Annotated in this window: 85 protein-coding genes, 1 pseudogene and 1 riboswitch (1 of these 87 cut by a window edge); of the genes and pseudogenes, 18 read left to right on the top strand and 68 right to left on the bottom strand. The window is 58.9% G+C overall.

Features of this window, described 5'->3' with window-relative positions; all coding sequences use genetic code 11:
• Positions 1–438 precede the first annotated feature (438 nt).
• Genes D6B98_RS22045 through D6B98_RS22035 form a run of 3 tightly spaced genes read right to left on the bottom strand, consistent with a single transcriptional unit; the run spans position 439 to position 5,381 of the window.
• Entirely contained in the window at positions 439–1,647 is a 1,209-nt protein-coding gene (locus D6B98_RS22045) for an ABC transporter substrate-binding protein (protein WP_126259012.1), read from the bottom strand.
• A gap of 38 nt (positions 1,648–1,685) precedes the next feature.
• The gene (locus tag D6B98_RS22040; protein WP_126259011.1) at positions 1,686–3,344 is read right to left on the bottom strand and encodes a hydantoinase B/oxoprolinase family protein; all 1,659 of its coding nucleotides are present in this window, start codon (positions 3,342–3,344) and stop codon (positions 1,686–1,688) included.
• 3 nt (positions 3,345–3,347) lie between these two features.
• The gene (locus tag D6B98_RS22035) at positions 3,348–5,381 is read right to left on the bottom strand and encodes a hydantoinase/oxoprolinase family protein (RefSeq protein WP_126259010.1); all 2,034 of its coding nucleotides are present in this window, start codon (positions 5,379–5,381) and stop codon (positions 3,348–3,350) included.
• A gap of 111 nt (positions 5,382–5,492) precedes the next feature.
• Between D6B98_RS22035 and D6B98_RS22030 the strand changes: the two genes are divergently transcribed.
• Both D6B98_RS22030 and D6B98_RS22025 read left to right on the top strand, forming a co-directional pair.
• Positions 5,493–6,128 carry a helix-turn-helix domain-containing protein gene (locus D6B98_RS22030; protein ID WP_126259009.1) on the top strand — a complete coding sequence of 212 codons (636 nt, stop codon included), beginning with the start codon at positions 5,493–5,495 and terminating at the stop codon, positions 6,126–6,128.
• Between the two features lie 105 nt (positions 6,129–6,233).
• Positions 6,234–7,439, top strand: a complete 1,206-nt coding sequence (locus D6B98_RS22025) for a saccharopine dehydrogenase family protein (protein WP_126259008.1) — start codon at positions 6,234–6,236, stop codon at positions 7,437–7,439.
• A 43-nt stretch (positions 7,440–7,482) separates the two neighbouring features.
• Here the strand turns inward: D6B98_RS22025 and D6B98_RS22020 are convergent, their stop codons facing one another.
• The 5 genes and pseudogenes from D6B98_RS22020 to D6B98_RS22000 all read right to left on the bottom strand — a co-directional run bounded on the left by D6B98_RS22020 (position 7,483) and on the right by D6B98_RS22000 (position 10,612).
• Positions 7,483–8,649, bottom strand: coding sequence for an NAD(P)/FAD-dependent oxidoreductase (locus D6B98_RS22020; protein WP_126259007.1), 1,167 nt, complete (start codon positions 8,647–8,649; stop codon positions 7,483–7,485).
• A 41-nt stretch (positions 8,650–8,690) separates the two neighbouring features.
• Positions 8,691–8,795, bottom strand: a pseudogene (locus D6B98_RS41495) (hypothetical protein); the annotation flags it as partial.
• 281 nt (positions 8,796–9,076) lie between these two features.
• Entirely contained in the window at positions 9,077–9,298 is a 222-nt protein-coding gene (locus D6B98_RS22010; protein WP_126259006.1) for an NAD(P)H-dependent oxidoreductase, read from the bottom strand.
• Positions 9,299–9,396: 98 nt separating this feature from the next.
• On the bottom strand, positions 9,397–9,723 hold the full coding sequence (locus D6B98_RS22005) for a CopD family protein (protein WP_126259005.1): 327 nt from the start codon (positions 9,721–9,723) through the stop codon (positions 9,397–9,399).
• Between the two features lie 133 nt (positions 9,724–9,856).
• Positions 9,857–10,612: an SDR family NAD(P)-dependent oxidoreductase gene (locus D6B98_RS22000; RefSeq protein ID WP_126259004.1), complete on the bottom strand. Its 756-nt coding sequence runs from the start codon at positions 10,610–10,612 to the stop codon at positions 9,857–9,859.
• 285 nt (positions 10,613–10,897) lie between these two features.
• Between D6B98_RS22000 and D6B98_RS21995 the strand changes: the two genes are divergently transcribed.
• Positions 10,898–11,794 carry an AraC family transcriptional regulator gene (locus D6B98_RS21995; RefSeq protein WP_126259003.1) on the top strand — a complete coding sequence of 299 codons (897 nt, stop codon included), beginning with the start codon at positions 10,898–10,900 and terminating at the stop codon, positions 11,792–11,794.
• 97 nt (positions 11,795–11,891) lie between these two features.
• On the opposite strand, the gene D6B98_RS21990 is transcribed toward D6B98_RS21995, so the two are convergent.
• The 4 genes from D6B98_RS21990 to D6B98_RS21975 form a co-directional block, all read right to left on the bottom strand.
• A complete protein-coding gene (locus tag D6B98_RS21990) occupies positions 11,892–12,863 on the bottom strand; it encodes a helix-turn-helix domain-containing protein (protein ID WP_126259002.1) in 972 nt (323 codons plus the stop codon).
• Positions 12,864–12,946: 83 nt separating this feature from the next.
• On the bottom strand, positions 12,947–13,732 hold the full coding sequence (locus D6B98_RS21985; RefSeq protein ID WP_126259001.1) for an N-acyl homoserine lactonase family protein: 786 nt from the start codon (positions 13,730–13,732) through the stop codon (positions 12,947–12,949).
• 3 nt (positions 13,733–13,735) lie between these two features.
• On the bottom strand, positions 13,736–14,506 hold the full coding sequence (locus D6B98_RS21980) for a fumarylacetoacetate hydrolase family protein (RefSeq protein WP_245481436.1): 771 nt from the start codon (positions 14,504–14,506) through the stop codon (positions 13,736–13,738).
• 316 nt (positions 14,507–14,822) lie between these two features.
• A complete protein-coding gene (locus tag D6B98_RS21975; RefSeq protein ID WP_126258999.1) occupies positions 14,823–16,508 on the bottom strand; it encodes an MFS transporter in 1,686 nt (561 codons plus the stop codon).
• A gap of 329 nt (positions 16,509–16,837) precedes the next feature.
• Between D6B98_RS21975 and D6B98_RS21970 the strand changes: the two genes are divergently transcribed.
• Positions 16,838–17,449, top strand: coding sequence for a helix-turn-helix domain-containing protein (locus D6B98_RS21970; RefSeq protein ID WP_126258998.1), 612 nt, complete (start codon positions 16,838–16,840; stop codon positions 17,447–17,449).
• Positions 17,450–17,677: 228 nt separating this feature from the next.
• Positions 17,678–19,105 (top strand): NAD-dependent succinate-semialdehyde dehydrogenase, encoded by a 1,428-nt coding sequence (locus tag D6B98_RS21965; protein ID WP_126258997.1) that lies wholly within the window; start codon positions 17,678–17,680, stop codon positions 19,103–19,105.
• A gap of 163 nt (positions 19,106–19,268) precedes the next feature.
• Here D6B98_RS21965 and D6B98_RS21960 read toward each other — a convergent pair whose 3' ends face one another.
• From D6B98_RS21960 to D6B98_RS21915, 10 genes are all read right to left on the bottom strand, one after another.
• Positions 19,269–20,165, bottom strand: a complete 897-nt coding sequence (locus D6B98_RS21960) for an SDR family NAD(P)-dependent oxidoreductase (RefSeq protein ID WP_126258996.1) — start codon at positions 20,163–20,165, stop codon at positions 19,269–19,271.
• 264 nt (positions 20,166–20,429) lie between these two features.
• Positions 20,430–21,176, bottom strand: a complete 747-nt coding sequence (locus D6B98_RS21955) for a glucose 1-dehydrogenase (protein ID WP_126258995.1) — start codon at positions 21,174–21,176, stop codon at positions 20,430–20,432.
• Between the two features lie 68 nt (positions 21,177–21,244).
• Complete coding sequence (locus D6B98_RS21950) at positions 21,245–21,901, bottom strand: ABC transporter ATP-binding protein (RefSeq protein WP_126258994.1); 657 nt, start codon at positions 21,899–21,901, stop codon at positions 21,245–21,247.
• The gene (locus tag D6B98_RS21945) at positions 21,888–22,655 is read right to left on the bottom strand and encodes an ABC transporter ATP-binding protein (RefSeq protein ID WP_126258993.1); all 768 of its coding nucleotides are present in this window, start codon (positions 22,653–22,655) and stop codon (positions 21,888–21,890) included. The genes D6B98_RS21950 and D6B98_RS21945 overlap by 14 nt, the downstream gene beginning before the upstream one ends.
• Positions 22,652–23,593: a branched-chain amino acid ABC transporter permease gene (locus tag D6B98_RS21940; protein WP_126258992.1), complete on the bottom strand. Its 942-nt coding sequence runs from the start codon at positions 23,591–23,593 to the stop codon at positions 22,652–22,654. The genes D6B98_RS21945 and D6B98_RS21940 overlap by 4 nt, the downstream gene beginning before the upstream one ends.
• Entirely contained in the window at positions 23,590–24,519 is a 930-nt protein-coding gene (locus tag D6B98_RS21935) for a branched-chain amino acid ABC transporter permease (RefSeq protein ID WP_126258991.1), read from the bottom strand. Before D6B98_RS21935 ends, D6B98_RS21940 begins: the two co-directional genes overlap by 4 nt.
• 7 nt (positions 24,520–24,526) lie before the next feature.
• A complete protein-coding gene (locus D6B98_RS21930; RefSeq protein WP_126258990.1) occupies positions 24,527–25,867 on the bottom strand; it encodes an ABC transporter substrate-binding protein in 1,341 nt (446 codons plus the stop codon).
• Between the two features lie 148 nt (positions 25,868–26,015).
• Entirely contained in the window at positions 26,016–27,443 is a 1,428-nt protein-coding gene (locus D6B98_RS21925) for a class II fumarate hydratase (protein WP_502699912.1), read from the bottom strand.
• 10 nt (positions 27,444–27,453) lie between these two features.
• On the bottom strand, positions 27,454–28,416 hold the full coding sequence (locus D6B98_RS21920; RefSeq protein WP_249776245.1) for a Bug family tripartite tricarboxylate transporter substrate binding protein: 963 nt from the start codon (positions 28,414–28,416) through the stop codon (positions 27,454–27,456).
• Positions 28,417–28,445: 29 nt separating this feature from the next.
• Positions 28,446–29,798: a class-II fumarase/aspartase family protein gene (locus D6B98_RS21915; RefSeq protein ID WP_126258989.1), complete on the bottom strand. Its 1,353-nt coding sequence runs from the start codon at positions 29,796–29,798 to the stop codon at positions 28,446–28,448.
• 524 nt (positions 29,799–30,322) lie between these two features.
• Here D6B98_RS21915 and D6B98_RS21910 point away from each other — a divergent pair.
• Positions 30,323–31,066: a GntR family transcriptional regulator gene (locus tag D6B98_RS21910; RefSeq protein ID WP_126258988.1), complete on the top strand. Its 744-nt coding sequence runs from the start codon at positions 30,323–30,325 to the stop codon at positions 31,064–31,066.
• 35 nt (positions 31,067–31,101) lie between these two features.
• Here D6B98_RS21910 and D6B98_RS21905 read toward each other — a convergent pair whose 3' ends face one another.
• Positions 31,102–31,947 (bottom strand): LysR substrate-binding domain-containing protein, encoded by an 846-nt coding sequence (locus tag D6B98_RS21905; protein ID WP_126258987.1) that lies wholly within the window; start codon positions 31,945–31,947, stop codon positions 31,102–31,104.
• 94 nt (positions 31,948–32,041) lie between these two features.
• Here D6B98_RS21905 and D6B98_RS21900 point away from each other — a divergent pair, with 94 nt between their 5' ends.
• Both D6B98_RS21900 and D6B98_RS21895 read left to right on the top strand, forming a co-directional pair.
• Positions 32,042–32,677, top strand: a complete 636-nt coding sequence (locus tag D6B98_RS21900) for an FMN-dependent NADH-azoreductase (RefSeq protein WP_126258986.1) — start codon at positions 32,042–32,044, stop codon at positions 32,675–32,677.
• A 53-nt stretch (positions 32,678–32,730) separates the two neighbouring features.
• Positions 32,731–33,150, top strand: a complete 420-nt coding sequence (locus D6B98_RS21895) for an organic hydroperoxide resistance protein (protein ID WP_126258985.1) — start codon at positions 32,731–32,733, stop codon at positions 33,148–33,150.
• Between the two features lie 370 nt (positions 33,151–33,520).
• Here the strand turns inward: D6B98_RS21895 and D6B98_RS21885 are convergent, their stop codons facing one another.
• The 9 genes from D6B98_RS21885 to D6B98_RS21845 all read right to left on the bottom strand — a co-directional run bounded on the left by D6B98_RS21885 (position 33,521) and on the right by D6B98_RS21845 (position 43,382).
• Positions 33,521–34,789, bottom strand: a complete 1,269-nt coding sequence (locus D6B98_RS21885) for a D-amino acid dehydrogenase (RefSeq protein ID WP_126258984.1) — start codon at positions 34,787–34,789, stop codon at positions 33,521–33,523.
• Between the two features lie 144 nt (positions 34,790–34,933).
• Positions 34,934–35,028: riboswitch (glycine riboswitch) on the bottom strand.
• Positions 35,029–35,051: 23 nt separating this feature from the next.
• Entirely contained in the window at positions 35,052–36,548 is a 1,497-nt protein-coding gene (locus tag D6B98_RS21880; protein WP_126258983.1) for a CoA-acylating methylmalonate-semialdehyde dehydrogenase, read from the bottom strand.
• 45 nt (positions 36,549–36,593) lie between these two features.
• On the bottom strand, positions 36,594–37,049 hold the full coding sequence (locus D6B98_RS21875; RefSeq protein WP_126258982.1) for a hypothetical protein: 456 nt from the start codon (positions 37,047–37,049) through the stop codon (positions 36,594–36,596).
• 181 nt (positions 37,050–37,230) lie between these two features.
• The gene (locus D6B98_RS21870; protein ID WP_126258981.1) at positions 37,231–37,932 is read right to left on the bottom strand and encodes an ABC transporter ATP-binding protein; all 702 of its coding nucleotides are present in this window, start codon (positions 37,930–37,932) and stop codon (positions 37,231–37,233) included.
• Entirely contained in the window at positions 37,929–38,681 is a 753-nt protein-coding gene (locus D6B98_RS21865) for an ABC transporter ATP-binding protein (RefSeq protein WP_126258980.1), read from the bottom strand. Before D6B98_RS21865 ends, D6B98_RS21870 begins: the two co-directional genes overlap by 4 nt.
• Positions 38,674–39,633: a branched-chain amino acid ABC transporter permease gene (locus D6B98_RS21860; protein ID WP_126258979.1), complete on the bottom strand. Its 960-nt coding sequence runs from the start codon at positions 39,631–39,633 to the stop codon at positions 38,674–38,676. The genes D6B98_RS21865 and D6B98_RS21860 overlap by 8 nt, the downstream gene beginning before the upstream one ends.
• Positions 39,633–40,496 (bottom strand): branched-chain amino acid ABC transporter permease, encoded by an 864-nt coding sequence (locus tag D6B98_RS21855; RefSeq protein ID WP_126258978.1) that lies wholly within the window; start codon positions 40,494–40,496, stop codon positions 39,633–39,635. Before D6B98_RS21855 ends, D6B98_RS21860 begins: the two co-directional genes overlap by 1 nt.
• Positions 40,497–40,505: 9 nt before the next feature.
• Positions 40,506–41,702: an ABC transporter substrate-binding protein gene (locus tag D6B98_RS21850; RefSeq protein ID WP_126258977.1), complete on the bottom strand. Its 1,197-nt coding sequence runs from the start codon at positions 41,700–41,702 to the stop codon at positions 40,506–40,508.
• A gap of 288 nt (positions 41,703–41,990) precedes the next feature.
• The gene (locus tag D6B98_RS21845; protein WP_126258976.1) at positions 41,991–43,382 is read right to left on the bottom strand and encodes an amidase; all 1,392 of its coding nucleotides are present in this window, start codon (positions 43,380–43,382) and stop codon (positions 41,991–41,993) included.
• A 139-nt stretch (positions 43,383–43,521) separates the two neighbouring features.
• Here D6B98_RS21845 and D6B98_RS21840 point away from each other — a divergent pair, with 139 nt between their 5' ends.
• The 3 genes from D6B98_RS21840 (at position 43,522) to D6B98_RS21830 (ending at position 46,261) form a co-directional block, all read left to right on the top strand.
• Entirely contained in the window at positions 43,522–44,319 is a 798-nt protein-coding gene (locus D6B98_RS21840) for an IclR family transcriptional regulator (protein WP_126258975.1), read from the top strand.
• A gap of 91 nt (positions 44,320–44,410) precedes the next feature.
• Complete coding sequence (locus tag D6B98_RS21835) at positions 44,411–45,181, top strand: SDR family NAD(P)-dependent oxidoreductase (RefSeq protein ID WP_126258974.1); 771 nt, start codon at positions 44,411–44,413, stop codon at positions 45,179–45,181.
• A 39-nt stretch (positions 45,182–45,220) separates the two neighbouring features.
• Positions 45,221–46,261 carry a uroporphyrinogen decarboxylase family protein gene (locus D6B98_RS21830; protein WP_126258973.1) on the top strand — a complete coding sequence of 347 codons (1,041 nt, stop codon included), beginning with the start codon at positions 45,221–45,223 and terminating at the stop codon, positions 46,259–46,261.
• 52 nt (positions 46,262–46,313) lie between these two features.
• Here D6B98_RS21830 and D6B98_RS21825 read toward each other — a convergent pair whose 3' ends face one another.
• The 13 genes from D6B98_RS21825 to D6B98_RS21765 all read right to left on the bottom strand — a co-directional run bounded on the left by D6B98_RS21825 (position 46,314) and on the right by D6B98_RS21765 (position 60,138).
• Entirely contained in the window at positions 46,314–47,450 is a 1,137-nt protein-coding gene (locus tag D6B98_RS21825; RefSeq protein WP_126258972.1) for an LLM class flavin-dependent oxidoreductase, read from the bottom strand.
• 31 nt (positions 47,451–47,481) lie between these two features.
• Positions 47,482–48,459 carry a flavin reductase family protein gene (locus D6B98_RS21820; protein WP_164718769.1) on the bottom strand — a complete coding sequence of 326 codons (978 nt, stop codon included), beginning with the start codon at positions 48,457–48,459 and terminating at the stop codon, positions 47,482–47,484.
• A gap of 40 nt (positions 48,460–48,499) precedes the next feature.
• On the bottom strand, positions 48,500–49,306 hold the full coding sequence (locus D6B98_RS21815; RefSeq protein WP_126258970.1) for an ABC transporter permease: 807 nt from the start codon (positions 49,304–49,306) through the stop codon (positions 48,500–48,502).
• Positions 49,307–49,308: 2 nt separating this feature from the next.
• Positions 49,309–50,151 carry an ABC transporter permease gene (locus tag D6B98_RS21810; RefSeq protein ID WP_126258969.1) on the bottom strand — a complete coding sequence of 281 codons (843 nt, stop codon included), beginning with the start codon at positions 50,149–50,151 and terminating at the stop codon, positions 49,309–49,311.
• A 10-nt stretch (positions 50,152–50,161) separates the two neighbouring features.
• Positions 50,162–50,926: an SDR family NAD(P)-dependent oxidoreductase gene (locus D6B98_RS21805; protein WP_126258968.1), complete on the bottom strand. Its 765-nt coding sequence runs from the start codon at positions 50,924–50,926 to the stop codon at positions 50,162–50,164.
• Positions 50,927–50,979: 53 nt separating this feature from the next.
• The gene (locus D6B98_RS21800; protein WP_126258967.1) at positions 50,980–52,065 is read right to left on the bottom strand and encodes an ABC transporter ATP-binding protein; all 1,086 of its coding nucleotides are present in this window, start codon (positions 52,063–52,065) and stop codon (positions 50,980–50,982) included.
• A gap of 4 nt (positions 52,066–52,069) precedes the next feature.
• Positions 52,070–53,164, bottom strand: coding sequence for an ABC transporter substrate-binding protein (locus D6B98_RS21795; protein WP_126258966.1), 1,095 nt, complete (start codon positions 53,162–53,164; stop codon positions 52,070–52,072).
• Entirely contained in the window at positions 53,164–54,624 is a 1,461-nt protein-coding gene (locus tag D6B98_RS21790; protein ID WP_126258965.1) for a M20 family metallopeptidase, read from the bottom strand. Before D6B98_RS21790 ends, D6B98_RS21795 begins: the two co-directional genes overlap by 1 nt.
• A complete protein-coding gene (locus D6B98_RS21785; protein WP_126258964.1) occupies positions 54,621–55,520 on the bottom strand; it encodes a polysaccharide deacetylase family protein in 900 nt (299 codons plus the stop codon). The genes D6B98_RS21790 and D6B98_RS21785 overlap by 4 nt, the downstream gene beginning before the upstream one ends.
• Before the next feature lie 240 nt (positions 55,521–55,760).
• On the bottom strand, positions 55,761–56,255 hold the full coding sequence (locus tag D6B98_RS21780; RefSeq protein ID WP_126258963.1) for a flavin reductase family protein: 495 nt from the start codon (positions 56,253–56,255) through the stop codon (positions 55,761–55,763).
• 182 nt (positions 56,256–56,437) lie between these two features.
• Positions 56,438–57,190: an SDR family NAD(P)-dependent oxidoreductase gene (locus D6B98_RS21775; protein WP_126258962.1), complete on the bottom strand. Its 753-nt coding sequence runs from the start codon at positions 57,188–57,190 to the stop codon at positions 56,438–56,440.
• Positions 57,191–57,202: 12 nt separating this feature from the next.
• Positions 57,203–58,888 carry a M28 family peptidase gene (locus tag D6B98_RS21770; RefSeq protein ID WP_126258961.1) on the bottom strand — a complete coding sequence of 562 codons (1,686 nt, stop codon included), beginning with the start codon at positions 58,886–58,888 and terminating at the stop codon, positions 57,203–57,205.
• A gap of 119 nt (positions 58,889–59,007) precedes the next feature.
• Positions 59,008–60,138, bottom strand: coding sequence for an LLM class flavin-dependent oxidoreductase (locus D6B98_RS21765; protein WP_164718768.1), 1,131 nt, complete (start codon positions 60,136–60,138; stop codon positions 59,008–59,010).
• 155 nt (positions 60,139–60,293) lie between these two features.
• Between D6B98_RS21765 and D6B98_RS21760 the strand changes: the two genes are divergently transcribed.
• Positions 60,294–61,004 carry a GntR family transcriptional regulator gene (locus tag D6B98_RS21760; protein ID WP_126258959.1) on the top strand — a complete coding sequence of 237 codons (711 nt, stop codon included), beginning with the start codon at positions 60,294–60,296 and terminating at the stop codon, positions 61,002–61,004.
• A 42-nt stretch (positions 61,005–61,046) separates the two neighbouring features.
• Here the strand turns inward: D6B98_RS21760 and D6B98_RS21755 are convergent, their stop codons facing one another.
• The 17 genes from D6B98_RS21755 to D6B98_RS21675 all read right to left on the bottom strand — a co-directional run bounded on the left by D6B98_RS21755 (position 61,047) and on the right by D6B98_RS21675 (position 79,808).
• Complete coding sequence (locus D6B98_RS21755) at positions 61,047–61,982, bottom strand: LysR family transcriptional regulator (protein ID WP_126258958.1); 936 nt, start codon at positions 61,980–61,982, stop codon at positions 61,047–61,049.
• A gap of 332 nt (positions 61,983–62,314) precedes the next feature.
• A complete protein-coding gene (locus tag D6B98_RS21750) occupies positions 62,315–63,724 on the bottom strand; it encodes a M20/M25/M40 family metallo-hydrolase (protein WP_126258957.1) in 1,410 nt (469 codons plus the stop codon).
• A gap of 41 nt (positions 63,725–63,765) precedes the next feature.
• Positions 63,766–64,833: a ketopantoate reductase family protein gene (locus tag D6B98_RS21745; protein ID WP_126258956.1), complete on the bottom strand. Its 1,068-nt coding sequence runs from the start codon at positions 64,831–64,833 to the stop codon at positions 63,766–63,768.
• On the bottom strand, positions 64,830–66,146 hold the full coding sequence (locus tag D6B98_RS21740) for an MFS transporter (protein WP_126258955.1): 1,317 nt from the start codon (positions 66,144–66,146) through the stop codon (positions 64,830–64,832). Before D6B98_RS21740 ends, D6B98_RS21745 begins: the two co-directional genes overlap by 4 nt.
• 51 nt (positions 66,147–66,197) lie before the next feature.
• Positions 66,198–67,340 (bottom strand): LLM class flavin-dependent oxidoreductase, encoded by a 1,143-nt coding sequence (locus tag D6B98_RS21735; RefSeq protein WP_126258954.1) that lies wholly within the window; start codon positions 67,338–67,340, stop codon positions 66,198–66,200.
• A gap of 365 nt (positions 67,341–67,705) precedes the next feature.
• Positions 67,706–68,482: an SDR family NAD(P)-dependent oxidoreductase gene (locus D6B98_RS21730; RefSeq protein ID WP_126258953.1), complete on the bottom strand. Its 777-nt coding sequence runs from the start codon at positions 68,480–68,482 to the stop codon at positions 67,706–67,708.
• 46 nt (positions 68,483–68,528) lie between these two features.
• Positions 68,529–69,245 (bottom strand): ABC transporter ATP-binding protein, encoded by a 717-nt coding sequence (locus tag D6B98_RS21725; RefSeq protein ID WP_126258952.1) that lies wholly within the window; start codon positions 69,243–69,245, stop codon positions 68,529–68,531.
• Complete coding sequence (locus D6B98_RS21720; protein ID WP_126258951.1) at positions 69,232–70,020, bottom strand: ABC transporter ATP-binding protein; 789 nt, start codon at positions 70,018–70,020, stop codon at positions 69,232–69,234. The genes D6B98_RS21725 and D6B98_RS21720 overlap by 14 nt, the downstream gene beginning before the upstream one ends.
• A complete protein-coding gene (locus D6B98_RS21715) occupies positions 70,017–70,952 on the bottom strand; it encodes a branched-chain amino acid ABC transporter permease (protein ID WP_126258950.1) in 936 nt (311 codons plus the stop codon). Before D6B98_RS21715 ends, D6B98_RS21720 begins: the two co-directional genes overlap by 4 nt.
• Positions 70,949–71,839, bottom strand: a complete 891-nt coding sequence (locus D6B98_RS21710; protein WP_126258949.1) for a branched-chain amino acid ABC transporter permease — start codon at positions 71,837–71,839, stop codon at positions 70,949–70,951. Before D6B98_RS21710 ends, D6B98_RS21715 begins: the two co-directional genes overlap by 4 nt.
• Positions 71,840–71,859: 20 nt before the next feature.
• The gene (locus tag D6B98_RS21705; RefSeq protein ID WP_164718767.1) at positions 71,860–73,011 is read right to left on the bottom strand and encodes an ABC transporter substrate-binding protein; all 1,152 of its coding nucleotides are present in this window, start codon (positions 73,009–73,011) and stop codon (positions 71,860–71,862) included.
• Between the two features lie 68 nt (positions 73,012–73,079).
• Entirely contained in the window at positions 73,080–73,916 is an 837-nt protein-coding gene (locus D6B98_RS21700) for a polysaccharide deacetylase family protein (protein WP_126258947.1), read from the bottom strand.
• An 11-nt stretch (positions 73,917–73,927) separates the two neighbouring features.
• Positions 73,928–74,707, bottom strand: coding sequence for an SDR family NAD(P)-dependent oxidoreductase (locus D6B98_RS21695; protein WP_205680505.1), 780 nt, complete (start codon positions 74,705–74,707; stop codon positions 73,928–73,930).
• Positions 74,708–75,160: 453 nt separating this feature from the next.
• Positions 75,161–75,793: a hypothetical protein gene (locus D6B98_RS21690; protein ID WP_126258946.1), complete on the bottom strand. Its 633-nt coding sequence runs from the start codon at positions 75,791–75,793 to the stop codon at positions 75,161–75,163.
• An 8-nt stretch (positions 75,794–75,801) separates the two neighbouring features.
• Positions 75,802–78,045: a xanthine dehydrogenase family protein molybdopterin-binding subunit gene (locus tag D6B98_RS21685; protein ID WP_126258945.1), complete on the bottom strand. Its 2,244-nt coding sequence runs from the start codon at positions 78,043–78,045 to the stop codon at positions 75,802–75,804.
• A gap of 1 nt (position 78,046) precedes the next feature.
• Positions 78,047–78,508: a (2Fe-2S)-binding protein gene (locus tag D6B98_RS21680; RefSeq protein ID WP_164718766.1), complete on the bottom strand. Its 462-nt coding sequence runs from the start codon at positions 78,506–78,508 to the stop codon at positions 78,047–78,049.
• Between the two features lie 169 nt (positions 78,509–78,677).
• Positions 78,678–79,808 carry an LLM class flavin-dependent oxidoreductase gene (locus tag D6B98_RS21675; protein ID WP_126258944.1) on the bottom strand — a complete coding sequence of 377 codons (1,131 nt, stop codon included), beginning with the start codon at positions 79,806–79,808 and terminating at the stop codon, positions 78,678–78,680.
• A 139-nt stretch (positions 79,809–79,947) separates the two neighbouring features.
• Here D6B98_RS21675 and D6B98_RS21670 point away from each other — a divergent pair, with 139 nt between their 5' ends.
• From D6B98_RS21670 to D6B98_RS41980, 3 genes are all read left to right on the top strand, one after another.
• The gene (locus D6B98_RS21670; protein ID WP_126258943.1) at positions 79,948–80,727 is read left to right on the top strand and encodes an IclR family transcriptional regulator; all 780 of its coding nucleotides are present in this window, start codon (positions 79,948–79,950) and stop codon (positions 80,725–80,727) included.
• Between the two features lie 178 nt (positions 80,728–80,905).
• Positions 80,906–81,070: a DUF2130 domain-containing protein gene (locus D6B98_RS21665; RefSeq protein WP_283810163.1), complete on the top strand. Its 165-nt coding sequence runs from the start codon at positions 80,906–80,908 to the stop codon at positions 81,068–81,070.
• 615 nt (positions 81,071–81,685) lie between these two features.
• Positions 81,686–81,922: a helix-turn-helix domain-containing protein gene (locus D6B98_RS41980; RefSeq protein ID WP_126258942.1), complete on the top strand. Its 237-nt coding sequence runs from the start codon at positions 81,686–81,688 to the stop codon at positions 81,920–81,922.
• Positions 81,923–82,373: 451 nt separating this feature from the next.
• Here D6B98_RS41980 and D6B98_RS41975 read toward each other — a convergent pair whose 3' ends face one another.
• A complete protein-coding gene (locus tag D6B98_RS41975; RefSeq protein WP_502699911.1) occupies positions 82,374–83,330 on the bottom strand; it encodes a transposase in 957 nt (318 codons plus the stop codon).
• Between the two features lie 515 nt (positions 83,331–83,845).
• Between D6B98_RS41975 and D6B98_RS40025 the strand changes: the two genes are divergently transcribed.
• The 3 genes from D6B98_RS40025 to D6B98_RS21645 all read left to right on the top strand — a co-directional run bounded on the left by D6B98_RS40025 (position 83,846) and on the right by D6B98_RS21645 (position 87,454).
• On the top strand, positions 83,846–84,022 hold the full coding sequence (locus tag D6B98_RS40025) for a hypothetical protein (RefSeq protein WP_164718765.1): 177 nt from the start codon (positions 83,846–83,848) through the stop codon (positions 84,020–84,022).
• Between the two features lie 316 nt (positions 84,023–84,338).
• Entirely contained in the window at positions 84,339–85,139 is an 801-nt protein-coding gene (locus D6B98_RS21650) for a CbbQ/NirQ/NorQ/GpvN family protein (protein WP_126258941.1), read from the top strand.
• Positions 85,136–87,454 (top strand): nitric oxide reductase activation protein NorD, encoded by a 2,319-nt coding sequence (locus tag D6B98_RS21645; RefSeq protein WP_502699910.1) that lies wholly within the window; start codon positions 85,136–85,138, stop codon positions 87,452–87,454. Before D6B98_RS21650 ends, D6B98_RS21645 begins: the two co-directional genes overlap by 4 nt.
• Before the next feature lie 93 nt (positions 87,455–87,547).
• Here the strand turns inward: D6B98_RS21645 and D6B98_RS21640 are convergent, their stop codons facing one another.
• The 5 genes in view from D6B98_RS21640 to D6B98_RS21620 are tightly spaced (at most 25 nt apart) and all read right to left on the bottom strand, a layout consistent with a single transcriptional unit that may run on beyond the window.
• Positions 87,548–88,336 carry an urease accessory protein UreD gene (locus D6B98_RS21640; RefSeq protein WP_245481433.1) on the bottom strand — a complete coding sequence of 263 codons (789 nt, stop codon included), beginning with the start codon at positions 88,334–88,336 and terminating at the stop codon, positions 87,548–87,550.
• Between the two features lie 25 nt (positions 88,337–88,361).
• Positions 88,362–89,015 carry an urease accessory protein UreG gene (gene ureG, locus D6B98_RS21635; RefSeq protein WP_205680504.1) on the bottom strand — a complete coding sequence of 218 codons (654 nt, stop codon included), beginning with the start codon at positions 89,013–89,015 and terminating at the stop codon, positions 88,362–88,364.
• Between the two features lie 3 nt (positions 89,016–89,018).
• A complete protein-coding gene (gene ureC / locus D6B98_RS21630) occupies positions 89,019–90,728 on the bottom strand; it encodes an urease subunit alpha (protein WP_205680503.1) in 1,710 nt (569 codons plus the stop codon).
• Positions 90,729–90,749: 21 nt separating this feature from the next.
• Positions 90,750–91,445, bottom strand: coding sequence for an urease subunit gamma (locus tag D6B98_RS21625; RefSeq protein ID WP_126258938.1), 696 nt, complete (start codon positions 91,443–91,445; stop codon positions 90,750–90,752).
• A 12-nt stretch (positions 91,446–91,457) separates the two neighbouring features.
• Positions 91,458–91,598, bottom strand: the 3' portion of a protein-coding gene (locus D6B98_RS21620) for an urease accessory protein UreF (RefSeq protein WP_126258937.1). It continues 531 nt past the right edge of the window; the window shows 141 of its 672 coding nt (coding positions 532–672); its start codon lies beyond the right edge, outside the window; its stop codon occupies positions 91,458–91,460.

The raw sequence follows: 91,598 nt of genomic DNA, 5'->3' as shown, positions 1-91,598 counted from the left end.
CCGCACGGCAGCCTAACCCCGGCAGAGGCTCCACTTATCGACGCGGATATTCTGTTCAGACAACCGGGGCCAGCTCAGATTAAGAGACATACTGCTGCCGTTGACTTCCTTAGTGAATTTTCCCAACCGGGCCAAAATCCCATCATTAAAGATCAATAGCTTACAACGAGAAATCGAACCAAAAGGACCGTCGCGCTCGTTCTCTAGGCTGGCGTTGGTTCATCAAGGAAATCCATCAACAGCACCAAAGAACTTGCGTCCGTATTTAGTTCGCCAGCCAGACCGAAAGCATTGCGCCAAGATTCATTAAAGCTCCGAGGGCAGCCAGTGCGCGCACGTGGCATTCGGTGAGAGCCGGCAGCTCGGAGTCCGGTGGTTGCCAGAGCGGGTGCATCGACCGGTTCTTTCTGAAGACTTGGTGATGCCGCTGTACTAACCTCACTTGACGAGGTCGCAGCCCCCTTCATTGAGCGGACGAAACGCACGATCTGCTTCGACGTTTCCGACCGCCTTGTAGTAGTCCCACGCTCCGGTCGATTCGCCGCGCGTTTTCACTTGGTACAACGTTATGGGATACAGAACCCGGCCGTCGATGCGAATCGAGCCGGTATGGCCGAAATAGTCGACTGGCGCCTTTCGCATCTCCGCCGTGACCAGATCCGCATCTACTGAATCTGCGCTCTTCACCGCTTTCAGATAGTGCGTGATGGAAGCATAGACAGAAGCTTGTTCCTTCGTCGGCATTCGCTTGGTCTTATCGAAATAGCGCTTCGACCAGGTCCTGGCGACGTCGTTCTGATCCCAATAGAAGCCCTCGGAAAGCAGCAAGCCGTTTGTCGCGTCCAAGCCCAGACTGTGGACGTCCGTCAGGTACACAAGAAATCCGACCAGCTTCTGCCCGCTGTCAGAGATGCCAAACTCCTTGGCTTGCTTGATCGAATTAATCAAATCGGCGCCGCCGTTCAGAAGTCCGATGACTTGAGCCTTGGAGCTCTGCGCTTGCAGAAGGAAGGAGCTTAGGTCGGCAGTATTAACGGGATGTCGCGCCGCTCCCAGCACCGATCCACCTGCTTCGGTGATGAATGCCGTGACGTCCCGTTCCAACGCGTGGCCGAACGCATAATCGGCTTCCACAAAGAACCATGTCTTGCCTCCATTCTTTACAGTGTTTTGTGCGGAGGCTTTCGAATAGGAATAGGTGTCGTCCTGCCATGCCGTACTATACGGAGAACAAGCTTTCCCGGTAAGATCTGAGCTCGATCCCTGCATCAGCGTGATGCGACGGGCCCGTCGGCCGATCTCTTGCACGGCCAAGGCGACCGATGAGACCGGCACATCGGCGATGGCATCGACACCTTCGACATCGAACCAACGACGAGCCGTTGCCGATCCGACGTCGGCCTTGTTTTGGTGGTCGGCGGAAATGATCTTCACGGGGACGCCGTTGATGGCTCCTCCGAGATCATCAATCGCCATCTGGGCAGCGATCACCGAGCCCGGACCACCCAGATCGGCATAGGGCCCGCTCATGTCGTTCAGGATCCCGATCTTGACAACATCCTTCTCGATCTTTGCTTCGCAGGGGACGACCGTGGAAAGTCCGAGCAGGGCCGCAACGCTCATACCGATACAATAACGAATAATCATAGGTGATGCCTCATCGTTGATGAAAACGGACCGTCAACTCATTGGACGATGCTACGATCGTCCGTCGTGATCAGAGCTTGTTCGAGATCGTCCCGAACAAGCTTGGGATCGCGATCTCGCGGATCGCCGTATCCGCCCCCGCCGGCGGTTTCGATCACGAGACGATCGCCGCGTCGGAGCTCCGTATTGCCTTTCGATGGAAGGTTGATTTGTTCGCCATCGCGTTCGACCACGAATCGGGAATTCGCGCCGGGCTTGCCGCCGAACAATCCCCATGGACGTATCTTGAAGCGGTCGGAGTAGGAATTGAACGTGACGCCATCATCCATGATGCGATACACACGTCGCGCACCCAGGCCGCCGCGATGTTTTCCCGCACCGGCCGACCCGCGGCGGAGCGCGTATTCCTCCACCCGCATGAAGGGGTAGTCGGCTTCGAGCGACTCGACGGGGACGTTCGAGCAATTTCCCGCGTAGCCATCGACGACATCCGCGCCGTCCGAGCCGGCCGAGGCGCCCCACCCTCCACCGACGACCTCCATGTACACCCGGTATCGGTCGGCCCCCATATGACCCATGCCGATCGCGTTCGTTGTATCGTGGCCGGACGTCAATACCTGGTTCGGGACCACTTCAGACATCGCGAGCATGATCGAATTGTACACCCGATGGCATGCGTTGTTGCGGGCCCTTACCGCTCGGGGCTGGCTAGGATTGAGAAACGATCCATAAGGGACTTTCACGGAACGAATCGGCCGATAGAGACCGTCATTGACCGGAATGCGGCCTCCGCCCAGCAGGATTGCAATTGCTCCATAGGCCGCCGACACCGTCGAGGCGTGCGGTGAATTGATCATTCCCTTGGTCTGGGGCGAGCTGCCTTCAAAGTCGATTTCGATCTCGTCGCCATCTATGGTGATCTTGACCGAAACCCGCAAGGGATCCGCTGTGAAGCCGTTGTCGTCGACAAAATCTTCAGCGCGATAAACCCCGTCGGGAATTGCGCGCACTGCGTCACGGGCGAGCCGCTCGGAGTAATCCTGAAGATCGCGCGCCGCAGCCAGCGCCGTCTCCTCGCCAAATCGATCGAGCATCTCTATGAAGCGAGCCTGACCGGTTCGATTGGCGGCCAACTGTGCATAGATATCACCCATCACGTCGTCAGGCGGCCGGACGTTGATCCTAATGAATTGTTCCAGAAGACCGTCGCCGAGATCGCGATCCACGTCGAACCGGCAGAGCGGGATACGCAAGCCTTCCGAGAACACGTCGGTGGCGCTGGCGTTGGGGCCGGCCGCCCCGCCGCCGACATCGATATGATGGCCGAGCGATGCACTAAACGCCAGCAGCTTGTCACGATAAAAAACTGGCGTGAACAGAACGATGTCGTTGAGGTGCTGGGCGCCGTGGTAGGGATCGTTCGTGATCAGTCCTTCGTTTGGCTTGATTGTCGAGAGATCGAACTTCGCGGCGAACGCCTCGAACACCTTGCCGAAGGAGTTCATGTGGATCGGGCAAAACTGTGCCTGGGCGATGATGCGTCCATTGCGATCGAGAAAGGACGTCGAACAGTCTCTCGCCTCGCGGATGATGGTTGAATAGGCCGAGCGCACGAGCTTCTCGCCCATTTCCTGCGCCATGCCATGCAGTCCGTGGCTGATGATGTTGAAGGTCGCTTGATTGAGATTTGTGCGCATGGCCTAGGATTCCGGAGTGAGAATGAGCGCGCCGGTCTTGTCGACGGTGACTATCCATCCTGGCGGTACGAACGTCGTTGCTGTCGGCTCCTCGATAACTGCGGCACCCTTGACGACCGAGCCCGAAGCCAAACTGCTGCGCCAGGCGAATCGACAGGGGATTTTTCTGCCTCCGGAGGAAATCTGTCCTTCCTCGATTTCTGCCTCGCTTTTCTTTTCGCTCATCCGGGTCAACGAGGTCAGCACCGCTGAGGGCGTCGGGACGTGCGCAGTCAGACGGAATGTCACGATTTCGATCGGCGCAGCGCGGGATGTCGAGCCGTAGCGGGCCTGGTGAGCGGCACCGAACACTTCGCGAAGGTAAGTGACTCCGTCGCGATCCAGGCGATCAAGGTCGATCGTCGCCAAGAGCTCGAAGCCCTGCCCCGCGTAACGCATTTCGAGGGCGTGTTCGTAGACGATTTCGGATGCCGCATAGCCGTATTTGATGAACTCCGATTCCGGCTCGCGCTTCATCAGGTGGAATGCGCTTGCGATCGTACGGGAGCTTTCGGCATCCACGGGCAGGAAACGGGTCTCCCGATAGATTCGCTTGACGTCGGCAACGAGAAGACCCAGCGCGGAGAACAAGCCCGGATAAGGCGGGATCACGACGCGGCGTATCTTGAGGTCGGAGGCAGAGAGCGCGCTGATCATCGGCCCCATGCCTCCGTAGCCGTAGAGCGAATAATCCCTCGGATCGTGGCCGCGCTGAACCGAGACGAGGCGAATTCCCTGGCTGATATGCGCAGTGCTGATGTCGACCATCGCCTGGGCCATTTCGTCGATGTTCTGGCCGAGCGGTTCAGCAAGCGTCTTCAGCGCCTGATCGGATTTTTCCGGATGCAACGTCATCCTGCCGCCGAGAAAACGGTGCGGCCGGATCCATCCAAGACGCACCAGCGCGTCGGTCAGGGCCGCAGCGCTGCCGCCATGTCCGTAACAGGCTGGGCCCGGCCTTGCGCCCGCCGAGCGGGGCCCGACCTGCAGCATTCCACCTTCATCGATCCAGCCGATGCTGCCCCCACCCGCGCCTATGTTTGCAATGTCGACGCTGGGCAGCCCGACCGGCAGCCCGTCCACTTCCGTTTCGGCAGTAATGCCGGGGGTCCCGTTCGCAATGAGGCAGATGTCCGCACTTGTTCCGCCTACGTCCAGCGTAATGACGTTGCGATCACCGATGACGCCCGCCATCCGCGTCGCCCCGATTACGCCCGCGGCCGGCCCCGAATTGAGCATCTCCACGCCCCGGCCATGCGATCCGGAGCTCGGAAGCACACCGCCCGACGATTGCATCACGAACAGACCGCTTCCGGGCGCGCGATCGCCGAGATGATCCTCGAGCCGCCGCAGATATCGACCGACCAGCGGCACCAGATAGGCGGCCATCACCGTTGTCGACGCCCGCTCGTACTCGCGGAATGTCGGCAGCACGTCCGACGACAGCACCACGGGCAGATCCGGATAGCGTTTGTTCACGATCCTCCGCACCGTCTGCTCGTGCTCGGGATTCCGGTAGGAGTGCAGCAGGCAGACCGCGAGCGCTTCGGGCTTTTCCTTTTCGATCAACTGGTCGATCGTCCGACACAATTCGTCTTCGTCGAGAGACAGAACGGCTTGCCCAGAGACATCCATACGCTCGGTCACTTCAACGGAGCGCTTGAGTGGTATCAACGGCTCCGGTTTCTCGCAGGCGATCGCATAGACGTTCGGACGAAGCTGCCGCTGCAACACCAAAAGATCGCGGAAGCCGCGAGTTGCCAGGAATGCCGCGCGGCATCCCTTCCGCTCGATCACCGCGTTGGTGGCCACGGTGGATCCGTGAAACAGGTGCGTCAGCTTGGGAAGGTCAGCGCCAAGGGACTGTGAAAGACCATCGATCACACCGATCGACGCGTCATGGGGGGTTGAAGGCAATTTGTGCGAACGGACATGATCGCCCTCAATCCAAATTAGATCGGTAAAGGTACCCCCGACCTCGATCGCCATCTTGATCATCAATGCAAATCCGCACTTCACTGGTTGGACAGCCAAAAAGGGACAATTCCGGCTGGAACTCGCCCTCCCGATGAAGTACGACAGAGAAGCAAAATTTTAGCAAGAGTGAAAATGAAGCGAGATGACCGAAAAGCCGGCAAGTCGGTGCCGAGCCGACAGGCGGGAGCCAAAAGTCGAAGCCAAAAGGGCAGCCCGGCCCTGGCCGATCTTCTACGGGAGGCCCGGAAGAATAAAGATTTGAGCCTTCAGGAGGTCGCGGATGCCACCGGACTATCGGTAGGGCTGATCAGTCAGATCGAACGGGGCCTAACCACACCTTCCATGCGATCACTTAGGCAGATCGCCGATGCCGTGGGCGTCTCGGTGAGCTCCCTCTTCGCAAGGACAGACGCTGAAGATGTCGGCGAGGACCGCCACATCACCCGAAAAGACAAGAGACGCGTGCTAAATCTCGATAGTATCGGCATGCACATGGAAATCATGACCCCCGCTGAGGGGGCTCCAATCCAGGCTTTCGTGGCCTACCTTCTTCCCGGCGGGATGTCCGGAACCGAATTCGACAGCCACGTAGGCCATGAGTTCGGAATCATCATCGATGGCCAGCTTGAGCTTTTCCTCGGCTCTCAAAGATATTTGCTCAATCCTGGCGACACCTTCAGCTTCAATTCGGAAACGCCCCACCGCTACGTCAATTCCGGCACCACGATGACTTACATCCACTGGGTCATCACGCCGCCGATCTATTGATCAGCCTCCCCAAAAAATCCTTTGCATTGCGACCGCTCAGGTTGATAAATTTCACTCTCGCTAAAAAATGCGATTTTCAGCCGCCGCGATGCGAAAGGGAAACTGATGGCAAAAATACTCGTTCTGGGTGGCGCCGGAGCCATGGCGAGCGGTACGGTGCGGGACCTCGTCGCTCCCTACTCGTCCCGCGCCATCGAGTTGATCACAGTTGCCGACTTCGCTGCCGATCGCGCCAACAAGCTCGTTGCCGAACTTGCGGATCCACGGCTCCGGGGCGTCGAGCTCGATGTCAATGATGCCGGTAAGCTGGCAGACCTGCTGACGGAGCACGACCTCTGCATCAACGCAGTTCCCACCTTCGCAGGTCATCAGATGGCGATCTTCGAAGCGTGTCTGCGAGCCCGGCGCACTTACGTCGACTACGGTGGAATGGGCGTCTTCACCGTACAACAGAAGAAGCAACATGACGCCTGGAAGGCTGCCGGCGTCACCGCGGTGTTGGGACTCGGAGCCGATCCGGGCGTCTCCAATATGATCTGCAAGGCAGTGGCTGAGCGGCTGGATACGATTGATCGCATCAATCTCTATTGGGCCGCCACCTTGGTCGGAGAAGAAAATCCGATTCTCGTGCCGCCTTACAGTGTCTCCACCATTCTCGGCGAATATGCCAATCCCTCGATGCAATTCCTCGACGGCTCGTTGAAGGAAGTCGCTCCGCAATCCGGAAAGGAAACGCTTCTCCTGCCCGAACCTTGGGGCCGCACCGAATTCATGTATACCCAGCACTCGGAACCTCTCACCGTACCGTTCGCGGAAGGTATCCGAGAGAAGGGCATTCGCGAATTCACTTGGAAGCTGCATTTGCCGCACCGCGAGCACGAGGCCTGGACAGGATTGATCAAGGCCGGGTTCGGGGCCTTTGATCAGCCGATCGAGATCGGAAACGCCAAGATCACGCCGGCCGAGTTCCTCGAAGCCGTGATCGCGCGCAACATTGCCACCAATGGTCATCGCATTCCTGCGCAGCAGAGCCACGAGATCCATCTCGCGATCGGTCACGGCACGAGTGGAGGGAAAAAGACCACTCTGAATTTCGCTGTGATCGGTCATCCGCATCCTTCGTTCGATGGTTTTGTCGATGCCGGCACGTCGATGGGGCTTTCGATCGGCGTACAACTGTTGCTGTCGAAAGAGCGAAAAGCCGGCGTCTGGGGACCTGAAGAGTACTATGACGTTCCATCCTTTTTGGCCGAGTTGCAGCGGCGCCACTTCGAGGTCCACGAAAACATCGACGTCGAACCTGCCCCCTAGCGGCAGGCTCGATTGTTCCTCAAGGGCATTCCTCCAACTCAGCTCACATGGCGCCGGATTGTCTATCCAGAGGCCCCTCGGAAAACCGGGACAATCGGAAGGCATCGAGATCGAGCGGCGCGATGCCTTCGAGAATCAGACTCGAAATGACCTCCCCTACGGCGGGCGCCAGCGCGAAGCCGTGACCGTTGAATCCGGCGACTAGCATCAAGTTCTCGAACCCGCAACGCGACATGATCGGAATTAGATCCGGTGTCGCATCGATGCGACCAGCCCATGTGCGTCGGGTGCCGAGAGTTCTGAGCTCCGGAAAGACCCGGTAGAATTCTTCCAGGTTTCGTCCGACGAGCTTCTGATTGATCTCAGGGTCCTCATTCGGAATTGACAACCGGCGGCTCCTTAGTTGATGCCGCAACGTATGTAGCGCTTCTCGTCCGAACCTGAGTTGAATCACGCCCCTGTTGGCGATGAAGGTTGGAATGAATTTGCCGAAATGGCCGAAAGAATGCAGCCCGATGTCGTGCTCCGCATCGATCCCGCGATAGCCGTTCGACACATAAAAGCTGCCATCAAGCTTCGGCCTGAAAGCAACCCGCGGCGACCAGACCGGCACCGATAACCGTTTGTTGGAAGGATATGTTTGCGCGACTGACGCACGCACGGGCTGGACCGGAATCGATATGCCGACGCCCCTCACCAATTCGGCGCTACCAACGCCTGCCGCCACGACGACTTGCTTTGCGCGCACGACGCCATCGGCAGTCACGACGGATACGTTACCCGAAGCCGACCTTTGCAACCGCATTACCGGGGAATTCTCCTTGAAGACAACGCCAAGCCTTTTGGCCGCAGCGGCAAATGCCAAAGACGCCTTGATCGGCTCCGCATGCCCGTCGCCCGGCGTAAAGAGGCCGCAGACCCATTCCCGACGCTCGCCGTGAAAGAGTTTCGAGATCTCGTGCGAGTCGATCAGATCTGACTTGATGCCAGCAGCAAGCGCAGCCTTCAGCGTGGTGTTCAGACGCTGCTCATCTTCGGGCGTTTCAGCAGCGAGCAGAATACCCGAACGGACATATTCGAGATCGGCATCGAGCTCGTCCTCGAGGGTCTCCCACATCCGGCATGCCTTTGCCGCGAGAGGCATTTCCGCCGAATGTCGGCCCTGTTGACGGATGAAGCCCCAAGCTCGGCTCGACTGTTGCGCTGCGATATTGCCTGTTCAAGCACAATCACGCGGGCGCGACGGAGAGCGAGGTGATAGGCGATGGCGCAGCCGACGATGCCGCCGCCCACGACCACAACGTCGAAGACTGGTTCAAACGAAATCGACGATCGCTGGTCATGTACAATTTGCATGTGGCTCAAGCTGCCTTGAGGCGACGCACCCCGCAATTGCGCGGCATCAAACCGCAATATTCCGACAGCCTCGCGTGGTCGAATGAATGGTAGAGAGCCCCTCAGGTCGGAGCGCTTCATTTTCGTCGCGCCATTGCTTCTGAAGAACCTGGAGTATTCGCGCCATGGAAGGCCTTGGGCACGTCGGCAAGCATAAATGGGCCCGGCAGGACCATCACCCCTAGTCGATAAAGTACCATTTGGAGAGCGACTTGCGAACGCACGGCCCCACCTGCTCCCGACTACGCCGACATGACGGCAGCCAGCTTGCCAAGGAGCACCGAGCCCTCCCGTTTCTCGTATTCCTCAGGAGGGCTGATCCAGTCGATACTGTTCTTCAGGAGCGCCGTATAGCCGCCATTGTGCTCGGGGAAAGCGATCGACAAGCCATGGGGTTCCGCAACGAGCAAACGAAGCTCGCGCCGAAGCTGGGCGTGTTCGGCTTCCCAATCGGCCTCGTACAGATGGGCAACTCGTAGTCGGCGAGTGAGGAAACTGTAACCCGGGCGCTGCGCACCGCTCGCTAACGAATTCGGTTATACCCGGCGAACCCATACATTGGTTATGAGCTCTGATACATCTTGTATGAGAGCAGCGCGATCCGAAGCGATACTGAGATAGCGACTAGCAGGAGTTTGCCGTCCAGCCAGCCGACGGTGAACCAGTGTCCACTCCAAGCGAAATAGAGTCCGATCAGCCAAGTGACGACTGCGGCTGGATTGATGATCGCCTTCACAAGCCAATGCTGCATGATCTTGAACGTCGCGGACTGTTTCGCGCCTATCTCGCGTCCGCAACGATGGATCGACAGTTGGGGCATATAGAGCATGCCGGCAATCCAGGAAATTGCTGCAAACGCATGCTGCGCCTTGATCCGCTTATACCTCATATTTCGGTTCGCTTCTGTCGTTGGACGCCGCGTCAGTATCGCGCACTCCAGCCGATTCCAGTGCCCGCCCTCCAGATCGTTCGCTATCTAAGGAGAGCTGGAGACGGGCGTGTCACCCGTCTCCAGCTTGAGATCATATCACTTGACCGCCGGAAACCTCGATGCGCTGGGCATTGATCCAGCGGTTGTCTTCACCGAGCAGGCTGGCAATCATGGGACCGATGTCGTCCGGTACGCCGACGCGCCCCAGTGCGGTCATGTCAGCAAACTGCTTGTTGAGGTCTGGCATGTCGCGAACTGCACCGCCGAGGAAGTCGGTTTCGATCGCGCCCGGTGCCACTGTGTTCACCGCGATGCCGCGGTTGCCGAGTTCCTTTGCCATATAGACGGTAAGTACCTCCACCGCGCCCTTGGCCGCCGAGTAGGCGGAGAACCCCGGGAAAGAGACCCGAGTCAGGCCGGACGAAAAGTTCACAATCCGGCCTCCATCAGCAAGAAGCGGCAGCAGAGCCTGGGTGAGGAAGAAGACGCCCTTCACGTGAACGTTGAAGATCGCGTCGAACTGCGCCTCTGTCGTTTCCGCAAAGGAAGCCATCTCTCCATGGCCGGCATTGTTGACGAGATGGTCGAACTTGTCGGCACCAAAGGTGCTTCGCAGAGCGCCGCGCACCTCCTCGACGAACGCCGGAATGCTGGATACGTCGCCAACGTCAAGCCGAATCGCAACCGCTTTGCGACCCAGGGCCTTGATCTCTTGAACGATCGACTTGGCCTCTGCCTCGCCGCTGCGATAGGTGACGATGACGTCCCCGCCGTGGCGGGCGATGCTGAGGGCGGTATTGCGGCCAAGGCCGCGGCTGGAGCCGGTAACGAGGGCAATTTTGGTCATCTTCAACTCCTGTCAAGAATGTGTCGTTTTCGACAAGGGTCTTATCCCTCAATCCGTCCCGCAGCGGTTGCCGGTTCCTTCTCCTTCCTTGCTCATTCCTACGGAGTCAGGCGACCTCACTCATGCCAGAAAAAAGCTGACGACCATGAAGCGCGCGAGCGAACTGTTATTATAAGCCCTCCCACCGGCAAGCGACTTTAGGTGGATTGCTCAATACTTTCGTATTCTTGCCTATTTGTACGCATGAGGGTTGCGTAAACATCGGACAGATCTAATTTGAGCGATATGTCAGACAATCTGCTCGATACGATCCGCCGCTATGCGGATGCCAACGCCGATGCCCAAGGCATCGCCCGCACCTGCATACCCGGATTGTTCGCTGTCCGAGCAACGACGCCCACTGCCTTAGCATACGATATCTCGCGACCGCTTGTGGCCCTGGTAGTCCAAGGCTCCAAACGCGTAACCACTGGCAGCGATACATTCGACTTTGGCGCCGGAGAGTCGATGCTCATTGCAGCTGACGTGCCGACGATCAGCCAGATTACTAGAGCTGATCGGGGCAAGCCCTATTATTCGTTCGTGCTAGAGCTGGATTCGGCAGTAATCGAAGCATTGACGAGGGAGATCGATGTCGTTGAAGCCGACCGAGGAAACGGTCCGGTGCGCATAGACCCGACTGAGGCCGAGGTGGCGGACGCGGCTCTGCGTTTGATGCGTCTCCTCGATCGTCCTGCGTCAATTCCCTTACTTCAGTCGCACCTACTGCGCGAGTTGCACTACTGGCTTCTAGTCGGACGTCACGGGGCGGCCATTCGAGGACTCGGCGTCGCGGAGAGTCACGCTAGGCGCATTGCGCGTGCAGTTGCCATCATACGGGCGGAATTCGCGCGACCGCTGCGCGTCGAGCGGCTGGCCGAAGCCTCGGGAATGAGTCCCACCTCGTTTCATCAGCACTTCCGTGCCGCAACATCGCTCTCTCCACTCCAGTTTCAAAAACAGCTGCGGTTGATCGAGGCTCGCCGGTTGATGCTCTCCGAAGGTACGTCCCCAAGTAATGTGGCCCATACCGTGGGTTACGAGAGTGTTCCCCAGTTCACCCGCGAATATGGCCGCTTTTTCGGCGCTCCGCCGGTACGGGACATCAAGAACGCCAAGAGCAGGCTTCAGATCGCGGCTTGAAGACTTTCACCTAACGTCGGCACGACGGCTCTGCCATAATTGCGCATTACTGACTAAATCGCGGACTGCGCCTTGCGAGAGCAGTGCCTTCTTTTTCTTAATGGTTGGCCGAGCAATCAGCCGGCCGGTTATCGATCTCAGTCAATCCCAAGCGCGAACCGCGAAACTCGGAAGGAGTCATACTAAACTTTGCCGCGAAGGCGGCGGAGAAATGAGATGATGTTGAGTAGCCGCAGGCAGCACCCACCTGTGCCACCGAGAGGTCCGTCGATATCAACATTTGTCGGGCAGCATTCAAGCGTAGATCTGCCAGAAATTGGTAGGGCGTCTGACCAACCTTGGTTTTGAAAAGCCGCGTAAAGTGATACTTGCTGATGCATGCCTCGCCGGCGAGCTGCTCTAGCGTAAGCGGCTGAGCGAAATGGGCGGACATGAACTCGACTACCCGACGTAAGCGCGCGTCGGAAATCGCACCCGCACTACGATCCTCGATGCTGGAGCCGCTGGGCCCATGGCGAGAGATTAGGTGAACGGCTAACCAAGCTGCGACTGTCTCCGCATAAAGATTGCTGTCTCCATTCGCCATCGCACGAAGAAGGGCGACCGTGATGTGCGCAATGGCTGGATCCCGATCCACCAGAGAATTGAACGTAGGCAGAAGATACGGCTGGCCGGCGCGTCGCAGATGTTCCGCCGCCGACGCCAACTGTCCGACGGGCAGATAGATCATTGCCCATTTGAAATCGCCGTCCTGCGGAACAGGAAAGCGGTACCGGCTCTGGTGGTCATTTCGATGGAGGCATATGGATCCAGGCGAATGCGCATCGAAGCGCCATCGGCTCCGGCTGAAGAATTCGCAGGAATACCGGCCCGAGATAGACACACCAATTCTCGCGTCCGGCGTGCGGATTGACGTGTAAGGTTCGTTGGATTTCAGTCCGACGTGGAGATCAACTAGTAACGACGTCCAGCCCAGATCGCGACTGGAAGTGCTTCGAGCGGACGGGATGACGCTTCTGCACGTCAAGCTCTCTTTTGAGATCGAATAAGTCATCGAATCGGCGGTCAAGCGGAGCACCTTGGACGCTGTCGAAGACGTAAGAGTGGACTACACCGCCTTCGGTGGCAGAATACCCATCCCTTCTAGTTTTATCAAACAATCCAATTCGGAGCGTGATTCAGCGTTTCGCTCTGAGCGGTGTCATGGTTTACCCACATAGTCGCTTTCTCGGCCCTCAGAAGCGCATCGACTTTATCCATCGACGCAGCGGTTGCCCTCTGATCCGCATTGAATGAAGGTACACGACGGTGGTGAAAGTTCTCCCTATTATGAGCTACGTCGCCGCTCAACAATATCGGACCGCTTTCCGGGAGTTGGACCAGGAGCGAGCAATGCCCTAGCGTATGTCCTGGCGTGAAAATGAGACGAACTGCGCCATCCCCGAATACATCATGATCGCCATCCACCAATTCGACGTCATTTTGCCTCATGGTCTCATATAGTTCCGGCAGATAACCGAACTCTTCGGGATTTGGGCCGAACATTGCCTCGTACTCCGCCCGTTGCGCGACCCACCTAGCTTTCCGGAACAGACGACAGTTGCCGACATGATCGAAGTGAGCGTGGGAAATCGCTATTACCCCGATGTCGTCGGCGTTTACACCGATCTCGTCCAGTTGCGACGTCATCGTCTTGCGAACGATCCCGCGGATACCGTGAGCTACGATACGCCCTTCCGGCTCCCGAGCAAGCTCGTCTTGCGTTCCTGTGTCCCATAGGAGCCAATTACCCCTATGGCGGATGAGATAGGCATTGCAGCTCAATGTCATTGGCACACCGACATTTATGCCGGGCGAATAGATTGAGCTATCCTCAACCTTGGCCAATCCGCCGTCGAGGATGAATATCTTTTCGATCGTGGCGACTTTGTTCGTCATCTGTTACGCCAAGCTCACGCGCAATTCGCCAAGGCCCTCAACTGATGACACGATCTGATCGCCAGCCCTCAGCCATTCGCGCTCCTCTCGCGGGGCTTTCTCACCTAAGATCACTCCTTGCGGCGTGCCCGTGAAGAGGATGTCCCCTGGCTTGATGGTCATGACGCCGGAGGCGTAACTGATCAGTTGCCTACAGTTGAATATCATATCCCGCGTGTTCCAATCCTGGCGGACCTTTCCATTCACCCAGGTCTGCAATCGTAAAGCGTTAGGATCGGGTACCCTGTCCCTAGTCACAAGCCACGGCCCGATGGGACCGAACCCATCGGACGTCTTGCCCGCGAGAAACTGAGAAGTTCTGGTCTGCAATTCTCGAGCGCTGAGGTCGTTACCTGTCGCGTAACCGGCCACGACATCGAGAGCGTCAGCTTCTGAAACATCCCGACACTCCTCGCCAAATACAATGACGAGCTCGGTCTCGTAATCGAACTGCCGGGCAACCTTTGTCGGCAAACGGACGACCCCACCATGCCCGTTGAGGGCATTGTTGAACTTGTTGAAAAGAGGTGGAGCGGCCGGGATGGGCGTATTCGTTTCTGCGGCGTGCTCTCGATAATTGAACCCTACGCAAATGATCTTCTCTGGTCGCGTCACCAGCGGCGCAAACGAAACTTCCCCAATGGGAATGAAAACTGCCTTGCCCTTGTCGCGTTCGACGGCATCAAGGACCGCACGCACGTCTGAAGCCCGGCGGTTTTGCAGCAGATCGTCCATGTCACGCGGGCCGGGCAAACCGCATGAAGCAGCTGTCGCTGTTACATTGAGAACTCGCTCTCCGACTTCCACACCGAGAGCAAGAGCGCCATCAATGCGTAGGTTAGCCAAGCGGGAATTCAGACTTGAAACGTTCATGTCGCGTCTGGTCATTGATGTCGTCGCTTCTTTGATACCTCGAGAATATCTTCTATAGAAGATAACTTCAATGGGCGATTTGGTATGGCCGGCATGATCTCAGCTGCTGAAGTTCTGCTGACTCTCAGGACGATGAATTGCCACCAGAGAGCAGTAGCACTGCCCCTCCGGCGACCGGTCACTCCGCCTCCATCGGCTTCTCGCGATAGAAGAGCCCGGTGACAACTATGCCGACGATCAGCCACCCGATCGTATACCAAAGGCCCGCAAATATGTTGCCTTGGGCAACAGCGATCGCGAAGGCGAAGGTCGGGAGCAAGCCGCCGATCCAACCGCTGGAGAAGTGATATGGAAAAGACATCGCTGTGTAGCGGATTCGGGCGGGGAACATCTCGGCCATCGCGACCCCGACTGGCGCGTAGCCCAGCGCCATGGCCAAGAGTAGCACCAATAGCAAGCCGACTATTTTGGCTTGATCCAGACCATCGGGGTTTCCTGCCGCGCCGAACCCGGCTTGCTTAACCGCCGCCATCAGATCTCGCGAAAAGCTAGCTTGGTTGAGGCTTTCCGGCGCCCCGACCGAAATGATCCAATCTCCCACGCGAACTTCCGTGACTGGCGAGCCGGGACGATCGACCCTCGTGTAGTTGACCGAGGCGGCGGACAGAACTTGACGGGCCACGTCGCAGGGCGAGGTAAATTTCCTGTTGCCCAAGGGGTTGAACATGAACGAGCACCCGGATGTATCTGTCTGAATCGACACTAGCGTCTCTGCCTGGGCTTTTGCGAGGGCAGGATTTGCCAAATTGGCGATCTGATGGAAGATCGGGAAAGTCGCCACAAGTCCCAAAATGAAGCCCGCGAGGATGACTGGCTTCCGTCCCAGTCGATCGGAAAGCCATCCGGCAAACCAGATCATTGGAATTGAGCAGAACGCCGCGACGGTCGTGACAAGGTTCGCGACCGGCATCGGAACGTTCAGCGTTCGCGAAAGGAAGAACAGCGGATAGAGCACCGCATTATAGTAGACGACCGACATCCCGCCGCCGATCCCGATCAGCGCGATCGCGAGCAGCTTGAGGTTTTGCCGGCTTCCGAACGTTTCGCGGACGGGACTGCCCGACAGTCGCTTCTGCTCCGCCATCCTCTGGAAGACAGGCGACTCGTGCATTTGCAGGCGGACTCGAACCGATAAGCCAAGCAGAACGATCGAGATCAAAAATGGAATGCGCCACGCCCAAGCATCGAAGGCACTTTGTGAGGCCAGCGCCTGAACAAGCTGGATCGACAGCAGAGCTGTCAGGAAGCCTAGTGTACCGGTCATTTGAATAAAGGAAGTGCTGAGACCGCGTTTGTTCCTTTCTACATGCTCGGTCACGTAGATGACCGCGCCACCATATTCGCCGCCGAGCGCGAGGCCCTGCAACACGCGCAGCGTTACGAGCAGAATGGGCGCGAAGATCCCGGCGGTCTCATAGATTGGCAGCAAGCCGACAGCGAAAGTCGACAACCCCATGATGACGATAGTGATCATAAAGGTCCGCTTGCGACCGATAAGGTCGCCGAGCCGGCCAAAGAAAATTGCACCGAAAGGTCGAACAACGAAGCCGACGCCGAACGTCAACAATGCAAAGATGAAACTTATCGATGGATCCAAGCCGCTAAAGAATTTAGCGGCGAGGATGCTTGCCATAGCAGCATAGAGCGTGAATTCGTACCACTCGAAGACGGTCCCCATGGCCGCCGCGGTGATCGTGCGAACTTGCGGGCCGGAGGGAACGGCGGACTCCAACGGCTCGGCTAAAGATTCCGACCTCCGCAGTTCGACTGTTCGTTCTGACAGAGTCGCTCGGCCGCCCAACATGATTTCCACTCCCCTCTGGTAAACGAGATTATTTTTGGACGCGAACTGCCTCGTCGCGCCTTCATAGCGTCATGCCGGACCCACCGCGTTCGGCGTGCAAACTGGCATGGCTACCTCGCGTCAATAGCGGCGCTCCGCCTTAACGTCGCATCTCTTATAGCAGAATAATTTTCCTATGGAAGATATTTTTTCTTACATAGCAGAATTTGTTTACTTTAGTAGATACCGCATGCATCTTCCACCGCTCAACCGGTCAGCAGCTCAAGTGACAGAGCGCGGGATCGTGCTTAAGTAGAAGCGGTTTGACGGCAGGCTGGAAGTGATTCGGAATGGCTAGGTCAGCGGTGAAGAAAATTGGCAGGCAGGATCCTGTAAGCCGGGCCTTTGGCGACCGTGTCCGGCTCATGCGCGAACAGGCCGATTTGACGCTGGATCAGATCTCAAAGCTGTCGGGCGTCAGCCGAGCCATGCTTTCCAAGGTGGAACGAGGGGAAAAGAGCCCAACAATCGGCGTTGCCAAGCGTATTGCGCACGCCCTTGGAACTTCGTTCTCGGCGCTGGTGGGCGACGAGACTGTCGCGCGGCGTGCATTCGCTTTGGTGCGCAAAGACCAAAGACAGGTATTTCGGGATGCCGAGACAGGCTTTGAACGCATTCTCCTGTCACCTGTCATGGCTGGGCTGCCTGTTGAGGTGGTGCTGCATCACCTCCCACCTAAGGCATCTACCGGCAAGTTGCCTCCCTATCCCGCCGGGGTCACAAAGCACGTAGTGGCAACGCGGGGGCGCGTCACTGTCGGAATCGACAATGTCGAGACCGTCCTCGAAGAAGGAGATACCTTGTACTTCGAGGCCGACGTGGAGCATTGGTTCGAAAATCGGAGCGCCCGCCCTGCAGAGTATTACCTCGTGATTTCGGCCGCTCAGGCGCTTTCTCGATAACTAAAGCTGACTCGTGATCGACAGGATCACCGCTCACCTGCTTTCTAGCTCTCAGAAATTCTCGCTTCATAGTCGGTTCTGACGACTCGATGATACGGGACAGGAACGGCGACGTAAGACTTGCCGCTCGGTACGCAACTATGGTAGAAATCTACTATAGAAGATTGCGTCTTCCGTCATTGGGCGCCCCGGCGCCGCTGCAGGACGCAACCAGCTTAAGGAGACGCCATGACAATCGAGTTTCCATTGGTGATCAACGGCCATTGGCGCGAGGGTTCATCCAAGCGCAGCGAGGACGTACTCAATCCGGCGACCGGTGAGGTTATCGGCAGGGTGGCACACGCTACATCGGTCGATCTCGACGAAGCTTTAGACGGGGCAGCCGATGGGTTGGTTGAGTGGCAGGCCGTGGTGCCATGGCAACGCGGTGGCATTTTGAAGAATGCAGCGGATCGCCTCCGATCCGACATTGAATCCATCGCACGCACAATCACCAAGGAGCAGGGAAAGCCCATCGCCGAGGCCAAAGCCGAGGTCATTAGATCTGCAGAGTTCCTCGAATGGGGCGGCGAACAAGCGAGACGCATCGCGGACCGGTCCCTTCGTGGTCGAGATGGGCGCAACAGGATAGAAATCGAGACGCATCCAATCGGTGTCGTCGCCGCCTTCACTCCCTGGAACTTCCCCATGGCTCTAGCGGCCAAAAAGTTCGCGGGAGCGCTCGGCGCGGGGTGCTCGATCATCTGCAAGCCGTCGGAGGAAACGCCAGGCTCTGTCTTGGCGATGGCGAAAGCTCTCCTGGCCGCTGGTGTGCCGTCGAAGGCGATTTCGATCGTGTTCGGCAAACCCGACGAGATTTCCAACTACCTCATCCCCGCTCCCGCAGTCGCCAAGATCACGTTCACCGGCTCGATCCCGGTTGGAAAGCAGCTGGCAGCAGCAGCCGGCAGGGTCATGAAGCCGGTCACCATGGAATTGGGCGGGCACGCACCCGCCATTGTTTGCGGTGACGTCGATCCGGAGAAAGCAGCTGACGTTCTGGCAAAAGCCAAGTTCGCAAATGCGGGCCAGATTTGCCTCTCGCCAACGAGATTTTTCGTGGAGGAGAACATCAGCCAACGCTTCACTGCCCGCATGATTGAACACGCAAAGTCGTGGAAGATGGGCGATGGAATGGATCCCGACTCGCAGATGGGGCCGCTTGCGAACGAGCGACGGGTGCAGGCAATGGACCGGCTCGTGGACGACGCTCGAAGGCGGGGTGCAACGATTGCCGTAGGAGGGCAGCGCATTGGCAACCGCGGGTTCTTCTATGCGCCCACCGTAATGATAAACGTTCCCGAGAGCGCCGAAATCCTGCATTCCGAGCCATTCGGGCCGATCGTCCCGATCTTGCCGTTTGCGGACGAGGAGGACATGCTTAGGCAGGCCAACGGATTGGAGTTTGGACTTTCAGCTTACGTCTTCACAAATGATGCCATGCGCCAACGACGTTTGAAGGATGCGCTCCACTTCGGAACGGTGGGCGTCAATGAGTTCGTCACACACCTGCCTGAGGTGCCACTGGGAGGATGGAAAGAAAGCGGCTTTGGAACTGAGGGAGGACTCGAAATTCTGGCTCCCTATCAAAAAACCAAGTTCGTCAGCGTCTGGTGATCGGCATGTCCAGACTCGACTTGCGTAGTCGAATGCATGCGCCGCAGACTAGCCTTTCTCGATGACCGCGAAGAGAGACGCGATCAGCGCAACTCCCTAACGAGTTTTAGGGAGCGCCCAAGATCGTCGCAGTGACCCTGAAACCGGCGCCACATTACCATTACTAGTGCTCCGCTCCATCGACTGGCTCCCAAGGCTTGCTCGGCATAACGAGGGTGCTTCCGCCATCTACCGCCAACACCTGGCCGGTTATGAAACGCGCTTCATCAGACGCGAGGAATACTGCAGCTTCCCCAACGTCCCATCCCTCACCCTGCCAACGCATAGGCACCGCGTTGTCGCGCGATCTCATCATCTCCTGGAGACTGGCGTGATTTTTCTTGTGCGCGAACTGCACCATGGGTGTAGAGAGCAAGCCTGGCGCGATCGCGTTGCAACGAATCCCTTTCGCTGCGTATTGCGCAGCAACACTCATGGTTAGTGCGTTCACCCCTCCCTTCGAAACGGCATACGCAATCCATGGAACGGTGAACCTGACCGCAGCGAAGGACGAGATATTGATGATCGCCCCCCTCATTTGACGCTCCATTACTGGAAGCGCCCATTTGCATGTCAAATACATGCTTTTCAAGTTGACGGAAATGACCTGATCGAAGTCGTCTTCTGAACATTCCACCGGGCCACCCATTTTTGCGAGCCCGATGTTGTTATGAAGCACATCAATTCGGCCATTGTGCGCGAGCGATTTTCCAATCGTCTCCTTGACATCATCAGACCGAGTTGCGTCGCAAGCAAGCGCGTAGGCGGTACCCCCCTCGCCCCGGATGAGTTCGGCCGTTGCAGCCGCCGCATTCAAGTCGACGTCGACGCAAGTCACGACCGCGCCATGACGGGCATAGACGAGTGCAGTCGCCTTGCCGACGCCATAGACCTTGTCGCTGACCTGCCCCAAACTCCAGCCTTCCGCGACCTCGTTTGCCGTCCCGGCGCCGAACAGCAAAACGTGACGCCCCTCGAGCCGGCATCCGCTTCTCTTCTTGGTGAGTGGAGGAATGTCCATAGAGTCCTCGGATAAGCGAATATTACCTCGTGATCTTCACTGCCCCGGGGAACCGCGCGACGCGATAGCGAGTTCCGCCCGTCCGACCGAATGCGGCCTGTTTGGAGCTCAAATGGGCTACCTGAAGGAAGGTTTATTTCGGAAAAAAACCGGAGCTTCCTGCGAAGCTCCGGGCAAGTCGGGAGGACGCCCAAAGGGCGATCGTGCCGTCGTTTTGCCTCCGCGTTTGGCAGGCTCCACTGACGGCCGCGAATCCCGGTACACTCAGATCGTCCGTCCGCCGTCTATGGGAAGCTCCACCCCGGTGATGAATTCCGCCTCGTCTGAAGCGAGGTAGACAGCGGCAGCGGCAACATCCGAAGGGCGACAGAGGCGACCAAGCGGAATGCTCGCGATGAACTTCTGGCGATTTTCGGGAGTGTCCGGCACTCCTAGCAGCGCTTCGAGCAAAGGAGTTTCTGCAGCCACCGGACACAATGCGTTGACACGTATCTTCCAGGGCGCGAGTTCGACAGCGAGGGAACGGGACATCAAGTTCACCGCCCCCTTCGAAGCGTTGTACCAAGTCAAGCCAGGTCGCGGACGGATGCCGGCCGTCGAACCTACGTTCAGGATTACTCCCCCTCCCGCGTCCCGCATTATCGGCACGACGGCTTGCACAAAATGGTAGATCGACTTCACGTTGACGTTGAAGACGCGATCGAAGGAAATCTCGTCCGTTTCGAGCAACGGTTGATTGCGATGGGTGGTCCCGGCATTGTTGACCAGGATCTGTGGTGTTCCCAACCTTGCCGCCGCCTCTGCGACCGCGGCTACGTCGTCGGCGCGAGCCACGTCGGCAGTCACCGCTATCGCGGCGCTGCCGATTTCACTCGCCACCCTCGTCGCCGCTTCTCCGCGCAGGTCCGCGACGACAACCTTGGCTCCTTCTGCCGCAAATCGCTTGGCAATGGCTTCGCCGAAACCGCTACCCCCACCGGTAACGATTGCAACCTTGTCCTTCAATCTCATTTAGCTTCTCCAGCTTAGTTCACGATACCGTCCAGCGAAGGCGCCTCGAGTAGATGAACGACTCGTTGCTATGTGGCCGATATCTCACCCCGCTCGATGACGAACGTCCTCTCGACCAACGACTTGAGGAGATTGGGGCTTGATTCAGTTATCAGTATCGCGACCTCTGGAAGCGCGGCACGTAAGCGCCGCAAAGCATCCACGTATCGAAGCGCTAAAGCCGGCGCGAGTCCTTGCAGGGGTTCGTCCAGAATGATGGCGCGGGTTCCCACCATGAGAGCCCGGCCCAGCGCCACCATCTTGCCTTGGCCGCCGGATAATCCCGCGGCCCTGCGGCTGGACAAGTCACGAAGCTCCGGAAGCAGCTCGAATACGGCCTCGAGTCTCTGCTGGCACTCTCGACTGGAAAGCCCGAGAACCTGAGCCGGCAAGAGCATATTGTCCCGGACCGTGAAGCTGCCGAACAGGTTGCGCTCCTCCGGAGCATAGCCGACGCCAAGCGCACACCTTCGGTGGGCAGGAACGGCTCCGCAGTCCCTACCGTCGATAGTGACTTTTCCCTCGCGCAACGGCGCGAGACCCATCAGGGCCCGGAGCGTCGTCGTCTTTCCTGCGCCGTTCCGACCAATCAAGGCGACCCGGCCGCCCGCGGGAACCGTCATCGAAACGTAACGCAACACTCGCGCTCCACCGATCTCAGCGCAAACGCCTTCAAGCTGCAGCATGACTGCCTGCCTCGGGATCTATTCCGATTACATCTCGCAATACATTGGCGTCGGTCAGCACATCGCCAGGCGGTCCGAGCGTTGCGATCTTTCCCTGATTCCAGACCGCAACCCTATCGGCAAACCGCGAAACGACCTCCATGTCGTGTTCGACGAACACCGCCGTAACGCCTGCGGTACGGAGCACGCGGACCAAGGTCTCGACGATGCTGATCTTCTCCGACGCCGCTACCCCGCTCGTCGGTTCGTCCATCAAAATGAGACGCGGTTTCAACGCAACCGCCATCGCGATGTCGGTTAGCTTGCGTGCCCCCTCATTCAAAGTATCGGCGCGTCGGTCGGCGATCTCCGACAAACCGAACTGCCCAAGAATATCGTCGGCTTCTCCACGCCACGCAGCTCGCATAAGCGGTCGGCTTGGCGACCAAAGCCCTTCGCGGGCGGCAATCGCAAGCGTTACGTTTTCCAATACGGTGTGTTCAAGGAAGAGCTGAGGCAGTTGGAACGACCGCGCAATGCCGAGACGAACGAGGCGGCGCGGCGCTAAGCCGAGAAGTGACTGTCCATCATATTGGATTTCGCCTCCTTGCGGCGTGAGATAGCCGGTCACCATGTTGATGAACGTGGTCTTGCCCGCGCCGTTGGGACCGATAATCGCGAGGAACTCGCCGCTCCGGACATCCAAGTCGATGCCGTCGGCTGCTTTGACTCCGCCGAATGCGAGTTTCAACCCTTTTGCAGATAGTAGGATCATGTTTGGCGGCCTCGCAAGACGAGAGCCCGTCCGACGCCCCAAAGTCCCCCGGGCGCGAACAATATGACGATCAGAAGCACGGCTCCGAGAATCATCTGCCACGCGTCGGCCACAAGTGCCGCCGCATAGGTCCGCGTCAGCTCGTAGGCGAGTGCGCCTAGGAACGGCCCGAAGACGCTGCCTGCCCCGCCGAGGACGGCGATGAACACCAGCTCTCCTGAAGCGGTCCAATACGCCAACGCCGGCGTGACGTGCCGTGTTGACAATGCAATCAAGACGCCGCCACAGCCCGCCATGAAGGCGGAAATCACGTATGCAGATAGAAGTACGCGTCGCGCCGGGATCCCCATGAATTCGAGCCGCGCTTCACGTGTCTTCAAGGCCGACAGTGCGCTTCCGAGCGGAGAGGAAAGGTAGCGCCGCACGAAGGCGCCAAACGTAATCGCAAGCACCAGGGCCAGACAGAGAAGCGCCCAAGACTGCTGCTCTGGGGAAAGAGACGCACCCGCGAACTTCGTAGTTGCGACGCGGACCCCATCTCCTCCACGTGTCACCTCGTAGAACTTATCGAGGATCGAGTAAAAGACCATGCTGAGAGCCAGGTTCAGCATCCCGAAAAAGATTGCCCGGTAGCGCGATACGAACAGCCCGACGACCAGTCCGATAGCTGCTGCCGAAAGCGCGGCGAGCGGAAGAAGGACGAGGACCTCAGGAACCCGCGCCGCGGCGAACGCCACGACGTATGCCGCCAGCGCAAGATACAGGGCATGGCCAAAGCTCACTTGTCCTGCGCGGAGCAGCAGCAGAATGCCGAGCACGGCTAAGCCTTTGGCAAGCGCGACCGTCATTACAAACCGCAACCACGGCACAGCCCAGGAAAGACTGAGGATGAGCGCAGCCGCCAGAAGCGCAAGAGCGAGATCAGCGTTTCGGTTCATATGCGTCGTGTCTCCGGGACGGCAAAAAGGCCCTGAGGGCGAACCAGCAGAACCGACACCATGATGATGTAGGGAACGACCACCTCGAACTCGGGCGCGAAATACACCGCCAGCGAGCGGCCGAGCCCGATCATAAGGGCGGTCAAGGCAGCGCCTTCAATCTGACCGAGGCCCGCCGTCGCCACCACTGCGAACGAAAGCACGATCGTTGAAGCGCCGATCCCGGGTACGAGCGAAGTGGTTGGTGATGCGAGCGCCCCTCCTAGAGCGGCGAGCGCCGCTCCTGCCGTGAAAGTCAGAAGCATTACTTTTGCGGCGTTTATACCCATAGCGCGCGCCGCCTCTCGATCGACGGTCACAGCGACGATCATCCGGCCTGCGAGTGTACGCCGCAGGAACCAGGCGAGGCCGGCAAGTGTTACGATCGCCACGCCTGGCAACAGATATAGCTGGTAGGCTGTGAAGGGAATTACGTCCGACCCAAACGGTACGTCGACAGTGCCTAACACTTTGACTGGCGCATCCGAAACGACCGGCTGAACGCCCCAGACAAGTTTCTGAAGGTCTTCGAGTATCATGAAGAGCGCGAACGTAACGAGAAGCTGAAGAACCTCCTCTTGTCCCAACATGCTCCGCAGCAGACGCTCGATGGGAGGCCCGAGTATTGCCCCCACGATCGCAGACGAAAGGAGGAGCAACGGCAGCGAAAGCCAGGCTGGCATGCCTCTCGCGCCCAAGAAGAGGCTCAGCGACGCGGCGGCGTAGCCCCCTATCGCATATAGACTCCCGTGCGCCACGTTCAGTACACGCATCACTCCGAAGACGAGGTTCAGTCCGACCGCGACCATAAATACGGCCGAGGCGTAGGAAAGTCCGTCTAGCACCGCCAGACCGAATAGCATTCCGTTGTCGCCGAGCCAGCCCATGATTGAGTTAGCCTTTGGACGTCAGAGGTTGAGGAATTCGGGCGAGTATCTCCGGCTCGAGCGTCTTCAGCCAATCGAAGCTCACCTTTCCGACCGGAGTGGTAATCATCTCACCCGGGAATACGACCATGTCCGTGAGGACGGGGAACGGGTATTTGGGATCGGTCGCCGTCGTGCCGACGAGCTGGTTTGCAAGTCCTTGCCCGTCTTCTCGGATCTTTACCGAACTGGTCAGCGACGGAAATTGAAGGCCCTTGAATGCGGCTGCCAATTCGGCGTCGGTCGGCCAGGCACCGCCCTTCGTCACCAACGCCTTTTCGTAAGCCGCCTTCATTGCATACACGGCCTGCGCCATGTGGAAGCACGGATAGATCGGATAGACCCCCGTACGCTTTCGGAAGTTATCCGTGAACGTCGCTAGGCGCTTGGCATCTTCTGGCGAGGGATGGAGAAACCAATGATCGCCGCGTGCACCGATGATGTGTCCCGCCGGCAGGCTTTTCCCGACACGCTCAAGCGACGACTCCCCCAGCGGCAGCACGAACAAGGAGCGCTCGAGAAGCCTGCGGTCCGCGGCCTGGCGAATAAAGGTATCCAGATCACCGCCCCACGAAGCGTTGAAAACGACGTCCGGCTTCGTCGCGAGAAGACGGGTCACCTCGCTGGAATAATCGGTCGCGCCGAAGCGCGGGAACATCTCCGCCACGACGCGGACGCCCGGTTTCAGTCTCTCGATGATAGTCTTGAACATCGCCCAGCTGTCCCGACCCCACACGTAGTCCTGGTTGACAACGGCAACTGTCGAGAAGTTCGGCTTGTACTTGAGCAGATAAAGAACCGGTGCCAAGACCTCGGGGGTGCTGTTGCCGATTGTGCGGAAGACGTAATCGTAGCGCGCTTCTTCGAAGATGCGCTGCGTGCTGCAATCCCAAAGAAGCGTCGGACGCTTCATCTCCTCTGCGATCGGTGCGCAGGCGAGGCAGTCGGCGGACGAGATCGCCGCAAACATCAGATCTACTTTCTCGCTCTGCACGAGCCGCCGGTACTCTGCGACAAAGTGATCGACGCCCGGTCCCTCGTCGAAAAAGATCGGGCGGAGCTTTACGCCGGCTATCCCTCCTGCGTCGTTGAGCTCTTGGAAAAGCAACTCTGCAGCTTGCCTAGCCGGGACACCGAACACGCTCGCCGGCCCGGACAGATAGGTCGCGATTCCGACCTTGATTTCAGCGGGCTTCGAAACTTGCGCTTGGACGCTGCGGCCGGAGAGCGCCAGTGCGGCAGCGCCGAACGCACCGAGAGCAGCCCGTCGGGTCAGCCCATTCGTATAGTTGAATTCCTTGCTGGTCATCGGTTCCTCCTCCCGCATTGCCTCCAGGCGGAACGCAGTTCGCGCCCCTCTCCAGGCATTATTCTTTTAAGAAAGAATTTATTCTTCTTTAGAAGACTAGCAGCACCGATCCGTAGATGGAAGCGGTATTTTGTGTACGTCGACTGCGTTAATCGGTAGCGAGGTCGGCCGTCCCGCTCGTCCCGATCATTCGCCGCGCATCGGTGAGCCGGTCGTATTCTTCGCCGGAGAGAAAACCGAGCGCGAGCGCAGCTTCCCGCGGCGTACAACCCTCTTTCAAAGCACGTGCAGTGATCTGAGCTACCTTTTCGTATCCGAGAACCGGATTCAGGCTCGTCGCAATCATGAGCGAGTTTGCGACGTTGGCAGCGAGCCGCGCGCGATCAACCGCCAGGTCTTTCACAAGCCTTCTGGAGAATATTCGACAGATATCGGCCAGAATGCGGATCGACTGCAGGACATTGTAGATGATCACAGGCTTCGCGACATTCAGCTCGAACGTACCCGCAGCTGCCGCCATCGTGACCGCGACATGATTTCCCGCCACCTGATAGGTCGCTTGCGCGAGTACTTCGGCAAGAGTCGGGTTGCGCTTCCCCGGCATAATGGACGAGGTCAAGCCGTCGTGAGGCACGACGAGTTCAGCGAGACCGCAGCGCGGACCGGAGCCGAGAAGACGGATGTCGTTGGCGATCTTGGCGAGAGAGACCGCAACGACGTTCAGCGCTCCGGACACCTCCGCAAGCGCATCATGGGCGGCCATCCCCTCGAATTTGCTTGGATTAGGCGAAAACTCGACGCCGCTCAGCGCGCTCACCTCCTCGCAGAAGGCCACGTCGAAACCCTTGGGGGCATTGAGCCCTGTACCGATCGCCGTCCCGCCTTGGGGAAGCCGGGCGAGACGGGGTAGCGTATTCTCGAGCCGCTCAATTCCGTTTGCGACTTGCCACGCAAATGCGTCGAAGGCCTGGCCCATCGTCATGGGGACGGCATCCATCAAGTGCGTTCGGCCGATCTTGATGACGTCTTCGAATTCGGCGGCCTTCACCTCAAGCGCGGCGTTCAACTCGATCAATGCAGGAATCAGCAGGTCCCGCAATTCAAGCGCGCTCGCCAGATGCATCACGGTCGGAAAGCTGTCGTTCGAAGATTGCGAGCGGTTGACATGATCGTTCGGATGCACTGGCGATTTCGTTCCGAGCGGCTGACCGAGCCGCTCATTGGCACGGTTTGCGATCACCTCGTTGGCATTCATGTTCGTTTGCGTGCCCGATCCGGTCTGCCAAATCGTAAGCGGAAAGTGCATATCGAACTTCCCCTGCCGTACCTCATCGGCGGCGGCCTCGATCGCGGCGGCAAGCTCGACGTCGAGCGCGCCTAAACGGCGGTTCGCACGGGCCGCTGCGAGCTTCTGGAGTCCGAAAGCGCGGACCAGCGAGGCGGGAAACCGCTCTTCCCCGATTGCAAACAATTCCAGGGCGCGTTGCGTTTGCGCACCCCAATACCGATCCGCCGGGATATCGATCTCCCCAAATACATCGCGCTCGGTGCGCACCGGCTTTTCCAACATCGTCATTGCGCGCCCGTCACGCCGGCAGCACTGATGATCGGCGCCCATTTGTCGATTTCGGCCCGGAGGTGCTCGGCAAGCGCCCCTGGTTTGGCACGTTCGGAGGACACGGGCTCTGCGCCCAGCTGCGCGAGGCGCTCTTTGACCACACTACCTCTAACGCCGCTTTCAGGGCGTCGGCGAGCTTGTCAATGACGGGCTGGGGTGTGCCCTTAGGAGCGAACAGGCCGTACCAGACTTTGTAGTTGAAGTTCGGAAGTCCCAATTCGCTTGCCACCGGAAGGGACGGAAGCGCCGCCGCTTTTTCTCCTCCCGTCACGGCATAGGCCTTGACCGCTCCTCCCTGCACGTTCCCGACCACGTTGACGATCTGGTCGCACATGATATCGACTTGCCCGCCCATTAAATCATTCATGGCGGGCCCTGCGCCGCGATAGGCGATCTGCGTCATCTTGGTGTTGGTGGCGGCCTGGAAGAGCAGCCCGCACAGATGCGCCGCCGAGCCGATGCCGGCATGGGCGTAGGTTACCTTGTCCTGGTTCGCCTTCACATAGGCGATCAAATCGGCGAAGCTCGCCGCGGGCAAATCCTTCTTGGCCACAAAGACGGAAGGCAGCTCGACCACGAGACCTATCGGTTCGAAGTCCTTAACCGGATCGTATCGAAGATTGGGATACAGTGCCGGGTTCGTCGCATGGCTGATGTGGATGAGCAGAAGGTTATACCCATCGCCGGGAGAAGCGGCGACCTTGGCGCTGCCGATCAGACCGCCGGCACCCGACGTGTTATCGACGATCACCTGCTGCTTCAGCGAGGTGCTCATTCCTTGCGCGAGCAGGCGGGCTATCGTGTCGCCAGGCCCTCCCGCCGAGAAGGGCATGACCATCGTGATGTGACGCGACGGATAGTCCTGTGCGGAAGCGAAGCCACCGGTCGCGGCAACGATCGCCAATGCGATACCGACCCATATTTTCCTCATGACCACCTCCTTCTACCGTTCCTCGAAGTTCAGTTTCGCGCGGGCCGCGAGAGCACACGGTCCACCATCTGCGGCGCGAGCCCCACATAGTTCATCGGATCGCAACGACTGTGTACGGCGGCCGGTCCGCCCAGGGCTTCCACGACATCGGGCATGGCGCACAGGATCGCGACGAGATCGCCGCCGTCGTCCAGCGATTGGCGGCAAGCCTCGTAGACCCGGTCATGGGCGCGCTGACGACCGAGCTTGGGCGCAGCGGCCATCATCACCGCTTCGGCTACGATCAGGCCGTGCGTCAAGTGCAAGTTCTCTTGCATTCGCTCCTCGTGCAGATGGAGACCGGAGAGCATGAACTTGGCGTTGGCGAGAGATGAGGCCGTCAACAGAAAGCTCTCGGGCAATGATATCCATTCGAGATGCCATGGGCCGGTCGCCCGCTCGAAATCATGGATCATGCCGTCGAGCATCGCCGCGACGTGCTGACGGACGGACTTCGCAGCCGCCAGCATCAATTCGCTTGAAATAGGATTGCGCTTCTGCGGCATCGTGGACGAGGCGCCGCGCCCGCTTACAAAAGGTTCTGAGACCTCGCCCAACTCCGTAGCAGACATGAGCATCACATCGGTCGCGATTTTTCCGAGGCTACCGGTAATGAGACCGAGCAGAGTCACCGCCTCGGCAATACCATCCCTGGCGACGTGCCAGGTAATCGACGGCTGCCTCAGTCCTAGCTCCTCGCAGAACAGCTTCTGGATCTCGAGACCCTTCTCCCCCACAGAAGCGAGCGTTCCCGCCGCTCCCGAGAATTCTCCCACCAGAACACGTGGCAGCGCCTGCCCTACGCGCTCGATATGTCGCTCGATGGACGAGAGCCAGATCGCGACCTTATATCCAAATGTGATTGGGAGGGCCTGCTGAAGGTGAGTCCGTCCAGCCATTGGCGTCGAGCGATACTTGCGGGCCAACATCGCCAGAATGGCGCTGAGTTCGGCCAGGTCGCGTGAAATGATCCGTAGCGCCGCCCGGATCTGCAGCACCGTAGCGGTGTCCATGATGTCTTGAGTAGTGGCTCCCCAGTGCACGTAGCGGCCGGCTTCGCCGGCGGCCTCAGATAGTTGATGCACGAGGGGGAGGATTGGATATCCGACGATCTCCGTCTCACGACGAAGCTTCTCGGAATCCAATTTGAGGGAGCTCGCTGCGACGGCGATGGCATCCGCAGCGGCGGCGGGCACAATGCCCAATCGAGCTTGGGCTTTTGCCAACGCAACTTCAGCTTCGAGATAGCGAGCGATCAGAGCGTCGTCATCGAAGACAGCTCGCATTTCGGCGGTTCCGAACATGTTGCGAAACAAGACGGAATCAAAAACCGTGCTTCCCATCCCATTTCCCTTCTATATGTTCGTACATATCTATATGTTCGTACATATTCGGCGTCAAGCTTTGATTTGATCGCATATGGAACCGTCGCCGACGATCAAAGGCCGCAAGAAGGCGGATCAGAGCGACTTGATGTTTGAAAGGCACCCTTTGGCCCGCGTCGCTCCCTCCTCGTGTTCGACGGCTTTGGCTTCCGTTTCGTGGCTTGGCGCCTGCGCTGCGGGTCATGTTGAAAGGAATGCAGACTTCACCTTGGAGCGCCTGTTGTGGACCAGCGGCGCACGAGTCGTCGGAGGTCCCGGGTGTGTCCGGCGCTGAGGAAATGGTTCGTCTCGGCCAAAACGCAGACTGACGCGCCCGTTTCGATCGGCCGGGACTCTGCTATTTGGATTGCCCCTGACCCTTCTCCGCAGTGCTTAAATCGAGAGAATCGTCGCTGTGACCGGGTCAGCCCGCCTCTTGCCGAACGTTGACGTCTCGAAAGCTCAGGCCTTAATGACAAGAGATTACCGAATAGGAGCCTTAGGTGGTCACGCGTTACGCCCTCGTCGCTCGCACCCTCATGGAAGCTATTGCCGAGGGTCGATATCCGGTAGGCTCTCTGCTACCCAGCGAGCTTGAACTCACCGAGCAATTCGCCGTTAGCCGATCCACCGTGCGGGCCGCCATGCGCGAGCTCCAGGCCTCGGGGATCGTCAGCCGCAAGAGAAACACAGGAACGAGGGTCGAGGCATCTTCGCCGCAAGGCAGCGCGAGGGGATTCACCCAGTCGCTCGAATCGATAGAAGCTGTTCAGCAATTTGGCGTCGAGACGGAACGCCATGTTCAACGCGTCTCGGAGATCGTCGCCGACGAAAAGTTATCACGAGCTCTCGGCTGTCAGCCTGGTCGCCGCTGGCTACGCATCTCGAGTCTCCGCATCGTGCCGGGTGACTCGAAACCGATCTGCTGGACCGATGTTTACATAGACGACACTTTTGCCCGGGAGGTCCGCTTGAGGATGGATAGCCATCCGGATATCTTCGGCACTCTCGTGGAGAAGATTTCGGGCCGCCGCTTCATCGAGATCCGCCAAGATATAAGCGCAGTAGGAGTTTCTCGCGACCTGGCTGAACCCCTGATGGTCGCACCGGGTGCCCACGCGCTTTCGATCCGCCGTCAGTATTTTTTCAGTTCAAATGAAATGGTCGAAGTGTCGCTCAGCGTACATCCAGCCGAAAGATATAGTTACTCGACCCGACTTACGCGTCGACAAGCAGAAACCGGGTGACGGCACATTGCGTCACTGACCGGCGGCGGTGGCGCTTACGTGCGACCGGCCGCGTCTCGAATAAGGCCTGCCAACGTGGTCACGGCCTCTCTTCGATCGTCGCTTCGGATATGGACAACATATTCCACATCCGGCAGTGTTGGCAGGCCCTTCTCCCCCTCAACAACACGTAGGCCAGCGCCAATCAATCCGCGCGGCAACGGCGTTGCGGCAAGACCCGCCCTCACGATAGCACGCATGCCGGCGAGACTCGGAGACGAGCCCGCAAATTGCCAAGGGCAGCCCGATTTGGCGAGCGCGCGCAGCGCGAGATCCCGATACGGACAAGGCTCTGGAAAGAATGCGAGGGGCAGCGGATCAGGCAAGTTTCGCTTTTCGGCAAAAGCCCAAACCAGCGGCTCCTGCCAAAGGCGCCAACCAGCTATTTTCGCATCGCAAATGGAGCCGACTGCAAGATCAAGCTCCCGAGCTTCAAGTTTTTGAAGTAGCTGCGTGACAATACCGATCTCCAATTCTAGAGCGAGAGCGGGATGCTTGCGAGTGTAGCGCTTGAGAATCTTCGGCAGCCAGTCATCGACGAGATCTTCCGCAACACCGATCTTCAATCGTCCCGCGAAATGGCTTCCAACGAGGGCGGCATGCGCGTCTTCATTCAGTTGCAAGATCGTTCGCGCATAACCGAGGAGAGTTTCTCCAGCCCGCGACAGCGTCACATTCCGGGTGTTGCGTTCGAATAGCGCCTGACCGGCCTGGGCTTCAAGCCGGTGAATCTGGGCGCTCACAGTCGATTGCGTGGAGTTCAAAGCCTCCGCCGCACGTGTGAAACTGCGCCCTTCCGCAACCTTAACGAAAGTTCGAAGCAAGCTTGGCTCGAATGCCATGGCCAATTGATCCACTTTCTCGATCAGTGTACCACTTTTTATTCGTTTGTTAAGTCAATTCGGCGGCGTTACGAGGGACGCGGGAGGATGAAACATGTCCAAGGTTCTGTACGTCGAAGCATCGCCACGAAAGCAACGCTCTGCCTCGATCGAGGTTTGCGAGGCATTCATCGAGACTTACCGCTCGAAAAACCCTTCTGATGAGATCGAGAAGCTAGACGTTTGGTCACTCGACCTTCCGACCTTCGGCGAGGCCGCTCTGGACGCCAAGTACGCGGGCTTATCGGGTACCCCTCTCACGAACGAACAGGCCTCCGCGTGGGAAACCATCCGACGCCTAGCGGCGCCATTTCTAAACGCCGACAAGATGGTGTTTGCGGTGCCGCTGTGGAATTCCTCCATTCCATATCGATTCAAGCATTTGATCGACCTTATCACGCAGAAGGACATTCTTTTCAGTTTTGATGAACGTGGCTTCGGCGGCCTCGTGAAGGCCAAGCGGGCGGTTGTAGTTTACGCCCGGGGTCTCGACTACTTCTCTGACTCCTCGATTACTCCACGGGACTCTTACGACTTGCAGAGCCCCTACATGGACCTGTGGCTCCGCTTCATAGGCGTCTCGGACATTCGTGAGATCGCCGTCGAAAAGACCCTCCTCGGATCCGAAGTGGACCTGGAGACAAGAACTGAGGGCAAGCGACGGGCAGTCGAACTGGCCCGCGATTTCTGAGCGCCTTGACAGTCGACCCGAGCAGCACGGCGCATAGACGACAAGGAGTACTCATGGAAGCTCTCTATACCGCAACCGTTACTGCAGTGGGTGGCCGGGCAGGAAGCATCAAATCATCCGACGGCGTTCTAGATCTGCAACTCGCTTATCCCAAGGAATTGGGTGGCCCGGGGGGCGTGGCTACGAACCCCGAACAGTTGTTCGCGGCCGGTTACGCCGCTTGCTTTGAGAATGCACTCATGCGGGTGGCGCGGGAACGCAAAGCACCAATTCGCGAATCCACTGTAACGGCTCACGTAACGATCGGCAGAAACCAAGAAGGTTTTTTCGAACTCGCGGTCGTGCTTGAAATTTCGGTGCCGAACCGCGACCGGGCGGAGATCCAAGATATGATCAGGGTGACCCACGAAGAGGTTTGCCCATACTCCCGAGCGACACGAGGCAACATAGAGGTCGAGTTCCGGATTACTTGATCGAAGCAGAAACGCCAAGGGCGCAAGAATTTGCTAGCTGCTCCGACATTTTCGCAGACCAGGCCGATAGTAATACCCGCGGCTTTCTATGCCTTCGCGGATGGTCTGGCTGACCACCCGCACGGCTCGCCTCTTCTTCCGCCAAAATCCGCCGAATCCAGCTGGAAATGGATGACTTGCCGGGACGACCAAGAGCTCCCGTCTACCGCTAACATAAACGTCATACGTCACCTTGCCGCGCACAGTGTTTCACTCGTTAATTGCGGCATGTGCGGCACCGAGCGCATACTTCTCAATATGACGTCTTGCACCTCCTTCGGGGCGAAGCTGTCCATTTAAGGAAACTCGGACCGACACCGTGCGAAGGCTGTTACGCTGCGGTTCTAGATGGCATTTCGAGATGGGAGTTCTCCGTCGCCACTAGACCCGCCACCATCTCGGCAGTAAGGGCTGAGAGCGTCCAGCCGAGGTGCCCGTGTCCGGTGTTGTAGAAGACGCCCGCCTTTCGTCCCCGGCGCACGATGGGCATCATATTCGGCATCATTGGCCGAAGACCCGCCCAAGGAACAACTCTTGAAGTATCTATTCCGGGAAACTTCGCTCTTACCCAGGCAACAAGTGGCTCGATCCGATCTATCCTAATATCACGGTTGAAACCGGTGAATTCGGCCGTGCCTGCGACACGGAAGCGATCAGAACCGAGACGGCTGGTAACGATCTTGGCCGCATCGTCCAACAGACTGACGTAGGGAGCTGCTTCTTTGCTCTCGCTCGACTCAAGATGCACGGTTATTGAGTACCCTTTGACGGGATAAACGTTAACTCGGTCACCGAGCATGGAGGCAAAATGGCGACTGGCTGCCCCAGCGCACACGACGACTTTATCGGCCTCCAGGCTATCGGTCTTCTTAGCATTCGTACCAACGTCGCAAGAATTCCACGTCACCCGGACGGTGCCACCGAGGGCATCGATGCCGACAACATCGGCCTCCTGCCTGAAGGTCGCGCCGCGTCTCTTGCAGGCCTCTGCGAGACCCCGGGTAAACTTGTGAATGTCCCCCGTCGAGTCTGATTCAGTGAAAAAGCCGCCATAATACTGGCCGTGGAGCGTAGGCTCGATTGTCCTTAGCTCTTCCGGAGTGACTGCACGACGATCCAAGCCGCCCAGTCGAAGGAGGGTATTGACCCGTTCTGCCGCTTCGAAGCTCGAGCGATCGTCGTAGATGTGAAGAATTCCTCTCTTCTCCAGATCGAAAGAAATGCTCTCTCGTTCGGCGATAGCAAAGAGGTGGCGCCTCGCTTCGATCGCCATGCGCGTCGTCGCGACTGTGTTGCTGCCGTGATACTGGATGTTCCAAAGGAACTCCCCGAGCCAAGAGTATTTGTGCCAACTCGGAGAAAGCCTCATCAGCAGGGGCGCATCGCGCTTCCACATCCACTTAAGTCCCTTCAGCACAGTTGACGTACTGTTCCAGACTTCAGCATTGCTTGCCGACAGCTGCCCCCCATTCGCGAAGGAAGTTTCCATCGCAGGATATCGATTGCGATCAAGTATGGTGACTTGATGCCCTGCTTGGATCAACGCATAGGCAGTAGTTACGCCGGTAATCCCGGCGCCGATTATGACGATCTGGCTCATCTTTTCAGTCTCTCGGTTTGAGGAGTGGATGCGCTCGATCAGCGATCGGAGCGGCCCCATCTGTCTCGGTACCTGAGAGATTTCCGTCGAGTAGACGGATGTCCCCTTCGGTGGACACCGACCGGTGTCTCTCTCCAGATCGTCTTCGACGGCACGGTCCTTCTGCCTGAGAGTTTCCGGGGCGGTTGCTCCTTCGGCGCCAAGTCCAAGATAAACCTGGTCTCTCCCGTGTCATCGCATTCAAACAGCTCTTTCAAACATCCTATCGCATCGTAGGCATCATAAACTCGGGCCCGGCACTTGCGCTGTTCGGCCACCGCGTGGTGACCGTCTTCAGTTGCGTGTAGAAGCGAACCCCTTCCATACCATGCATGTGATGGTCTCCGAACAAAGACGCCTTCCACCCTCCGAAAGAATGGAAAGCCATCGGCACGGGGATGGGGACGTTGATTCCGACCATGCCAACCTTGATCCTGTGAGCAAACTCTCTTGCCGCATTTCCGTCCCGGGTGAAGATAGCCGTCCCATTTCCGTATTCGTGCCCGTTGATCAATGCCGCCGCCGCGTCGAAGCTCTCGGCACGCACGACGGCCAGCACCGGACCGAAAATCTCTTCTCGGTAGATCCTCATGTCTCTGGTTACTCTGTCGAAGAGCGATCCTCCGATGAAGTAGCCGTTATAGCCTTGCATCCGAAACTCGCGCCCGTCGACCAGGAGGTCCGCACCTTCCTCAACACCGGCTTCGATGTAGCCCGACACCCGATCGAGATGCTCCTTGGTAATCAGCGGGCCCATCTCGGCTTCGGGGTCGTGACCAGGACCTACCCGCAGACCGCGTACTCGCTTCTTTAGCCGCTCCACCAAATCGTCTGCCGTGCCGTCGCCAATCGGGACTGCAATGGAGACCGCCATGCACCGCTCCCCGGCTGAGCCGTAGGCCGCGCCCATGAGGGCGTCGACAGCCTGGTCGAGATCAGCATCCGGCATGATGACCATGTGGTTCTTGGCGCCACCCAAGGCTTGGCATCTTTTGCCGTATCGAGCTGCATTTTCGTAAATGTATCTTGCGATCGGCGTCGAGCCCACGAAACTGATCGCCGAGACTTCGCTATGCTTGAGAAGCGCATCCACTGCCAGCTTGTCGCCCTGCACCACGTTGAAGACGCCGGGCGGCAACCCGGCCTCAGACAGCCATTCCGCGATGAGGAGCGATGCGGAAGGATCTCGTTCCGAGGGCTTCAAAATAAAACAATTTCCGCAAGCGAGGGCTACCAGAAACATCCACATCGGGACCATGACCGGGAAATTGAAAGGCGTAATACCGGCCACTATGCCCAGTGGCTGTCGGACCGAATGACTGTCGATCTTCGTTCCGACGTTTTCCGTGATCTCTCCCTTGAGAAGCTGTGGAGCGCCGATCGCGAACTCGACGACTTCTATGCCACGTTGCACTTCGCCCAGGGCGTCGGAATGCACTTTCCCGTGCTCTAAGGTGATGACCGACGCTAAATCCGAGGCGCGCTCCTCGAGAATGCGCAGAAATTTGTTGAGGATTCTGGCACGACGGAGGGGCGTGGTCTCGGACCAGGAAGGGAAGGCGGCAGCAGCGGATGCCACTGCGTCGTCGACCTCCTGAACCGTCGCCAAGGATACTGAAGCAGTCTGCTGTCCGGTCGCCGGATCGAAGACATTCGACGTCCTCGTGCCTTTGCCTTTGACGCGATTTCCGTTGATATAGTGTCCGAGCGAACTCATCATTCTCTGCTTCTCGATACGATACTTAGCAGACTATGGATCGACGACTTATGCCGGCGGAAAGAGGACCGGCACACAATCTGCTATCGGTCCACTCGACTTCTGCATTCCTTTAAGAAGCTCAGGCTTGCCCGTCTCCAATACGATCTTCCATATCAGCATGCTGAGTTCGGAACGGATTTTTGCGCCGGTAAGGGGGGTGATCTCGATATCGCCTAGCTTATCCAAGCTGACAACGTTGGGGACCGGCCTGGCAGAAATACGATATCTCGCACCGCTGCATCCGACCACGACGAACGTCCTTGTAGCTTCGAACTGGGTCAACTGATCGGAAGTAAGCCAGTTCTTTAGGAGCGCCTCCGCGTCGAAAGCTGGCCGAGGCGTCCCTCGGTGGCGACGTATCCTTTCCTGGATAAGGATCAATGTCCTCTCCAGAGTGATGATCGACGCTGCGCCGCCTGCCCGCCCAGGAAAGAACAGCGTCTCCTCGGCGGTTGGATCCAACTCACGAATTATCTTGGACCGACCGAAGCTTCTAGTTGCCGCCAGATACCCTCGCGCCGCCAACCTTCGAAATCGTTCCCGAGCAGTCGATAGCTCATCGGCATGGCTCGGCCGGAAGTCATGCTGAAGGACTGCAGGTCCTAATACGATTTGTCGCGCCATTTGACTCTCGACCGTCTAGCTACGCATTTTCCAAAGTAAGATGTTTCGCCAAAACCTCGCCTGAGGACGACAAACTGGCCGTAGTTCCAGTCCAGACCACACGCCCCTCGTCCAGTATGGCGTGAGTATCGGCGACCGCGCGGCAGACCTGTATGCTTTGTTCAACAAGAAGAATGGTGAGCCCACGGGCTTTCAGGGAAAGCATGAGCTGAACGAGCTCGTCGACAATCACAGGCGCCAGCCCCTCGGTCGGCTCATCCAACAGCAGGAGACTTGGGTTCGTCATCAGCGCCCGCGCGATCGCGAGCATTTGCTGTTCGCCGCCGGAGAGTCGGCCGGCAGCCGATTTCCATCTCCTTTTGAGCGACGGAAACAGCTCGGCGGCTGCGTCGGGCGTCCATGGCGAACCCTTACGAAAAGCGATACTGAGGTTTTCCTGTACGTCTAGTGTGGTGAAGACCGCTCTGTTTTCCGGTACCAGCGCGAGACCGCGGCGGGCTATTTCGTGCGTAGCAAGCTCCGACAACGGGTTGCCGTCGAACGTGATCGTTCCCTGGGCATGGACCAAACCCATGATTGATCGCAGAGTAGTCGTTTTCCCAGCGCCATTGCGGCCAAGAATAGCTACCGTTTGACCTCGCTGAACTTGCACGTCCACGCCTTGCAGAACGTGGCTCTTCTCGTACCAGGCGTGCAGATCGCGAACGATAAGTCCAGTCATGCTGCAGATCCGAGATACGCGTTTTTTACTTCAACGTTCGTCCTGATGGCTTGAGGCGAACCTTCGGCGATCTTCTTTCCTTGGGCGAGCACCGTGACCGTATCCGAGATATCCAGAACGACGCTCATGTTGTGCTCGATCAGAACGACCGTACGTTCCGGGGCGAGACTCTTGATGAGGAGCTTCGTCCGATGAACATCATCGAGACCCATACCAGCTAGAGGCTCGTCCAAGAACAGCAGCTTGGGGTCAGACGCAAGAGCCATGGCTATCTCAAGAGCGCGCTGGGCCCCGTGGGATAGGTCGCGCGCGCGTGCTTCAAAGCGGGCCGACAAACCAACCGTGTCCGCTAATTCCGCGGCGCGTTTCTTGGATACCTTTAAGGGGTCGCGATTGCGCCAGAATGCCCACGCCTCTCTTCCGGCCACAGCTTGCAGCGCCAATAGGATATTTTCGGCGACGGAGAGGTCCCGGAAGATATTGGTCAGCTGGAAAGACCTCGAAAGCCCCAGATGGACGCGACTATGCGCGGGGACGTTCGTGATTGGATGCCCCTGGAACCTTATCTCGCCCTGCGTGGGGATGCGCGTTCCGCTCAACGCGTTGAACAACGTGGTCTTTCCAGCGCCGTTAGGCCCAATGACCGAGTGCAGAGTCCCCCGGCCGATCGAGAGGTTCAGGTCCTCGATTGCCTTGAACGAGCCGAACCGAACGCCTAAGCCCTGCGCGGTAAGAAGGATCTCAGCCATTCGGCAGCTCCTTGCCTTGCCGCCGCAGCACGCCTCCCAACCCCAAGAGCCCATCACGCAGGAAAAGCACGGTCACTATCAGGAGCAGTGCGACGATAGTGGACCAGCGCGGCCAAATGGGCGAAAGAAAATCGGACATTGCACTCAGGACCGACGCGCCGATGAGCGCACCAAGGGGAGATCCAACTCCTCCGATCAGAGAAGCGATCAACAATCGCTCGCTCGTTTCCACGTCGATGGCGCTCAACGGCACGAAATTGAGCATCAGGGTGTTCATCGCTCCGGCCAAGGCGGCGATACCGCCCGCCATGGTGACCGCCGCCAGTTTGAAACGCCGCGCGTCATATCCGAGCGCCTCAGAACGGCTCTCATTGTAGCGGATCGAATTGAGAACGCTTCCGAACGGCGACGCGACTATTCTCTGCACCAGCGCGAACGCCGCGAAGGAAAGGAACGCGAGAAAAGCATAAAGCAGCAGGGGATTTGACAACGAGAATTGTCCGAACGCAATGGTCGTCCGTGGGACGTTTCCGAACCCGTTCTCGCCGCCCGTGAGCCTCGGGAAGGCTAAGGCGAGAAAAAAGCCCATCTGCGCGAACGCCAAAGTGAGCATGACGAAATACACGCCCTGCCGTCGCACGATCAAAAGGCCTGCGGCTGCTGCCAGCAGGCACCCGGCCAACGAAGCAACTATTGTGGCCGCCAACGCGGTCATTTCGAAGTCGCGAATGAGTATGGCGGACACGTACGCGCCCAGGCCGAAGTAAAGACCTTGACCAAATGAAAGAAGCCCGACCGAGCCGAGAAGCAAGGTGCAGCTCAAAGCCCCGGTGGCCAGCACCAGAATCTCGCTCGCCAATGTCAACGACGGCAGAATACACGGCATGGCAGCAAGAAACACCGCAATAGCGATGGTGGTCCCATTCGGGAAACGGAGCCCTTCGCTAGTCATCACGAGCGCCCCATGAGCCCGGTCGGCCGAAACGCCAGGATCATCGTCATTACTCCGTAGATCATGAGATGAGCTCCTCCCGGCCAGATCATGCTCATGAGGGATTGCGTGATGCCGATCAGCAGTGCGGCAAGGAGAGCTCCGCTAAAGCTTCCGAGCCCACCGAGAATTACGACGACGAAAGCGATAGCCAGAGCCTCACGTCCCATTAGGGGCTCCACGCCGCGCAATGGTGCGGCGAGAGCGCCAGCGAGACCGGCAAGCGCACCTCCGAAAGCAAAAGCCGCCATGAAGACCTTGCGCGAATCAAATCCAAGGAGGCCCATCATTTCGGCGTTCTCCGCTGCGGCTCGCACCATGGCGCCGAAACGAGTACGTTCAATGGCGATCCACATGGCGACCGCGACCGCGACCGCAACACCGACTACAAAAAGTCGATATGAGGGGTACACGAAGCCACCGAGGATCAGGACACCGCTGAAGACCTCCGGAACCGGCACATTTTTTCCCAAGGTCCCGAAAATCATGGTTACCGACTCCTGCGCCAGGATGGCGAGCGCGAAGGTAATCAGGATCTGCGCCTCGTGAGGCAGACTGTACGTCCGCTGCAGTAGCAGCCGTTCGGAAACGAGCGCAAAAATGGCGGCCAGAATTGGGCTGATCAGGAGGGCCGGAAGAACGCTTCCGGTCCACTGCGCAATCGCAAACGCCGCGTAGGCGGACACCATGTAAAAAGCCCCATGAGCGAAATTCACGAACTGCATGAGACCGAAGATCATGGTGAGCCCGACAGACAGGATGAAATAGATCATCCCTATGCCGACGCCATTAAGCGCTCCGAAAATGAGGACTTGAGCGGACATAGGGCGAAGTTACAGCTTGCAGCCTGTTTTATCGGGCGAGAGAAATGCCTTCTCGGCCGCGATGACATCTACGTAATCGTCCTTGTCGCGCATCTTGGCCTTAGGCTTACCCAACAGAAGATAGTAGTCTTTCAGAACCTGATGATCTTCGGCCCGGACTTTCTCGAGTCCCGTCGGCCCTTCATAGCTAAGCGTTTCGAAAGCTTTGATCACCGCCGGCACATCGGCGCTCCCCGCCTTATTGAGAGCCTCGACGGTTGCCTGCGTGCACGCCCACCCGGCCGTCAGGAGATAGCTGGGAGTCACCTTCAGCTTGTCTTTGATTACGCCCGTGAGCAGCCGGTTGCCTGGCGCATCGACGCCATGCCAATAGTTCGCGCCAAAATAGACGCCTTCGCAGATATCGGGGCCCAGAGATTGGAATTGGTCGAGCCCTGTCGACCAAACGACGACGATTTTTGTATTGCGTTTCATTCCGAAGCTGACCGCCTGCCGCAACACGTCGATGGTCTGGCTCCCGAAATTACAAATGCACAGCACATCGGGCTGCGCAGCAATCGCCGCGGTGATGAAGCCGCTGTATTCGCGGTCGCTCAAGGAATGATAGCTGTTGCCGACGTGCTGTCCGCCAAGTTCACCGACCACATCCTTCAGGTTCTTCAGAAGGCTATCCCCGAAGACGTATTGGCCCGTGATCGTGTACCATTTTTTTGCATCGGGGTACTTCATCATAAATGGGCGAACCGTCGTGTTCACCGCGCTATAGGTCGCAACGGGCCATCGAAAGGTGTTCTTGTTGCAGAGTGAGCCGGTCATCTCGTCTGCGCCGGCCTGATTGATGTAGACGCCTCCGCTGCTCGCGACCTCCTTCGCGACGGCCAGCGCAATTGCGCTATTGGTGCAATTCATGAAGAAGCGAATGCCGCGGTCACGAATAGCATCTTGAGTGAGCCGTACTGCCCGGCCCGGGTCTCCTTGATCATCCAATTGGACATAGCGAAGCGGTCGTCCCGCCGCGGTTTTGTAGTGCTCAATGGCAATCTTGCTGCCAATGTCCACCTGTTCTCCTATGTTGGCGAACGTGCCGGAGAGAGAAACCAGACTGCCGATTTCGATCGCATCTTGCTGTGCCCAAGCTCGTCGAAGCAGCGACGGTGTCGCAATTCCGACTGCGGCGGCGGCCAGGATCTCTCTACGATTACGCATTGGTCCCTCCATTAATGCAGACATCAATCGACTTGACTGTCGCGCCGCCTGAATTGCAATGCGATACGACCGAATTTATTTGTATTAGATCGCAGCACGGCTTTGCTTGCAACACAAAAGGTTCACGCGAGGACGAGGAATGCGCGGGTTCGTCGTTTTGCCGCAGGGGCGCGAGCGGATCGCGAAAGATCACTAGGCGATAGCGCTCCGCACGAGATGCGCGCGGAAACCAGTCGTTTTGCGACTAGAAGCGAAAGAGGACGTGCGCCGGACGCACGTCCTCTTGGTTCAGACTGAACGCGCCGGGATTGTTTCCGCAATCCAACGCGCGATACCGGCGAGATGATCGTCCGTGTGCGGCTGCCCGACCACCTGGACTCCTACGGGAAGCCCCCCAACCGCAAGCATAGGTATGGTGATCGTAGGGGCTCCGAGCAGCGAGGTTACGGCATTGTAGTTGGGCAGACCGGTCGTATGGACGACGCCCGAGTCCACGCCTTTGTTATCGAGTCGCGGCGCGGGCCCGATCGAAGACGGGGAGATGATGGCGTCGGCGATATGGGCGATTGTGGCATGGGCGGCTCTGGCCGCTGCGCGTCTCGAGATCACGAGGCGATAATCGTCCTGGGTCATTTGCCGTGCAATTTCCAGGCGCGAAGTGAGGCTATCACTAAGCCCTCCGCCGAACTGCTGCACGAGATTCTCTAGAGACCAGCGCATCTCGTACGCGCAGACGTCCCGTGTGATTTCAAGGCTCTGGCTGATCGCCTGCTCGAAAGCCTCAACGAGAGAATGGTCGGTGCGACGAATGATTTCGACGCCTGCACGACCCAGGTCGGATAGGAAGCCCTCGAATGCACCTCTCGTGGCCTGGTCCAGTTCGGGCCACCCCTGCGCTTCCATGACGATGAGCCGGGTCGGACGCTCCGCCGCATGGAGTTCCGTGCCTCCGAAGAGACCTGGATACCCTGGATCTCCACCCGAACGCTTCGCCATTTCAATGGAGACGTGCCACATATCTGCGAGACTGCCCGCGTGGACGCCGATATGGCTTTGGCTGAAGCCTTGCCGTTCTCCGCGGTTCAAGGCGCCCATGGTCGGCTTGATTGCGTAGTTGGCGCAAAAACTTGCGGGTCGGATGACCGAACCCACCACTTGCGTTCCGATCGCCGCAGGCACCATCCCCGCTCCGATAACCGCTGCCGATCCGCTTGAGGATCCTCCAGGGGTGTGAATCGGGCTAAAGGGATTAGTGGTCGGCCCGGGATGGGACATCCCCAGTTCGGTGGTCACCGTCTTGCCTAAGACGACCGCGCCGGCACTCCGAAGCGCTTGAACGCAGGCAGAGTCCTGCTTTGGGAAGTTGTTTTCATACAAGGGCGAGCCCATGCGGGTGGGCATATCCCTGGTCATCAAAAGATCTTTGATGCCGACTGGCATACCGTCGATGGAAGAGAGCGGCCGTCCTGATTGGTAGCGTTTGGTCGAAGCATCCGCGGCCGATCTCGCCTCGGGGATGTTCATTTCCACCCAAGCACGCACAACGGGCTCGCGAGCCTCGATGACTTCCAGACATTTCTCCAGATATTTTCGTGGGTTGCTTTGTCCCTCCTTGAATGCCGGCACCGCATCGTGGAAGGTGAGCGGCCGAAATTCGGCCGGATTATATTGCGCGCACAATGGACGACCCCTTCACTTCGTTTCAGTCGTATTGCAATACGATACGACTGGATCGTTATATAATGTCCGTTCCGGCGCATGGCGTCAACGCCCCCACGCGGGTTGGAATTCAAAGAAATGAGCAGGGAGAACTGGGAGAATGGCCAAGCGTGCAACCGGACGAAAGCAGGCGGCTCGATCGGATGATCGCGAGGACAAACTCTACGTAAAGTCGGTCGGCAAGGCCTTTAGAATACTGGAGGGGTTTGCGGACTCCACGAACGCTCTGTCGCTATCGGAACTTGCGGAAGCGGCCGATTTGGACAAGAGCGCGACGCAACGACTCGTCCACACTATGGTCAAGCTGGGGTATCTTGAGAGGACGAGTCTTGGTCATAGACCAGGTCGACGCCTCCTACAGAGATCGTTCGACTATCTGCGCGGACATCCGCTGATCACGCACTCTCTGCCGATCTTGGCCGAGCTTCGACGCGACGCTCAGGAGCGCATCGATCTCAGCTTGTTCGACGATGTGGCAATGTTGTACCTCGTCCGCCTGCAAAGCAAACGGGACAGCCTCTACGGCTACCTTAGCGGAAGAAGCGTTCCGACGTTCTGCACGTCAGGAGGACGCGCCGTGTTGTCGAAACTTCCACTCGAGCAGGTCAAGGACATCCTAAATCGGTCTGAGCTTGTCAAAGTGACGCCTAAGACCACGATTGCCAAGGAGCATATCCTCACTCGCGTTCAAGAGGCGCGCGACGCGGGCTATGCGGTCGTCGTCGAAGAAATGATGGTCGGCGAAATCGCATGCGGCGTCGCGATTCTCGATGATACCGGAAAGCCAATCGGTGCGGTTCACGTCGCCGGATCACTGGCCGAGTGGTCTCCAGCCGACTTCGAGAAACGTTTCGCCCCTCTCGCAGTGCACGCAGCGCGAGCCATTTCCGCTGTTTAAATTGCAATGCGATACAGACGCATCATAATTTGACCGCCCCTCCAATCCATGGAAAGGTCCTCTCCCAGGAAACCTATTTTGAGAGGGAAACATGGAGCGTTCTGCGATCGTTACGGGGGCCGCCGGAGCAATAGGCCGCGCCACAATCGCGCGACTAGCGGCGGCTGGCTTCGGGATTACGCTCGTAGACCGCGATGAGGACGCTCTGAAGGAAGCCGCCGGCGGCATCGCAGGCACGACGGTCCATTCGTGCGTAGCGGACGTCACCAGCCCCGGAGATGTGAAGCGTGCGGTAGACCAAGCGATCGCGTCTTTCGGGACCGTCGATACGCTCATCAACATCGCCGGCGGCGGCGGTCCAAAGAAAACTCTCGGTATCGAAGACATCGATCTAGATCTCTGGAATCACGTGATGGCCCTCAACGTGACCAGCACCTTTCTATTTTCCCAAGCCGTGATGGCCGGGATGACGAAGAAGGGCTTCGGACGTATCGTCAACTTTTCCTCCATTTTGGCGTTCGGAGAGAAGGGACCGCCTACGACGGTACCTGGCCGTCTTGCTTACGCGACCGCCAAGGCGGCGCTGATCGGACTCACAGCTCAGCTCGCGAAGGATGTCGGCAAGAACGGCATCACCGTCAATTGCATCGTGCCTGGACTCATTCTCGGTCAGCCGGGAACTCGAGTGAGGGGAAGATTCGATGCGTTGCCGGACCACGAGCAGGCTCGAATGCTGGAAGGCTATCCGTTGGGGCGCGCCGGGACATCTGAAGACGTGGCCGCCGCCGTCGAATTCCTGGTGTCCGAGGGCGCCGGTTACATCTCGGGCGTCGCCCTCCCGGTGGATGGAGCCTATCTCTGAACTCGCAGCGCTATCAGCCTGCTCAATTGGACTCCCAAGATGAACGATACCAACGTGCTCTTTCCTACGACGCTCGTCGGGAGCTATCCTCAACCGGATTGGCTTATCGACCGAGAAAAGCTCGGTGCGCGCTTCCCGCCACGTGTTCGGGCCAAGGAACTCTGGAGGATTCCCGGCCAATTTTTGAGCGAAGCACACGACGATGCCACCGTCCTTGCGATCAGGGCCCAGGAAGCCGCGGGTCTTGATATCATTACTGACGGGGAAATTCGCAGAGAGAGCTACTCCAACAAGTTCGCGACGGCTTTGGAGGGAGTTGACTTGGACAATCCAGGCACCGCGCTGGATCGCTCGGGACATTCCAACCCAGTTCCTCGGATCGTCGGTCGTATCCGGCGAATTGCCCAAGTCGAGGTCGACGATCTCAAATTCCTTAAGCGCCATACAGATCGGAAAGTGAAGATCACGGTACCCGGCCCGTTCACGATGCTGCAGCAAGCGCAGAACGACTACTATCGGACGCCGGAGGAAGCAGCCATGGATTACGCTGCAGCTGTGAATGAGGAGATCCGCGATCTCTTCGCGGCCGGAGCCGACATTGTCCAGATTGACGAACCATATATGCAGGCCCGGCCTGCGGACGCCGAAAGGTACGGCCTTGACGCACTGAATCGAGCTCTCGAGGGCATCGATGGGACGACGGCTGTGCATATCTGCTTCGGATATGCGGCGATCATCCACTCTCGCCCCAGTGGTTACTCATTCCTCCCTCAGCTCAAGGGCTGTTCCTGCAAACAGATATCCCTTGAAACCGCCCAGTCATCACTCGACTGCTCTGTGCTGACCGAGCTTCGCGGAAAGAAGATTCTATTGGGCGTGATCGACCTTTCCACCGAGAAGGTTGAAACGCCTCAAGAAGTCGCCGCCCGAATTCGGCGTGCGTTGCCGTACGTTGCAGCCGAGGACATAATCGTAGCTCCCGACTGCGGCATGAAATACCTTTCGAGAGAGATCGCCGACGCAAAAATGCGGGCGATGGTTTTGGGCGCTGCCCTGGTTCGAAAAGAAGCGGCAGCGTGAACGTCCGGGCCTGCCGATCAGCTAAATGGTCGGCAGGCCGTCGCTTGTTCCGTTATGCCGCGACCTCGCGCCCCAGCTTCGGTTTGAATGGTGCGCGCAGACCACGTTGCTCGAGAAGTGGAAGCGCGTGAGAGATGAAGCGGTGAAGCCCGTCGTCGAAGTCGACGAACGAGCACAGGACCCCATCAAGGCCCGCCGCGCACAGACCGTCCATCTTCTCCGCGATGATGTCCGCAGTTCCGACGAGGATGTTACCGCCGGCGCCAGCGGCGACCCTCTTTCGGAGTTCCTTCATTTTCTCCGGTGAAGCAATCTGCGACTGCGCACCTACCCCAGCGGACCAGGCATCAACGCTCTCGACATCCTCCATCTCCACCGCATAGTAATGAAGATACTTTTCAGCCTCCTCCTTGGTGTCACGCTGAACGACGGGACAATAGGTCCAAACCTGAACTTCGCGCCCGAACGAACGCGCGGTGTTCTTGTACATGTCGATCTGCCGTTTCCACTCGACCGGATCGTCGGATTGCAAGATGACGAAACACAGATCGGCGTGCTGGCAAGCGAACTTCATGCCACGTGGCGATCCGCCGGCGTTCATGATAGGCGGGTGCGGCTTCTGTACCGGTTTCGGCATGGACGCACCGCGCGACACTCGGTAGAACTTGCCGGCGTAGTCGAATTCCTCTTTCTCCATCCACATCTTTTTGATGACGGTCAGCCATTCTTCGAGCTGTTCGTATCTCTCGTCATGTTCGCGCATCGGCGCGCCGAACATCTCCAGTTCGTGCTTGTTCCATCCACCGACGATGTTCAAACCGAGTCGACCGCCAGAAATGATATCAATGGTAGCACACTGCTTGGCGCAGGTTATCGGGTGGATCGTCGGCGCATGCGACGTCGGCATGACAGCCGAATAGCTGGTCGCCTGAGCGATGCCTGCGGACCAGGTAAACGGATCCAGAACGATACCGCTCGTGTGATCGGGCTTCCCAGGCATGTAAGCCTTCCACCGCGCATAAGCTACGATCGCCTCGAAGCCCGCGCCGTCGGCCGTCTGGGCGGTCCGAACGGAGTTGGGCCACGTAGGTTGATAGAGTTCGGGCACCCTCGTTTGCGCCCCGCCCTTTCCGTTCGTCCCAAATATTCCGAGTTTGAGTTTGTTGCTGTTCCAGAGAGGATTTGTCATCTGCTTCGACTCCGCTGCCTACGTGTATTTCCTATTGCGGCTCTCGATAGGCCGGAACATTGTCCAGCCTCCCGCCAAACGCCTCAATGATCTCCCGCGCCTTACTGATCTCTGCTGCAGAGAAGCGCATCAACTTATTGGCTTCCGCTCCGTGCGCTAGGCGAGCAAGTTTCGCATTTTGCTCCACACCGAGCACGGTAAGCTGCAGCGAGCCGTCTGAGCCACGACCGATCCATTCTTTGCGCTCCAGAGAAGCTATTCCATCCCTTGCCGCATCCAGATCCAGGAGCGAGACCCGCGCGAGCCCCTCGAGCTGAAGGCCCGGACTAAGTTCGAGGTGGTACATCAAACGGCTCTCGTTCATCGTGAAGCCGACGGAGTGAGCTTCTTCGCGAAACTCAGACGCCCTCTGCAAGAACGCGCGCCGAAGCATGGTGAGAAAGGTCGGGTACGGCGCATCTCGAAGGTTGGCGCTAGTTGGCGCTGCGTCCAGGTTGTCGATCGCAAGGCTGAACCGCCCTTGAGTAAACACAAGCGGCCGACGTTCGTAACGGGCGAAGTAGCTTACTTCGCCGACCACGATGAGATGATCGCCGCCCTCATATTCTACGCGGCGGGCGCATTCGAACTGTGCGGTCACCCCACCCAGCAGCGGCGCGCCAGTTGCTCCCGGCTTCCAATCGACGTCCCTGAATTTGTCCGTCCCCGACTTCGCGAATTGAGAGGCCAACGGAGCCTGGTCCGAAGCAAGGACATTGATAGCGAACGACTTTGCCGCCGCAAAGGTAGGCCAGCTGGTGGACGTCTTCTTGACGGACCAAAGGACCAACGGCGGATCGAGCGAGACCGAATTGAATGAGTTGGCCGTGATACCCGCGAGCACGCCGTCAGATTCGGCCGTTATGATTGTTACACCGGTCGCAAAGTGGCCTAACGCACGGCGAAACGCGTCCGAATTGCCCTGCGGCGCGCCGCTTTCCAGAGCGCCAGGCTTAGTTGAATTTGTCACTCTGTCCTCCTTGAGGTTTCGATGAGCCAAGATCTCGCTCTCAGCTCATCAGTTTCGCCAGGCCCACCGATCTTTCGATCGCGACGACCGCCAGAGCCGATAGAATTATCAGAATGGTCGATACGGCGCAGATCGTCGGATCAGAGTAGAATTCCGTGTAGTTAAAGAGCTCGATCGGCAGCGTCGTCATGCCGGGACCCACGACGAAGAACGACACTGCGAACTCGTCAAAGGACATGATGAGGCCGAAGATCGCCGCCGCCAGAAGCCCGGGCCGAAGCAGGGGCACTAGCACTTCACGCCAAACGAATATTCGACGCGCTCCCAGAACGGCCGCCGCTTCCTCTAGGCTCGGGTCTATGCTGTGGAAGGTACCGATCATCGCTCGAACGGCATAAGGAAGCGTCACGATCGTGTGCGCAACGATCAATCCGGGAAAGGTACGTAGGAGGCCAAGCGAGCCCAGGACCATCGTCAGCGCGATCGCCAGCACGATGGAGGGGAAGATCAGCGGCGAGAGTAGCACGAGCTCGAGTAGCGCTTTGCCGCGGAACGAGCGGCGTACCATCGCATAGGCGGCCAGCCCGCCGGCGGCGAGCGATATGAGGGTTGCGACAACGGAAACGGAGGCACTCAGAAAAAACGATCTGATGAATTCGGCTCGGGAAATCGCGTTTGCGAACCATTTGAGCGTAAAACCGTGGATCGGAAACGTTACGGTTGAGTCGGTGTTGAACGCGCTTGGAATGACGATGAGGATCGGCAGCAACAAGAAGATTACCACGATCCAGACGATCCAAAGATTGATCACCTTCCAAACGGACGGAAGCGAGCGAGCGGTCTCCATCGTCAGCGCCTCCCCAATCGGCGAATAATGACGCTGTATCCCGCCACGAGAAGCAGCGTGAAGAACGTAAGAAGCATCGCAGAAGCCGCGCCCGTGGGCCAGTCGCCGGTTTCAAGGATCTGTTGCTGGATTGCAGTGGCGAGCACAGTCACGTTGCCTCTGCCCAACCAGAATGGCGTGAGATACACGCCCGTTGTCAGGCAAAATACGATGATGCTTCCGGTCGCAATGCCCTGTGCCGAAAGCGGAAGAATGATTTGGAAAAAGGAGCGGATGGGGCGCGAACCCAGAGTTGCCGCTGCTTCCGCCAGTGACGGGTCGATCCGGCCGAGCGTAGAGGTAAGCGACAGGATCATGAATGGGAGGAAGATGTGGATCAGACCAACCGCGACCGTCCAGAAACTGCGCATCATTTGCACAGGTGCAGCGATGATACCGAGCCCGACCATTAATTTGTTAAGCAATCCCTCGTTACCGAGCAGGATGGTCCAACCGAACATCCGAACCACGATGCTGACGATGAGCGGCGTCAGAACGGCCAGGAACACCAGGTGCGCGATTCTGGAGCGGCCAAGGACAAGAAACCAGGCGACGGGATAGCCGAATAACAGACAGATGAGGGTCACTACCGTGGCAAGCGAGATTGTTCGTAATCCTGCCTGAAGGAGAAATCGGTTCTCGAAGAATTCGCGATAATGTTCGAAGGTAAGAGTGGTCCACCCCGGAAAGCTGTCGAGAACAGAGATGCCCAGCATCAACGCGGCGGACAACACCATGAGGCAGCCGATCACCGACGCCGGAATCAGCAATATCGAAAGTGGAGTGTCTTTGATTGCTGAAGTCATAACCGCAAGCTCAGTTGATGAAGGCGCCGCCATCGACGTCGATGATCTCGCCCGTCAGATAATTTGGCTGCACCGTCGCGATGAATTGAACGATGACCGCAATGTCATCCGGAGTTCCGATGCGTCCCAATGGGATGCCCCGGGCGATCATCTCCTTCCCCTGTTCGCCGATCATCTTGAGAGTCAGCGCGGTCTCGATGAGACCGGGGCAGACCGCATTTACCGAAACGTCCGGCGCAAGTTCCTTGGCCAAACCGCGCGTCAGACCCAAAATCCCGGCCTTCGAGGCGGCATATGCGAATTTGCTCACTGCCGATGGTGTGCCACCCGTGTGCGCGTTCACCGAGGAGATATTGATGATCCGCCCGGCAGCAGCTCCGACCATGTGCGACGCCACGGCTTTACACCAATTGAAAGTCCCCTTCAGATTTACCGCTATCACCAGGTCCCACTCCTGCTCGGTAATGCTGAGTAGACCCTTCGGCTGGGAAACGCCGGCGCTATTGACTAGGACATCAAGCCGCCCCCACGCATTCAGGATCCGGCTTGCGTTTGACTGTACGCCGTCAAAGGATCGAACGTCGTCCCTCAGTGCCAAAAGGTCATCCCGCCCGGCACCCAAGGAAGCCGACGCACTCTTTAGATCAGGCTCCGAGATATCGGTGATGGCGACACGGAAGCCGCTGGCCAGCAATCGCGCGGCGCAGGCGAAACCGATCCCTTTGGCTCCGCCGGTGATTACGGCAACAGGCTTTTCAGAAGCGGGCTTGATCATCTCTGGCTCTCTAACGGAGTCTAGCCGCGATTGGATTCGAATATCGACGGTGCTCAAAGCATCACGATGTTGCGCGCATCCCAGTGCACCCAGATTGGATCACCGATCCGAGGCCCTGCATCGTCATGGTTCGACCTGTTCGTTATCAAGACGGTCAGGGGCTTCTGAAGACCCACATCGACGAAGCAATGGGTCACGGAGCCGGAATAAGACACGTGCACGATCCTTCCCGGAAGCGAACTTCCCGCAGCACCGGGCAGTTCAGTGAGCGTCAACTTCTCCGGCCTGAGGAATACCGAGATTTCCGTCGCAGCCATCGCGTTGGGAGGCAGCTTCAAGATCACGTTCTCTGAGACTTGGAGCTGCTTGTTCCCGTCGAGATCGGCGACCCGGCCCTTCATGAGGTTCGACATTCCTATGAAGTCGGCGACAAACGCGTCGCGAGGACGCTCATAGATCTCTCGCGGACTATCGTCCTGCAGGATTCTCCCGTCACTCATGACGGCGATTCTGTCGGAAAGCGTGAGCGCCTCTTCCTGATCGTGCGTCACCATCAGGGTGGTGATGCCGATCTCTCGCTGAAGCATCTTCAGTTCGACTTGCATCTGCTCGCGTAGCTTACGATCGAGTGCCCCCAGAGGCTCGTCCAACAGAAGCAGCCTGGGATCGGTCACCAAGGCCCGGGCCAGCGCGACCCGCTGCTTTTGACCTCCCGACAGCTTTTCGGTCGATCGCGGGCCAAAATCATCAAGCCGGACGAGCTTGAGCGCACCTCGAACCTTCGCCTCAATCGCGCTCCTAGGAGTTTTTCTCGTTCGCAACCCGAAAGCGATGTTTTCGGCTACCGTCATATGCGGGAACAAAGCGTAGTTTTGGAAGACCACGCCGATATTGCGCTCCCAGACGGGTACGCTGGTGATGTCCTTGTCTCCCAGCGCAATGGTTCCGGAATCCGGCTGTTCTAGACCCGCGATCATGCGAAGCAAGGTTGTTTTTCCGCAACCACTGGGACCGAGCAAGCTGATGAACTCGCCGGGCTTGATGGCAAGAGAAACGTCCTTGACTACCCTCGCCCCCCCGAAACTCTTGGCAACGGAGTGAACGCTGAGCGCAGCTATCGCGATTTGTCCGAGCATCATCGTCTTACGACTTTAACGTTCGCTCGATGAGGGCCTTCGTCGCCGCAAACTTGGTGGCGACTTGCCGCGCGTCCAATCTGATGAGTCTCTTGCCCGCGTCCGCAGCCGAGATCACGGCGGCATTGGTTTGAAGCTCAGGCGGAATTGCCAACGATCCGATGGCGGGCGAAATGAGAGCGTTCTTTAGCCAGGCCGCCTGGCATTCGTCTGACAGCCAGACATTGAGATATCGTTGAACGAGCTCGGTAACCTTCGGCGAGAATCCCGCGCAGGACTGCAACTGATTGGACCATAATGTCGCGCCTTCCCTTGGGAAGGCAAACGCGACGCGCTTTCCTTGAAGACGCGCCTGCTCGCACCAGGCCCCCCAATGAGGAGCGAGCCATACTTCACCCCGGTGAACCAGGTCTTCTTCCGCGATGGGCGACGTCGACCATACGCCGATATTTTTGCGGTAGGGCTCCCAAGCCTTGATACCCTCCTCCACGGACGCAGACTTGCCGCTCGCGACGGCCGCCATTGCATATGCGTCGAAGTACGCGTCCCACATCGCTACGCGACCCTCGTACTTCGGATTCCAGAGATCTGTCCAGGATGTCGGTGGCGCGACCCGATCGGGGTTGTACATGATCCCGAACGGAGTCTGCTGGAACGTGACACCCTCGCCTCCGGGTAGCAGGAGATCCTTCGGAACGCGCTTGGCGTTGGGCATGAAGTCCGTGTTGATGGGGGCCCACATCTTGTCGATCGACCCTCGCGCGGAGAATAAATCGTTGAACATTCCTCCGCTGATCACCGGATTGTTCCTCTGAGCCAGCATCTTCGGATATGCGGCGGCGTTGGCGGAAACTTCCAACTGAATGCCGACTCCGGGGTATTGGCTCTTGAAAATCGGCAGCGCGACGTTGTTGATGGTATCCGCTACGGGACCACCCTGAATGAGGACCGTCAGTTGGCTCACTTCTTCGGAGGAGGATTGCGCCAGTGCTTCTGCAAAGGTCGCAAGATCACCTCCCGCTGCCCCCAACGCCGCGAGTCCCTTAAGGATCGTGCGCCTGTTGATCGATTTAGATCGAGAATTCAGTCCAGAAAACCTCATCAGATCCTCCTCTCGTTGGTTGCGATCGCAGGAAGGCCCCTGCCCTCTCCAAGATCCCAATACAATCCCGCCATTCCTCGTAGCCCTTCCCGGACCACAGAGGTGGGTACATGCTCATTGACGCCGTGGTTTGCGGCGGCCGGATAGGAATGCGGTATCCAAATCGTCCGCATGTTCAGCAAGTCGCTGAAAATGTCGTTAGGCAGCGAAGCACCGACATTCGGAAGGACAACGACCGGCTTTCCGATCGATCGCTCGAGCGACTCGCGAACCCAGCCAACCCAGGGATCGCCAGGATCGAGACGGGTCGCGTGGAACACCTCGTCGTCCGTCTGCGAGACTTGGATCATGTCCAGCCCGCAACGATCGAGATGCTCCCGAAGCGCGGGAAGTATCCGATCCTCATCCACGCCAACTACAAACCTGAGTTGGCAAACCGCAAAAGCGGAGGCCGGAACCGCGTTCATCGGTGACCCGGGACGCCCCGCTTCGAAGGCCAGCACCTCGAACGACGTCCAACCGTAGACTTTCTCAGCGGCGCTCAGACCGGGCTCGCCCCAACGCGAGTCGATTTTCGGACTCTGCTCATCGTCCGAAACGACGCATTCGCGCAGCGCTTCTCGAACAGCCTCCGGAATTTCAGGGGGAAGCCACTCGGGGATCCTGATCTGACCGGTCGCCGAGGCGACCGAGCTGAGGCCGTGTGCAAGCTGAAGTGCCGGATTGCTGAGCAATCCACCCCAATTGCCGGAGTGATAGGTGCTGCTCCTCGCGTCGATGGAGAGCTTGAAACTAATTGCGCCTCTCGCTCCGAGATAAATTGTCGGCCGATCGGCTGAGATGCGCGGGCCATCCGAGGCAACGAGGATGTCCGCGCGTAGAAGATCCTTGTTCTCAGCGCACATCTGACGCAGGCCCGGAGATCCGACTTCCTCGCCGGTCTCGATCAGAAACACCGAATTGAAGCCAAGATATCCGCGGGTCTCCAGTACCGCTCGCATCGCGGTCATGTTCAAGTAATGCTGGCCCTTGTTATCGGCGACACCTCGGCCGTACCAGCGCCCGTCAGCGGCGGTCAGCCTCCAAGGCGTAAGCCCCTCGCGCCAACCCTCCAACCCTTCCACCACATCGCCGTGTCCATAGCACATGATAGTCGGAAGCGACTCGTGCTCCTGCCTTCGCGCGACCAGGAAAGGGCCTTTCGCGTGCGAATGTTCAATGATGCGACAGGAAAATCCCATGTCCTCAAGGTACGGGGCGACGAGCTCGGTCAGATACGCGACAAGGCTGCTCCGGGAATCGGACCTCTGGCTCTCGGTACGACAGGCTATCGCACGCGAAAGATCCTCGAATAGGGTCCCGTCGTCCAATGCCGCCTCGGCGGCAGCGATCGCAGCCCCTCGGGTCGGCCGTTCTCGCTCGGTTCCGCTGACCGTACGATTTGTGTGGAGTATTCTCATGAGTTGTCGCGCACCCAACGAGCGACTTCACCATGCGAGGCGAACCAAACATCGCCTAGCGACCTAGCGTACCGAATGATCTCTTCGAGGATCCAGATCCGTGACCTATAAGTGATGATGTGCGGGTGCATCGTGAGATTGAAAATGCCACCTTCGCTGTATGCAGCGTCCAGCTCCCGCTTGAAGATATCAAAGACGTCGGCAGGCGGCGTGTAGGGGCGCAGACCTTGGAAGCGGTTCATCATGAAGTAGACCGCATCATCACGCACCCACTCAAACGGCACCTCCACGATTCCCGAGGGCTCGCCGTTGAGAAGTAGCTCGTAGCAATCGTCGTCAGCGCCCAACGATGAATCGTATTCGAGGCCGGTCTCCTGCAACAGTCGTAGGGTGTTCTCGCTGAAATCGGCGGATGGGCTGCGCAGGCCATAGGGGCGCTGCCCCGTTATTTTTTCGATGGTGTCGATGGAGCGGAGCATGAGATCTCGCTCATCGTTGATCGGCAGGACGGAATTAAGCTCGTGAATCCAGCCGTGAATGCCGATCTCGTGACCGCCGTCTACGATGCGCTTCTGCTCGTCCGGATACAGCATGGCAGTGACGGCAGGCACGTAGAAACTCGCTGCGGCCTCATATTTCTCAAGCAGCGACAAGATCCTGGGTACTCCTACGCGGTTGCCGTATTGCCCCCAGGCAAGCCGCCCGATCGACTTGCCGCCGTCCCTCAGCTCGCTCGTGTCATGATCGGAATCGAACGAAAGAGCGATGGCGCATTTCGCGCCGCCCTTCCATTGCTTCGGCTTGAGAGACCGCCCTGCGCGAACTCTGGAGACGAGCCCGCGCCAATGCGTCTCCGGCCATTGCCACGGTTCCAAGCTGCGGGCGGTATCGCTCATGATGGCATTCCCGTTCGTTGAGGATGCCCGACGCTAGGGATTATCGGAATACGAATCCAATCCGAAATCCTTTTGCCTGCGGTAAGCGAAACTTTTGACGGCCTGAGTACCGGGAAAAACAAGCGGCGATCAACGCGCAAGACGCTCGTTTGACACCGCCGTCAGACGATATCCGATCGAGCGCTTTCGCCATTCGGTTCGATCGCCACCATACGTCGCGACTTTTCAATGAGGCCGACGCTAGTCTAATGTCCTTCCGGAAAAATAGATCAGAGGGCGCGAGCCTTCATCGAACGTCCAGTTGACGATTTCTCCGATCACTATGACACTGTCGTACCGTTCGATTTCTTCGACTACACGGCACTCCATCGCGCCAATCGCGCCTCTCAGAATAGGTGCTCCCGTCAGAAGTTGGTGCCATTGCCCATCCGCGAAACGATCGGATCCCTTCAGGGCCGTGCGACCTCCAAATACGTCCGCCAACCCTGAAAAAGATGATGGAAGATAGTTTACTGCGAAGTGCCCGGAGGCTCTGACCGCCGACAAGGCGGATGTGCTTTTCCCGATTGACAGCATCAGCGTGGGTGGGTTTTGCGTCAGGTGCGTGACCGATAGCGCCAGAAATCCCGCGTCGCCATCAGGACCGCGCGCAGTCACGACAGCGCCTCCGATTGCGCGCATTCCGAGTATGCGCCAGAATACCTTTGGGTCGATCGTCGAAAATGATGTTGGCATCTCGTTCTCCTCAACTCGTATGCTCGACAGCCAGCCATGCAGGCGAACAAAACGACGCGCGATCCGCATCACGACTAAATAGGATTATCGAGCCGCCCTCTGAGCATCAGCTTTGGACCGATCAAGCCTTCGCAGGCGAACGCCTGTCTACGCCTGCAGACCAAGAGGTATCTGGCGAGCGTTTAAGCCCGCCCACCATCTACCGAGATGACTTGTCCAGTAATCCAGCTCGCCTGCTCACTGGCGAGAAAGACGGTTACGTTGGCTATATCTTCGGGCGTGCCCAGACGTCCGGTATTGATTTGTGCTAGTACCTGTGATCGACGCTCGGGCGTCCACCCTTCCCACTGATTGCGCGCATCCGGACTAGAGAGAATGAAGCCTGGGGCAACCGAATTGACGGTCACGCCGGCACCGGCCAATCCTACTGATAGTTGCTTCATCAGTCCGATGACCGCGTGCTTGGAAGATGTGTAACCATGGAGACCGGTTAGGCTTGGTCGAAGGCCTGCTCCCGACGAAATGACGATGATCCTGCCCCACTTGGCTTTCGTCATTATCGGAGCCGCAGCCTGTGATAGCCAAAGCGCGCTCTTCACGTTCGCGCCCATGATACGATCCCAATTCTCGTCGGTGATCCCATCCAGCGGCAGGCCGGCAAGACCTGCAATACCTCCCGCTGCGAGCGCTAGGATGTCCAGACGCCCCTCCTCCGTGACGACGGAGCGCACAAGCTCTGCCGACGCGTCGCGTTTAGAAAGATCCACCACGTGAGCGGGCATCTTCAGATTGTGGCCTACCTCGATGATCTTAGGATCTCGGTCGACGAGATGCACCCGCGCTCCTGAATCGCGAAATGCGGCTGCTATTGCCTGTCCGATCCCCTGCGCGCCACCGGTGACGATGACGACTTTTCCGTCGAACCTAATGTCCATTTTCGATCCATTTCACTCTTTGTAGGTGGCGTCCAACGCCGCAAGCGCTTCATCGATGGCAAGCGCGACACGATTCAGGGCCCTCCGCGCGGCGACGCTCGCGAAGAAGAATTGATCTGATCCTGCAGTAGCGGTTGCGACAGAACGGAGCGGATCGAGCACCGGGTATGGGTTCTGCCGTAGGGCTGGATCAGGATCGAAGCGGCTTCCACGAGTGTAGTCGATCGGCACCAAGGCCCTGGTAACGCCAATAAGAGCCCGATTGATGCTCGTGGCATCATCGCCAGAGGCAAGCTTCACCCTTTCTTGGAAGCGCTTTACCGCGTCGCCCAAAATTCCGGCGCTTTGGACGACGGACTTGATGTCTATGCGACCCTCAAGCGCTTCCCCCAGCGACGTCAATTCCCGCCGCAAAGCGTTCACTTGCCTTTCAACATCGAGCGGTAGAACCTCGTCGGTGAGGAGCCGTCCGATGGCGTGTACGTAGATTGAGGTGTCTCTTACGAGGAGTTCGGGATCGATCTTGTCGAGGGTATCATCGGGAGTATGCCACCACCAGCCCAAGCCGGCCCCCTTGCGGGCACCACCGCCACCAATGGCAGGCCCCATGACGCTCTCGCCCTTCCCGGCCGGTTGTTCGCCCATGGCCATGAAGATAGAAGGAATGCCAATGCCCCAGAAGGATTGATCTCCGGCGCGGCTCATTCGGTGACCGTCAATCTCCTGGCCGCCCTGGGCGCGGACGGCTTCGGCCGCGAGCGCCTGGAGTTCGTTCGACGAAAGCGCGTCAGAGAGCACCGTGTTGCCTCGCGCTCCGATGGAGTCGATATTCACGTGCGCGACGCAACGAGCCGAGAGCTCCTTGAACTTGACATCCGCGTACCAGGATGAACCCGAATAGCGTCCGTGCGAATGACCTGACCAGAAACAAAGCCTTAGATGACGGCGGAGAGACTTGCGATTCAACGCGAAGATGCGGGCGGCCTCGAGCATGGCCGCGTTAGCACTCCCGTTGTCCATCACGCCGTAGTACCAGGTGTCGTGATGACCAGAGAACAGGACGAAACTGTCGTCCAATGGACGGCCGGCCTGTAGATTAGCCTCCAGCATAGGCGTCTTCCGCCAGCCGGTATCAACTTCAGCGGTCAGAACCGCCGAGATGGCTTCCCCATTCGACAATCGACCCTTCAGGGCCTCGCCGTCGCTATTTCGTACGCTCATCACGACGGTCTTGGGGAGCAGGTCAAGCTGCTCCGGATTTGGACTCCCCCAGATCGGCGAAATACACATCTCATAGAGATGCTTTGCTGGAGAAATATGGATCTGCCCTATGGCACCCGCCTGGGATGCGCGCAGGCTTGCGGCTGGATTTGCGATTCCTTCGAGTAGAACGATCTTCCCTCGCGCGTCCGTTCTCGCGAAGTCATCGGGCCCTCCAGATCCGGCATAGACCAGGTCGCCGCGTACGCCCTGCGGCCCGGAGGCACGGGAGAACGAGTGGGTGATGCACTCGGGCGCCCAGTCTCCGATCGAGATCCGTGCCCGCCCGGGCAGACTGATATAGGCATCATGCTGCACTAGGTTTGTACTGAGCCCATAGCTCTCGAGCTGGCCGCGGAGATACCCGAAGCTCTCCAGCTCCTCCGGACTTCCGGAGAGTTTCACGCGGCGAGAAAACTCTTCAAGATGCCGCATCATCGACGTGGATTGGACAGACGTACAGAATTGTAGGATTACCGAGCTATCTGCACGGTCGCTTGCTGATGTCATCTTCCGTCAGGCCCTGTGTATTGGGAAATGAGTGAATGGGACTGCCGTTACCAGGAATAATCCCTCGTCTGCGGATGCACCCGAACTCCCTCGTGCTCTAGGATCTCGAAGACCGGGCCCAGTCTTAGGACCTCCTGGGGAGACCAAACGGGCAGGCGAAAGAGCACGCCGGTCAGTGTGTGATTTGACTTCGCCTCGATCAGCTGCTCGGCAACTTCGCTTGCCGTTCCGACGAAATAGGGAAACTTGAAGGGCGTCTTCTTTTCGTTTCGGAGACGGCCGATTTGACCTGACCATTTTTGTCCAGCCTCGTTGGTCTCGATGCTGGCCATCAAGCTCTCGAACATTCCTTTAGCTTCGCCAGGTTCATTCCGGATTAGGAGGTCCGCAACGACAAGAACTTCAGGGGGCTGAACGCGTTCAGCCTCGCTTGCATGGCGGGTCAAATCTTCCTTGATCGGAGGCAGGTCCGACAAATGGGTCGGCGAGGCAAACATGTACTCGCAGTGTTTCGCCGTGAAGCGTCGCCCACGCTCCGATGCGGCGGCACAAACGAATACCGGACGCTCCGCAGGATACGGGCCCTTCATCTTGCCGTGACACCTGTAATGCACTCCCGAAAATTCGGTGCGCTTCGACGGATCCCACAGCGATTGGATGATCTGCACCGCTTCTTCGCATGCATCGTAGAGAGTCGCACTATCGGGCAGTGTCTCGAAACCAAAGAGGCTCGCTTCGTAGTCTCGATAACCGTTGACGATATTCCAACCCCACCGGCCACCACTGAGCCAATCCATGTTGGCACCGAAACGAGCTATGTGCGCAGGGTGGAAGAACGTCGAATGGAGGGTCGATATGACACCGAGATGTTCTGTCGCCATGATCAGAGGAGCCGCCAAAGTAAGGGCGTGGAGGCCTGGATCCTGAAATCCAAAGCGGGTCCCCTCTTCCGAACTTGGCGCATAACCATCCCCAAGTAACACCAAGTCCAGCCCAACGTGTTCGCAGGCACGGGCAAAATCCAATTGGATTGCCAGGTCGAGGGGATCAGGATTGAGAGAGGCAATTCTTTCCGACGGTAACAGGGTACGCGTCCCTGGCCAGAAGATGCCGAACCGCATGGTTCCGTCGAAAGCCTTCGGCTTGCGGCTCCTGCTCTGGGGAACGACTTTGAGCATGAAAACTCCCATATTGACTGCATCGGCTATCTATCCCATGTTATATCATCATCTGAGTTTATGACCAGCTTGTCATACAAAAAACTTGTAAGGTAATTTTGTTGCGTGCTGATCGCGAGCAAGTTAAGCGCTGTGTGGCGAAGGAGCACGCGACGATGAACGGGATGAAAGCCGACGATCTGTCTGTGGCTGGTCAGACGATCAGCCTGCGCAGCTTGGTTGCAGATCGTCTCCGTCAAGCGATTGTCACCGGACGCTTCCCCCCCGGAAGTCAGTTGCGGGAGCGAGAGCTGTGCGAATTGACAGGGGTAAGCCGGCCATCGTTGCGCGAAGCTTTTAGGCTTCTAGAGGCAGAGGGTCTCATCACGACCGCCCCACATCGGGGGCCGGTCGTCACCGCCCTGACCGTTGATGAAGTGGGACACCTGTATGCGCTCAGACGGGTGCTCGAAAGCTTCGCTGCTCGCGAGTTCGCACGACGACGCCGACCGGATGATATCCTCGCACTGAAAAGTTCAGTGAAACGCCTCGATGAGATCGAGGCGACCGGCTCGGCTTTCGAACTGCTAGAAGCCGGCACAACATACTACAGCGCGCTCGCGGCCGGCAGCGGCAACCCATACCTTGCTCAAGCTCTCGGCATGCTACACAACCGGATCAAGCTTATCCGCTTCATCTCGTTGCAGAGTGAGGGCCGCGCTCAAGGCATCGCGTCACTCCGCATTTTGAGTGATGCGATCATCGCCGGCGATGAGGAAGGCGCCGAGCGGATTGTTACCGAACACCTCGACAGAATAGGCGTCATGGCCAAGGCAATTGTTGAGTCGGGCTACGCTTTGCCGAAAGAGACGGCCGCCGCCGTCTAGGCGGAGCTTTAGCAGATCGCTCGTCGAACTCTGCGAAGGCAGCTACAACGCCACCTCCGGCAAAGCGGCGCATTCCGGCATGTCTCGGATTTCTTCCGCAACGACATGTCGAATCAGCTCTCTCACGGCCCTGTTCGAAGAGCCCTCTCGATGTGAAAGCAGATATGCGTTTCGCGTTAAAGTCGGGCCCGTAATCTTTCGGACTCGCAGCGTCCCTTGCTGGCATTCGCGCCTGACATTTGCATATGGCATCACCGTTGCGACGTGCCCCTCTTCAACGAGGGTCTTAACGAGATCCGTCGACGGGAGCACGTTCTGGATATCCAGCGAAATACCTGCCGTTTCGGCGGCTGCGACGAGCTTGCGGTAGAGTAGTTTGGTCAGCATGGGATCCGCGATGGCGAGCGGAATCGTTGAAAGCTCCCGGAACGGAATAGGCGGACCGATCAGTGGTTCACCTGGAACGGGCTTTTGAACCAGATATAGCCATTCGTGGAGTAATTCTTCCCTAATGATGTTCGGATCGAGCGGCCCTTCGCAAGCGATAGCAATATCCACTCGCTTTGCCGAAACCCAATCAGCCAATATCGGTGTGGGCGCTTCCAGGAACTCAAAACGGATATGCCTAAGCTTCTCGCTGGCCTTGCGAGCCAGGGAAATTGCCATCATCGCCGCCATGCTAGGTGCGAGCCCAAGCCGGACTTCTCCCTTCTCGAGCGTTCTACAGTCGCCGACGGCCCGCACGGCTTGATCGACATTGCTGAGTATGACCTGCGCGCGCTCGAGAAGGACCTTCCCTTCGGGGGTTAACTCGACCCCTCGCGAATGACGCACAAGCAGGGGCACCCGCAGTTCTTCCTCCAGATTTCTGATTTGAAGGCCAAGGGCAGGCTGCGTAATTCTCAGAGCTTCTGCCGCGCGGGTGAAGCTCCCGTGCTCGACGATTTTACAGAACGAGCGAAGTTGACGAAATTCCATCACAACCTCCAGCTTGATAGGCTTTCCGATCGAGTCGCAAGAAAGATGCCAACTGCGCCTTGGAAGCAGCACACCTGAGCCGATCTGCTCGTTCCTCTCTACTTCACCTCGACATCCGGTTGATCCTGACTTGGGTCCTGGGATCTTGGACTCTCGTGGAAGGTAAACGCACCTCCTCCGTCGGCAAATATCGCAAAGGAATCTTTGGAAACGTTGCGCAGGAATTTGCCCAACCTCGCGGCAATCTTGCGAATTGATGAGTGTTCATCGCCACTGCTCCTGGACAATTTAGACTCCGCTCTGCTTGTGCCTGCTAACCAGCAGGTCGCAGTTCATTTTCGACGCAGCGTGGCGCGATCCGCTTCTCCGATGTCCCACCAGACGCCCGCCATCAGTCCAAGGCCGTCACGAAACAGCGACGCCAAACCGTGCTCGTCCGGACCATGTTGATTGCAGCCCCCATACGAGAACGGGAGCCACAGCACCGGCGTACCGAGTTCCTGGCGAAAAAGCTCCGAAGGACCGGATGCGCCAATATTGGGGACCACGTTGGGAGGACAGCCCGAAGTGTCCGATATCGATTTCACGACAAGCCGGACCCAAGGATCGTCCGACGGAGTCCTCGACGCGGGGAAGGCATCCCGTTCCTGCACGGGCAAAACCTGCACGTTAGTGAATCCCTCTTTGTCGAGGTGTTTTCTTAGCGAGCTCAGCAACCCGTCGGACGGCACATCGACTGTATGCCGCACCTGGATGCGGGCGCGCGCGGAGCCCGAGACAGCATTGACTGGAGCATCTGGTTGGCCCGAAACGCTGGCAAGTACGACGGCGCTGGTCCACATGAAAATACGTTCCGCGCGAGTGAGGCCGGGTTCGCCCCATTCTGGGTCCGGTGAAGGACCATTAGGCAGCTCATCCACGACGATCCTGGCGCAGGCGCCGCGTACGTCCTCGGGAATCGCCGCGGGCGTCCAACCATCTACTAGGATACGACCGTCTCGGGAGATGATACTTGCAATCGCGTGCGACAGAACCACGGCCGGGTCGGTGAGGAGTCCACCCCAATGGCCTGAATGAAAACCGCCCTTTCGCAGGTTCACCACCAAGTCCATGGCAACGCCCCCCCGCGTCCCAAGGGTTACCTCGGGAATGGAGATCGACTGGCGGAGACCATCCAGCGCGATAAAGACGTCCGCTGCGCAAGCATGACGATTCTTCTGGAGTATGGCGCGTAAGCCCGGCGAACCAGCTTCTTCGCCGGTTTCAACGAAAATCTTCGCGTTGAAGCCCAATCGTCCACGAACCGACAGCACCGCCCGCAATGCCTCGATCGCCAGCAGATGTTGGCCCTTGTTGTCGACGACGCCGCGACCGTAGATCTTGTCGCCTTCAACCTTCACGGTCCAAGGATCGAGGTCGGCCCGCCATTTCTCCGGCATGGCGCGCACGACGTCTCCATGTCCGTAAATCAAGATTGTTGGCAGCGATGCATCCTCGAGCCGCGTAGCGAGCATCACGGGACCGTGCTGCCACTCGGGATTCTCTAGGGTCGAAACCGAAAACCCAAGCTCCTTGACCAGTGGGCCGAGTACCTCGTTGCAGTAACGGACCAGGTCTTCCCGGTGCTCGGGAGGGTGGCTCTCCGTAGGAACTGCAACAAGCCTTTCGAGACGGCGAAGAAAATGGCCCGCGTCGTAGCTGGCTTTTGCCTCGGTGATCGCAGCTTCACGGGAGGATATCATTCAAAAGCCTCTTATCGGTTCTTCAAGCTTGGAGAGCAGCGTCAGTTGGCGACCGCGTTAAGTCGAGCGAGACCTTCCAGGCGAAGGCAGAGTTCATCGGCGACGCCTTCCCCTTGGTCGCGGCGCGCATCCTCGATATCCTCAATGAAGCCGACGAGGGCCCCGAAGATGGGTAGCTGCAGACCATGACGATGGGCGATCTGTTCGATCGGTCGGAATTGGGCCGCGACCTCGGTCTTGCGTTTTCTAACCGCAAGATCGCGCCAAATTCCGCTGTGGCTCTTTCCCGTACCTCGATTGAAGAAAGCTAAGGCATCGAGACTAGCGTCCATGGCAAGATCATCGCGCGCGATGAACGCAGTAGGCTCGAACATATCAAATCCGAGCGGGGAAACCCCTTCCGCCAGAGCGACGTCCAAGACTTCTTGTGCCAGCTCCTTCAGTAGAGCGCGACGCTTTGGGCTCGCAACGAAATCGGCAATTGTGGCGTGGGTCAACGCAGAGGCCGTGAGAATGGCGCCATAGGCCGCCTTGCCCCAGAGATAACCCATGATGTTAGTGCTAATCAAAGCGTCAGGCTCGAACAGCCTCAGGCAGCGTTGCAACTCCTCAAGTCGAGGCGTGATTGCACCGTGAAGCTCTCCAATAGCGACTGTGCCTCGCAATCCATATCGGATGCGGCCTGGCTCAAGATAATCCCCGGCGAAGTTAACGAAAGCTCCCACTGTCCTTTCTTGGCCGACCGCATCTGCAATGACTGGTTCGTTAAGTCCATTTTGACAAGAGACGATGTAACCGTTCGGCGCCAGATATTGGCGTATCAGTGAGCAAGCACCGGCGGTGTGCTGCGATTTCACCGCCAACAGGACTAAATCTAATTTCTCGTTGAGCTGGTCCGGTGTGATTGCTGGAACATCAACCGAGAACTCGCCATTCGGGCCCTCAATGGTTAGCCCCTTACGCGCGATCTGCTCCACATGATCGTTAGCAGCGTCGACCAGGAGCGTGTCCTGACCGGCGCGCGCAAGATGGGCACCGATTATGCCGCCGATCGCTCCCGCACCCCATACGCAGATACGGGCATTCGCTTTATTGAGACCGTCCGTCACGACAGTTCCTCATGGGCCGTCTCTTTCGAAAGCGCGACCGTTACCGTGGCTATCAATCCGTTCACGATGAGCAGATAGGAGGGCGAGATCGGCGAACCGGTCGTGTGAATCAGCCAAGTCGCGATGTAAGGCGAGAAACCGCCGAATATCGATACGACGAGTGCAAAGGCCAGGGAATTCAGGAACGATCGAGACTTCGTCGGGAATATCTCGGTGATAGCGGCTGGTCCAACACCGGTATGAATCGATGCGATGATACCGAGCGCGCATTGCGCAAGGACGATCCAGACTAGCCCAGGCGCGGAAGCGATGAACCAGAAGATCGCATACCCCATGACCGCAAAGAAGAGATTCACCGCGATCAGCAACGGTCTCCGCCCAATCCGATCAGAAAGCATCCCCCAGATCGGCGTGAAGACGATCGCGAAAATGATGCCCGTCGTGTGCGACCAAAGAGACTGTGTTTCGGTCAGACCGCCCTGCTTGGCGGTGAACGTCGCCATGTAGCTCAGGATAAGGTACTGGCAAGTCGTCCAGCAGATCCCGAAGCCTACAGCTCGTAGAACCATGATCGATGCCGACTTGACGGGTGTCGGTTCGGACTTCAAGTGTTTCGACTCCCGGAAGATCGGCGTATCTTCCAGGTCTCGTCGCATCCAGATGCCGATCGGCAAGAGCACCCCACCTATCGCAAACGGAATGCGCCATCCCCAATCGAGCATCTGATCGGGCGTCAAAACGCTGTTCAGTATAGCCGCGACGCCGGAACCGATCAGCAGCCCGACAAGGGTGGATGCCTGCTGAAAGCTTCCGTAGAAGCCTCGTTGACCGCGCGGCGCCCATTCTACGATGAACGCCAGAGAACCACCGAGCTCGCCTCCCGTAGAAATTCCCTGAAGCAAGCGAGCACACACAAGCAGCACTGGCGCCCAGATGCCGATAGTGCTGAATGTCGGAATGAAAGCCGTCCCGACCGTCCCGATTGCCATGACATAGATGGTCACCATGAGAGCCGATTTCCGGCCGTACTTGTCGCCCACCCAACCGATTAACAGCGCGCCGACAGGCCGAGCGACGAAGCCGGCGCCGAAAGTTGCAAAGGTGGATAGCAACGCGGCTGTGGGATCCTGCGAAGGAAAGAAGTTTCGCGCGATGTAGGTGACCACAAAGGCAAAGACACCCCAGTCGTACCATTCGAAGATGTTGCCTACAGTTGCGGCGGCAATGAACTTCCTGAAGACCGGACGATCCTGTGTTCGATCGATCGTCGCGCTGGCGAGATGCAGTTGAGAAACGCTTGCCTGATCGGTCATGGTGCCCCTACTTCCCTTTAATTCAGTTGCGCGCCAACAAGCCGCGATTTGTTACCAAGAATAGTTCCTAGCCTTCGGGTTCTTGCGAACGCCAGCGCGCTCGAGAATCTGCATAACGGGCGCCAGACGACGCACTTCTCCGGCAGAACAGATCAGGGGCCGGAACAAGACCCCGTTCAGTCCCCACTGCTTGTGCGCGGCGATGATCTGTTCTGCTACCTCCTCCGGCGTTCCGACGAAGGCCGGGAACTTGAAGGGATTCTTTTGCTCGTTGCGTAGACGCCCGATCTGTCCGGACCACTTGCGACCAGCTTCATTGGTCTCCATGCTGGCCATCAGATCATCGAACATCAGCTTGGCTTCGCCTTGCTGGTCGCGAATGTGGAGATCGACTACGACGAGGATTTCCGGCGCCTGGCGGCCGGCTTCACAGGCGTGGCGAACGACATCTCGCTTGATGTCCGGTAGAGCCGAAAGCTCGGTCGGTGAAGCAAACAAATAGTCGCAGTAGGTCGCCGTAAACTTTCGGCCGCGGTCGGAAGCGGCAGCGCAGACGAAGACCGGTCGCTCCGGAGGATAAGGTCCCTTCATCTTGCCGTTGCTTCTGTAATGGCGGCCAGCATACGCCGTGCGGCTTGATGCATCCCAGAGAGATTCCATGACGGCTATTGCTTCCGCCGCCGCGTCATACAGAGCAGCGCTATCGGGCAGCGTCTCAAATCCGAAAAGGCTGGCCTCGTAGTCTCGATAGCCGTTCACGATATTCCATCCCCAGCGACCGCCGCTCATCCAATCCATGTTTGCCGCGAACCTCGCGATATGGGCGGGATGGAAGAAGGTCGTATGGAGAGTCGAGATCACGCCCAAATGGCGCGTGGCCAGAATGATCGGAGCCGCCAATACGAGCGCATGCAGCCCGGGGTCCTGAAAGCCTATTCGTGTGCCCTCTTCGGAGCTCGGAGCATAGCCGTCGCCGAGGAGTACTAGATCGAGCGAAACGTCCTCGCACGCTCGAGCTAGGGATAAGTGATTTTCGAGATTGAGCGGATCAGGGTTGAGCTCCGCGATACGCGCAGAGGGAAGCTTGGTTCTGGTCCCCGGCCAGAAAATGCCAAAGCGCATGCTGCCGTCCCAGCACTTCGGCTTCCGCACGCTACCGCCTTCGGCTCCTGGAAATTCCGTACCCGTCATCATCCCTTCGCGTCCGTTCGAAGCCGCCCACACCCCGGGGCCGATTTATAATTCACCAATCTGAGATGATTGACAACATGCTTGTCAACTCGTCTGACAAAATTGGTGAAATGGTTCGCAGGCGATCTAATATCGTTCAATATCAGAGACTTAATATGATCGGCTTTGAACAGCCCTATTCTGCTGCTGCCGGATCGTGGTATTTAGATGCTGCAGGCTCTGCCAAATTTGACATCGTGAAGCAGAGGACTTGAGTGAACAAAGCGCACTCTTCCAAGCTCGCAGAGCTGGATAGAAATCATCCGGAAGAAACTATGAGCGTTGCATTTCCGCTTGTTCGGCGGGCCGATCACGCAATCAGCTGGCGACTAGGCTAGACGCCCGCCGTCGATTGGTAGGGCTATGCCGGTTGTAAATGCAGCCTCATCGCTCAGCAGGTAAAGGACGGCCCCGACCACTTCCGAGGGCTTACCGAACCTGCGCATGGGATGCATGGATTTTTGCAGGCTCTCACGCGCGGCTTGGGCAACCGTGTCCCCGGCCTCCTCAATTGACATGCGAACCATAGGCGACTCAATTGTCCCTGGGCACACGCAGTTGACGCGGATATTTTCGGTCGCATGATTGAGGGCAAGGCTCTTCGTCAGGAGCGTGACCGCTCCTTTACTTGCCGAGTAGACAGGCAGCACGGGCGAACCGCGGAGGCCAGCCGCGGAGGAAAACAGCACAACGGATCCGTGTCCTAGTTCGCGCATATGCGGAATTATGTACTTCGCGGCTAACCAGCTACCTTTGACATTGACATCGAAGAGCAGGTCGAATTCGTCTTCTTCCACGTCTATGGCTGCTTTCGACGGCCCTGCAACACCCGCAGCCGCGACGAGCATTTCCACGGGACCGAATCGATCGCGTGCCACGTCTGCGACACTCTTCACGTCCGCGGCGGACCTCACATCCCCGGTCATAATCTCTGACCCTGGGCAACTTTTCGCCGTCTCCGACAATCCTTCCGCGTCACGATCGAAGAGCACCAATTTTGCGCCTTCCCGGGCAAGCGATGTCGCACAGGCGCGCCCAAGTGCACCGGCGGCGCCCGTGATCACAGTTACCCGTCCTTCAAATCTCCCCTGTGGTCTCACACCCATACGTCCTCCATTCACCGGAGTCTAACCGGTGTCGCCGGCCGCTTCGTCAATGCTTCTCGCCTCCAAGATAAAATTCCTGGAGCTCATTCATCGCTATTCCGCTACCGACTTCTCGCTCGTAGGCTATGCGACCGCCTCGGATGACGTAGACATAATCGGCGATATCGAGCGCCATACCGACATTCTGCTCGACGAGAAGCAAGGTGAGCCCCAAAGAGCGCAGATCGAGTATGGCTTCGGCGATTTCCTCGACCACGCGGGGAGCAAGGGCCGCAGACGGCTCATCAAGCAACAGCACACTGGGTCGGGCCATCAGCGAGCGTCCGATCGAGAGCATCTGCCGCTCACCCCCAGATAGCAGCCCGGCACTCACGGCCCGACGGTCCTTTAGTCGCTTGAATCGGCAATACACGCTCTCCAGATCTTCGGCGATTTCTCTCCGATCCTTACGTCTATGAAACGCGCCCATCAGAAGATTTTCTTCGACACTCATTGCGCCGAATACTTCCTTCCCCTGGGGCACCATAGATAATCGATGAGACACCCTTTGCTCGGCTGGAACCGCGTTGATGACTTTGCCGTCCAGGATGACATCTCCCTCCTGCACGGCAATGAGGCCAACGATCGATTTCAAGGTTGTCGATTTCCCGGTGCCGTTTCCGCCCAGAAGCGCAACTAGTCCTCCCTTCGGCACATTCATACTAACGCCGTGAAGAATTCGGGTGCGGCCGTAACCGGCAATGACGTTCTCAAGCTTGAGCACGGCGCTTCCACCCAGAACCGATATATGCCTCGATTACGACCGGATCGTTCACGACGTCCTCGGGGCGCCCCTCGGCTATCTTTTGACCGGCGTCCAACACCACCACATGATCACAGAGATCCCTCACCACTCGCATCACGTGTTCGACCAGCAGAATCGAGATCCCGAATTCGTCCCTCAACCGCCGAACGAGATCAATCAACCTGTCGACATTCGGCGGCGAAAGGCCCGCGGCGGGTTCATCCAAAACGAATAGGCTAGGTTGGCTCATCATACCGCGTGCTATCTCCACCATGCGTTGTTGACCGATGGAGAGCGCGGCCACGGGTTGCGACGCGAATTCCTGAAGGTCGAACCATGACAGCAGCTCTCGGGCTCGCGTCCTTGCGGTCGCTTCTTCTAAGCGGGCGTTCTTTCGGCTAAGGACAGAATCTACGAACCCCGCCTTCATCCGCATGTGATTGGCGAGGACGAGGTTGTCTTCCACGCTGAGTGAGCTGAATAAGCGAAGCAATTGGAACGACCGTGCCATACCAAGCCGAGCGCGCCGATAGGATGGAAGGTGCGTCACGACCTCACTGTTGAAGGAGATCTCGCCTTCGTCCGGCAGAAACTCTCCGCTTACGAGATTGACCATGGTGGACTTCCCGGAACCATTGGGTCCGATTAATCCGACGATCTGCCCCGTTCCGACGGCCAGGGTTGCACCGTTGACCGCCGTAACGCCGCCGAAGTGCTTTGCGATCCGCCGCATCTCTAGGATGGCTCCGCTCATCGCGCCGTACTCCGGCGAAACCGGCCGACCACCCCCTCCGGCACGAACGTCATGCCGAAAATGAGCACGATGCCGTAGATCAGCATTTTATATTCTGCATATCTTCCCAAGAACTCCGGTAAAAGTGCGAGCAAGATCGCACCGATAATCGGACCAACGAAAGTGCCACGTCCTCCGAGCACCATCATCGCCACGACTGTCGCCGATATCCAGATCGTGAAGTCGTCCGGCGTCACACCGCGGAGAGAATGCGCCGTAAGGACCCCCGCAATCCCGGCCAAAGCCGCGTAAGCCACGAAGGCTGTCAACTTGCCGAACGTCGTATTGAGGCCGACGGCGCAGGCCAACGTTTCGTCGTCGCGTATCGCAATCCATTCGCGCCCAAGGCGAGAATTTACAAGCCGCCAAGCTATGAGCACGCAGGAAGCAGTCACTGCGAGCGTCACCCAATAATAGGACTTCAGAGATCCGAGCTCGAATAGTTCGATGCCGAATATTCTTAACGGGTCTGTTCCGCGTAAAGACAGACCGACCTGGCCTCCAGTGAACGAAGTCCACTGAGAGATCGCTAAGTACATGATCGTCTGAAAGGCGATTGTCACGATCGCCAAGAAATGCCCAGTCAAGCGGAGGGCGGGGATGCCAAGCATCAACCCGAAAGATCCGGCCACGATTGCCCCGGCGGGCAAGTGCAGCCAAATCGACGTGCCGAGATCCCTGTTCATGATCGCGGCCGTATATGCCCCGATCCCGTAGAACGCGCCCGTAGCGAATGAGAACTGCCCACAATAGCCGGTGACGAGGTCAAGTCCGAGCGCCAGAATGATATAGAACAGGATCATCAGCAGCACACTGATTTCGTATCCACCGAGACCTAACGGCGCCGTCGCAAGTAGAGCGACCAACGCCAACGCAACGATATATTTCTTCATGATCTCTCGACCGCCTTGCCGAAGAGACCGTTCGGCCGTAGCAGCAGAACGCCGATTACGATGACGAAGCCAACTATATCTCGCATGGAATTGGAGATGTATGCGGAGGTCAGCGACTCGATGACACCGAGAAGGATGCCGGCGCCCGCTGCGCCGGCGACGTTTCCCATTCCTCCGAGGATCACGACCGTGAATGCCTTCAATGCAATCATGTTGCCCACGATTGGATATACGAGGAAGACCGAAGACATGAGCATCCCGGCTATTCCAGCCAGCGCTGCCCCTGTCGCAAAGGTGACCAGCGCTACGCGCTCGACGTGGACGCCGCAAAGCCTGGCGACGGTCGCGTGTTGCGCCATCGCTCGCAGGCTCCGTCCGGTCCAGGTATATCGAAGCACTACGTAAAGAGCGGCGATCAGCACCACCATCGTCAAAGGAATCAGCATCCGCTGGTGCGGTAAAAACACCGGCCCGATTTCGGTGGGCAGGTCGGAAAGAAGGGGCATCTTCGAGGCATCGAGGTTCAGTCGCTGGGGCTGCGGACCCATAACGATCAGAGCGGCATTCTGCAGCGCGACAGCCAGTCCGAACGATGAAACGATGGAGCTGGTGGCATCACGGTTCTTCATGGGTCTGTGAAGAATGACTTCTGCACACAGGCCGACGCACGCGGCGACGGCCAGAACCAGGAAGATTGCAGGCAGCACGGGCAGATGCATGACAGTGACCGCGAAGATCCCGGCATACCCTCCGATCATGTAGAACTCGCCATGAGCGAAGTTCACTACGCCCAATATGCCGAAGATCAACGTAAGGCCGACCGCGACTAGAACGTACGAGCTTCCCGTCACGATGCCGTTAGCGAGATATTGAAGGAGCAGATCCATGGTATCAGCGCTCGGCCCCCTTAGACCTCTAGCCTCCGTTTGCCGTCCTTGATCACGGCAATGAAGTCGGGAAAATCGACGCTCCCCTTCTCGTTGAAAGCGGCGGTCGTCCCTGCCGGCCCCTGCACGAGCGCAAAATCCTTCATTCCTCCCTTGATCATCTTCTGAATTTCCTGCCCATCTGGTTTTCCAACTCGGCGCATCGCTTCGAGGCCGATCGACGTCGAATCGAAGCCGAGCGAGGAGAACGTGTTCGCATCCTGATTGTATCGCGCACGGAAGCGTTCGGCGAACGCTCGCCCGATCGGATTGGGCGTCGAGGGCTCGAAGACCGTCGCGACGGCGAACCCCTCCGACGCGGGGCCGGCAAGCCTTATGAAGTCGTCCGACAGCATCGATCCGGATCCTACGAACTGCGCTCGGAGGCCGATCTCAGCCGCTTGGCGGACGATATTCGCGCCGTCACCTGCCCACCCCCCGATGTAGACTGCCTCGGGCCGTAGTGTGCGAATCTTGGTCAGCATGGACGAGAAGTCTTGTTCGCCGGCGTTGTAACTGTCCCGCGAGACGATCGAGCCGCCCACTCCCGTGACTACACGGGTGACCTGGTCGGCCAGCGTCACGCCGTAGTTGGTATTGTCGTGAATGATGGTGACCTTCGTCTTCTTGAACTTCTCCACGATGGCCTTTGCCGTGTCCTCGCCTTGCCTATTGCTGTCGGGCCACGACCGGAAGAACCATGGATCTCCTGGAGTATTTTGATCCGTTGCTGCCGCGGCGGTCGAACCGGCCGAGAGCATGGGAATCTTGTACTCGGCGGCAACTTTGACGGCGGCAACGACGACGGCCGAAGCGTATGTGCCGACGATAAACGGTACTTTATCTCGCTCGATCAGTTTGCGAACCGCCGTTACGCCTTTCGTCGAGTTGCTTTCGTCGTCCTCGACGACGAGTTCGATCTTGCTTCCGAACAATCCCCCCTTGGCATTGACCTCCTCGACCGCGAACTGCAGGCCGAGGAGTATCTGGCGACCTTCGATACTGGCCGGCCCCGACATCGGCAGCATTCCGCCAATCCTGATAGGCGCGGCCGACTGAGCACGTACGATGTTCGGTGCCACAACGGAAGCTCCGGCCGCCGCCAAGAACGCTCTGCGAGAAAAACCGCTCATGACCATATCCTTTCGATGTGCTTGCTATTGCCAATGTTGTTTAATCGCTCGGTCCAGATAGCGACCTTTCAGCCGCCGTTCGTCTTCTCGTATTCCTTGACCCAATGCTCGGCGATTTCGGTGCCGGTGGCGAACCAGACGCCGGGAAACGTGCGAATGAAAGCAATCAATTCTCTTATGAGGGCGATCCGGCTGGGCCTGCCGCTGACCTGAGGATGGAAGATGATGTCGTAGAGCCCTCCCCACCGGTAGATCTCTCGAAATTCCTCCTTGAACACGGAAAGCATGTGCTCGTTGGTGAAAATCGGCCTCGGAGACTTGATGGAGAAGAGAGCGAACGGCGCGTCATCCAGACTCCAATGCCAAGGTAGCTCAACCGGCCCGTTGGAGCCGTCGGGCAAGCGATGACGATAGGGATTGATGTCGTCCATCAACGAGGAGTCGTACAGAAACTCGTGCTTCTGAAGCAGCCTGAAGAGCCCCTCCGAAACTTCGCCCGCCGGCGATCGGTATCCCTTTGGCACGACGCCGACCCGGCGCTTGAGGGCGTCGAGACCTCGCTCCATCTCCTCGATCTCCGCCTTGGGATCGTCAGCGAACCACCGATGCGAGTACGAGTGATGCCCTATCTCGTGCCCTTCCTTGGCGATCATCTCGACGCGGCTCGTATGATTTTCCGCTACCCAGCCGGGCACGAAGAACGTTGCCTTCAGGCCCTCATCGTGCAGGGTATCGAGGATCTTCGGTACGCCAACTTTCGCGCCATAGCGGCCCTGGCTCAGCACCCCGGGCCGCTTGGCATTCTCCGGGTCGCGGCCCGTCCAAAGAGTCTCTGCGTCAAAGTCGAAGGTCAGCATGACGGCGCATTGCGCCCCATTCGGCCAACGAACACTCATGTCGTGCATCCTCGCCTCCTTCAAATTTTCCCGTGCCGTGCCGCCAGTATTCCTCCGTCGACCGGCAAGACCGTACCCGTGATGAAGGCCGCGTCTTCAGAGGCCAGGAACGCGACCGGACCTGCGATGTCCTCGGGCTGTCCCACTCTTTCCAGTGGTGTCCCTTCAATCATGAGTCGCTGGTAGAGAGCGTTCTGCTGGCGTCCAGTGGTCATCGGCGTCGCAATGACCCCCGGTGCGATTGCATTCACGAGGATGCCTTCGGGACCGAGTTCGCCGGCGAGTTGCCTGGTAAATTGAGCCACGCCGGCCTTGGCGACGGCGTAGGCCGTGGTGCCGGGATAGCCGGTCAGGCCGAAAATCGAAGATATGTTGATGATACGCCCGCCCGGGCGCGTGAAGTGGGGAAGCACCGACCTCGTGATCCTGAGAAGGGATGCCAAATTGGTCTGAAGAAATCTGTCGATGAGTTCGTCGTCGGTATCTTGCAGCCGCTTCGAGCCGCCGATGCCGGCATTGTTCACGAGAATGTCTACTCGCCCGAGCACTCCCAAAGCAGCAGCAACGATCTTCGCTCCTGCGTCAGCATCCGTTACGCTCTTGATCAGCGCAGTTTGTCCCAAGCGACGCGCCGTCGCGTCCACGTCCGGATTGACGTCCACTAGTAGGACTTTCGCACCTTCGGCGACAAACCTCCGTGCGATACTTTCTCCGATGCCGCGTGCCGCACCGGTCACGATCGCGGTCTTTCCGGCGAACCTTCTGGTGAACGTATCGCCCGTTTTTTCAATTCCGCTCAAACCCGCACCCAATCAAGCTAACGCTGCCGTATCGCTATACGATACCATCATATTGCAATTGTCATGTAGCAGGCGGTGTATGGTCAAGCGTAATTTTTGATCAGTCGACTTTTCGTCGTTCCGACCGTGAACTTCGTGCGGCACGGAAGTTTCGCGCGATTGCCGAGTCGATTGTCGTCTCGCACAAGACGGTCATCGATTCTAAGAAATGCATTGAGAGGACGCATCGAGTTTTTCGGACGCGGAATCTCGATCTTGAAGCAAGTCGGCGAGTTCATCGCTGTGCATTGCTGAGTGGCGATCGGCTGCGACGGGCTCGCTGCCGGCGAACTCTCGTTCGAACAGCTCGCAACTATCCGGCCTTGACTAGTCGCGCGATTCAGTCCGCGCCTGAGACACGCTCTTCCGACAAATTTTCCAGCAGCGATTGTGTCGTTTAGCTTATCACCACGTTCAGTTAGGACATGGTTGGCCGGCGGCGCCCCACTTAGCCATGTCTTTGACGTGATCCTCGAATGTACCCGGTGGCGTGGTGCGGCCGGCGCCGGGCGCCCATCCGCGCGGGATGAAACCGTTCAACGATGCATCGTGCCGGAGATGCTCGAGCAGGCCAACGGCATCGCGTCCGCCATTGCGCTTGGGATCCTTGAGTTGCGCGCAGATCTCGGCGCCGCTCTTGCCGAACCAGATGAACTCGACCGGGGCGAGTTGCCAGTCGATACCGGCGCGCGGCGGCGACGGTGCAGGCTCGTTGGCCTGCGTCGAGGTCATGTGACACGTCGAGCAGGCGAGCTGCCCGGCGCCGATGCGGCTGTCGCCGCCATGGATGTTCATGCCGTGAATGCGCGGCTTGGTTTCGCCTGCCGGCGTCCAGATCGGAATCGCCTTGGCATCGACGTGACAATTGGCGCATCGCGGGTGCGTCACCACAGCTTCGATGCGCTTCCAGGCCTCCAGCCCTTCGGCGCGGCTGATGCTGCCTGCTGGCAGGACATCGTTCTTGGCTTCGTCCTTGGCGGCGACGATTCCGGTGAGGGCCGCCATTGCGGAAGCGGCGAGGGCGAGCGCGATCAGGGATCTCTTCATGGCCCGCCTCAGACGAAATCAATGAACTTGTAGAAGGGCATTTCGCGGATGCGCTGTCCGGTTGCCGCGAAGATCGCATTCGCGAGCGCTGGTGCGGCCGGCGGGACAGGCGGCTCTCCGACGCCCCTTACTTTCGGATCGTTCTCGAGCCCGCGAACCTCGATGGCAGGACATTGATAGATGCGCATAGCCTCATGGTGATTGTAATTGGTCTGCTGGACCGCACCCTTCGCGTAAGTCAGCTCGCAGTTGATCGCATGGCCCAGTCCCCAGACGACGGCGCCCTGGACCTGGTTCTCGAAATTGATGGGATCCATGACCTTGCCCACGTCGGCAGCCACCCACACTTTTTCGATCCTGATACCTTGTTCGGTCTTCGTCACTTCGACAACTTCGGCAACCGGTGTACCGAAGGATTCCACGAATGCGACGCCGCGCCCCCGGCCGTTGCCTAGCGGTCCCTTCCAGTCCGACATCTCCGCGACCGTTTCCAGCACCTTGCGATAGTGCGGCACGGTGCACATCGCGATGCGGGCTTTCATCGGGTCGAGGCCCGCCGCGTGAATCAGTTCGTCCATGAAGCTTTCGGTGAAGAAGCCCGATGTCGACGCGCCGACCGACCGCCACGTGGTGCTCGGCGACAGCCCTTGCGCCTCGTAGCTCGTCGCCCGGAAGTTTGGGATGTCGTAGTAGACGTTCCGCAGACCGGCAGCCAATTGTCCGTCCGGGTCCTTCGAGGGGGCACCCGACCGTTCGAGCAATCCCTTGAGCGGAGCCGTGGAGGCCAGTTGTAGATCAGCCGCAACGATCCTGCCCTTTTCGACGCTGCCCCGATGCCGCGCGATAGCGATCTGCCGCGGAATGTCCTGGAGGAAATCCTGTTCGCGCGAGAACACCAGCTTGATCGGCGTACCTTTCATCTGATTGGCGATCTCCGCAAGAACGCGGACGTTCTCGTACTCGAGACGATGGCCAAAGCTTCCGCCGGCCCACTGATTGTGGAAGGTGACCTGTTCGGGCTTGAGGCCGATGGCCGCCGCCGCGATGGACTGCACGAATTGCGGGCTCTGATGGCTGACCCAGATTTCCATCCCCTTTTCGGTGACGAGGCCAAGCCCGTTTAGGGGCTCTAGCGGCTGATGCGCCAAATAAGGCGCACGATACTCGGCCTCGACGCTAGTGCCGGTCTTCAACCCAGTTTCGACGTCGCCAACTTTCTTCCACTCCTTGCCGAGGAATTCTGGCTTGAACGAGGATTCGAGAACCTTCCAATGGTCGGCCTGCTCGGCGGGGTAGGTCGAGGGTGCCCACTCGCAGTTGATAGTCTCGACGGCCTTGATAGCGTACCAGCTGTTTGTCGCGACCACCGCGACGCCGTTCTTTATCTCGAGGATCTTTTTGACCCCCGGCATCGACTGCGCCTTACTCGCGTCATATGATTTCAACGGCTGTCCCTTGTTGGGGTTCAGCTTGACGGAGGCGTAGAGCATGCCGTCCATCTTCATATCGATCCCGAACTTCAGATCACCCATGACCTTCGCGCGGACATCGAGGCGCTCCATGGGCTTGCCCAGCATGCGCCATTGCGACGGATCGCGCGGCTTTGCGTCGAGCACGGGCGGAATCTTTGCGGCGTCGGCCGCGAGCTCGAGATAGGCGATCTTCTTGCCGTCGGGCAGGATCACATGGCCCGATTGTGTGCGGAGATCGGCGACAGCAACACCCGCACGCTTGGCTGCGGCGGCCTTCAGCGTCTCGCGTGCAACTGCGCCGGCAACGCGCAGCTTCTGGTAGGTGTCCGGCACAGTGCTCGAGCCGCCGGTCATCTGCAGGCCAGTTTTTCTGAGATATTCAAGCGCGGCGGCGCGCGCCTCCTCCGCCGCCGGACTTTGGTCCGCGGCAACGAAGGGCGCGAATTCTTCCGCGAAGCCGGTGTTGAAGTAGGCAGGACTGGGGCCCGCGAAGCGTATTTCGAACTGGCCGGGATCGAGGTCCATCTCTTCGGCGATCATGATCGGCTGCACCGAACCGACGCCTTGTCCGATATCGGTGTGTTGCGCAATCAGCGTGATCTTGTCCGGCCTGATCTCGACCCAGGGATTGAAGGTGACGGAGTTCGGGCCAAGCCCGGCGGAGAGTGGATTGTCGCTGGCGGTCGCGGCTTGCGCGGCATCACCAAAGGCGCCGAATGCGATGCCACCAGAGAAGGCCGCGGAGCCGAAAACGAAAGCCCGGCGGGAGATCTTCTGCATCTCACTTCTCCGCCATTTTTTTCGCAGCCGCATGGATCGCCGCTCGAATGCGAGGATAAGTTCCGCAGCGGCAGAGATTGCCTGACATCACTTCGTTGATGTCCTCGTCGGTCGGCTTGGTTATTAGATTGAGGAGGGAGATGGCCTGCATGATTTGGCCGGTCTGGCAGTAGCCGCATTGTGGGACCTGATGCTCGATCCACGCCTGCAGGACAGGGTGCTGGTCCCGCTTCTCCAGCCCTTCGAGCGTCACGACCGACTTGCCCGCGATCTCGCCGATATGCGCCTGGCAGGATCGGACCGCCATTCCGTCGATCTGGACGGTGCAGGCGCCGCATTGCGCGACGCCGCAGCCGTATTTAGGACTTGTGATACCGAGCTCGTCGCGGAGCACCCAAAGCAAAGGCATCTCGGGGACGACGTCGACCTGGTGTTTGGTCCCATTGACCGTGAGCTCGATCATGTTGTCCTCACAAGTTTAGCCTTGGCTCACGGCCAAGCGAAGGCGGGACGATATCTGGCGCCGAATGAGCTGCCAAGATCACTGATTGAGCAGTCAAACGCCATCTGGTCGCAGCTCGTAGCAATTTATCGACAGCAGAACTTCGTAAAGTTGCTACTTCGGAATCCGCCTATGATCGTGCGGCTGGGGTATGGGGCTTGCGAAGCCCGCGGCTCTCAAGGATTGGAAAGATGTCGCGGGCAAATCGCTCGATTCCGTCGTGAAAATCGACCCAAGTACACAGAACACCGTCAAGGCCCGCTTGATTGAAAACCTGAAGCTGATCGGCGATGTCGTCGGCGGTGCCTACCAGAATGTTTCCGCCGGCGCCCGCCGCGAAACGAATCCGGAAGTCACGCATCTGTTCGGGTGAGACGATCTTCGTTTCGGCGGCGAGACCTCTGGACCATGCGTCGACGCTTTCCTTGTCCTCGAGATCGACGGCATAGTGCTGCAGATAGGCCTCGGCCTCCTTCCGCGTGTCGCGCTGGACAACCGGACAATAAGTCCAGACCTGGATTTCCCTTCCGAACTCCTCCTTGGCCAACTTCTTATACTCATCGATTTGCTTGCGACACACGTCGGGATCATTCGAGCGTAAAATGACGAAAGCCATATCGGCGTGTTCGCAAGCGAAGCGCATTCCTCGCGGGGAGCCGCCGGCGTTCATGATCGGAGGCCGCGGACGCTGCAGAGGCTTTGGCATCGAAGCGCCTCGGATAACTTTGTAGAATTCGCCATTGAAGTCGAATTCCTCCTCTTCGTTCCACATCCGCTGAATGACTTCGAGCCATTCTCCTAAATGATCGTATCGGGCATCATGCTCCTTCAGAGGAGCGCCGAACATTTCGAGCTCCGGGCGATTCCATCCCCCGACTACATTCAATCCGAACCGCCCACCCGAAATGATATCGATGGTGGCGCACTGCTTGGCACATGTGATCGGATGAATGGTCGGGGCGTGTGATGTAGCGAATACCGCGGAGTAACTCGTGGCTTGGGAGATGCCCGCGGCCCAAGTGAAGGGATCGAGAACAATTCCGCTCGCGTGGTTCGGACGCCCCGGAATGTACCCCTTCCATCTCGCATAGGCGACGATCGCCTCGAAGCCCGCACGATCGGCCATCGTCGCCGTGTCGATGGAGTTCTTCCACGTCGGTTTGTACTGCTCGGGCGCTAAGGTCTGAGCGCCACCCTTGCCGTTCGTGCCAAAAATTCCAAGCTTCAGCTTGTTGGAGTTGAAAAGCGGGTTCTTCGACATTGCGCCTCACAAAAAACTTCGATTCGTATCGTATTGCAATACGACTGAATTGCGCATTAGAGTATTTTCGGCGAAGATGTCTTGTCAACTGCGAAGGGTGGGCAAAACTCGCGCACCCCCGGGAGGAACGAAATCGCGGATGAATCAAGCCGAAGAACCGAAGCAGTCCTCTCAGAAAGACCGCCTCTTCGTGGAGGCCATTGGCCGCGCATTCAGGATACTTGAGACGTACTCGGAGACGGCCGAACCACGGTCGCTTGCACAGCTGGCTGCTGCGAGCGGTTTGGATAAGAGTGCTGCTCAGCGCATCGCGCACACCTTGCGTAATCTCGGTTATCTCGAGCACAAGGCCGGCGGTTACGTCCCGGGCAGCCGCGTTTTGGACCGTACTTTCGACTACCTCCGGGCCAATCCGCTCGTCGGCCGCGCAATACCGATCCTCACCGAACTGCGCCGGAACGTGATGGAAAGGGTCGACATGAGCCTCTTCGAGGATCTGACTTTGCTGTACGCAGTGCGACTTCAAAGCAAGCGGGATTCCTTTTATGCGCACTTGATTGGGCGCCGCATTCCCACGTACTGCACGGCTGGTGGTCGCGCCGTCATGGCCTTTCTTTCCGATGAGGAAACCCGCGACATCCTCAGCCGTTCCGATCGAAAGAAGCTGACGCCGCGGACTACGACAGAAATCCCAAAGATTTTGGACCACGTGAAGCGCGCGCGCGAAATGGGATACGCGACCTCACTCGAGCAAGTCTATGTAGGTGAGCTCGCGGTCGCGGCAGCTCTTAAAGATAAGGATGGGCGACCGTTTGGCGCCATACATGTTGCCGGTTCCCTAGGTGAGTGGCAACTCGACGACTTCGAACGTCGGGTCGCGCCGCTGGTAGTGGCGGCCGCCACCGCAATCAGCTTTTGATGTTGCTGTGCCTTGAGCTGCTGCGGCCTTGGCTATTTTCGGTCGGCAGTTTCGATGTTCTACCATAATATCCTCCAGCCGCTAGCAGTCGGCTGTGTACCGATCACTCGAAGGCCGTCAGTTGCCCGTCCTCGAAGTCAGCTGATGTGAAGGGTTTCGGATGCCGGTTACTTGAGGGATGGCGCCGCGCACCAAAATCCGGCAGCTTGTGGAGGCCGTGATCGATAAGTTCAACGACATGCGCGGCGATCTCGATAAGGAACGCAAATTCATGACGCGACAGTGGGCCAAGCGCGAGATGCAGATCCTCACCACTAATTTGGCGAACGCTGGAAGCATCTGACGACGGTCACGAGGCGGAACAATCTAATCGTAGCTCGATGTTCTGGACAGAACGCCGGACCGTTTGCCCCACCCCTTCGTGACGCCACGAAAAGCGATCGAGGCTTTGTCTTTGCTGTAGTTCGTGTGTGAGGGCTCCTTCAATCGCCGCGTCTCAATGCAAGTGGCCCCCTTATGGCGCCGCTCTTCAGTCCGCCCAGTCGTATGGGCCGATCTGATCAGTCCAAAAAAGCCTGGTCCACGCCTTCAATGGATTTCTTACGTCGTGCCACCGAGTTCTCCAACGTGCCTCGGTACAATGGTTTGGAAACTGTCGATGATATAGCTCGGGTGCGAGAATGCGGGCGCGACAGATGAGATGATAACAGGAATATGATCGGTTTGACCTAGCAGCAACCAGCCGTATCGGGCTGACGCAAGTATCGCGATCCGGGCGCAAGGTGCAGCAAGCTTGCTTGCCTTGGTGTTGAACCACTAACCGAAATAATGTCTGCAATGCTCAATGAGCATGAACCGCTCTGTAGCTAACCACGCAAGTTGCCAGCGCTGACAACGCAGTCGAAAAACGATTGGATCCGCCCCACTGTCATGACCCGGCAAAAGATGAGCGCATGAGATGAACGAGTTCGGACAGAAGGGAGAGGTCCCGCTCTCGGAGCGACTCTCGGTGTCACCTGAAGAGGCAAGTGCCCTCACCGGGATCGGGCTGACTTCCATTCGCGAGGCGATCAGCGCCGGTAAACTTAGGGCCAAGAAGCACGGAAGGCGCACAATCATCTTGCCAAATGATTTGAGAGTGCGGCTCGAAACACTGCCTGACGCTCGGAAGCCGATTGTAGAAAGCCCCGCTTAGGCGGGGCTTTTATTTTGAGCTAACGGCCAATGGGACTGGTAAGAAATTGGCAAGCGAAAAAGCAAGCCCACTGAAAAACAACAACAGACACCGTATGTTATCTGATCCCGTCACGGATCATGCATCCGTGCCGGTAAGTGGTCAGCGAAAGCGGCACGTTAAAGTGGCGCTCAATTCGAACCAAGTTAAATCCCTGCAAGCTGGCGTTCATGCAGACAGGGGGCCTCTATCTGGTCGTGCGCGGGAGCGGTGATCGGGTGTGGGCCTTCCGTTTCACCGACCCCACGGCAAACAACTGGGTAGTTGAGGTAGACCGGTGATCGGGCGGCCTCAAGGTTGGCGCTGGCGCGCCACCGCCTTCGACGGCTGACGACCTTGACCCCGTCCGCTCACCGATCTTTGAGCTTTGCATTCGCTCGGCCGCGGTCCGAGCGCGAGATGGGCGCGCTCGTCAGGCGAGTTGGTATCGGTTGGGATCCCACTTCTCGCCACGGGCGATCATGGTGTTCAGGATAACGATCAGCTTTCGCATGCAGGCGATGAGCGCGGCCTTGGGCTCCTTCCCCTTGGCAATCAGGCGTTGATAGAAAGCCTTGAACACCGGATTGTTCAGCGTCGCTGCGCCGACACAGGGCATGTAGAGGGCATTTCGTACCAAGCGGCGGCCGCCTTTGATGCAGCGTTGGCCGTGACGCTTTCCACTGTCATCGTCATAAGGAGCCACGCCCACCAGCGCGGCGGCGACTTCATTGCTCACCTGCCCGAGCTCCGGCAGGCCCGCAAGCAGTGTCAATGCGGTCGCTTCGGCAAAGCCAGGCACGCTCTGGATGATCTCGGCGCGGACGGCGAAGGCCAGCGTTGCCTTCTTCGCGCCGATCGCAGTCTCGATCGCGGCGATTTCGCCGGCCAGCTTCTTCAGAAGGCGCGCGTGAGCCTTTCCAACAAGGGCCGGCACCTCATGTTCCTCCTGCATTTCCAGACGAGATCTAAGATCGATCAGGCTTTTGCGTCCCTTCACCAGCGCCTTGATTTCCTCATGCGCGGGATCTTCGACTTGGCTTGGCGCCTCGCTGAATGTCTCGGCGAACCAATCATCTCCGCGTCGATCTTGTCGTTTTTCGCAAGGCGCCCAGCCGATTCCGCGAAGCTGCGAACCCGTTTGGGATCGACAATTCGCACTTCGAGTGCTGTCTGGCGCAACGCCTTGGCCCAGACACGCTCGTAGCCGCCACTTGCCTCCATTACCGCCTTGCCGACCTGATGCTTGCGAAGCCATGCAATCAAACTGCGTCGCCCCGACGCGGTCGTTGGGAAGGACCTCCGCTCTGTTACGGTCCGAATGCATGGCATCCACCTTGTCCTTGGCAACATCGATCCCGACGACAACCAAATTGTTCTGTGTCATCATTCACTCCCTTCCTTGCCTGGTACGGGCTCGAAGCCCTTGCAACTGTTCGGGTTGAGGAAGACACCCGAGCTGTCCCTTGCTCTGTTAACAGGCTCTGTCGCCTTTGGGCGCAACGGGCTCAGTTCCGGCAACGGGCGGTTGGTGAGAACCGCCCGTTGTCACATTCTGGCAGATTTCGGGGACACAAGGGCGCAGGGAAGGCCGAGTGCTGACCTCGCACCTGCGGTCCGCTGCGCGAAGATGTAGCACAGCCATGGATCAAGGACGATCAATGATCTATCTGTCGCGTTGCTGCGCTGATCCGGCAGAAAATGGGCATTCGTCGCTCTGCCACATTCCCTCAATTACACTCGGAACTATCGAAAGCGCGCTGCGCGCTGGGTCATTTATTCCAGCGAGTTCAACTAACACCTTGAACGCCTGCTGCAGGCGCACGATCGCTCGCTGTCCATGCAGGCCGCGTCGAGGTCAAATATCTCACTACTGCTTTGGCGTTGGTGGGCGTAGGCACTGGCTTGGCAACCGTCCCCGACTACGGACGCATATTCGCACCGAACTTCAACGTGCGTTTCATCAGGCTGCGCGCTCCGGAAATCCGCCGCCATTACTTTATCTATCAGCGGCCCGTGCTCTCGCCGGCGGAGGCGCTCGACAAGCTGCTGCGCCGACGCGCAGCACGCGACGGTGGATGAGTTAGTGCACACGATCTGCGAGTGCGGGACTGCCAATCATCCCAAGAACGAGATCTCGGATGCCCATATGGAGAGAAGCTTTCGACGGAGCCGCATGCCCGCGCGTGGTGAACTTGGTGGCAGAACAAATCGCAGGACGTCCTTGTCTTGATTGCGTATTTCGGCTCTAATCGCGATTGAAGCGCCTATTGCGCGCCATCCTGCACGCTCCAGGGCCGTAGCGTGCTCCCCAGGCAAAGGCTGCCACACCCTATGCTTGAAGGGCGGCGACGCTTTGAGTTTCAAGGCATCGCTCCTTCACCCAACGGAGCACCTTATGCCGCTTGATGCGTATCGGATCAACACCGAGCCCTACTACGAGCCTCAGGCCACCGAAGTCGACATCTTCACGGCCGCGTACTGTGAGCGCCTGCCGGTGATGCTGAAGGGACCGACCGGCTGCGGCAAGACCCGGTTCGTCGAACACATGGCGTGGCGGCTCGGCAAGCCGCTGATCACGGTCGCGGCCCATGAGGACATGACCGCTGCCGACCTCGCCGGTCGCTATCTTCTCGAACCATCAGGCACCGTCTGGCATGACGGCCCTCTGACGCAAGCCGTCCGTCACGGCGGCATCTGCTATCTCGACGAAATTGTCGAAGCGCGGCAGGACACCACCGTGGTGATCCACCCGCTGACCGACGCGCGGCGCATCCTGCCGCTGGAGAAGCACAACGAGATCGTGCCGGCGCATGCCGAATTCCAGCTCACGATCTCCTACAATCCCGGCTACCAGAGCGCTGTGAAGGACCTGAAGGAGTCCACCAAGCAGCGCTTCATCGCGATCGATTTCGGCTATCCCCCACCGTCCACCGAGAGCACGATCATTGCCCGTGAAAGCGGCGCGGATAGTGATCTGGCGGCGCTTCTGGTCAGGATCGCCGAGCGCTCCCGCAATTTGCAGGGACACGGCCTCGACGAAGGCGCGTCGACCCGGATGCTGATCCATACGGGACGCATGGTCCGCGCCGGCCTGCCGCTGGCCGCTGCCGTACGAGCCGGCATCGTGCTGCCGATCACGGATAATCCCGACATCCGCGCGGCGCTCACCGACGCCATCGCCGCATGCGTTCCGTGAGCGCGAAGCCATCCGCCGCGCTGCAAGTGCCGTCCGAGCCGGAAGGCGTCGCGCGGCGGCTACATTTGATGATGCGTCAGCGCGACGCATTGCGGCCGCATTTTCTGGCGACGTGGGACGCGCTCTCGAAGCAATTCGATGCTGCCGAACTCGAAGCCTGGGCCGGCGCAGTGCTCGAACTCATCAACGTCAATGCTGGCCCTGCCTGCCTGATCGCCTATTGGGAGGCGAGCCGCAACGCCGCGTCGGCGCGCGAGATTGTACCTCTATTGGGCGCGGCGCAAATCGGCGCCGAAATCTGCCGCCATGCCGGTGCGCCCGCCGCAACCGCATCGTTGAACGCGCTGGCGACCGCGCGCCGTAGCTTTGGAGCTGCGGCGCTATCGCGATGGTGGCGCGCGATGGAGGTGCTGGCGCGGCAGGCGCCAGAGTCCGTGCTACCGGCCGCAGGCCGCATGGGACAAATCCTCCTGCCCGGCACGATCGAGGCTTTCGAGGATTTCATCGCCGCCGGCCTGCGCTCAGCTGCCGGCGATCGCAACCGGCGTCTTGCCTTCTTCTCCCTGCAGGATGACTTGGCGCGCCGCATGGTCGCGCGCGATCCTGGCGGCGTCGGCTTCCCCAATGTCGAAGCCGAGGTGAAGGCCTTCACCACCGCATTGTGGGGCGAGCTACCGTTGCTGCGCGGCATGGCTGGCGACAACATGGACAAGCCGCAACGCCGCAGCACGATTTCCGGTCCGATCATCCGGCTGCCGGAAACCTATCGCGGTGTGCGGGGCGATGCCGCCCGCGGGCTGTTTCGCGCCGCCACCGCACATGCGCAGGCACATCTGGTGCTCGGACGTGCCCGGTTTCCGATCGGGACGCTGAAGCCGCTGCAGGTCGCCCTGATCAACCTGATCGAGGATGCGCGTGTCGAGACACTGGCAATGCGCGCCTTGCCCGGACTGCGCCGGCTGTGGGCGCCCTACCATGTCGCCGCGCCCGGCGGCGTAGCGACCGCGACGGTGTTGCTGGCGCGGCTGGCGCGTGCGCTGTTCGATCCGGACCATGCCGACGATGACGGCTTCGTCGCCAAAGGCCGCGCGCTGTTCGCGGCCGCGCTGCCGCGCATCGGGGATTCCGCGATCAGCCGCGAGATCGGCGCGTTGCTCGGCAACGACCCCGGCCAGATGCGGGTGCAGTTCAACGCCAGGACCTACGTGGTCGAACCGGTGTATCGCGACGACGGACTGGGACTGTGGGATTTCGGCGAAGACGCGCAGCCTCCGGACGACGTGCTCGACCTGTTCATCGATGCCGTGCGCGTGGACTCGCAGGAGCGTGCTGACGGCAGCAGCCAGCAGACCGAGCCTGGCAACGCCGAGGCCGGGATCGGCCGCGGTCGCCCTGTCGCGCCCGATGACCGCGGCACGGTCATCGCGCGCTATCCGGAATGGGACCGTGTCCATGGCATCGAACGGCCCGACTGGACCGTCGTACGCGAGGTCGCGGCCAAAACCGCCAATCCGCATACGATCGACGAGGCGCTCGAACGCTCGGGCGCCGTGCGCAACCGCGTCGCGCGCCTGGTGCGGGGCCTCCGTATCGGCCGCACGGTGCGCCTGAAGCGGCAGCATGACGGGCACGATCTCGATGTCGATGCGATGCTGGACGCCGGCATCGCCTTGCGCAGCGGCCGGGAGCCTGACCCTCGCGTGTTCCGCTCATCGAAATCGGTGCACCGCGATCTTTCCGCGCTGCTCCTGATCGATATTTCGCAGTCGACATGCGACCGGCTGCCATCGGGCGCAACCGTTCTCGATATCGAACGCCTTGCCGTTGCGGTTCTCTCCGAGGCCATGGATCAGCTCGGCGACCCCTTCGGCCTGCTCGCCTTCGCCTCCGACGGCCGCGAGGATATCAGAATGACCAGTATCAAGGGCTTCGATGAGGCTTACGACCGGCCTTGCCGGGCGCGGCTGGCGGGGCTCAGCTCCGGCCTGTCGACCCGGCTCGGCACGGCATTGCGCCATGCCGGCAACGTGATGGCGACGACCACCTCGACCAGCCGAAAGCTTCTGATCGTGCTCACCGACGGGGAGCCGTCCGACATCGATGTCTCCGACCCGCTCGATCTCGTCGAGGATGCCAGACGCGCAGCGGTCGATCTCCGTAGTCGCGGCATCGACGCCTATGGCGTCGTGCTCGGCACAGCCTGCATCGCCTCCGCCCCGCGCATCTTCGGACGCGGCAACACCATGCTGGTGCCCCGGGTTGAGAATCTGCCGGCACGGCTGTCGGAGCTCTATTTCCGTCTGGCGCGGCGCTGAGAATGGCTCCCGTCCGATTCTGATTTCAGCGCCCCGGAACGACTGGGATTCCGGTACCCTAGAGATCGCTGAACCGGACAATGGGAACAGGCATCACTTCCTTCGACGCGCCAGGGGGGCATCGAGTGCAGCATGGGCTGCGACATGGAACGACGCGTCGAGTGCGCGTGCCAAGACACCGCCATCCGGGGCAAGAATACGCGATACGAGGCCTGCACCGTTCGGCGCCAACGAACATCCCGCCAGCGCGCCACAGCGGCCGGCGGCCTGCTCCATGTCGGCCAACGCCGGCAATCGGTCCGGCGGCGCAATCAGCACGAAGTTTGCCACAGCGGCCATCGAACCCAGCGCCCCGTTGCGCGTCTCGTCGCCGTCGATCGCGCCGATGTCCTTCATCAGCAATTTGACGCCCGGGCGTGATACGTTCAACCGGCTCTCGAAGCGCGCGAACGGCCTCGCCTTCGCTTTGGGATCGTGGACCGCAAAACCATCGGCGAGACACAGCACGGCATCGTCGGCAACCACGGCTTCCGTTTCCAAGGTGAGATCGGCACCTGGAAACAGCACGTAGGGATCGCTGGTCAAGGCGCAGAACGCACCCTCTTCCACCCTCACGGCTTGTCGCTGGATCGCGCCGCTCGCGCGGCCGTCATGCACGACGGTCGCGGCCTGGGTCGTCATGTGGAACGCCGCTTGGTCACCAACGCGCACGTCAAGCCTGATGCGGTCGCCGGCATACAAACCGCCCGAGGCGGATTGCAGATAGAGCGTGAGCAGATCGGGCCTGACTGTATCGAGATAGAACCCGCGGGTGATATGCAGGGGGTAGCCGATCTGCTGACGGCGCAAGACGCTGCGACCGCCGGCGCGATCGACGACCAACGCGCCATCGAGCGAGCGCCCCGTCTCAAACCCGGAATAGGACTGCAGCAGAGATCGCATCGACGACCGCCTCTACACCGACGCCGCTCTTCAAATTGGTCGGTATCACCGGCTTCGTGCCCCGCACCTGCCGCGCATCCGCCAGCATGCGATCGAGATCGACGCCGACATGGGGCGCGAGATCGACCTTGTTGACGACAAGCAGGTCGCAACGCAGCAGGCCGGGCCCTTTCTTGCGCGGAATGTCGTCGCCGCCGGCGACGTCGATCACGAAGATCCACCAGTCGACCAGATCGAGCGAGAAGGTCGAGGCGAGATTGTCGCCGCCGGATTCGAACAGGATCAACTCCAATCCCGGGAAGCGGGCCTCGAGCTCGTCCCCCGCCGCAATGTTCAGTGTGGGATCTTCCCGGATCACGGTGTGCGGGCAGGCGCCAGCCTCGACCGCCGAAACGCGGGCAGGATCGATCAGTCCGGAGCGCCGCAACCGCTCGGCATCTTCTTTGGTGACGAGATCGTTGGTGACGACGGCAACGTCGATGTTGCGCCTCTGAAGCACCGGGATCAGTGCCTCGATCAGCGCCGTCTTGCCCGAACCGACCGGGCCGCCAATTCCGACTCGTGCCGCACTGGCGCCGCTGCGGGCCTCGTTGTCAGATACGCGCAAGGCATGAAACACGGCTCACCTCAACATGTAGCGGCGGGCCAGCGGCAGTTCACGGGCCGGCTCGCAAGTTGCCAGCACACCATCGACAAACACATCGAAGGTCTCCGGATCGACGGTGATGTGCGGACATGTGTCGTTCCACAGCATGTCTCGCTTGCTCAGCTTGCGGGTGCCTTGCACCGGCAGCAGCTTCTTCGCCAACCCCAACTCGGCGCCCAGGTCGCGCGCCAGCGCCAGCGGATGGACGAAGCAGGCCGACAGCGCCGACGCGGCCCTGCCGAACGCGCCCCATTGCGGCCGCATCAGGATCGGTTCGCATGTCATCAGCGATGCCGCGCTGTCGCCCATCGCGCCCCAGGCGATAAAGCCGCCCTTGATGACGAGCTCCGGCTTGATGCCGAAGAAGGCCGGCCGCCACACCACGATGTCGGCGATCTTGCCCGGCTCCAGCGATCCGACCTGGTCGGCGATGCCGAACGTCCTGGCGGCATTGATGGTGTATTTGGCGATGTAGCGCTTGATACGGGCATTGTCGCCAAAGCCCGGCTTGTCCTCCGGCAACGCACCGCGCTGGTCCTTCATCTTGGAGGCAAGCTGCCAGGTCCGGCAGATCACTTCGTGGATACGGCCCATGCCCTGGCTATCGGAGCCCAGCATCGAGATCGCGCCAATGTCGTGCAGCACGTCCTCGGCCGCGATGGTCTGGGCACGAATACGGCTTTCCGCAAAGGCGACGTCCTCGGGAATCGCCGGATTGAGGTGGTGGCACACCATCGTCATGTCGAGATGTTCGTCGAAGGTGTTGACGGTGTAAGGATTGGTCGGATTGGTCGAGGACGGCAGGCAATGCATTTCACCGGCGACGCGGATGATGTCGGGCGCATGTCCGCCGCCCGCGCCCTCGGTGTGGTACATGTGAATGGTGCGGCCACCGATCGCTTCCAGCGTATTTTCGACGAAGCCGGATTCGTTCAGCGTATCGGTATGGATCTGGACCTGGAAATCGTAGTCATCGGCAACATCGAGGCAGGTGTCGATCGCCGCCGGCATCGAACCCCAATCCTCGTGCAGCTTCAGCCCCATCACCCCGGTCTCGAGCTGCTCGACCATCGGCGCCGCCCGATGGGCATTGCCACGGCCGAGAAAACCGAAATTCATCGGCCACGCCTCGGCGGCCTGCAGCATCTTGCCGGTGTTGAACGGTCCGCCGGAATCGATGCCGACCGTGATCGGTCCGAGCGAGCCGCCGATCATCGTGGTGATGCCGCTCGCGATCGCATGCTCGACGAGGCCCGCGCTGTCGAAATGCACGTGCACGTCGATGGCGCCGGGGGTCGCGATCAGCCCCTCGCAATCCCGCACGGTGGTGCCGGTGGAGACGATCAGGTTCGGATCGACGCCGTCCATGATGGCGGGATTGCCGGCTTTGCCGAAGCCGACGATGCGGCCATGGCGGATACCGAGGTCGCCCTTGACGATCCCGAGCACGGGATCGATCATCAGCACGTTGCAGAGCAGGAAATCGAGCGCGCCCTCGGCGCTGGTGATCCCGGCCATGCCGATGCCGTCGCGCAGGGTCTTGCCGCCGCCATGCAGGCATTCGTCGCCATAGACCGCGTGGTCGTGTTCAACCACGGCATACAGCGACGTATCACCGAGCCTGACGGCATCGCCCGTGGTCGGGCCGTAAAGGGCGGCGTAGTCACGCCGGTCGATCATCGCCACGTAGCAGTCTCCTTCCAGATTTCAGGCGCCCTTGAAGCCGCGCGAACGGGCCCGCGCCAGCGCCGCCGCTTGAACACCGGGATCGGACGCCGCACCATCGGTGAGATTGTTAAGTCCGGTCAAATGCTGATCGCCGCCGAACTCGACCAGATTGACCTCCTTCGAGGCACCCGGCTCGAACCGCACCGCCGTGCCGGCCGGAATGTCGAGCCGCATGTTGATGGCGCTGGCGCGATCGAACTCGAGCGCCTTGTTGACCTCGAAGAAATGAAAATGCGAGCCGATCTGGATCGGGCGATCGCCGGTGTTGACTGCAGTCAAGGTCAGTGTGCGTCGTCCGGCATTGAGTGCGATCTGGCCGTCCGGCGCCAACACGACCCCCGGACGTTCGGTGTCGGCCTCCGTGCCCGGAGCGGGCCGGATCGGCTCGTGCACCGTGACGAGTTTGGTACCGTCGGGGAAGACACATTCCACCTGGATGATATCCATCATCGCGGCGATGCCGGGCAGCACGTCCGCAGACGACAGGACGGTCGAACCATAGCCGATCAGGTCGGCGACGGAGCGGCCGTCACGCGCGCCCTCCAGGATCTCGTCGGTGATGAACGCGACGGCTTCCGGATAGTTCAGCTTCAGTCCGCGGGCGCGGCGGCGGCGCGCCAGCTCGGCGGCATTGAAGATGGTCAGGCGCTCCAGTTCGGTTGGCGTCAGCAGCATTCGAAATCACCCTCAATTGGCGAACAGCCGCAGATCGGCCTGGGCGTGCCGTGCCGCGGCAATATCGAGGAAAGGCACGAAACTGGACAGTTCGACGTCATCCGGAACCTCCTGAGCAGCGAGTTGCTCGATCAGCGGCAGGCATCGCTGCAG

The organism is Bradyrhizobium sp. LVM 105, from assembly GCF_003957705.1.
GTDB classification, from domain to species: domain Bacteria; phylum Pseudomonadota; class Alphaproteobacteria; order Rhizobiales; family Xanthobacteraceae; genus Bradyrhizobium; species Bradyrhizobium frederickii.
This window is presented reverse-complemented; position numbering and strand designations above follow the sequence as displayed.

Excerpts from the sequence above, each read along its gene's own strand:
- D6B98_RS21980 (WP_245481436.1), bottom strand. The coding sequence starts at position 14,506 with ATGGACGATCTGCTGCAAAACCGCCGGGCTTCAGACGTGCGTGCGGTC.
- D6B98_RS21795 (WP_126258966.1), bottom strand. The coding sequence starts at position 53,164 with ATGAGGTTTTCTGGACTGAATTCTCGATCTAAATCGATCAACAGGCGC.
- D6B98_RS21700 (WP_126258947.1), bottom strand. The coding sequence starts at position 73,916 with ATGCACGACATGAGTGTTCGTTGGCCGAATGGGGCGCAATGCGCCGTC.
- D6B98_RS22005 (WP_126259005.1), bottom strand. The coding sequence starts at position 9,723 with ATGAGGTATAAGCGGATCAAGGCGCAGCATGCGTTTGCAGCAATTTCC.
- D6B98_RS21855 (WP_126258978.1), bottom strand. The coding sequence starts at position 40,496 with ATGTCCGCTCAAGTCCTCATTTTCGGAGCGCTTAATGGCGTCGGCATA.
- D6B98_RS22030 (WP_126259009.1), top strand. The coding sequence starts at position 5,493 with ATGAAGCGAGATGACCGAAAAGCCGGCAAGTCGGTGCCGAGCCGACAG.
- D6B98_RS21770 (WP_126258961.1), bottom strand. The coding sequence starts at position 58,888 with ATGATGCGGCATCTTGAAGAGTTTTCTCGCCGCGTGAAACTCTCCGGA.
- D6B98_RS21705 (WP_164718767.1), bottom strand. The coding sequence starts at position 73,011 with ATGAGCGGTTTTTCTCGCAGAGCGTTCTTGGCGGCGGCCGGAGCTTCC.
- D6B98_RS21800 (WP_126258967.1), bottom strand. The coding sequence starts at position 52,065 with ATGATGCTCGGACAAATCGCGATAGCTGCGCTCAGCGTTCACTCCGTT.
- D6B98_RS21780 (WP_126258963.1), bottom strand. The coding sequence starts at position 56,255 with ATGCCAACATCATTTTCGACGATCGACCCAAAGGTATTCTGGCGCATA.
- D6B98_RS21945 (WP_126258993.1), bottom strand. The coding sequence starts at position 22,655 with ATGATCCTACTATCTGCAAAAGGGTTGAAACTCGCATTCGGCGGAGTC.
- D6B98_RS21760 (WP_126258959.1), top strand. The coding sequence starts at position 60,294 with ATGAACGGGATGAAAGCCGACGATCTGTCTGTGGCTGGTCAGACGATC.
- D6B98_RS22000 (WP_126259004.1), bottom strand. The coding sequence starts at position 10,612 with ATGACCAAAATTGCCCTCGTTACCGGCTCCAGCCGCGGCCTTGGCCGC.
- D6B98_RS21840 (WP_126258975.1), top strand. The coding sequence starts at position 43,522 with ATGGCCAAGCGTGCAACCGGACGAAAGCAGGCGGCTCGATCGGATGAT.
- D6B98_RS21985 (WP_126259001.1), bottom strand. The coding sequence starts at position 13,732 with ATGACGAACAAAGTCGCCACGATCGAAAAGATATTCATCCTCGACGGC.
- D6B98_RS21960 (WP_126258996.1), bottom strand. The coding sequence starts at position 20,165 with ATGGACATTCCTCCACTCACCAAGAAGAGAAGCGGATGCCGGCTCGAG.
- D6B98_RS22045 (WP_126259012.1), bottom strand. The coding sequence starts at position 1,647 with ATGATTATTCGTTATTGTATCGGTATGAGCGTTGCGGCCCTGCTCGGA.
- D6B98_RS21940 (WP_126258992.1), bottom strand. The coding sequence starts at position 23,593 with ATGAACCGAAACGCTGATCTCGCTCTTGCGCTTCTGGCGGCTGCGCTC.
- D6B98_RS21895 (WP_126258985.1), top strand. The coding sequence starts at position 32,731 with ATGGAAGCTCTCTATACCGCAACCGTTACTGCAGTGGGTGGCCGGGCA.
- D6B98_RS21830 (WP_126258973.1), top strand. The coding sequence starts at position 45,221 with ATGAACGATACCAACGTGCTCTTTCCTACGACGCTCGTCGGGAGCTAT.
- D6B98_RS21975 (WP_126258999.1), bottom strand. The coding sequence starts at position 16,508 with ATGTTGGGCGGCCGAGCGACTCTGTCAGAACGAACAGTCGAACTGCGG.
- D6B98_RS22035 (WP_126259010.1), bottom strand. The coding sequence starts at position 5,381 with ATGATCAAGATGGCGATCGAGGTCGGGGGTACCTTTACCGATCTAATT.
- D6B98_RS21710 (WP_126258949.1), bottom strand. The coding sequence starts at position 71,839 with ATGGATCTGCTCCTTCAATATCTCGCTAACGGCATCGTGACGGGAAGC.
- D6B98_RS21995 (WP_126259003.1), top strand. The coding sequence starts at position 10,898 with ATGTCAGACAATCTGCTCGATACGATCCGCCGCTATGCGGATGCCAAC.
- D6B98_RS21955 (WP_126258995.1), bottom strand. The coding sequence starts at position 21,176 with ATGAGATTGAAGGACAAGGTTGCAATCGTTACCGGTGGGGGTAGCGGT.
- D6B98_RS21735 (WP_126258954.1), bottom strand. The coding sequence starts at position 67,340 with ATGATGACGGGTACGGAATTTCCAGGAGCCGAAGGCGGTAGCGTGCGG.
- D6B98_RS22040 (WP_126259011.1), bottom strand. The coding sequence starts at position 3,344 with ATGCGCACAAATCTCAATCAAGCGACCTTCAACATCATCAGCCACGGA.
- D6B98_RS21950 (WP_126258994.1), bottom strand. The coding sequence starts at position 21,901 with ATGCTGCAGCTTGAAGGCGTTTGCGCTGAGATCGGTGGAGCGCGAGTG.
- D6B98_RS21665 (WP_283810163.1), top strand. The coding sequence starts at position 80,906 with ATGGCGCCGCGCACCAAAATCCGGCAGCTTGTGGAGGCCGTGATCGAT.
- D6B98_RS21670 (WP_126258943.1), top strand. The coding sequence starts at position 79,948 with ATGAATCAAGCCGAAGAACCGAAGCAGTCCTCTCAGAAAGACCGCCTC.
- D6B98_RS21930 (WP_126258990.1), bottom strand. The coding sequence starts at position 25,867 with ATGACCAGCAAGGAATTCAACTATACGAATGGGCTGACCCGACGGGCT.
- D6B98_RS21805 (WP_126258968.1), bottom strand. The coding sequence starts at position 50,926 with ATGATCAAGCCCGCTTCTGAAAAGCCTGTTGCCGTAATCACCGGCGGA.
- D6B98_RS21740 (WP_126258955.1), bottom strand. The coding sequence starts at position 66,146 with ATGACCGATCAGGCAAGCGTTTCTCAACTGCATCTCGCCAGCGCGACG.
- D6B98_RS21680 (WP_164718766.1), bottom strand. The coding sequence starts at position 78,508 with ATGATCGAGCTCACGGTCAATGGGACCAAACACCAGGTCGACGTCGTC.
- D6B98_RS21730 (WP_126258953.1), bottom strand. The coding sequence starts at position 68,482 with ATGGGTGTGAGACCACAGGGGAGATTTGAAGGACGGGTAACTGTGATC.
- D6B98_RS21825 (WP_126258972.1), bottom strand. The coding sequence starts at position 47,450 with ATGACAAATCCTCTCTGGAACAGCAACAAACTCAAACTCGGAATATTT.
- D6B98_RS21815 (WP_126258970.1), bottom strand. The coding sequence starts at position 49,306 with ATGGAGACCGCTCGCTCGCTTCCGTCCGTTTGGAAGGTGATCAATCTT.
- D6B98_RS21935 (WP_126258991.1), bottom strand. The coding sequence starts at position 24,519 with ATGGGCTGGCTCGGCGACAACGGAATGCTATTCGGTCTGGCGGTGCTA.
- D6B98_RS21915 (WP_126258989.1), bottom strand. The coding sequence starts at position 29,798 with ATGGGAAGCACGGTTTTTGATTCCGTCTTGTTTCGCAACATGTTCGGA.
- D6B98_RS21755 (WP_126258958.1), bottom strand. The coding sequence starts at position 61,982 with ATGGAATTTCGTCAACTTCGCTCGTTCTGTAAAATCGTCGAGCACGGG.
- D6B98_RS21785 (WP_126258964.1), bottom strand. The coding sequence starts at position 55,520 with ATGAGCGATACCGCCCGCAGCTTGGAACCGTGGCAATGGCCGGAGACG.
- D6B98_RS21905 (WP_126258987.1), bottom strand. The coding sequence starts at position 31,947 with ATGGCATTCGAGCCAAGCTTGCTTCGAACTTTCGTTAAGGTTGCGGAA.
- D6B98_RS21720 (WP_126258951.1), bottom strand. The coding sequence starts at position 70,020 with ATGAGCGGAGCCATCCTAGAGATGCGGCGGATCGCAAAGCACTTCGGC.
- D6B98_RS21925 (WP_502699912.1), bottom strand. The coding sequence starts at position 27,443 with ATGACGATGTTGGAAAAGCCGGTGCGCACCGAGCGCGATGTATTTGGG.
- D6B98_RS21690 (WP_126258946.1), bottom strand. The coding sequence starts at position 75,793 with ATGAAGAGATCCCTGATCGCGCTCGCCCTCGCCGCTTCCGCAATGGCG.
- D6B98_RS21965 (WP_126258997.1), top strand. The coding sequence starts at position 17,678 with ATGACAATCGAGTTTCCATTGGTGATCAACGGCCATTGGCGCGAGGGT.
- D6B98_RS21625 (WP_126258938.1), bottom strand. The coding sequence starts at position 91,445 with ATGCTGCTGACGCCAACCGAACTGGAGCGCCTGACCATCTTCAATGCC.
- D6B98_RS21850 (WP_126258977.1), bottom strand. The coding sequence starts at position 41,702 with ATGCGTAATCGTAGAGAGATCCTGGCCGCCGCCGCAGTCGGAATTGCG.
- D6B98_RS21790 (WP_126258965.1), bottom strand. The coding sequence starts at position 54,624 with ATGAGAATACTCCACACAAATCGTACGGTCAGCGGAACCGAGCGAGAA.
- D6B98_RS21900 (WP_126258986.1), top strand. The coding sequence starts at position 32,042 with ATGTCCAAGGTTCTGTACGTCGAAGCATCGCCACGAAAGCAACGCTCT.
- D6B98_RS21870 (WP_126258981.1), bottom strand. The coding sequence starts at position 37,932 with ATGACTGGACTTATCGTTCGCGATCTGCACGCCTGGTACGAGAAGAGC.
- D6B98_RS21835 (WP_126258974.1), top strand. The coding sequence starts at position 44,411 with ATGGAGCGTTCTGCGATCGTTACGGGGGCCGCCGGAGCAATAGGCCGC.
- D6B98_RS21885 (WP_126258984.1), bottom strand. The coding sequence starts at position 34,789 with ATGAGCCAGATCGTCATAATCGGCGCCGGGATTACCGGCGTAACTACT.
- D6B98_RS21880 (WP_126258983.1), bottom strand. The coding sequence starts at position 36,548 with ATGATGAGTTCGCTCGGACACTATATCAACGGAAATCGCGTCAAAGGC.
- D6B98_RS21685 (WP_126258945.1), bottom strand. The coding sequence starts at position 78,045 with ATGCAGAAGATCTCCCGCCGGGCTTTCGTTTTCGGCTCCGCGGCCTTC.
- D6B98_RS21865 (WP_126258980.1), bottom strand. The coding sequence starts at position 38,681 with ATGGCTGAGATCCTTCTTACCGCGCAGGGCTTAGGCGTTCGGTTCGGC.
- D6B98_RS21765 (WP_164718768.1), bottom strand. The coding sequence starts at position 60,138 with ATGCTCAAAGTCGTTCCCCAGAGCAGGAGCCGCAAGCCGAAGGCTTTC.
- D6B98_RS21920 (WP_249776245.1), bottom strand. The coding sequence starts at position 28,416 with ATGAGGAAAATATGGGTCGGTATCGCATTGGCGATCGTTGCCGCGACC.
- D6B98_RS21675 (WP_126258944.1), bottom strand. The coding sequence starts at position 79,808 with ATGTCGAAGAACCCGCTTTTCAACTCCAACAAGCTGAAGCTTGGAATT.
- D6B98_RS21970 (WP_126258998.1), top strand. The coding sequence starts at position 16,838 with ATGGCTAGGTCAGCGGTGAAGAAAATTGGCAGGCAGGATCCTGTAAGC.
- D6B98_RS41975 (WP_502699911.1), bottom strand. The coding sequence starts at position 83,330 with ATGATGACACAGAACAATTTGGTTGTCGTCGGGATCGATGTTGCCAAG.
- D6B98_RS21860 (WP_126258979.1), bottom strand. The coding sequence starts at position 39,633 with ATGACTAGCGAAGGGCTCCGTTTCCCGAATGGGACCACCATCGCTATT.
- D6B98_RS41980 (WP_126258942.1), top strand. The coding sequence starts at position 81,686 with ATGAACGAGTTCGGACAGAAGGGAGAGGTCCCGCTCTCGGAGCGACTC.
- D6B98_RS22025 (WP_126259008.1), top strand. The coding sequence starts at position 6,234 with ATGGCAAAAATACTCGTTCTGGGTGGCGCCGGAGCCATGGCGAGCGGT.
- D6B98_RS21775 (WP_126258962.1), bottom strand. The coding sequence starts at position 57,190 with ATGGACATTAGGTTCGACGGAAAAGTCGTCATCGTCACCGGTGGCGCG.
- D6B98_RS21715 (WP_126258950.1), bottom strand. The coding sequence starts at position 70,952 with ATGAAGAAATATATCGTTGCGTTGGCGTTGGTCGCTCTACTTGCGACG.
- D6B98_RS21750 (WP_126258957.1), bottom strand. The coding sequence starts at position 63,724 with ATGATATCCTCCCGTGAAGCTGCGATCACCGAGGCAAAAGCCAGCTAC.
- D6B98_RS21810 (WP_126258969.1), bottom strand. The coding sequence starts at position 50,151 with ATGACTTCAGCAATCAAAGACACTCCACTTTCGATATTGCTGATTCCG.
- D6B98_RS21650 (WP_126258941.1), top strand. The coding sequence starts at position 84,339 with ATGCCGCTTGATGCGTATCGGATCAACACCGAGCCCTACTACGAGCCT.